This is a genomic window from Campylobacter concisus, from assembly GCF_002913945.1.
In the GTDB taxonomy this organism is placed as follows: Bacteria; Campylobacterota; Campylobacteria; order Campylobacterales; family Campylobacteraceae; genus Campylobacter_A; species Campylobacter_A concisus_P.
Window position 1 is genome coordinate 57,172 of sequence record NZ_POZK01000035.1, and the last position, 115,343, is coordinate 172,514.

Annotated in this window: 114 protein-coding genes, 3 tRNA genes and 4 pseudogenes (2 of these 121 only partly in view); 42 read left to right on the top strand and 79 right to left on the bottom strand. The window is 36.7% G+C overall.

Features of this window, described 5'->3' with window-relative positions; translation table 11 throughout:
- Positions 1 to 261 carry the 5' portion of a D-glycero-beta-D-manno-heptose 1,7-bisphosphate 7-phosphatase gene (gmhB, locus tag CYP64_RS07915; RefSeq protein WP_087585797.1) on the bottom strand. 255 nt of this gene lie to the left of the window's left edge, so only the first 261 of its 516 coding nucleotides appear in the window; it begins with the start codon at positions 259 to 261; its stop codon lies beyond the left edge, outside the window.
- A 91-nt stretch (positions 262 to 352) separates the two neighbouring features.
- Here gmhB and CYP64_RS07920 point away from each other — a divergent pair, with 91 nt between their 5' ends.
- The 4 genes from CYP64_RS07920 to CYP64_RS07935 all read left to right on the top strand — a co-directional run bounded on the left by CYP64_RS07920 (position 353) and on the right by CYP64_RS07935 (position 1,930).
- Positions 353 to 655 carry a c-type cytochrome gene (locus CYP64_RS07920; protein WP_072594134.1) on the top strand — a complete coding sequence of 101 codons (303 nt, stop codon included), beginning with the start codon at positions 353 to 355 and terminating at the stop codon, positions 653 to 655.
- A 255-nt stretch (positions 656 to 910) separates the two neighbouring features.
- Positions 911 to 1,234 (top strand): tyrosine-type recombinase/integrase, encoded by a 324-nt coding sequence (locus CYP64_RS10460; protein ID WP_141091156.1) that lies wholly within the window; start codon positions 911 to 913, stop codon positions 1,232 to 1,234.
- Between the two features lie 127 nt (positions 1,235 to 1,361).
- Positions 1,362 to 1,655 (top strand): type II toxin-antitoxin system RelE/ParE family toxin, encoded by a 294-nt coding sequence (locus tag CYP64_RS07930; protein ID WP_103649333.1) that lies wholly within the window; start codon positions 1,362 to 1,364, stop codon positions 1,653 to 1,655.
- Positions 1,652 to 1,930: an addiction module antidote protein gene (locus CYP64_RS07935; protein ID WP_054196527.1), complete on the top strand. Its 279-nt coding sequence runs from the start codon at positions 1,652 to 1,654 to the stop codon at positions 1,928 to 1,930. The genes CYP64_RS07930 and CYP64_RS07935 overlap by 4 nt, the downstream gene beginning before the upstream one ends.
- A 6-nt stretch (positions 1,931 to 1,936) precedes the next feature.
- Here CYP64_RS07935 and CYP64_RS10370 read toward each other — a convergent pair whose 3' ends face one another.
- Positions 1,937 to 2,746 carry a hypothetical protein gene (locus tag CYP64_RS10370; protein WP_258032989.1) on the bottom strand — a complete coding sequence of 270 codons (810 nt, stop codon included), beginning with the start codon at positions 2,744 to 2,746 and terminating at the stop codon, positions 1,937 to 1,939.
- Between the two features lie 2 nt (positions 2,747 to 2,748).
- Positions 2,749 to 2,967, bottom strand: a complete 219-nt coding sequence (locus CYP64_RS07945) for a helix-turn-helix domain-containing protein (RefSeq protein WP_054196526.1) — start codon at positions 2,965 to 2,967, stop codon at positions 2,749 to 2,751.
- 255 nt (positions 2,968 to 3,222) lie between these two features.
- On the opposite strand from CYP64_RS07945, the gene CYP64_RS07950 reads away from it, so the two are divergent.
- The 8 genes from CYP64_RS07950 (at position 3,223) to CYP64_RS07985 (ending at position 10,965) form a co-directional block, all read left to right on the top strand.
- Positions 3,223 to 3,600, top strand: coding sequence for a hypothetical protein (locus CYP64_RS07950; RefSeq protein WP_103577280.1), 378 nt, complete (start codon positions 3,223 to 3,225; stop codon positions 3,598 to 3,600).
- A 99-nt stretch (positions 3,601 to 3,699) separates the two neighbouring features.
- Positions 3,700 to 3,921: a hypothetical protein gene (locus CYP64_RS07955; RefSeq protein ID WP_103649334.1), complete on the top strand. Its 222-nt coding sequence runs from the start codon at positions 3,700 to 3,702 to the stop codon at positions 3,919 to 3,921.
- Between the two features lie 522 nt (positions 3,922 to 4,443).
- On the top strand, positions 4,444 to 5,883 hold the full coding sequence (locus CYP64_RS07960) for a hypothetical protein (protein WP_103649335.1): 1,440 nt from the start codon (positions 4,444 to 4,446) through the stop codon (positions 5,881 to 5,883).
- A gap of 3 nt (positions 5,884 to 5,886) precedes the next feature.
- Positions 5,887 to 6,303: a hypothetical protein gene (locus CYP64_RS07965; RefSeq protein ID WP_181001710.1), complete on the top strand. Its 417-nt coding sequence runs from the start codon at positions 5,887 to 5,889 to the stop codon at positions 6,301 to 6,303.
- Positions 6,304 to 6,306: 3 nt separating this feature from the next.
- Complete coding sequence (locus CYP64_RS07970; protein WP_103649336.1) at positions 6,307 to 7,446, top strand: zonular occludens toxin domain-containing protein; 1,140 nt, start codon at positions 6,307 to 6,309, stop codon at positions 7,444 to 7,446.
- On the top strand, positions 7,397 to 8,539 hold the full coding sequence (locus CYP64_RS07975; RefSeq protein ID WP_103649337.1) for a type II secretion system protein GspD: 1,143 nt from the start codon (positions 7,397 to 7,399) through the stop codon (positions 8,537 to 8,539). The genes CYP64_RS07970 and CYP64_RS07975 overlap by 50 nt, the downstream gene beginning before the upstream one ends.
- Positions 8,540 to 8,770: 231 nt before the next feature.
- Positions 8,771 to 10,090, top strand: a complete 1,320-nt coding sequence (locus CYP64_RS07980; protein ID WP_103649338.1) for a replication protein — start codon at positions 8,771 to 8,773, stop codon at positions 10,088 to 10,090.
- 2 nt (positions 10,091 to 10,092) lie between these two features.
- Complete coding sequence (locus CYP64_RS07985) at positions 10,093 to 10,965, top strand: tyrosine-type recombinase/integrase (protein WP_103649339.1); 873 nt, start codon at positions 10,093 to 10,095, stop codon at positions 10,963 to 10,965.
- A gap of 46 nt (positions 10,966 to 11,011) precedes the next feature.
- Here CYP64_RS07985 and CYP64_RS07990 read toward each other — a convergent pair.
- From CYP64_RS07990 to CYP64_RS08005, 4 genes are all read right to left on the bottom strand, one after another.
- Positions 11,012 to 11,086 (bottom strand) — tRNA-Met (locus tag CYP64_RS07990).
- A 26-nt stretch (positions 11,087 to 11,112) separates the two neighbouring features.
- A tRNA-Gln gene (locus CYP64_RS07995) sits at positions 11,113 to 11,187 on the bottom strand.
- 107 nt (positions 11,188 to 11,294) lie between these two features.
- Complete coding sequence (locus tag CYP64_RS08000; RefSeq protein ID WP_440130152.1) at positions 11,295 to 13,475, bottom strand: DNA translocase FtsK 4TM domain-containing protein; 2,181 nt, start codon at positions 13,473 to 13,475, stop codon at positions 11,295 to 11,297.
- Between the two features lie 41 nt (positions 13,476 to 13,516).
- Positions 13,517 to 15,832 (bottom strand): flagellin N-terminal helical domain-containing protein, encoded by a 2,316-nt coding sequence (locus tag CYP64_RS08005; protein WP_103649341.1) that lies wholly within the window; start codon positions 15,830 to 15,832, stop codon positions 13,517 to 13,519.
- A gap of 139 nt (positions 15,833 to 15,971) precedes the next feature.
- On the opposite strand from CYP64_RS08005, the pseudogene CYP64_RS08010 reads away from it, so the two are divergent.
- The 11 genes and pseudogenes from CYP64_RS08010 (at position 15,972) to CYP64_RS08060 (ending at position 25,803) form a co-directional block, all read left to right on the top strand.
- A pseudogene (locus tag CYP64_RS08010) lies at positions 15,972 to 16,717 on the top strand (YaaA family protein).
- 124 nt (positions 16,718 to 16,841) lie between these two features.
- Complete coding sequence (locus CYP64_RS08015) at positions 16,842 to 17,144, top strand: HU family DNA-binding protein (protein WP_012001719.1); 303 nt, start codon at positions 16,842 to 16,844, stop codon at positions 17,142 to 17,144.
- A 70-nt stretch (positions 17,145 to 17,214) separates the two neighbouring features.
- Positions 17,215 to 17,301, top strand: a tRNA-Leu gene (locus CYP64_RS08020).
- Between the two features lie 66 nt (positions 17,302 to 17,367).
- Positions 17,368 to 19,137, top strand: coding sequence for a response regulator (locus CYP64_RS08025; protein WP_103649342.1), 1,770 nt, complete (start codon positions 17,368 to 17,370; stop codon positions 19,135 to 19,137).
- Positions 19,138 to 19,234: 97 nt separating this feature from the next.
- Positions 19,235 to 20,140 carry an AEC family transporter gene (locus CYP64_RS08030; protein ID WP_103649343.1) on the top strand — a complete coding sequence of 302 codons (906 nt, stop codon included), beginning with the start codon at positions 19,235 to 19,237 and terminating at the stop codon, positions 20,138 to 20,140.
- Positions 20,141 to 20,202: 62 nt separating this feature from the next.
- On the top strand, positions 20,203 to 20,457 hold the full coding sequence (locus CYP64_RS08035) for a pyruvate kinase (protein ID WP_054196512.1): 255 nt from the start codon (positions 20,203 to 20,205) through the stop codon (positions 20,455 to 20,457).
- A 9-nt stretch (positions 20,458 to 20,466) separates the two neighbouring features.
- Positions 20,467 to 21,129, top strand: coding sequence for a response regulator transcription factor (locus CYP64_RS08040; protein WP_087585790.1), 663 nt, complete (start codon positions 20,467 to 20,469; stop codon positions 21,127 to 21,129).
- Complete coding sequence (locus CYP64_RS08045; protein ID WP_103649344.1) at positions 21,122 to 22,291, top strand: sensor histidine kinase; 1,170 nt, start codon at positions 21,122 to 21,124, stop codon at positions 22,289 to 22,291. Before CYP64_RS08040 ends, CYP64_RS08045 begins: the two co-directional genes overlap by 8 nt.
- A gap of 128 nt (positions 22,292 to 22,419) precedes the next feature.
- Entirely contained in the window at positions 22,420 to 23,895 is a 1,476-nt protein-coding gene (locus tag CYP64_RS08050; protein WP_103649345.1) for an aldehyde dehydrogenase family protein, read from the top strand.
- Between the two features lie 178 nt (positions 23,896 to 24,073).
- Positions 24,074 to 24,775, top strand: a complete 702-nt coding sequence (locus tag CYP64_RS08055) for a metallophosphoesterase (protein ID WP_103649346.1) — start codon at positions 24,074 to 24,076, stop codon at positions 24,773 to 24,775.
- 2 nt (positions 24,776 to 24,777) lie between these two features.
- The gene (locus CYP64_RS08060; RefSeq protein ID WP_103649347.1) at positions 24,778 to 25,803 is read left to right on the top strand and encodes a hypothetical protein; all 1,026 of its coding nucleotides are present in this window, start codon (positions 24,778 to 24,780) and stop codon (positions 25,801 to 25,803) included.
- A 90-nt stretch (positions 25,804 to 25,893) separates the two neighbouring features.
- On the opposite strand, the gene CYP64_RS08065 is transcribed toward CYP64_RS08060, so the two are convergent.
- Both CYP64_RS08065 and CYP64_RS08070 read right to left on the bottom strand, forming a co-directional pair.
- Positions 25,894 to 26,715: a YihY family inner membrane protein gene (locus CYP64_RS08065; RefSeq protein WP_103649348.1), complete on the bottom strand. Its 822-nt coding sequence runs from the start codon at positions 26,713 to 26,715 to the stop codon at positions 25,894 to 25,896.
- A 3-nt stretch (positions 26,716 to 26,718) separates the two neighbouring features.
- Positions 26,719 to 27,441 carry a plasminogen-binding N-terminal domain-containing protein gene (locus CYP64_RS08070; RefSeq protein ID WP_021090557.1) on the bottom strand — a complete coding sequence of 241 codons (723 nt, stop codon included), beginning with the start codon at positions 27,439 to 27,441 and terminating at the stop codon, positions 26,719 to 26,721.
- Between the two features lie 113 nt (positions 27,442 to 27,554).
- Between CYP64_RS08070 and CYP64_RS08075 the strand changes: the two genes are divergently transcribed.
- From CYP64_RS08075 to CYP64_RS08090, 4 genes and pseudogenes are all read left to right on the top strand, one after another.
- Positions 27,555 to 28,724 carry a peptidoglycan DD-metalloendopeptidase family protein gene (locus CYP64_RS08075; protein ID WP_103649349.1) on the top strand — a complete coding sequence of 390 codons (1,170 nt, stop codon included), beginning with the start codon at positions 27,555 to 27,557 and terminating at the stop codon, positions 28,722 to 28,724.
- Positions 28,725 to 28,733: 9 nt separating this feature from the next.
- Positions 28,734 to 30,101: a magnesium transporter gene (gene mgtE, locus CYP64_RS08080; protein ID WP_087576925.1), complete on the top strand. Its 1,368-nt coding sequence runs from the start codon at positions 28,734 to 28,736 to the stop codon at positions 30,099 to 30,101.
- Positions 30,086 to 30,670, top strand: coding sequence for an NUDIX domain-containing protein (locus CYP64_RS08085; RefSeq protein ID WP_103649350.1), 585 nt, complete (start codon positions 30,086 to 30,088; stop codon positions 30,668 to 30,670). Before mgtE ends, CYP64_RS08085 begins: the two co-directional genes overlap by 16 nt.
- A gap of 178 nt (positions 30,671 to 30,848) precedes the next feature.
- Positions 30,849 to 32,954: pseudogene (locus CYP64_RS08090) on the top strand (RNA degradosome polyphosphate kinase); the annotation flags it as partial.
- Between the two features lie 144 nt (positions 32,955 to 33,098).
- On the opposite strand, the gene CYP64_RS08095 reads toward CYP64_RS08090, so the two are convergent.
- From CYP64_RS08095 to CYP64_RS08145, 11 genes are all read right to left on the bottom strand, one after another.
- Complete coding sequence (locus CYP64_RS08095) at positions 33,099 to 34,907, bottom strand: menaquinone biosynthesis decarboxylase (protein ID WP_103649352.1); 1,809 nt, start codon at positions 34,905 to 34,907, stop codon at positions 33,099 to 33,101.
- Positions 34,908 to 35,233: 326 nt separating this feature from the next.
- Positions 35,234 to 35,599 carry an Imm10 family immunity protein gene (locus tag CYP64_RS08100; RefSeq protein WP_103649353.1) on the bottom strand — a complete coding sequence of 122 codons (366 nt, stop codon included), beginning with the start codon at positions 35,597 to 35,599 and terminating at the stop codon, positions 35,234 to 35,236.
- A gap of 4 nt (positions 35,600 to 35,603) precedes the next feature.
- Positions 35,604 to 36,533, bottom strand: a complete 930-nt coding sequence (hemC, locus tag CYP64_RS08105) for a hydroxymethylbilane synthase (RefSeq protein ID WP_103649354.1) — start codon at positions 36,531 to 36,533, stop codon at positions 35,604 to 35,606.
- Positions 36,534 to 36,541: 8 nt separating this feature from the next.
- Positions 36,542 to 36,973 carry an FxsA family protein gene (locus tag CYP64_RS08110; RefSeq protein ID WP_103649355.1) on the bottom strand — a complete coding sequence of 144 codons (432 nt, stop codon included), beginning with the start codon at positions 36,971 to 36,973 and terminating at the stop codon, positions 36,542 to 36,544.
- Positions 36,970 to 38,670: a proline--tRNA ligase gene (locus tag CYP64_RS08115; protein WP_103649356.1), complete on the bottom strand. Its 1,701-nt coding sequence runs from the start codon at positions 38,668 to 38,670 to the stop codon at positions 36,970 to 36,972. Before CYP64_RS08115 ends, CYP64_RS08110 begins: the two co-directional genes overlap by 4 nt.
- A complete protein-coding gene (gene hemA, locus CYP64_RS08120; protein WP_072594950.1) occupies positions 38,660 to 39,943 on the bottom strand; it encodes a glutamyl-tRNA reductase in 1,284 nt (427 codons plus the stop codon). The genes CYP64_RS08115 and hemA overlap by 11 nt, the downstream gene beginning before the upstream one ends.
- Positions 39,943 to 40,836 (bottom strand): polyprenyl synthetase family protein, encoded by an 894-nt coding sequence (locus tag CYP64_RS08125; protein ID WP_103649357.1) that lies wholly within the window; start codon positions 40,834 to 40,836, stop codon positions 39,943 to 39,945. The genes hemA and CYP64_RS08125 overlap by 1 nt, the downstream gene beginning before the upstream one ends.
- Before the next feature lie 10 nt (positions 40,837 to 40,846).
- Positions 40,847 to 41,278, bottom strand: a complete 432-nt coding sequence (locus tag CYP64_RS08130) for a hypothetical protein (RefSeq protein WP_103560273.1) — start codon at positions 41,276 to 41,278, stop codon at positions 40,847 to 40,849.
- Positions 41,271 to 41,525: a DUF2018 family protein gene (locus CYP64_RS08135; protein ID WP_103649358.1), complete on the bottom strand. Its 255-nt coding sequence runs from the start codon at positions 41,523 to 41,525 to the stop codon at positions 41,271 to 41,273. Before CYP64_RS08135 ends, CYP64_RS08130 begins: the two co-directional genes overlap by 8 nt.
- A 48-nt stretch (positions 41,526 to 41,573) precedes the next feature.
- Positions 41,574 to 42,197 (bottom strand): HAD family hydrolase, encoded by a 624-nt coding sequence (locus CYP64_RS08140; protein WP_103649359.1) that lies wholly within the window; start codon positions 42,195 to 42,197, stop codon positions 41,574 to 41,576.
- Positions 42,194 to 42,526 carry a hypothetical protein gene (locus CYP64_RS08145; protein ID WP_103649360.1) on the bottom strand — a complete coding sequence of 111 codons (333 nt, stop codon included), beginning with the start codon at positions 42,524 to 42,526 and terminating at the stop codon, positions 42,194 to 42,196. Before CYP64_RS08145 ends, CYP64_RS08140 begins: the two co-directional genes overlap by 4 nt.
- Before the next feature lie 105 nt (positions 42,527 to 42,631).
- Here CYP64_RS08145 and CYP64_RS08150 point away from each other — a divergent pair, with 105 nt between their 5' ends.
- The gene (locus tag CYP64_RS08150; RefSeq protein ID WP_103649361.1) at positions 42,632 to 43,903 is read left to right on the top strand and encodes an O-acetylhomoserine aminocarboxypropyltransferase/cysteine synthase family protein; all 1,272 of its coding nucleotides are present in this window, start codon (positions 42,632 to 42,634) and stop codon (positions 43,901 to 43,903) included.
- 182 nt (positions 43,904 to 44,085) lie between these two features.
- Here CYP64_RS08150 and CYP64_RS08155 read toward each other — a convergent pair whose 3' ends face one another.
- The 5 genes from CYP64_RS08155 to CYP64_RS08175 form a co-directional block, all read right to left on the bottom strand.
- Entirely contained in the window at positions 44,086 to 45,528 is a 1,443-nt protein-coding gene (locus CYP64_RS08155; RefSeq protein ID WP_103649362.1) for a potassium/proton antiporter, read from the bottom strand.
- A 20-nt stretch (positions 45,529 to 45,548) separates the two neighbouring features.
- The gene (locus tag CYP64_RS08160; RefSeq protein ID WP_021090991.1) at positions 45,549 to 45,986 is read right to left on the bottom strand and encodes a hypothetical protein; all 438 of its coding nucleotides are present in this window, start codon (positions 45,984 to 45,986) and stop codon (positions 45,549 to 45,551) included.
- A gap of 31 nt (positions 45,987 to 46,017) precedes the next feature.
- On the bottom strand, positions 46,018 to 47,259 hold the full coding sequence (locus CYP64_RS08165) for an ArsS family sensor histidine kinase (protein WP_103649363.1): 1,242 nt from the start codon (positions 47,257 to 47,259) through the stop codon (positions 46,018 to 46,020).
- Positions 47,259 to 47,936, bottom strand: a complete 678-nt coding sequence (locus CYP64_RS08170; RefSeq protein ID WP_103649364.1) for a response regulator transcription factor — start codon at positions 47,934 to 47,936, stop codon at positions 47,259 to 47,261. Before CYP64_RS08170 ends, CYP64_RS08165 begins: the two co-directional genes overlap by 1 nt.
- Positions 47,937 to 48,033: 97 nt before the next feature.
- Positions 48,034 to 49,437: a Do family serine endopeptidase gene (locus CYP64_RS08175; protein ID WP_103649365.1), complete on the bottom strand. Its 1,404-nt coding sequence runs from the start codon at positions 49,435 to 49,437 to the stop codon at positions 48,034 to 48,036.
- Positions 49,438 to 49,592: 155 nt separating this feature from the next.
- Between CYP64_RS08175 and CYP64_RS08180 the strand changes: the two genes are divergently transcribed.
- Genes CYP64_RS08180 through CYP64_RS08190 form a run of 3 tightly spaced genes read left to right on the top strand, consistent with a single transcriptional unit; the run spans position 49,593 to position 52,496 of the window.
- Positions 49,593 to 50,489: a DnaJ C-terminal domain-containing protein gene (locus CYP64_RS08180; protein WP_087578683.1), complete on the top strand. Its 897-nt coding sequence runs from the start codon at positions 49,593 to 49,595 to the stop codon at positions 50,487 to 50,489.
- Between the two features lie 3 nt (positions 50,490 to 50,492).
- Entirely contained in the window at positions 50,493 to 50,867 is a 375-nt protein-coding gene (locus tag CYP64_RS08185) for a heat shock protein transcriptional repressor HspR (protein WP_072594938.1), read from the top strand.
- A 3-nt stretch (positions 50,868 to 50,870) separates the two neighbouring features.
- The gene (locus CYP64_RS08190) at positions 50,871 to 52,496 is read left to right on the top strand and encodes a cation:proton antiporter (protein ID WP_103649366.1); all 1,626 of its coding nucleotides are present in this window, start codon (positions 50,871 to 50,873) and stop codon (positions 52,494 to 52,496) included.
- A 103-nt stretch (positions 52,497 to 52,599) separates the two neighbouring features.
- Here CYP64_RS08190 and CYP64_RS08195 read toward each other — a convergent pair whose 3' ends face one another.
- The 3 genes and pseudogenes from CYP64_RS08195 to secA all read right to left on the bottom strand — a co-directional run.
- Complete coding sequence (locus CYP64_RS08195) at positions 52,600 to 53,799, bottom strand: ABC transporter permease (protein WP_103649367.1); 1,200 nt, start codon at positions 53,797 to 53,799, stop codon at positions 52,600 to 52,602.
- A gap of 52 nt (positions 53,800 to 53,851) precedes the next feature.
- A pseudogene (locus tag CYP64_RS10535) lies at positions 53,852 to 53,953 on the bottom strand (SEC-C metal-binding domain-containing protein); the annotation flags it as partial.
- A 108-nt stretch (positions 53,954 to 54,061) separates the two neighbouring features.
- Positions 54,062 to 56,458: pseudogene (secA, locus tag CYP64_RS08200) on the bottom strand (preprotein translocase subunit SecA); the annotation flags it as partial.
- Positions 56,459 to 56,555: 97 nt separating this feature from the next.
- Here secA and lolA point away from each other — a divergent pair.
- Positions 56,556 to 57,068: a LolA-like outer membrane lipoprotein chaperone gene (lolA, locus tag CYP64_RS08205; protein WP_103649369.1), complete on the top strand. Its 513-nt coding sequence runs from the start codon at positions 56,556 to 56,558 to the stop codon at positions 57,066 to 57,068.
- 26 nt (positions 57,069 to 57,094) lie between these two features.
- On the opposite strand, the gene CYP64_RS08210 is transcribed toward lolA, so the two are convergent.
- From CYP64_RS08210 to CYP64_RS08235, 6 genes are read right to left on the bottom strand one after another with little or no spacing between them, the layout of a single operon-like run.
- Entirely contained in the window at positions 57,095 to 57,634 is a 540-nt protein-coding gene (locus CYP64_RS08210) for a hypothetical protein (RefSeq protein ID WP_103649370.1), read from the bottom strand.
- A complete protein-coding gene (locus CYP64_RS08215; protein WP_103649371.1) occupies positions 57,631 to 58,950 on the bottom strand; it encodes an ATP-dependent DNA helicase in 1,320 nt (439 codons plus the stop codon). The genes CYP64_RS08210 and CYP64_RS08215 overlap by 4 nt, the downstream gene beginning before the upstream one ends.
- Positions 58,951 to 60,960: a bifunctional C40 family peptidase/M15 family metallopeptidase gene (locus CYP64_RS08220; protein WP_103649372.1), complete on the bottom strand. Its 2,010-nt coding sequence runs from the start codon at positions 60,958 to 60,960 to the stop codon at positions 58,951 to 58,953.
- On the bottom strand, positions 60,957 to 61,451 hold the full coding sequence (locus CYP64_RS08225) for a chemotaxis protein (protein WP_103649373.1): 495 nt from the start codon (positions 61,449 to 61,451) through the stop codon (positions 60,957 to 60,959). Before CYP64_RS08225 ends, CYP64_RS08220 begins: the two co-directional genes overlap by 4 nt.
- The gene (locus CYP64_RS08230) at positions 61,444 to 61,890 is read right to left on the bottom strand and encodes a DUF523 domain-containing protein (protein WP_103649374.1); all 447 of its coding nucleotides are present in this window, start codon (positions 61,888 to 61,890) and stop codon (positions 61,444 to 61,446) included. The genes CYP64_RS08225 and CYP64_RS08230 overlap by 8 nt, the downstream gene beginning before the upstream one ends.
- Entirely contained in the window at positions 61,887 to 62,753 is an 867-nt protein-coding gene (locus CYP64_RS08235; protein ID WP_103649375.1) for a D-amino acid aminotransferase, read from the bottom strand. The genes CYP64_RS08230 and CYP64_RS08235 overlap by 4 nt, the downstream gene beginning before the upstream one ends.
- Positions 62,754 to 62,858: 105 nt before the next feature.
- Between CYP64_RS08235 and CYP64_RS08240 the strand changes: the two genes are divergently transcribed.
- Positions 62,859 to 63,365 carry a hypothetical protein gene (locus tag CYP64_RS08240; RefSeq protein ID WP_054196475.1) on the top strand — a complete coding sequence of 169 codons (507 nt, stop codon included), beginning with the start codon at positions 62,859 to 62,861 and terminating at the stop codon, positions 63,363 to 63,365.
- Here CYP64_RS08240 and CYP64_RS08245 read toward each other — a convergent pair.
- The 3 genes from CYP64_RS08245 to rsmH are packed head-to-tail and all read right to left on the bottom strand — an operon-like array spanning position 63,344 to position 66,503.
- Entirely contained in the window at positions 63,344 to 65,293 is a 1,950-nt protein-coding gene (locus tag CYP64_RS08245) for an FUSC family protein (protein ID WP_103649376.1), read from the bottom strand. The genes CYP64_RS08240 and CYP64_RS08245 overlap by 22 nt on opposite strands.
- Positions 65,284 to 65,577, bottom strand: a complete 294-nt coding sequence (locus CYP64_RS08250) for a hypothetical protein (protein WP_103649377.1) — start codon at positions 65,575 to 65,577, stop codon at positions 65,284 to 65,286. The genes CYP64_RS08245 and CYP64_RS08250 overlap by 10 nt, the downstream gene beginning before the upstream one ends.
- Positions 65,578 to 65,579: 2 nt before the next feature.
- Positions 65,580 to 66,503, bottom strand: coding sequence for a 16S rRNA (cytosine(1402)-N(4))-methyltransferase RsmH (gene rsmH / locus CYP64_RS08255; RefSeq protein WP_103649378.1), 924 nt, complete (start codon positions 66,501 to 66,503; stop codon positions 65,580 to 65,582).
- A gap of 127 nt (positions 66,504 to 66,630) precedes the next feature.
- Between rsmH and CYP64_RS08260 the strand changes: the two genes are divergently transcribed.
- The 4 genes from CYP64_RS08260 (at position 66,631) to ftsZ (ending at position 71,403) form a co-directional block, all read left to right on the top strand.
- Positions 66,631 to 67,218: a class II aldolase and adducin N-terminal domain-containing protein gene (locus CYP64_RS08260; protein WP_084108231.1), complete on the top strand. Its 588-nt coding sequence runs from the start codon at positions 66,631 to 66,633 to the stop codon at positions 67,216 to 67,218.
- A 139-nt stretch (positions 67,219 to 67,357) separates the two neighbouring features.
- Entirely contained in the window at positions 67,358 to 68,815 is a 1,458-nt protein-coding gene (locus CYP64_RS08265; protein ID WP_103649379.1) for a peptidylprolyl isomerase, read from the top strand.
- Positions 68,816 to 68,821: 6 nt separating this feature from the next.
- Positions 68,822 to 70,249, top strand: a complete 1,428-nt coding sequence (gene ftsA, locus CYP64_RS08270) for a cell division protein FtsA (RefSeq protein ID WP_103649380.1) — start codon at positions 68,822 to 68,824, stop codon at positions 70,247 to 70,249.
- Positions 70,250 to 70,263: 14 nt separating this feature from the next.
- The gene (ftsZ, locus tag CYP64_RS08275; RefSeq protein WP_103649381.1) at positions 70,264 to 71,403 is read left to right on the top strand and encodes a cell division protein FtsZ; all 1,140 of its coding nucleotides are present in this window, start codon (positions 70,264 to 70,266) and stop codon (positions 71,401 to 71,403) included.
- Between the two features lie 66 nt (positions 71,404 to 71,469).
- Here the strand turns inward: ftsZ and CYP64_RS08280 are convergent, their stop codons facing one another.
- From CYP64_RS08280 to rpmH, 18 genes are all read right to left on the bottom strand, one after another.
- Positions 71,470 to 71,763, bottom strand: coding sequence for a metal-sulfur cluster assembly factor (locus tag CYP64_RS08280; protein WP_103649382.1), 294 nt, complete (start codon positions 71,761 to 71,763; stop codon positions 71,470 to 71,472).
- Between the two features lie 3 nt (positions 71,764 to 71,766).
- Positions 71,767 to 72,957, bottom strand: coding sequence for a peptidase M50 (locus tag CYP64_RS08285; protein ID WP_103649383.1), 1,191 nt, complete (start codon positions 72,955 to 72,957; stop codon positions 71,767 to 71,769).
- Position 72,958: 1 nt separating this feature from the next.
- Complete coding sequence (locus CYP64_RS08290) at positions 72,959 to 73,297, bottom strand: hypothetical protein (protein WP_021090578.1); 339 nt, start codon at positions 73,295 to 73,297, stop codon at positions 72,959 to 72,961.
- A 73-nt stretch (positions 73,298 to 73,370) separates the two neighbouring features.
- Positions 73,371 to 74,411: a peptide-methionine (R)-S-oxide reductase MsrB gene (gene msrB, locus CYP64_RS08295; protein WP_084108245.1), complete on the bottom strand. Its 1,041-nt coding sequence runs from the start codon at positions 74,409 to 74,411 to the stop codon at positions 73,371 to 73,373.
- 80 nt (positions 74,412 to 74,491) lie between these two features.
- Positions 74,492 to 76,024 (bottom strand): bifunctional phosphoribosylaminoimidazolecarboxamide formyltransferase/IMP cyclohydrolase, encoded by a 1,533-nt coding sequence (gene purH / locus CYP64_RS08300; RefSeq protein WP_103649448.1) that lies wholly within the window; start codon positions 76,022 to 76,024, stop codon positions 74,492 to 74,494.
- Positions 76,025 to 76,047: 23 nt separating this feature from the next.
- Positions 76,048 to 76,620 carry a hypothetical protein gene (locus tag CYP64_RS08305; protein ID WP_103649384.1) on the bottom strand — a complete coding sequence of 191 codons (573 nt, stop codon included), beginning with the start codon at positions 76,618 to 76,620 and terminating at the stop codon, positions 76,048 to 76,050.
- Complete coding sequence (locus CYP64_RS08310) at positions 76,621 to 77,355, bottom strand: DnaJ domain-containing protein (protein ID WP_103649385.1); 735 nt, start codon at positions 77,353 to 77,355, stop codon at positions 76,621 to 76,623.
- 1 nt (position 77,356) lies between these two features.
- On the bottom strand, positions 77,357 to 78,418 hold the full coding sequence (locus CYP64_RS08315; protein ID WP_103649386.1) for an SDH family Clp fold serine proteinase: 1,062 nt from the start codon (positions 78,416 to 78,418) through the stop codon (positions 77,357 to 77,359).
- A gap of 3 nt (positions 78,419 to 78,421) precedes the next feature.
- Positions 78,422 to 80,611 carry a phosphoribosylformylglycinamidine synthase subunit PurL gene (purL, locus tag CYP64_RS08320; RefSeq protein ID WP_103649387.1) on the bottom strand — a complete coding sequence of 730 codons (2,190 nt, stop codon included), beginning with the start codon at positions 80,609 to 80,611 and terminating at the stop codon, positions 78,422 to 78,424.
- Between the two features lie 341 nt (positions 80,612 to 80,952).
- Positions 80,953 to 81,690, bottom strand: a complete 738-nt coding sequence (locus CYP64_RS08325; RefSeq protein WP_103649388.1) for a hypothetical protein — start codon at positions 81,688 to 81,690, stop codon at positions 80,953 to 80,955.
- Positions 81,691 to 81,722: 32 nt separating this feature from the next.
- Positions 81,723 to 82,256, bottom strand: coding sequence for a hypothetical protein (locus tag CYP64_RS08330; RefSeq protein ID WP_258032990.1), 534 nt, complete (start codon positions 82,254 to 82,256; stop codon positions 81,723 to 81,725).
- A complete protein-coding gene (locus CYP64_RS10375) occupies positions 82,244 to 82,459 on the bottom strand; it encodes a hypothetical protein (protein ID WP_258032991.1) in 216 nt (71 codons plus the stop codon). Before CYP64_RS10375 ends, CYP64_RS08330 begins: the two co-directional genes overlap by 13 nt.
- Positions 82,460 to 82,488: 29 nt before the next feature.
- A complete protein-coding gene (gene mnmE, locus CYP64_RS08335; protein WP_103649389.1) occupies positions 82,489 to 83,814 on the bottom strand; it encodes a tRNA uridine-5-carboxymethylaminomethyl(34) synthesis GTPase MnmE in 1,326 nt (441 codons plus the stop codon).
- Positions 83,811 to 84,872, bottom strand: a complete 1,062-nt coding sequence (locus tag CYP64_RS08340) for a Jag N-terminal domain-containing protein (protein WP_103649390.1) — start codon at positions 84,870 to 84,872, stop codon at positions 83,811 to 83,813. Before CYP64_RS08340 ends, mnmE begins: the two co-directional genes overlap by 4 nt.
- A complete protein-coding gene (gene yidC, locus CYP64_RS08345) occupies positions 84,872 to 86,425 on the bottom strand; it encodes a membrane protein insertase YidC (RefSeq protein ID WP_103649391.1) in 1,554 nt (517 codons plus the stop codon). The genes CYP64_RS08340 and yidC overlap by 1 nt, the downstream gene beginning before the upstream one ends.
- A gap of 1 nt (position 86,426) precedes the next feature.
- Positions 86,427 to 86,768, bottom strand: a complete 342-nt coding sequence (gene yidD / locus CYP64_RS08350; protein ID WP_103649392.1) for a membrane protein insertion efficiency factor YidD — start codon at positions 86,766 to 86,768, stop codon at positions 86,427 to 86,429.
- Entirely contained in the window at positions 86,765 to 87,100 is a 336-nt protein-coding gene (gene rnpA / locus CYP64_RS08355; RefSeq protein WP_072594909.1) for a ribonuclease P protein component, read from the bottom strand. Before rnpA ends, yidD begins: the two co-directional genes overlap by 4 nt.
- On the bottom strand, positions 87,088 to 87,222 hold the full coding sequence (gene rpmH, locus CYP64_RS08360; RefSeq protein WP_002940373.1) for a 50S ribosomal protein L34: 135 nt from the start codon (positions 87,220 to 87,222) through the stop codon (positions 87,088 to 87,090). The genes rnpA and rpmH overlap by 13 nt, the downstream gene beginning before the upstream one ends.
- Positions 87,223 to 87,344: 122 nt before the next feature.
- Between rpmH and CYP64_RS08365 the strand changes: the two genes are divergently transcribed.
- On the top strand, positions 87,345 to 87,998 hold the full coding sequence (locus CYP64_RS08365) for a uracil-DNA glycosylase (protein WP_103649393.1): 654 nt from the start codon (positions 87,345 to 87,347) through the stop codon (positions 87,996 to 87,998).
- Positions 87,995 to 89,230 (top strand): hypothetical protein, encoded by a 1,236-nt coding sequence (locus CYP64_RS08370; protein WP_103649394.1) that lies wholly within the window; start codon positions 87,995 to 87,997, stop codon positions 89,228 to 89,230. Before CYP64_RS08365 ends, CYP64_RS08370 begins: the two co-directional genes overlap by 4 nt.
- A gap of 59 nt (positions 89,231 to 89,289) precedes the next feature.
- Here CYP64_RS08370 and CYP64_RS08375 read toward each other — a convergent pair whose 3' ends face one another.
- From CYP64_RS08375 to CYP64_RS08440, 14 genes are all read right to left on the bottom strand, one after another.
- Positions 89,290 to 89,679, bottom strand: a complete 390-nt coding sequence (locus tag CYP64_RS08375; protein WP_103628942.1) for a YbgC/FadM family acyl-CoA thioesterase — start codon at positions 89,677 to 89,679, stop codon at positions 89,290 to 89,292.
- 172 nt (positions 89,680 to 89,851) lie between these two features.
- Entirely contained in the window at positions 89,852 to 91,024 is a 1,173-nt protein-coding gene (locus CYP64_RS08380; RefSeq protein WP_103649395.1) for a Cj0814 family flagellar-dependent secreted protein, read from the bottom strand.
- 113 nt (positions 91,025 to 91,137) lie between these two features.
- The gene (locus CYP64_RS08385) at positions 91,138 to 91,662 is read right to left on the bottom strand and encodes a threonine/serine exporter family protein (protein ID WP_103649396.1); all 525 of its coding nucleotides are present in this window, start codon (positions 91,660 to 91,662) and stop codon (positions 91,138 to 91,140) included.
- Positions 91,655 to 92,437, bottom strand: a complete 783-nt coding sequence (locus CYP64_RS08390) for a threonine/serine ThrE exporter family protein (RefSeq protein WP_103649397.1) — start codon at positions 92,435 to 92,437, stop codon at positions 91,655 to 91,657. The genes CYP64_RS08385 and CYP64_RS08390 overlap by 8 nt, the downstream gene beginning before the upstream one ends.
- Positions 92,421 to 92,900, bottom strand: a complete 480-nt coding sequence (locus CYP64_RS08395; protein ID WP_103649398.1) for a DUF4149 domain-containing protein — start codon at positions 92,898 to 92,900, stop codon at positions 92,421 to 92,423. Before CYP64_RS08395 ends, CYP64_RS08390 begins: the two co-directional genes overlap by 17 nt.
- Positions 92,901 to 92,910: 10 nt before the next feature.
- On the bottom strand, positions 92,911 to 93,723 hold the full coding sequence (gene prmC, locus CYP64_RS08400; protein ID WP_103624076.1) for a peptide chain release factor N(5)-glutamine methyltransferase: 813 nt from the start codon (positions 93,721 to 93,723) through the stop codon (positions 92,911 to 92,913).
- Positions 93,713 to 94,915 (bottom strand): M48 family metallopeptidase, encoded by a 1,203-nt coding sequence (locus tag CYP64_RS08405; protein WP_103649399.1) that lies wholly within the window; start codon positions 94,913 to 94,915, stop codon positions 93,713 to 93,715. The genes prmC and CYP64_RS08405 overlap by 11 nt, the downstream gene beginning before the upstream one ends.
- An 8-nt stretch (positions 94,916 to 94,923) precedes the next feature.
- Positions 94,924 to 96,045, bottom strand: coding sequence for a hypothetical protein (locus tag CYP64_RS08410; RefSeq protein ID WP_103649400.1), 1,122 nt, complete (start codon positions 96,043 to 96,045; stop codon positions 94,924 to 94,926).
- A 5-nt stretch (positions 96,046 to 96,050) separates the two neighbouring features.
- Positions 96,051 to 97,424 (bottom strand): sodium-dependent transporter, encoded by a 1,374-nt coding sequence (locus CYP64_RS08415; RefSeq protein WP_103649401.1) that lies wholly within the window; start codon positions 97,422 to 97,424, stop codon positions 96,051 to 96,053.
- A 176-nt stretch (positions 97,425 to 97,600) separates the two neighbouring features.
- The gene (locus tag CYP64_RS08420) at positions 97,601 to 98,044 is read right to left on the bottom strand and encodes a hypothetical protein (protein ID WP_103649402.1); all 444 of its coding nucleotides are present in this window, start codon (positions 98,042 to 98,044) and stop codon (positions 97,601 to 97,603) included.
- A gap of 108 nt (positions 98,045 to 98,152) precedes the next feature.
- Positions 98,153 to 98,953, bottom strand: a complete 801-nt coding sequence (locus CYP64_RS08425; RefSeq protein ID WP_103649403.1) for a 3'-5' exonuclease — start codon at positions 98,951 to 98,953, stop codon at positions 98,153 to 98,155.
- Positions 98,950 to 99,597, bottom strand: coding sequence for a ribulose-phosphate 3-epimerase (gene rpe, locus CYP64_RS08430; protein WP_103649404.1), 648 nt, complete (start codon positions 99,595 to 99,597; stop codon positions 98,950 to 98,952). The genes CYP64_RS08425 and rpe overlap by 4 nt, the downstream gene beginning before the upstream one ends.
- 9 nt (positions 99,598 to 99,606) lie before the next feature.
- Positions 99,607 to 100,929 (bottom strand): hypothetical protein, encoded by a 1,323-nt coding sequence (locus CYP64_RS08435; protein ID WP_181001711.1) that lies wholly within the window; start codon positions 100,927 to 100,929, stop codon positions 99,607 to 99,609.
- 47 nt (positions 100,930 to 100,976) lie between these two features.
- The gene (locus CYP64_RS08440; RefSeq protein WP_103649406.1) at positions 100,977 to 101,723 is read right to left on the bottom strand and encodes a hypothetical protein; all 747 of its coding nucleotides are present in this window, start codon (positions 101,721 to 101,723) and stop codon (positions 100,977 to 100,979) included.
- Positions 101,724 to 101,897: 174 nt separating this feature from the next.
- Between CYP64_RS08440 and rpmB the strand changes: the two genes are divergently transcribed.
- The 3 genes from rpmB (at position 101,898) to CYP64_RS08455 (ending at position 103,559) form a co-directional block, all read left to right on the top strand.
- Positions 101,898 to 102,089 carry a 50S ribosomal protein L28 gene (gene rpmB, locus CYP64_RS08445; protein WP_021090707.1) on the top strand — a complete coding sequence of 64 codons (192 nt, stop codon included), beginning with the start codon at positions 101,898 to 101,900 and terminating at the stop codon, positions 102,087 to 102,089.
- A 23-nt stretch (positions 102,090 to 102,112) separates the two neighbouring features.
- Positions 102,113 to 103,243, top strand: coding sequence for a potassium channel family protein (locus CYP64_RS08450; RefSeq protein ID WP_021090478.1), 1,131 nt, complete (start codon positions 102,113 to 102,115; stop codon positions 103,241 to 103,243).
- 115 nt (positions 103,244 to 103,358) lie between these two features.
- Positions 103,359 to 103,559, top strand: coding sequence for a YdcH family protein (locus CYP64_RS08455; RefSeq protein ID WP_103649407.1), 201 nt, complete (start codon positions 103,359 to 103,361; stop codon positions 103,557 to 103,559).
- A 25-nt stretch (positions 103,560 to 103,584) separates the two neighbouring features.
- On the opposite strand, the gene epsC is transcribed toward CYP64_RS08455, so the two are convergent.
- From epsC to CYP64_RS08505, 10 genes are all read right to left on the bottom strand, one after another.
- Positions 103,585 to 104,136 carry a serine O-acetyltransferase EpsC gene (gene epsC / locus CYP64_RS08460; RefSeq protein WP_103649408.1) on the bottom strand — a complete coding sequence of 184 codons (552 nt, stop codon included), beginning with the start codon at positions 104,134 to 104,136 and terminating at the stop codon, positions 103,585 to 103,587.
- Positions 104,137 to 104,140: 4 nt separating this feature from the next.
- Complete coding sequence (cysK, locus tag CYP64_RS08465) at positions 104,141 to 105,046, bottom strand: cysteine synthase A (RefSeq protein WP_103649409.1); 906 nt, start codon at positions 105,044 to 105,046, stop codon at positions 104,141 to 104,143.
- A gap of 118 nt (positions 105,047 to 105,164) precedes the next feature.
- Positions 105,165 to 105,833: an endonuclease III domain-containing protein gene (locus CYP64_RS08470; protein ID WP_103649410.1), complete on the bottom strand. Its 669-nt coding sequence runs from the start codon at positions 105,831 to 105,833 to the stop codon at positions 105,165 to 105,167.
- Positions 105,830 to 106,594, bottom strand: a complete 765-nt coding sequence (locus tag CYP64_RS08475) for an ATP-binding protein (RefSeq protein WP_103649411.1) — start codon at positions 106,592 to 106,594, stop codon at positions 105,830 to 105,832. Before CYP64_RS08475 ends, CYP64_RS08470 begins: the two co-directional genes overlap by 4 nt.
- The gene (mfd, locus tag CYP64_RS08480; RefSeq protein WP_103649412.1) at positions 106,591 to 109,536 is read right to left on the bottom strand and encodes a transcription-repair coupling factor; all 2,946 of its coding nucleotides are present in this window, start codon (positions 109,534 to 109,536) and stop codon (positions 106,591 to 106,593) included. Before mfd ends, CYP64_RS08475 begins: the two co-directional genes overlap by 4 nt.
- Positions 109,517 to 110,719 (bottom strand): Mur ligase family protein, encoded by a 1,203-nt coding sequence (locus CYP64_RS08485; protein ID WP_103649413.1) that lies wholly within the window; start codon positions 110,717 to 110,719, stop codon positions 109,517 to 109,519. The genes mfd and CYP64_RS08485 overlap by 20 nt, the downstream gene beginning before the upstream one ends.
- The gene (locus CYP64_RS08490; protein WP_103649414.1) at positions 110,716 to 112,290 is read right to left on the bottom strand and encodes a GGDEF domain-containing protein; all 1,575 of its coding nucleotides are present in this window, start codon (positions 112,288 to 112,290) and stop codon (positions 110,716 to 110,718) included. The genes CYP64_RS08485 and CYP64_RS08490 overlap by 4 nt, the downstream gene beginning before the upstream one ends.
- Positions 112,271 to 112,810 (bottom strand): LPS assembly lipoprotein LptE, encoded by a 540-nt coding sequence (gene lptE / locus CYP64_RS08495; protein WP_103649415.1) that lies wholly within the window; start codon positions 112,808 to 112,810, stop codon positions 112,271 to 112,273. Before lptE ends, CYP64_RS08490 begins: the two co-directional genes overlap by 20 nt.
- Positions 112,811 to 112,813: 3 nt before the next feature.
- Positions 112,814 to 115,279, bottom strand: coding sequence for a leucine--tRNA ligase (gene leuS, locus CYP64_RS08500; RefSeq protein ID WP_103649416.1), 2,466 nt, complete (start codon positions 115,277 to 115,279; stop codon positions 112,814 to 112,816).
- Positions 115,280 to 115,288: 9 nt separating this feature from the next.
- On the bottom strand, positions 115,289 to 115,343 hold the final stretch of the coding sequence (locus tag CYP64_RS08505) for a DUF6394 family protein (protein ID WP_021090699.1). The gene runs 284 nt beyond the window's last position; the window shows 55 of its 339 coding nt (coding positions 285-339); the start codon falls outside the window, past its right edge; its stop codon occupies positions 115,289 to 115,291.

Genomic DNA, 115,343 nt, shown 5'->3' on the forward strand with positions numbered 1-115,343 from the left:
AAAAATTTGCTCTTTTTTCAAGCTTTCTAACATAAATTTGCTTAAAGCGTCAAACTGCTCCTGCGTGTAGTAGCCTCTACCTATACCTGATTGATTTGTCACGACAAAGAGCTTATAGCCAGCATCGCTAAATTCTCTCAATGCGTCAAAAATGCCATCAATAAATTTAAAATCTTTTATCTCGTAAACATATCCAGCATCTTCGTTTATTACGCCGTCTCGATCCAGAAAAAGTGCTTTAATAGGCTCATTTTTATTCATTTGGTGATTATAGCCAAAATATTTTAACTAGCTTCTTGCGAATTTACCTTTTTGTACTATAATGCATAAACTTTTTTACAAAGGATGAAAAATGAAAAAATTACTAATTGTTTCTAGCGTTGCGGCTCTACTTTCAACTGCTGCCTTTGCTGCAGATGGTGCTGCTATCTACAAAAAATGCATCGCCTGTCATGGTGCAAAAGCTGAAAAAATGTTCAATAATAAAGTTCCAGCTTTAACATCTCTTGATGCAGCAGCTATCGAAGAGGCACTAAAGGGTTATAAAACAGGAGCAAATAAATTTGGTCTTGGCGCTATGATGAAACCAATCGCTACTCCAATGAGCGACGAAGATGCAAAAGCAGTAGCTGAATACATCCAAACTTTAAAATAATAATTAGGGGCATTCGCCCCTCCTGTATTTTTAAATTTATACTAATAATCCATAAAACATATAGTAGATGGGAATTTCTCTTTTTATATTTAAAAGTTATGAAACCTATTTTTACTAATCTTTCTTTTTACATATTAAAATAAAACCATTCTAGTCTTTAAAGCCATAAAGCAACGCTTAGAGATAGCTAAGAGCGTAAGTAAAATAGAGGTTCGTAAACTCTTTACTGAAATAAAAGACGACCAAGTGCTTCGTATGGCTTACTACTGGGTATCTCAAGATGCTTATGCTAACTGCAAAGACCTACCCTTAAACAAGTGCCCTATAACTCATCTAAACCACGATACAGCAAATCGTATGTGGTGGGCTGTAAGAAACCATCTAGGATATAAGGGAGATGACAATGCACACGGACTATATGTATTACGCCATACAGTGGCTTCTAGGTTAGTAAGTTTGAAGGGATTTAATGCTCATAAATTGATGGCTTTTATGGGTCATACGGATATTAAGAGCAGCTTACACTACGTTCATCTCAATGTTGATGATATACGCGATGGCACAGGGGTTGGCGTTTAGTTTTTAGATGATAAAAATATGAGGCATTTGGTTGCGGAAGACGGATTTGAACCGCCGACCTTCGGGTTATGAGCGTTATGGTCTTTTATAAGTAGCCATTAAGCTACATTTTTTTAAAATCCATTTTATGAAAATATTAAAAAGCACTACATTTGACAAATGGTTACATAAATTAAATAATCCGGTTGTTAAAATTTCTATTTTAAGAAGATTAGATCAAATAGAAACTAAAGATCATTTAGGAGATTATAAATTTATTGATACGGATTTATATGAGCTTAGATTTTTTAATCGTGGTGGAATAAGAATATTTTTTACTTTTAATGGCGATGAAATAATTATATTGTTAAATGCTGGTGATAAAGACAGTCAAAGCGATGATATTAAAAAAGCAAAAGAGATATTAAAGGATTATAAATGAAAGAAGAATTTACAAAATTTAATTTAGAAGACTATTTAACAACCGATGAATTAAGAAAAGAGTATTTAAATCAGGTTTTGTCTGATGGCGATATCGAAGAATTTAAAAGGGCTTTGTTTTATATAGCAAAATCAAAAGGTATTGAGAAAGTTGCAAAAAAAGCAAATTTAAATAGGGAAAGCTTTTATAAGATGTTTAAAGAAAATTCAAAACCTAGATTTGAAAGCATATTTAAGGTTGTGAATGCCCTTGATATTAAGCTCGTTTATGCTTAATATATCTTAATCAAGGTTTAATTTAATCCCAAATTTTAAAAGCTCTTTTGGTAAAAAGTCATCTATATTGTTTATTATTTCATTATCTATTTCTATTAAATTTAAACCATATTTTTTATAAAGGTGTTTCTTCTTTTCCTTTCTCGCTAAATATTTTTCATCTTCTTCGTATCCCCAAAATTCTATATAAATTTTTCCTTTTGGTATATAAAAATCGCAATACATATCTTCTTCTATTGGAACTCTTTTTTCATAAGCGTGTGCTATACACTCCCCAAATAGCCAGTTTGATATAATTACTTCAGCCCTGCTTCTTACATAGTGTCCATCATTAGTTCTATACTCTGCCTTAAATTTATCTCTAAAATTTTCTTGCTTTTCTTGCTTTTCTTCTTTCTGTTCTTTTTCTTCTTTTTCTTCTTTTTGTTCTTTTTGTTCTTTTTTTATTTCGTTTATAAAGATATCATCTTTTAGTATTTCTTCTGTCCATCTAATATTTGCTTTTCCCATATAAAAATTTTGCTCTCCACCTTTACTTTTTCCAAGTTGTGTTACTGTATATCCATTACTACATTTTTCGGCATAACCTATATTTACAAAAGCTTCGTTTATCTCTTTTGAATTTTTATTAAATGCTTCTGCTATTTGTTTTGCTGTTATAATTTGCATAAAATTCCTTTTTTTAAAATTTGTTTTTCTTACTTGTTTTTCTATAAAATTTATTATTAATTTTATTAAAAATATAAATAATAAAATAGGCATTACAGATATAAAAATTTTTATGAGTGGAATAATTAGATTTAAATTTTGTTCCAACATTATTCCTCTGATTTATTTATCTTAGTATTTATTTTTCCATTGTTTGCTTTTTCTCTTATTTTTTCTAATCTTTCTAGAAATTTTTTGGTTTCTAAAATTTGTTCATCTAGTGCTAAACCTTGATTTATTAATCGTATTAATTCTGGCTTTTCTTTTTCCCAATTTGTGAGTGTATTTCTAGTAATATTTAATTTGTCTGCTAATTCTTGTCTAGTCATTTTTCATACTTTTTGACAAATTATTTTGCATTTTATTAATTTTTAAGGGTTTTTTATTTAACATTTCATTATCCAAATGCACAATTATTGTGCATAATTTTTTGATTTTTGTTCGCAACAAAATTATATCAAAAATTGCATAGGTTTTGCCCTGAATATGGCATTAAACTGTTTTAGCCCCGTTTGGACGAAACACCTTTTCGGGGCTATGTTAAATGGTGTTTCAAAAAAAATAAACTAAAAAAGGTGTTAAAAATGCAAATCGTTAAATCTGAATATGATTTAAAGTATGTTCTTAGGGGTGGTCTTGTTAGAAGTTCGGCTTCTGGTAAGTTTGAAGGTAATGATTACTCTTCTTCAGTTCGTATCTCTTCATCAAATATCTATGACGTTGTTAATGAAAAGACTGGCTTTACTGATGAAGTAGAGCAAAAAGTTGTTTTTAAAATAATCTGCCCAGATAATAATACCGCTGGACTTGTAGCGGCTGCAATAAAAGAAAAATTTAAAAAAGGCGAAGAAATACCGGTTGAAGGTGGCTTCCCTAACGATCAAAGAATAATTACGATCGCTAATCCAGTTGAATACTTCCTTTTTGATACAAAGCCTGCAAAAAAACCTGAAAATAAATAAATAAATAAAGGGGTCTATCCCCTTTAACTACTTATTTAAGTCCGTGTTTCCTTAAATAAGTAGTTAAAGGCTACTAAATTTAAACAAAAAGGGTTAGAGATGAAAAAAATTCTTTCTTCTACTAAGGCTAAGGTTTTAGGTGGTGTTGCTGCTGTTAGCACAATGTCGAGCAATGCTCTTGCAGCTGGCATAACAATGGGTGCAGACGGCACAGTAACTGGCGATCTTAATATCACTCCATTTATGGGCGTAGCTGGTGCAGTTATTGTTGTTTTGGCTGCAATTTTTGCTGTTAAAAAAGGTCTTTCTCTTTTAAAATAGCTTGTTCCCCTTTATTGGGGGCTAATTTTTAAAAAGGTTAAAAGTGTATTTTGATTTTATAGACGTTACGAAATTAGGATTTTTTCTTAATTCTTTCTTTGCTGTTGTAATTGTCTTTTTTGCTTGTGTTACTGCCATTACTTCCGCTTTTAGTCTTTTTAAAAATTAGTACTTAAATTTTAAAGCTTAAAGCAGAGTGCAAATCAAAGCTTTAAGCCGACAAGCGAAGTGCGTCAGGTTTTTATTAGGATTTAAATTTATGGATAAAGTCTTTCTTAACTTAACAATAGAGCAATATAACTTCTTGATGTCTACCACTGGTACTTTATGCGGTTTCTTGCTTTGTTTGTTTATTTTCTTAATTCTTTCAAGAATTTAAAAAAGGTGTTTAAAATGTTTAACGTTATTGGTATTCCGGCTTTTGATTACTTCTTTTCTATCTTTATATGGTTTATGGTCTTATCATTACCGATTTGTGCTGCTTTAACTCTTTTAACAAAAAGATTTTTTTAAGGCTTTGTGATGAAATTTCTAGTTAGATATTTCATTTTCTTATCTCTTTTATGCTCTCTTGCTTTTTCTAAAAATTGCGAAGGTGGCTTATGTTCGGTTATTCGTGATAAAGACTTTGGTAAAAGTTTTAAGCCCGTCGATGGCAAATTTTTAAAAGGTAATAATTATTTAGGCATTAGACGGCCGGAATGGGGTTATTATATTATCTATTCTTTTACAATTAGCGAAGAAGCTTATTATTTTTTAGGCTCAAAAACTCCTGGTTTTTATACTGGGTTTGGCTATGACTATGTTTATATAGGTGGCAAGCCTAGAACTGGCCATTTTGTTGAGCGTGGTGGTGGTGGTATTTTTGATTATTTTTATGTTTCTGATAATCCTGATCATCCAGTTTTTACTTATTATGATTTTATTGTTTTCAATTCAAAAGAAGTTGCTAGTTGTTCTTTAAATCAAGAATTTAACACTGATACTATGCAATGTGTTGATGCTTGTCCAGCTGGTCAATTATGGAATGTTGAAACTAATGCTTGCGTGGTTGATTGCACTGATGAAGATAATCATAAATTTTTTACTTCTGATTATACTTGTATAGATTGCTCTAGTGCTTTAACGGTAGATGATGTTGCTAGGTGTTATTGTTCTGGTCTTGGCTCTTCTTATAATCCTGGTTATGCTTGGGATCCTGAAAAACCTAATATTATTCGAGCACGTTGCAAAAATGGAACAGAAGTTGTCTTTAAATTTGATAAAAGTAAAGAAAATTCTAACAAAGATAAGGATAAAGACAAAGAAGACCCAAATAAAGACAAAGATAAAGATAAAGATAAAGACAAGGACAAAGACAAAGAAGATCCAAACAAAGACAAAGACAAAGACAATAACAATTCTACGCCTGGCAATGGTGGCGGTTCTAGTGGTGGCAATAATAACGGCTCTAGTGGTAATAATGGCGGTTCATCTGGCGGCACTGGTGGCGGATCGAGTGGTGGCACTGGTGGCGGTTCATCTGGTGGCTCAGGTGGTGGCACTGGTGGCGGTTCGTCTGGCGGTGGACAAGGTGGCGGTAAAGATCCTGAAAATGCTACACCTGGCAATATAGATTATGGCGAGCTTGAAGAAAGAACCGCTGATCTCGCAAATACGTATAAGGAAAATATTAATAATCTTTTTGAGCCTATTGATGGTATTAAAAAAAGCTTAAATGATACTATCTCAAAAATCAAAGATGGAAATTTAATGAGCTTAAAAAAAGGCGGTATTCCTAACACTTGCCCTTTAAATTTTGATATAGATATGTTTTTCTTTAGTAAAAAAGTTGTCTTTGATTTTTGTAGTATTCTTTCGCCGATTGCTTCTTCTCTTTATGTCTTTTTCTTTGTAGCTTTCTTTTTGTTGTTTTTATTTTTAATAGCCAAGCTATTTATTTTTACTTTTATGGGGTGGTAAGATATGCAAGCAATTATAGCTACTATTGTTTTATTCTTTCGCTTTTTTAAATGGGAAAATGCTATTAATTTTGTTTTTAAAGCAATTACATTTTCTAAAATGGTTGTTATTAACGTAATTCTAGGTGCTCTTGTTTTATCTTATGCTGCTGCTGTTATTTATATTATTAATTTCATCTATTCTAAGATTAACTATATTATTGATTATGTTAATAATCTCTCTGTTGGTAGTGATAGGATTGTTACGACCGCTTTTTCTATTTTAAAATCTCTTGGTGCCTGGAATGCCTTTTGTGATGTGTTTTCTATATTTTCGCCTATTTTGCTTTCATTTTTTGTAATTTATGCGACAAAGATCGGCATTACTATTTTTAGATTTATTCGCGAAACTTTAGTTACATTTATTTTGGCAAAGCTTTAAAACATGATTACTTATTTAGTTGGCAATCCTGGAAGTGGTAAAACATATTACGCAGTATATATGATTTACCAGACCTTTTTATTTGAGCCAAAGAAAACATTTTTATCTAAATATGTAAAACCCAAAGAAAAGCCTAATTATTCATTTTGCTACACAAACATAAATGAGTTTAAGTTTGAGTTATCCGATAAATTTAAAAAGTTTGATTTTGATGAGTTCTATTTAGGTTTAAGAAACTTATATGCTTTATATAAGACTGGTGCCAGCGATAACGAAGTTAATGAAAAAGCCAAAGAGTTAAATTTATATGGTTTCATATTTGTTCTTGACGAGTGCCATAACTTCTTTAAAGACAAAAAGGACGAAATTTTAGTTTGGTGGCTTACATATCATCGCCATTTATACCAGGATATTTATTTAATTACCCAAGATTTAACCCTAGTCAATAATGAATATAAACGTATAGCAGAGAAATTTTATAAAGCTGCCGATAGTGCAAAAAGATTATTTTCAAAGAAATTTCGTTATGAAGTCTTTGCTTCTTTTAGATTATATAAAAAAGATAGGCTTGAAGTTATTAATATTCCATATCTTGATGAAGTATTTAATTTATATCACTCTGGCCAAACGTCAAATAAGAAATCATTTGTAAGATTTTATTTTTTACTAGCTATTTTTGTTTTAATATTTCTTTTAATTTATTTTTATTTTGTTGTTATGTCTATTTTTAAGCCTGACACTCCAGCTGAAAACAATTTATCAAATCAAGATAAAACTTCTTTTCCAAATTCTCAAAAAAATAGTATTTCTGATTTTCCAGATATATTTAAAGATACTTCAAAACATAACATTAAAAATAGTTCCGATATACCAGAAATTCATATATACAACATTACTTGCGTTAATTCATCTTGCCATTTTGACGAAGATTATCATCTATACCCATTATCATTACTTAGTTACATATCTTCAATGCACACGCCATTATATTTTTATTATGAGCCAAAATCTCACGAGCTTGTCAAGTATTACTATGTATTTGACAAGCCAGTTTTTCAAAATTTAATTTCAAAAAATAACAAAGGTGTTTCCGATGAAAAGTTTAATCAAGTTCCTAGTTCTTCCACTTCTGTTTTTAAATAGTTTGTCTGCTGCTGAAATTTACACCGATCTTTTAGATTTCGCACGGCTTACCAGTAGAGCAAATAATATAGCCATTGTAACTGATGAAAGCATACACCAGGGCGAATATTATTTTATCTATGAAGATGAAGTTAAGATCACGATTGCAATGTTTAGAAAAATGCTTGAAGCAAAGAATTTATATCTTTATAAAAAGGATAATTTCTATTACGTAAGCTCTCAAAAATTGCCTGATTATGATCTTAGGCGTATCGAGCTAAAGAATTATGTTTACGATGATGTAAATAAAATTCTTAGCCAGTTTGATTTAAATGCTACTTACTCAACGTCTTCTAATTCGGTTTTCTTTAGGGCTGATGACTATATATTTGATCAGATTAAAGAAGCCATTGCGAAAATTGATAAGAGCCTGGAGCAAGTAACTTTTAAGCTGACTATCACTGAAACAAATTTAAAAGACATTAAAGATTTAGGCACAAATTTAAAAGGCTTGCTTAAGCCACTTAATCACGGCGATTTAGCTTATTATATTAATCTGATTACTTCCCCTTATATTTCTAATTCAAATATTATTAAAAATGATGATCGTGCCTTTTTTGGCATATTAAATTTTCTTGATACGAATGGCATTACAAAAATTATCTCTTCGCCAGTATTGACGGCAAAAAATCACACTGAAGTTTATTTTAGTTCCGTTCAAAATATCCCTTATTTGGTTTCAAAAACTGATATATCAAACGCAAATTATCAAAAGACCGATAGTTATGAATATAAAGACATTGGTCTAAAAATAAATTTAAAACCTATCATTTTATCAGATCACATTGATTTTGACTTACACTTAATACTTGAAGATATTCTTTCTCAAAGTACATCATTAACGCCCATTGTTTCAAAAAAAGAGCTTAAAAGCTCATATTCTTTAAAACGTGGCGACGTTCTTGTGCTTAGTGGTATCAATAAGACAACCACTTCTAAGCTAAGAAATGGCGTTCCTATCCTTAAAGATATATGGCTTTTAAAGTATCTTTTTTCAGTCGAGCAAGACAGCGAGATAAATTCTGTTCTAACGCTCACAATTCAAATTATTTAATTGTTTTAGGGGTGTAGGGGATTTCCCCTACAAAAGGCGAGAAATAAAGCCTATTGGCACGTTTTGCTTAATCGAGCCGTGCAGCTAATATGCTTTTTGGGCTTAAAACACCCCTTTCGCCTATATGTGTTTTGGCGTAGCCAAAAAAGGCTGCCTTTGGGCGGACGAAGTCCGCCACAAAGGCAGCCCTTGTCAAATTAATAAAAAACTCTTACGTTTAAGGAAGCGATTATGCGAGCGAGAAATTTATATGGTGTTTCTCCCCTTGACGTTGAGCTTTGCCAAGCAAAGCTTGATAGTCAAAGGGAATATATGCGCTCTTTCTCTTTTGTTAATGTTAATGGCCATGTTAGAAATTTGCTAGATATTTCAATGTCGGCTAACTTTAGCGATAAATATTACGCTGAAGTGTCTAATCGTGTAAATGTGTTTAGCTCTTTTGCGATCGATTATTTTCAAGTCCCAGTATTTTTAACCATCACTCTTAACGGCTGCTTTAGGGGCGCATTAAATGGCGATTATTCTAAATTTATGCCGATTGATTATAGATATTTGCCTGATGAAGTTAAGTATAAGGCTAAAAATTCAGCTCCTTTAAGTATTTCTGATTTAGTAGCCGTTCTTAATCATCAATGGAATTTATTTGTTATGCGATATTCAAGAAAATTTAAAAATATCGATAGAAGCTATATAAGGTGCTTTGAGCCACACATTCACGCTTTATTTTACGTCCCAGCTCACACAATAGGCTTTATGAAAAGAATTTATACTGATATTTTTTATGCTCCGCAAAACCTAAAAACAAATGCTATCACAAGCGAGCAAGAGAAAAATGGCGAATTAAACGGCTTTCAAACCAGTATCAATAATCCTAGTGGCTATGTTATGAAGTATATTCAAAAGACTTTCATCAACCTAAAAGAAACGCAAGATTTTGATGAGCTTTCGGCCTGGTATGTAAAGCACAAAGTAAGAAGATTTATAAGCTCACGCACTAAAGTGCCGTTATGGGTGTATAGGAAGATTAATTTTATTAGCACGATGCAAGACTTTTATCACTTAAACGATTTAACAAACGATCATAGAGCAATACTTGAGTGGAATAAAAAAGATGATTACATATATATAAATTTGCCTTTCAATAAAGAAGAGATTATTTATTTAAATGGCAGATTGGAGCATTATATAAGTGGTAGGCTTATGAATTTTTACGATAGATTGAAAATTGATGGCCAAAAAGATGAAAACGCACAAGATGAAATAAAGAGCTTTGGCAATTCTTTAAAACAAAAGCAAATTTTAAAGCTTTGCGATGAGCTTTTTAAAAGCGATGAAAAGCCTAAACCAGTAAGCAGAATGAAAGATTACGAATTAGTTAATTATTATCAAAGCTTGGGTGGCGATGTAAATGCCCAGCATTTAGCCTATGTTGAAAATTTAATGCTTGATAGAAATTTAGATAATTTCACACACTATCATGAAAAGCACGATCTAAATGCCCCTGATATTGATAGCTTTGTAGATAGATTTTTGATTTGTAATGAGTTTTAAAAATGTGTTTAAATGAGCTTTTTAATAATTACATTAGCTTTTATGAGCTTATTTTAAGTCCAACCACTTTAAGAAGTGATATAGCTACTTATAACAAGCATTTTAAAAACTCACTTGGCTTAAGAGAAATAGAAGATATAAATTTTATCGATATACAAAAGTTTTGCAATGATCTTATAAAGCAAGATTACAAGATAAAGACTATTAAGAATATTATTGCAAAGCTAAAGGTTATTTTCAAGCTAGGTATAAAGCTGGAGTTAATAAATAAAAATCCTTGCGATTTTATTGAGCTGCCAAAGTTTGATAATAAAAGGTATTTTGATTACTCGATCACTATTCAAAAACGTTTTATTAAGGCTATTTGTGAAAATACCGAGCCAAGCTCTGATATATTCTTTTTTCTACTTCATGGCAGACGAAAGAATGAAGTATTAAGCTTAAAATTTAGCGATATAAATTTTAAGACCAGGACTTATATTATCCCCTTTAAAATCAATAAGGCCAAAAGAAATATGATTTATAAAATGAGCGATGAGCTTTTTAATCGTCTTTATAAAAGATTTTTGATAGCTAAGAAAGAAAATAAGCTAAACGATTATGTCTTTATTAATCCTATGACTAACGATAAATTTAAAGATTTGCGTAAAAGCTGGGCTTCACTTCTTAAAAAGAATAACTTACCTAAAATTAGGCTTCACGATATAAGGCATTTAATCGGCACATATTCAATTAATTATTTAAAAATTCCGATCGAGCAAGTATCATTTACATTGGGTCATACAAACATCACTACAACACAAAAATATATTACTGCAAACGTTAAAAAATCAAAAGAAACTATCGAAAATTTACTAAAATCAATTTCAGAATAATTTAAGCATTTTAAAAAGTGTTTCAAATATCGATGAAATGGGCATTTGGTTGCGGAGGACGGATTTGAACCGCCGACCTTCGGGTTATGAGCCCGACGAGCTACCACTGCTCTACTCCGCGATAAGTATTATTTTGGATTTAAAAAGTGGATGGGGTAAGAGGATTCGAACCTCTGAATGACTGGACCAAAACCAGTTGCCTTACCGCTTGGCGATACCCCAATGTTTTTAAGAGTTGTAATTATATAGATTTTAATATGCTTTGTCAAGGCTTTTTAGAATTTTAATAAAAATTAAAATTCTAAAATTAAAATAATTTATGACTTTAGCTATAAAATTTCTCTTTGTCCTTTTGCATTCACTGGGCTTAAAACACCCATTTTTTCCATTTGTTCAATTATATTTGCAGCTTTGTTATAGCCTATTTTTAGACGTCTTTGTAAGTAGCTTATTGAAGTTTTTTGCTCGCTCAAGATGATCTCTTTTGCCTCTTCATAAAGCTCGTCAAGTTCATCTTCTCCCAGTGCTCCAGCAGCCACACTTCCACTAGAGCCTTCTTCTACTAAAAATTTCTCGTCGTAGATAACTTCTTGTTGCTCTTTTAAGAAATTTACAACCATTTCTATCTCTTTTTCGCTAGCAAATGGCGCATGCAGCCTGATCACTCCAGGACTTCCAGGAGGTGTAAATAACATATCACCGCGCCCTAGCAAGCTCTCGGCACCCATTTGATCAAGGATCACTTTGCTATCAATTCTTTGCCCTACTCTGTAGCTTATCCTGCTTGGCAAATTTGCCTTTATAAGGCCGGTTACGACATCGACACTTGGGCGCTGAGTGGCCACTATCAAGTGTATGCCACTAGCCCTTGCCATCTGCGCTAAGCGTCCAATATAAAGCTCAACATCCTTCCCACTAGTCATCATCAGATCAGCTAGCTCATCGATGATCACAACGATATACGGGAACTGCTCACCGCCTTCCTCTTTCATCTTTTCGTTGTAACTCTCTATATTTTTCGTACGAGTTTGGCTCATTATCTTATATCTTCGCTCCATCTCAGCGACCATATTGGCAAGTGCAGTGATCGCTTTTTTAGCCTCTGTAATGACCGGTGTCAAAAGATGTGGGATGTCGTTATATATGATAAATTCAAGCATTTTTGGATCTATCATCATTAGACGTAAAGTTTGCGGGCTATTTCTATAAAGCAAGCTCAAAAGCATCGCGTTTATACCAACACTTTTGCCAGATCCTGTAGTTCCAGCGATTAGCAAATGAGGTAGTTTTTTAAGGTCTGTCACAAAAGGTGCACCAACAATATCTTTGCCAAGAGCCATAGTTAGCGGGCTACTTGCATTTTTAAAGACTTCGCTCTCTAAAATTTCTTTTAGATAGATTGTTTCCAAATTTTGATTTGGCACCTCGATACCTACCACATCTTTACCAGGGATCGGCGCTTGGATACGGATCGTTTGAGCCTTTAGTGCCATCGCTAGGTCATCTTGAAGTGTTAAAATTTTACTTACCTTGATATGTGGGGCTGGACGAAACTCAAATGTCGTGACGATAGGCCCAGTATAAGTTCTAACCACATCTCCGTCTATTTTAAACTTACGGAGTTTATCAAGCAAATTAGAAATTTGTTGATCGATTTCCATTTCATTTACACTATGTGAGCGTTTTGGTGGATCGTTTAAAAATTTAAGCGGTGGCAAGACAAAATTCTTTGGCTTTTCTACATTTCCTCGTTCTATTTGATCAAGCAACTTCTTATTTTCAGCCACTTCGTTTAAAATTTCAACTCCGTTTATAGTCGAGGCCTTACTCTCTTTTTCTGACTCAGGCTCTAGCTCTTCATCTAAATTCTGTTCATCATCATTTAGCACCTGAGCTTCTATAAGCTCTTCTTCTTTTATATCATTATTCTTTTGTTTTTTGCGTTCGATTTTTGGAAGTTGTTTTTGTTTTATCTCTTTTAAATTTCTCTCTTCATGGACTTTTATCTCTTTATCCACAAACGCCTTTCTTAAAACAATGATAAAATTTTCTCTAAAAGCAAGCCCAAGTGAGATAATAAACATCATAAGTATAGCAACCGCAGTGCCGATAGAGCCGATCACCTCTTTTAAAGCACTAACTATAAAATTCCCAATTATACCGCCATTTATACTTGAAGCACTCAAGGCTTGAAACATCAAAAAAGCTATAAAAAAGAGAAAAATTCCTACCAAAAACTGAGCAAAATCAAAATCAAATTTCTTAAAATTTTTATAGACAAAATAGCCCAAAATGATCAATAAAAATGGATAAACATATGCGATAAGTCCAAAATATTTGATATTTAAAATACCAAGGCTTTGTCCAAGCGAGCCAACAAAATCAGCAGTAGGAGCAGCTGTGGCTATACCACAATATACAAAAATGCAAACAAAAATAGTAAATAAGATATGTCGTAAAATTTTAGATCCTTTATAAAAAAGGCTTATTATAGCACGCTTGAGTTTAATTTTAAAAAATCAGCAGGCTGCCTAGCTTGCTGATTTAAATTTTAATTTAAATAATTTAGCAAGCTTAGTTGATTTATCTTTGCACTTGCTTGTAGGGTTGCTTGATAAGATAGTGAAAGTTGCGTAAATTTCAGATATGACTCCGCATAGTCTGCGTCAATTACATCATTTTTAACAGTTTGCACATTCACTTTCATTACTTCGGCTCGCTCTTTTGTAGCGGTTAAAAGTTTTGATTGAGAGCCGATCTTTGTAAGCTCTTTATTTGCATGATCTATTAGATGATCAAGCCTTTGTAATGCGCCTTGCATGCCAGTATTTCGTGGGTCATTGCTATTTGCATCAGCTCTATAATATCCCTTTCTAACAGCTTCAATCATATTATCAAGGTCTTGAAAAACGCTCGTACTTGGCTCATCAATAGTTAAAGCATTATTTTCATTAAAGCTAAAGACAGAACCCTTTCCTTGAGGGTGGCCAGCATTACCAGCCGTATCTCTACCAGTACTATCGCCATCAAATTTATCGCTATTTTTTGCATCATGCATAGTTACTTCTATGTTTGTTACCGATTTTGTCTTATCAGTTAAAACCATTCTGCCTTTATCATCTAAAGTTGTCTCTACTGCACCCTTAGTTTTTGATAAAGCCTCTTTATAGGCATTATAGTTTTGATCTCTTTTTATTTTTTCAATATCTGTATCAAAATTTGCATTTTCTGCATGTGGAGGATTTGGGATATTATCGCTTGCTGCCATAGCAACGATATCCATGAGCTGTCTATAAGTAAAATCGCTAGCGTAAGTTCTGTAACTTCCAAACTCATCTGAGTTATAAACTGTTAAAGTTCTAGTTGCAGAAGGTGTGCCACCTGGTGGTGTAGATGTTATGTCAAATTGCACTGGAGTATTTGTACCCCCTGCTGTGCCCATTTTTACCTTTATGTCATATTTTGTGCCAGTGATTGACTTTACTTGTAAATTTATCTCTTGGTTGTCGATATTAAAAAGCTCTCTCTTTCTAGCATCGACATCTTTTGGATATAAATTTCTATCGTAGCTCTCTTTTGTACCAGAAACTTCGCTTAGCTTTGTCTGATCTGTTGCATATTCGCCCGTTCTTCTAGCTACTTGAGGTAAATTTGCGATTAGCTCATTATCTTTTCTTTCAAATCTAACCTTGTCATAGTCAAATGCATTTGTCGCATTTCCATCTTTATCGGTATATTTGCTCTTTACAAACTCAGTGATATGAACCGTTTTTGGAACGTTATTTGCCATAGTTTCAAGATCTTCAAGAGAATTTACCGTATCAAGCGCATTGTTTTGAGCGATTGCACCACGATTTGGTGCTACTGATGTGGCTGCAACCATATGAAAGTCAATAGTTTGATTACCTTTAGTAAGATCTTTTATATTAAATTGTCCATCGTTATTTATGCTTACATCAACAACTTTTGTTGTTTTTGTATTGCCAAATTCCATGCCGATTTTTTCCATAAGCCCAGCCATTGTTGTATTTGCACTCATCTTAAATTTGCTAGTAAATGTCGTGCCGTCTGGCTTTTTGCCTTGCATGAAAAAATATGTATCTGGAAAATTTACATTTGAATTATCTAAAAAATCATAATCCGGATTTATTGTTCCATTGTAAGAGCCATCACTTCTAACCACTGAATCACTAGCGTAATTTAACCCGATCATATTTTTTATCTTGCTGTTATCGTTTAGAAATTTTGGCGCATAAGAGATGTCGGTTCTGGTTTGATCAGTCAAACGAACATTTGTTGTCAAAATTTTACTGTAATCGCCATCTTTTCCTAAAAATAGATCATATCCTGGTATATTATAAGGAAGCTCAACCTGAGCGCCGGCTGATGTTTTCATATAATCACGGTTGCCTTGATACTTTCCTGCACCATCTATTGGCTTTGTATCAACAGCACTGCCAGAAAACAAAAACTGCCCATTAACCGAAGTGTTTGCAATATTTACAAGGTGATTTTTTATACCTTGAAGATCATTTGCTAAAGCCTCTAGCGATGTCTTACTATGCACGCTGCTAGCTGCTTGGACTACTTTTGTCTTAAAATTTTCAAGCTGTTTTTCAAACTCTTGCAATGCATTATCTGTATTTTTTGAGAAATTTACAGATTTACCAGTGGCATCAACTACTTGAGTGAGAGTAGTCGCTTCATAATCAAGCCTCATTGCATCATTATAAGTCGCAGCACCATCGTATGGATCTTGAATTTTCAAACCATTTGAGAGCTGCTTGTAGCTTTTATTTACACCAGTCATATTTTTTTGGTAGTCATGCAAAGTCTGACTAAAACGTAGTTGGTTTGTTATTCTCATAATTTTTTCCTAAATTTTTATTCACTCTAAGCAAAAATGATTCCGCTTGTTTTTATATCGGTAAAAATTTGATTTTTTTTAGCACAAAAAGTTTATTGTATAATCCAACAAAAATTTATATATAAAATAGGTAAGAAAAATGGCATTAAAAATTCTCTTTTCTCCAAGCGAAAGTAAAATTTCTCTAAATACGAATAATAAATTTAATGGTAAGGATTTGATATTTCCAGAGCTTTTTAACAAAAGAGTTGAAATTTTAAATAGATACGATGAGTTTTTAAAAATGCAAATTTAGACGATATAAAAAAGCTTTTTGGGCTAAAAGAGCTTGAAGAGAGCAAGCAGTTGCGAGAAAGCCTATCTCAAAAAGGCAGTATAAAAGCTATTTTAAGGTATGATGGAGTGGCTTATAAACATCTAAACTATCGTGGTTTAGGCAATGAGGCAAAAAAATATATAGATAATAATGTTTTAATATTTTCAAATTTATTTGGGCCTATCTTAGCAAAAGATGAGATACCAGAGTACAAACTAAAGCAAGGTGAAAAGCTAGATGGCTTTGAAATTTCAAAATTTTATGAAAAAAATTTTAGTAAAGCGGTTGATGATTTTTTGCAAAATGATGAAATTTTAGACCTTAGAGCTAAGTTTTATGAAAAATTTTACACTATAAAAAAAGAATACATAACTTTTTGTTTTGTAAAAAATAAAAAAATAGTGAGTCATCACGCAAAAGCGTATAGAGGCGAAGTCTTGCGCCAGATAGCAAATAAACTTATAAAAAATAAAGATGAACTAATGAGCTTAAATTTTAAAAATTTAAGGCTTATTGATATGAAAAAGATTGGGCTAAAGACCGAGCTTATGTTTGAAATTTGCGAGTAAATTTTTAAAAAAATTGTATTTTTTGTTAAAAAAATGTAAAAAAGAGCTAAATTTAGGGAAAAAGTATTGTATTTTTTTTTAAAAGAGTGTAATATAGCCACATAACTTCTTAAAAGGATGGTTCATGAAAAAAGCTGAATTTATTCAAGCTGTTGCCGATAAGGCTGGTCTTTCAAAAAAAGATACTCTAAAAGTTGTTGATGCTACTTTGGAGACAATCCAAGCAGTTCTTGAAAAAGGCGATACAATTAGCTTTATAGGCTTTGGTACTTTCGGTACTGCTGACAGAGCTGCAAGAAAAGCTAGAGTTCCTGGAACTAAAAAAGTTATCGACGTTCCTGCTAGCAAAGCAGTTAAATTCAAAGTTGGCAAAAAACTTAAAGAAGCAGTTGCTGCTGGTGCTGCTAAAAAAGGTAAAAAGAAATAATTTCTTTTTAGGGGAGCAAGTCTCCCCTTTTTCTTTCTTCTCACAAATATAAAATTTCAATCTTAACTTAGCCCGAGTGGTGAAACTGGTAGACGCGCCAGACTCAAAATCTGGTAAGGGCAACCTTGTGTCGGTTCGAGTCCGACCTCGGGCACCATTATACGCCTAAATACTTTATAAATTTATCCGATATTATCTGCAACATCTTTAAAAAGGATTTTGGATGAATATTGCATCGTTAAAACATAACTTTATAAATTTAAAAGATTTAGAAAATCCTACGAATATTCTTCATACCCTTAAGGATAAACAAGGTTTAAAGATAAATAACGAACAAATTTCAAGTCTAAAAGAAAGTATAAAAGCAAGTAAAGTTATAAATATAACCGATGCTGAGATCAAAGAGCAAAATAGACATAAAATCCTACAAAAAGTAGAAGAAATTTTAAATAACTACTCAAAAAATCTCATCTACAGCAAAAATAAAATTCACTCCGATGAGCTTTCTAGAGGCTATAATTTTAGTGAAAATGCCTACTTTAAAAATATAAAAGCTTCAGATAGTAGCAGCATGCTATCTACACTAAAAAGTGGATACTTAGAAAATACAAAATTTAAAAATTTAAACGATTACGCTTATTCAAACACTCTAAAAACAAAATATGGAGAAGCAGAAGTATTTTTAGATATTTACGGCGATAACGATAAGCTTGGCACTACAAAATTAGAAAATAATAGCTATCTTTTTAGCTTTGATAGCAACAATGACGGCGTGCTAGATCAAAAAGATATACTCTTTGATAAGCTAAAAGTAAGAGGTTATGACAAAGACGGAAATGAAAAAATAGCAAATTTAAGCGATGTAATGCCAAGGGTTGATCTTAGGCAGTTTATCAGCACAAACGTCATAAATCACAACCAAATAAAAAGAGAAGAGCTAAATCGTAAAGCAACGATCACAAATAATCCCGATCTTTACGTGGATACAAAAGATATTGATTATAGGCACTCTTACTACGCCTCAGATCCAAATACTTTGTTCGCTGCAGAAAACAGATATGAAAAGATAGAGAAAAATGATATAAATAATTTCTTTAAAAAATATGCCCAAAAAGATGGCTGGGTCGACCTAAGACACAATAATATCTTTGGCAAAGATAGCTCTTTTAAAAATTTTGCCTATCTTAAAGTGGGCTTTGATGATACCGCAAGATTAAGCGAGTTTAATCCGATCATTGAGCCAAGTAAAGATTACAAAAAAGATGAAAATTTCTCATATACAAAATTTCAAAAAGATAGTTTTATGAAATTTTACAAAGATTATAACGCTGAGTTTGACGCATATAATAAAATGATAGAAAATCTTGGCAATAATTTAAAGAAATTTGAAGAAAATTCGGATGTTTATATATCAAAGCTTGAGAAGACAAAATCAGCCAAAATGATCGCGATGGAAAATGAATTTAAACAAGCAACTGGACTTGAGTTTAGTATCTCGAATTTAAAAAAAGTAAAAAAGGCTTTTATAACAAATGAAGCCACAGCTGCCGCATCTTTGCAAGATAGCGATAGCGTCATAGCCATGAAACTAAACAAAGATGGCACCATAAGGCTAAAATTTGATAGTGGTAGAGAGATAGACGTAAAAGAGCTTTATAACGATACTGGCAAGCTAAATACACCAAGTGAGCTAAAAACTAGCATAAATTTAGAGGCAAAAGAGATGAATAATGTGCAGCTAAATAGCTTGGATTTTAAAGATATTGGCTTCATGCAAGGTGATAAAATAGTAAGCCTAAAAGATGCTGGAGCGATCGCTATTGCCAATCTATCTAATAAATTTGAGAGTAAATTTTTAATCAGTCTAAATAATGGCAAAAGCATATCTACAAGAGAAATTTATAATATCAGCTATCTTGAGAATAATTTAAAGAGTAAAGAAAAGATAGATGAAAGAGATAAATTTTATAAAAAGGTTGATATTAAGGCATAAATTTTGAGAGCAAATTTTAAAAAAGGTTTATTGTAATTTAATCTTATGGGTCCTATAATCAATTTTCCGTAAAAATTTAGATTTAAAAGAGAATGCTATGAACTTCACTCCACTTTTTGCAATTTTTTTCATAATCGCAACTGGTTTTTTTGCTAAAAAAGTCGGCATTGTTGAGCAAAAGCACTCGATCCCATTTGTGGATTTTGTCCTTTGTTTTGCAATGCCTGCGCTAATCTTTGACAAAATTTATCACGTAAACGTCGATGTTTCGCTTATAAATACAATTTTAATTGGCTTTGGCTCAACAGCCATCAGTGCTGTCATGGCATTGGTGCTTGGTAAGATCTTTAAATTTACCAAAGTAACAACTGTTAGTATGGTCATGCTAAGCCTTTTTGGTAATACCCTATTTGTCGGTATGCCTGTCATTCAAGGCTTCTTTGGCGATGCGATGGTAAATGAAGTCATCTTTTACGATCAAATAGCCACTGGTATCCCGCTTTCGATCCTTGGGCCACTTATTCTCTCTTTTGCTGCGCCAGAGAAGGTTTCTCTATTTCAAAATACGATGAAAATTTTAAAATTTCCACCATTTATCGCGCTTATTATGGCTCTTATCTTAAAAGAAGTACCACTTCCAGAATTTATCTTTGCTCCACTCAGGATGTTTGAAGGCAGCGTCACTCCAGTAGCACTTTTTGCTATCGGTGTTGGATTAAATTTTAATAGCATCACAAGCACATATAAGGGCGTTAGCGTCGTGCTTTTATGTAAGATGATCTTGCCAGCTATCGTATTTTTCATCATATTAAAATTTTCAGGTATCCAGATGAGCAAAACTTGGGTCGTTGGTCTCTTTCAATGTGCAATGCCAACATCAGCCCTTGCAAGTGCGATGGTCATAAAAGCTGGGCTTGATAGCTCGCTAGCCATCTCATCAGTGGCCATAGGCGTACTTTTTTCATTTATCACGCTTCCAGTTATATATTTTGTATTTGCGTAAATTCACACTCACTTAACACTAAAGAGATAGTATTTCATCATATTTCATTTAAAGGAGACGTTATGAAGAAATTACTACTAGTTGCACTTGGTGCTATGTTTATGCTTGGTGGTCTTGCAAATGCTACTGAAATGATGAAAAAAGATGACATGGGCAAAGACGAGATGATGAAGAAAGAGCAAATGATGAAAGATGACATGGGCAAAAAACCCATGATAAAAAAAGATGAAATGAAAAAAGATGACATGGGCATGAAAGATGAAATGAAAAAAGACGACATGGGTATGAAAAAAGACGAAATGAAAAAAGGCATGTAAAGGTACTTAATGGTTAGAATTTTGCTCGTTGAAGATGATGAAATTTTACTTGATCTCATCAGTGAGTATCTAAGCGAAAATGGATATGAGGTCACTACTTCAGATAATGCCAAAGAAGCGCTTGATCTCGCCTACGAGCAAAATTTCGACCTGCTTATACTTGACGTCAAACTCCCACAAGGAGATGGCTTTTCACTTCTTTCTTCCTTAAGAGAGCTAGGTGTTAGCGCACCTAGCATCTTTACCACCTCGCTAAATACCATTGATGATCTTGAAAAAGGCTACAAAAGTGGCTGCGACGACTATCTTAAAAAGCCATTTGAGCTAAAAGAGTTGCTTATCCGCATACAAGCGCTTTTAAAGAGAAATTTCTCGCATCACAGTGGCGATGCGATCAAAATTTCAAGCGAATTTAGCTTTCATCCGCAGAGCAAGACACTAAGCAAAGATGGTAAAAACGTAAATATCTCTAGTAAAGAAAGTGACCTACTCGCCCTATTTTTGCAAAACAAAGGCAAAATTTTAACCAAAGATGAAATTTTTAATAAAATTTGGAAATTTGACGAGGAGCCAAGCGAGCTTAGCCTTCGTGTCTATATCAAAAATTTACGCCAAATTTTAGGCAAAGATGCCATATTAAATAGGCGTGGGGACGGCTATGTCTATGTCTGAAAAGACGCAAATTTTATTTAAAATTTTATCCCTCTATCTTGTTAGCACTGTGCTATTTTTAGGATATTTTTTCATACATGACTATAAAAACAAAAAAGAAACGCTCATTTTAAACGAGGTGAAGTCTTTAAAAGAGATAAAAATGGGCATTTACATGAAAGCTAGAATGAATGGACTTGACTCAATTTCAAGTCTAACAAAAGAAAAAGGCGTGCATGCTTGCATCGTGCTAAAAAATGGTGAGAAAATTTATAAAGACTTTGACTGTCAAAAGATAGACAAAAGCAAAAATGTAAATTTGATCGGCGGCAAGGTCGCGATATTTGAAAAGATCCAGTACATGGAGGACAACACCACAGACGAACTCTCGTACGCAGATATTTTTCTAGTTGGCAAAGATATCAAGGCTGAAATTTTATCTTTACAAATTTCAACCATACTAAAGGCACTCTTTTTCTTTTTTGCCCTACTCTTTGTCGCCTTTTACCTAGCAAAACTAAGCCTAAGACCGCTTTATGAAAAGATAGATACGCTAAACCGCTTTATAAAAGACTCAACACACGAGATAAACACGCCTCTAAGCGTCATCTCGATGAGCATAGAAACGGCCGATCTTGAAAACCTAAATGAGCGAAATTTAAAGCGTTTTAACAATATCAGCCTTGCCGCAAAGAGCCTAAATAACATTTATGACGCGCTCGTTCATCTAAGCTTTAACCTAGATAAGCCTAGCAAAAAAGAGCTCATAGACCTAAATTTGCTAACCACACAAAGGCTGAACTATTTCTCGCCATTTTTTGCCAAACGTGGACTTGAGATAGATACTAGCCTAAAGCCAAGCTTTATAAATGCAGATCTTGGGGATGTGAGCAAAATTTTAGACAACCTTCTTAGCAACGCCTCCAAATATGCAGCGCCAAATTCAAAAGTACGCATCACTTTAGAGCCAAATTTCTTTAGCATAAGTAACACCGGTCGAGGTATCAGTAAAGAGGATCAGATGAAAATTTTTGACCGCTACACGAGATTTAACGATGATCAAGGCGGCTTTGGCATAGGGCTAAATTTAGTTAAAGAGTGCTGCAAGAAAAATGATATCGTCGTAAAATGCCAAAGCGAACTTGATGGCGAGACTACGTTTTTGCTCTCTTGGCAGAGTTAAAATTTTAAAATAATCCTACTTTAAATAATAAAATTTATTAAAAAATAGAATTTATGTCCAAAATTTATTTTTGATAAATTTTATTAATATTATAATCCTTTTACAAAATCTTAATCAAGGAGAAAAGTATGAAACTACTAGAAAAATATGGGCTTTTCATAAATGGTGAGTGGCGCGACGCAAAAGACGGCGCTACACTTGATGCAAAAAATCCAGCAAATGGCGAGCACCTTGCAAAGATCGCTGATGCTACCGAAGAAGATGTAAATGACGCAGTTCGTGCTGCACGTGAGGCTTTTAAGAAATTTAAACACACCACAATTAGCGAGCGTGCAAAGCTACTAAACAAGATCGCTGACATCATCGATGAGCACAAAGAGCACTTGGCAAAAGTTGAGAGCATGGATAACGGCAAGCCGATCCGCGAGACGCTAAATGTTGATATCTCTTTTGCGGCAGAGCATTTTAGGTACTTTGCTGGCGTTATAATGGGTGAAGAAGGCAGCGCAAACGTCCTTGACGAGAAGCAACTCTCTATCGTTTTGCGTGAGCCAATAGGCGTTGTAGGTCAGATCGTGCCTTGGAATTTTCCATTTTTAATGGCAGCTTGGAAGCTAGCTCCAGTGATCGCAGCAGGCGATGCGAGCGTGTTTAAGCCTTCAAGCGAGACAAGTCTAAGCGTAATTGAGCTATTTAGACTGATAGATAAAATTTTGCCAAAAGGTTTAATAAACATCGTAACCGGTAAAGGCAGCAAGAGTGGCGAGTGGATCAAAAACCACCCAGGCCTTGACAAGCTAGCATTTACTGGCTCAACCGAGATCGGCCGCGATATCGCCATAGCTGCTGCTCGCCGTATCATCCCAGCTACACTTGAACTTGGCGGCAAGAGCGCAAATATCTTCTTTAGCGACGCAAATTTAGACAAAGCGCTTGATGGTCTTCAACTTGGAATTTTGTTTAACCAAGGTCAAGTTTGCTGCGCAGGATCAAGAATTTTCGTAGAAGAGAGCTTTTACGACAAATTTATAGAGGCTGCAGTTAAGAAATTTAGCACTATAAAAGTTGGCGATCCGCTCGATCCTAGCACTCAAATGGGCTCACAGATCAATAAAAAACAAGCTGAGCAAATCTTAAACTACGTCGAGATCGGCAAAAAAGAAGGTGCAAAAGTGGCAGTCGGTGGCAAAGCCTACACCGCAAATGGTTGCGACAAGGGCGCATTTGTCGAGCCAACGTTGCTAGTTGATGTGACAAATGATATGAGAGTGGCACAAGAAGAAATTTTTGGCCCGGTTGGCGTTGTCATTAAATTTAAAGATGAAGCCGAGCTTATCAAAATGGTAAATGACAGCGAATACGGCCTAGGTGGCGGAATTTTCACGCAAGACATCACAAAAGCACTTCGCGTTGCAAGGTCTATGGAGACTGGCAGAGTCTGGATCAACACCTACAACCAAATCCCAGCAGGCAGCCCATTTGGCGGATACAAAAACTCAGGTATCGGCCGCGAAACTCACAAGATCATCCTTGAGCACTACACTCAAATGAAAAACATCATGATCGACCTAACCGGTAAGGTCAGCGGCTTTTACGCACAATGATTTTAGGGAGCTTAGGCTCCCTTCTACTTTAAATTCCTTAAATTTTAAATATCTTTTACTAGGTTTTAACTTTATATATCGCTAGCATTACGCCAATATAGTACAGCTATACAAAAGTGTTTTCTTAACACTACATTTTTAAGCTTAATAGACTAAAATTTGGCACAAAGGAGAAAAATTGAGCGAGCAAATTTATATCATAGGCGATGTGCACGGCTGTTTTAATACACTTTTAGAGCTTATCAAGCAGTTTCCAGACAAAGAAAAATCACAAATTTGCTTTGTCGGAGATGTGATAGATCGGGGGCTTTTTAGTTGCGATGTAGTCGAGCTTATCATACAAAATAACTATAAAATGGTAATGGGAAACCACGAAAGAAGGTTACTAAGCAATAAATATGAATTTTTAAACAACCAAGCACCATTTGATACGAGTTGGTTTTTCAATAATGGTGGTGTGGCGACATATGGATCATACCTAGCTCAAAGCCTAAATTTTAAACAAAGACACATAGAATTTTTAGAGAGTAGCCCAGTATATTTAGAGTTTAAAAACCACAAAAACCAAAATGGCGAGTATTTGGTCGTTTCGCACTCGGCTGTTGGTAAATTTTGGACTTTAAGAGATGATGATAGCTCAAGAGATGAGTTTAGAAGGCATGCACTATCAGGCAGAGGCGATATGATGCAAGTTAAAGGCATATTTAATGTCTATGGCCACACGCCAGTGCGTGAGGCTAAGCTCTATACAAATAGCGCCAATATTGATACAGGATGTGTTTTTAACGAAGAAGGATATGATAAACTAAGTGCCTTAGAATTTCCATCGATGAAAATTTATACGCAAAAAAATGTTGAAAATTTTAATAAACAAGGATAAAAATGTGGTTTTCTAAAAAGAGCTCTAGCTTTGCAAGCAGAGTTGATAAATTTTGGAGCGAGTTTGGCAAAAATTTAGACGCCATCAAACAAAATTTAGAAGATAAAAATTTTGAAGCTGCAAGCAGAATGACCGAAGAAGCGCTAAATTTATGTTTAGTTGATCCAACTTTTATGATAGGCCTTATTGATGGAAAGATCGATCTAGTACTCACTCCAGAAGGACTCAAGCATAGGCTTTTGTGGCTTAAATTTATAAAATCGCGCATGCCAAAAGAGTATGAAGAAAAGCTTACTTGCACACTTGGCAAACCACGTGCACCACGAAACGTCGCTACTATACAAATGTATGGCGTAAGCGTTGATGCAAATGAGGTCATGGTCTATGCAAATTTTAACGACAAAAGCGTAGATATGTGCCTATATAACGAAACTCTAAGCAAGCTTAAAAGCGAAGATGAAAATAAAGCCTATACATTATCGCTCATACTTTGTGACAATGTAGTTGGCGAGATGATCATGATAAATATGCTTGGGGAGTTTGAGATAATAGACAAGCCAAGAGAAAAAGGCGTACCACTGATCGACTTTGCCGATCTTATAGATGATAAATTTGGTAAAGAAGCCTCAAAAGAGCCGCTTAAGAATTTTATGGTCTATGAGCTAGAGCCTCGTTCAAACAAGCTACGTGACGACGTTTTCACAGGATTTACATCTCTTAGCGAGCTACTAAACGAATACTACGACGGTGCAAGCGATACTTATAACGAAGCTTTTGAGCTTGGCATAAATTTTTGCTTTTTAGCCATATCTCACGGTGGTGACATACAGTTTGGCGTTGATAGCAAAAACAAAATTTCAGATGCGCTAAAAGAGAGTGAAATTTGCGAGATCATAGGTGAAGCAAATGGCGAGATGCGATCTTACATAGATCTTATCTGCTTTGACAAAGACGAGCTAGAGAAAAAGACTAAAGAATTTATCAAAGAACTTGGAGTAAAGATAGAAATTTGCGAGTTTAAACGCTGATTTTACATAATATTCTACATAAAATAATACAAATTACACCAGCTGGTAAATTTATAAAAATATATTGCCAGCTGGTACTAACTATTAAATTTATCTTTTAAATTTTGAGCTATTTGAGAGATAAGCACAAAGCTTTAGCCCATATAAAAAGATGATCCACGAGATATAGATCCAGACAAAAAAGAAAAGTACGGCTGAAAACGAGCCATAAACGCTTAGATAGGTTTTATTATAAAGGACATAATAGACAAAGGCCGACTTGCCAATATACCAAACAAGCGAAGCGGCAAATGAGCTAAAAAATGCGCTTTTAAACTTTATCTCGTCATTTACTGAGATGAGATATGTGATGCAAAATATCGCCCAGATGATGAGATATGGGAATATGCTTAAAAAATTTATCGAGTTTGTGATTACGTTTGAGTTTAACATCTCTTGAATGAGGCTTGAGAGATAAAAACTAGCAGCAAGACCAAGTGGCGCAAGCGTGATAAGCGTCCAATACGAACTAAGTGCCGACCAAAATCCTCTAGCTCTACTTGCACGTGTCACTTTTAAAACTACATATTCATAGTCACTAAAAAACATAGCCGATGTAAATATCATCGCTACAAAGCCAACTAAGCCTAAATTTCCGCTATTTTGTAAGAAATTTTGCAAATAGTTTGAGATGATCTCTTGATTACTTGGCAAAAGAGCTGAAAATATAAAGTCTTGAATTTTGGCGTAATAATCCTCAAAACTAGGCAGTTTTGTAAAGATAGAAAATGATATAAGAAGTATCGGAATAATCGATAAAATCGTATGAAAACTAAGGCTTGAGGCATAGTGAAAGAGCTCTTTGTCCTTAAGCGTTGGGAGCAAATTTAAAAACTCTTTTAAGCTTTGCTTACTTAAGGACAAACGGCTCATTTATCAGTTATCTTCTTCAAAAAGTTTTTCGTAGTGAGCGTCGTAGTTGTTAATGTGCTCACTATTTAACTTCCAAAACACAGTGTCTATGTCGCTAACTCTTGTATAAAATGGAAGTTGATAGTACTCAACCTCACCACTTTTAAATTCTTTTAGCACTTTAAAGCTTTGGCAATCAGCAAAAACGCTTCTGCCATCCATCGCTACGAAAATTAAACCAGCTGCACTTTGAGCGCACATTTTTCTAAAGTCATCTCTACTTGGATTTGGCTTGTACTCGTAGCTTAGATATGCTCCTATAATATCTGGGTGGATAAATATCATATTTGGAAACGCAGAAGTGATCTCTTCGTAAATTTCTTTATTTGGCACGATGATTAATGAGCGGTTATAAAGATAGTTTAGCACGACCATATCACCATTTGCAGGTGCGATGCCTGGAAGTGGGAGCGCCTTTTGCTCAAGCAGATCAAACACCTCAAATCTAATCTTAGCAAAGCCAGAATTTTTTGAGATAACACTAACTCTTGCGATGATAGAGCTATCAGTATCAAATTTATGAAGCACAACGCCACTTGAGCCGATTAAAATTTCTGGACTATCAACTATCGTCGCTGTGCCATCACTATCGACGCTAATTATAGGAGTTCTATACTCATTTAAAGAAAAATCAGCCCCAAAAGCAAAGCCAAAAACTAGCGATAAAATCACAAATATACGTTTCAAAAATATCTCCTAAGTTTAAATTTTTAGAGCGATTATAGCCTAAAATGCTTTATCTTTTGCAAAATTAAAGCAAGTTTTAGTTAAAATCCCACCAGCTTTTTAAAAGGACATTAATGCCTCGTATTTTTATAATTTTTGCAATATTATCTATAAATTTATACGCTATAAAGCCAAGCATCGATGAGCTTAGCTGGCCAAATGGAAGTAACTTCTTAAATTTCTTAGAGACAAACAAAATCCCACTTTCACTTTACTATAACTTAGCAACCGAAGATCAAGAACTAACAGAAGAGATCATCGCTGGCACAAAGTATCAAATTTATAAAGACGACAACGGCAATACCAAACAGGTGCTAATCCCTGTTAGCGACGAGCTTCAAATGCATATTTTTAGAGATGACAATGATAAATTTAAGCTCGAATTTCTTCCTATCTCTTATCAAAGCGAGGATAAATTTTTAGCCTTAAAGGTGGACAAATCAGTCTCTGAGGACATTTTTGACTACACTGGCTCTGGCACGCTAGCTCTTGGCTTTAAAGAAATTTTTAAAGGAAGTGGTATTGATTTTAAAAAGATAAACAAAGGCGATACGATCGCTATCGTTTATAATCAAAAAATACGTATGGGCCGCTCTTTTGGCACTCCAGAAATTTATGCTGCGATGATAGAAACAAAAAACAAACGATATGTTATGTATAAATTTGAAGATAAATTTTATGATAAAAACGGTAAGAAAAATGATAAATTTTTACTAGTCCGCCCTCTTGCAAACGCTAGAATCACATCAGCTTTTACCCTAAAAAGATGGCACCCTATTTTACAAAGATATAGAGCACACCTTGGCGTTGACTACGGTGCTCCAAAAGGCACACCAATCAAAGCCGCAGGCGATGGCACGGTTAAATTTGTCGGACAAAAAAGCGGATATGGCAGAACCGTTATCATCTCTCACGCTGGTGGCTACGAGACGCTTTATGCTCACTTAAATGGCTTTGCTAAAGGCATAAAAGGCGGTTTAAAAGTCAAGCAAGGCACGCTTATAGCTTACGTTGGCACAAGCGGTATGAGCACAGGACCACACCTTCATTTTGGTCTTTATAGGGACAATAAACCTATCAATCCAGAAAGTGCAATAAAAGTCGTTAAAAGCCTAGAGGATAAGAAAGAATCAGCTAAATTTAAAGCAGTTGTTAGCAAAAATGACGAGCTAATAAAAAATGCTTTAAATAATGAAAAAGGGTACCACAAAGTGGAATTTTTCCCTAACGTAATAGAATTTTAAAGGCAAATTTTGAATCAAGAACTAGATGAAGCAAAAGAGCTGATAGATCAGCATTTAGATGAAAATTTAGAAGACAATGAACTCTCACCTTATGAGCTAGCCCAACACCTAAAAACACTTAAAAAACATGACGAAGAGCTTTTTGCTCACTATCTTGAGAAGCTAGATCCTGAAATTTTAGGCGATGTTGCTATCGAGCTACCTGATCACATGCTAAAAGATGTGATCGAACAACTTCCAGCTGAAAAGATCGTAGAAGCTCTTGAAGAGCTAGAGAGTGATGATGCGACTGATTTGCTTCAATACATCGAGGATATCGACGAGGATAAAGCTAGAGAGCTCTTTAACGAGCTTGATAGAGAAAACCAAAATGAAATTTTAAGACTTAGAAGCTACGAAGAAGATAGAGCCGGTGCTCACATGCAAACAGAGCTTTTTTCGGCTCACCTTGAAGAAAAGCTTGGTAATGCAGTAGCAAGGCTTAGACGAGAAAAGCAAGAAGGCAAGCTAGAAAATATCTCACAGCTTTTTATTATCGATAAAAATGGCGTTTTACAATACGCTATTCCGCTTGAAGATCTTATACTTTTTGATTTTACAAAGACGCTAAAGCAAAATATCGAGTCAGCACAGATCGATCACTACAAGCCACACGTTGCAAATGATATGGACCTTATGCAAAATGTCGCTGATATGTTTCAAGAGTACGATCTAAACGTTATTGCAGTTACTAGTAGCACTGGAATTTTACTTGGTCGTATCACGTCTGATGACATCCACGACTACATTCAAGAGAGTGCAACTGAGCAAATTTATAACCTAGCCGGCGTTGATGACGAGTCAGAAGAGGACGATACGCTTTTTAAGGCTGGTCGTGGTCGTGCGGTTTGGCTTGGTGTAAATTTACTAACAGCTCTTTTTAGCTCATCCATAATCGGACTTTTTGACGAGACAATCGCAGCCTATGTCGCTCTTGCTGTTTTAATGCCAATAGTTGCGTCAATGGGTGGAAATACTGGCACACAAGCGCTTGCCGTTACGGTTCGCCGTTTAGCACTTGGTGAGATCGAGTTTAAAGATGCCAAAAATGTCTTAAAACGTGAGGTTAGTATTTCACTCATAAATGGACTAATCTTTGGTGTGGTAATGGGCATAATCGCCTCTGTTTGGTTTGACAAAGGTATGCTTGGCGTTGTTATCGGGCTTAGCATGGTTACGAATTTATTCTTTGCTGGCTTTTTTGGCACGATCATACCTTTGACGCTAAGGCGCTTTAACATAGATCCTGCAGTCGGTTCAGCCGTCATTCTTACTACTTTTACTGATGCGATAGGATTTTTTAGCTTTTTAGGACTTGCAAAATGGATACTGCTATAACAAATTTAGAAATTTTACCTCTGGGTGAGTCAAAATACCTAAAGCCATTTAAGATGAAATTTATGCAAAATGGTATCCAAAGAGACTGGGACTGCGTCAAGGTGATGAATAGCGTTAGTATTTTTTTATATCACGAGCAAAAGGATGCCTTTTTGTTCGTAAAGCAGTTTCGCCCGGCTGTTTGGTACTCACAAGAGAAAGAAGGCATCAAAACAAATGAGCAAGGCTTTACTTATGAGCTTTGTGCAGGGCTTATGGATAAAGGACTTAGCGAAGAGCAAACAGCTAGAGAAGAAGCGATCGAAGAAGTGGGCTATGAGCTAAAAGAGATAGAGCGTATCACTATGACATACGGTGCTTTTGGCTTTGGAGGCAACACACAAACTATGTTTTACGCAAAGATCGATGAGAGTATGAAAGTAAATTCTGGCGGTGGTATCGATGGCGAAGATATCGAGCTTGTTTTCATAAAACGAGAAGACATGATGAAATTTGCCTTCGACGAGAGCAAAGTCAAGGGTTTTGGGCTTATCTTTGCTTATTTGTGGTGGGAGAAATTTAAAAGCTAAAACGATATCTTTTTAATAAGTGCAAAAACAACGACTGCCACTAAAAAGATACCAACCAATATCACATAATCAGACATAACAAGCCTTTAAATTTAAATTTTGGCTTATTGTAACCAAAATTTTAAATAAAGTAAGAACTTTATAACCGCACATATCATAAAATAACTCAAAAACACACAAGGAGAAGATGATGAGCGAAAATGAAACTCTTTTTATAAACCGAGAATTAAGCTGGCTACGCTTTAATTCAAGGGTACTCGCTCAGTGCGAAAAGGAAATTCCTTTACTTGAAAAGCTAAAATTTATAGCCATTTATATGACAAATCTAGACGAGTTTTATATGATCAGAGTTGCTGGCTTAAAGCAGCTTTTCGCAGCTGGAGCTACTACAAGCAGTGGCGATGGCATGAGCCCACTTGATCAGCTAAGAGAGATTAGGAAATATCTACAAAATGAGCAAAATTTAGTAGAAGATCACTATAAAAAGACAGTAAATGCTCTTAGTAAAGAGGGGCTTTTTATAAAAAATTATGACGAGCTTGATGATAGTTTGAAACAAAAGTGCGACGAATACTTTTTCTCAAATATCTTGCCAGTCATCGTGCCTATCGCTGTCGATGCGACTCATCCATTTCCGCACCTAAACAACCTTAGCTTCTCGCTTGCAGTTAAGCTTGCCGATATTGAGCATCCAGAAATTTTAAAATACGGCATGATAAGAATTTCAAGAGTCTTGCCACGTTTTACACAGCCAAGTAGCAATGTTTTTGTACCGATTGAAACGATCGTACATCGCCACGCAGAGGAAATTTTTCCAGGATATAAGCTACTTAGCTCGGCTGCTTTTAGAGTGACGAGAAACGCTGATATCGTCATCGAAGAAGAAGAGGCAGATGATTTTATGATGATACTTGAGCAAGGGCTAAAGCTTCGCAGAAAAGGGGCTTTTGTTCGTATGCAAATCGATAAAAACGTAGACGCTGATATCTTGGACTTCTTAAATTTTCATATGAAAATTTTTCATAAAGATGTCTATTTTTCAAGCATTCCACTCACTCTTAGCTCACTTTGGGAGATAGCTGGAAGCAAAAATTTTACCCACCTAGCAAATGCACCTTATGTTCCAAAAACGCTACCACCATTTGGCAATGGCATATCTGTATTTGACGCCATAGACAAAGAAGATGTGCTCTTAGTGCATCCATTTGAGAGTTTTGATCCAGTTGTAAGCTTTATAAAAGAAGCTAGTAAAGATCCAAAAGTCATATCTATTCGAATGACACTTTATAGAGTCGATAAAAGCTCACCAATAATTCAAAGTCTAATAGACGCCGCAAGTGACGGCAAGCAAGTAACCGTGATGGTTGAGCTAAAGGCAAGGTTTGACGAGGAAAATAACTTGCACTGGGCAAAGGCACTTGAAGACGCAGGTGCGCACGTGATATATGGCATCACAGGCTTTAAGGTGCATGCAAAAGTTAGCCAGGTCATTCGCCAAATCGGCGATAAGCTTAAATTTTATATGCACTTTGGCACCGGCAACTACAACGGCAGTTCGGCAAAAATTTACACCGATGTGAGCCTATTTACGAGTAAAGAGGAATTTAGCCAAGACACGACCTCGTTTTTTCACATCCTATCAGGATATAACAAGAACCGCCGTCTAAACGCCCTTAGCATGTCGCCCTTTCAGATAAAAGAGCGCATCATCGAAAAGATAAGAGTGGAGGCTAGCAAAGGCAGCGAAGGTAGGATCATCGCTAAGATGAACGCGCTAATAGACGAAGACGTGATAAACGAGCTTAGCCGCGCTTCAAACGCAGGCGTGAAGATCGACTTAATCGTTCGCGGTGTCTGCGGACTAAGGCCTGGCGTAAAAGGCAAAAGCGAAAATATAAAAGTTCGCTCAATAATCGGCAAATACTTAGAGCATGCTAGAATTTTATATTTCAAACACGCTAATCCAAAAATTTACATCTCAAGCGCTGACTGGATGCCACGAAATTTAGAGCGCCGCTTGGAGCTTATGACGCCTATCTTTGAGCCAAGACTTCAAGAGAGGTTGCTTGAAATTTTAGAGCTTCAGCTAAGCGATAATGATCTAGCTTTTGAGCTACAAAATAGCGGTGAATACGTAAAAGTAGCAAGAGGTGAAAATGAAAAAGTAATATCTTGCCACGAAGTTTTGGAAAATTATATATCTAAAATTTATAAATCCGTAAAAAAAGATACAGATAAAGCAAAAGCCGATATGCTCGCAAGTAAGCTCTTAAAAGAGAGCTAAAAATAAATTAAGCTTTTAGACCTAGTCTAAAAGCTATTTTTAAATTAGCAAACAAACACTAGCATTTGATTAAGTAAGTCTTATTAAAAATTTCAAATCCGCAGCAAAAAGCAAAATTTATAAATTTACTTGAGCCCCTCAAAGCTAACCAAATATTTCAAATTTTTTAAATAGCTCTGGCTCATCTTTTACTATGCCGTACTTAACTAGATCAGCAACTACTTCGTGGTCACAATCCGTTTGTAACGGCCAGCCTCTAGTATATCCCTCACGCTCATCTTTACTAGTGGCATCTATGCAGAAATTTTCACCATCTATGAAAATATCACGCAACGCATCTATATTGTTTGTCACACGCCAAAGCAGCATATATGGGTTTTCTAGGTAGTTTTGCATATCCACGACAACTAAAAGCTTGAAAAACTCCCTAAATTCCAAAAGCTTAGAAAATAGCTCTTTTACAGGGCGATCTTTCTCAATTTTCACCACGCAAATAGGCGTTTTGCTCCCAGTTTTAAACTGTCTAAGCTCCTTAACATTTGGCGCAAGGCTTTGAAATTTAGCCAAAAGCTCATCGTCGCTTAAAACTACAGGGCTAAATTTACAAAAGTCCTGCGTCGCGTCGATGCCTAGCTTACCACCAAAGCACGAGTTTGGACTAGCGTGATCGAGCTGGTCGCACACGCCTTGGCTTATCAGCACACTCTCACTACCAAATCTATCAAGCACAAAGCCAGCAAATTTCTCATAGTCTTCAAGCACAGGTCCCTCGGTGCTCACAAAGATCGCATGCTTTACAAAGCTCATCTGCCCAACTCCCCAAAATGCGTGCATCGCCTGCTTTGCGTGCGCTGGATAAAGGGCGTTGATCTTGGCTAGGATAAGGTTGTGAAAGACGCCATTTTCAGGCATATTGTAGTCTAGTAGCTCTGGCACGGTCGTTCGCAAAAGCGGCAAGAAAATGCGCTCAGTCGCCCAGCCCATATATTTATCCTCAAGTGGTGGCTTTCCAACCACAGTCGCATGAAATACCGGCTCACGCTTGCTAGTTATCGCCGTGATCTCCATCACTGGAAACGGCTCAACTGGCGTGTAAAAGCCAGTGTGATCGCCAAATGGACCCTCAAGCTCACTCTTAGCCGTATCCACAAAGCCTTCTATCACGTAGTCAGCGTCGTGCGGAACGTAAATTTCATTAGTTAGCGACTTTACAAGCTTGGCTGGCTCTTTGCGGATGAAGCCGTAAAGCAACAGCTCAAAGACGCCCTTTGGCAGTGGCGCCTGACCGCACCAGATATAGAGTGGATCGCCCCCGATCGCCACAGAGACTGGCATCTTACGGCCTGCACGCTTATACTCATGAAAGAAATTTGCGCCGTCTTTGTGGATCTGCCAGTGCATGCCAAGGCGATTTTTATTATAAATTTGCAGTCTATACATGCCTAAATTTTGCAGCGCGCCGTCAAGACTTTGCGTATAGACCTGCCCCATCGTGATAAAAGCGCCTCCGTCATGCGGCCAGGTCTTTAGCGCAGGCAGGCTCAAAAGATCGGCCTGCTCGCCCATAAATTTGACCTGCTGGCACTCACCCTCGCCTTTTAGCCTTTTGGTAAAAATCTTTCTCATGCTAAAAAGATAGGCCAAAAAGTCAAGCTTCTCTTTGAAATTCTCAGGTTTTTTGGGCTTTAAAAGCTTTTCTATCTCGGCTGCGATCTCATCAGGATTTAGCCCAAAGATAAGCTCAAGTGCGCGTTTTGAACCATAGATATTTGTAAGCACTGGGGCAAATTTACGCCCAGTTTTTTTGCAGACTGGGTTTGCAAAAAGTAGCGCTTGCGAGCCCTCACGCTTGACCTCGATATAGCTTGCATGTGCAATCTCAAGATCAATATCTGTTGGCTCATCGATAACACGAAGTAGATTATTTTCTTTTAAAAGCCTGATGTAGTCCATATTTTGCCTTTTTGATTTTTGGGCGATTTTAGCCAAAAATAGCTGAAAAAGGCGAAGCAAAGCGGGTATTTATTATTTGCCGCACGCACCGATAGCTATCAGAGTATCGATCGCTGTTTCGGACGCATTCTTTGCGATATTGTCTCGCCGTTTAAATAGACGCAAGTACTAAATTTATACTCCATTATCATAACGTCCGCAAACTAGCGCTCAACGCACAGCCACACATGGCCGGCATACTTACGTCTTTTCCAAAGTGATTCATTACAATTTTTTTAAACGCTAGATAGCATCGTGGTTTTGAAAACGGCAGTAAATTTTATTAATTACTCCGACATATTACATTTTAGTAGCTCGCCAAATATCTCTTTGCAGTATTTCATAAAGCGTTCATTTAGCCGCACGCATTCTATATTGGCGCTGATGATGCTATCCTCCACTTCAAAAACGATAGTTTTATCAGTGATGGTTACGCATTTGCAAACGTTATAGCAAACGTCGCCGTTACACTCCGCGTATAGGCCGTTTATATCGGCGTTTTCGTCGTCATCTTTTTTGAATTTGATCGGTCTTTGAAAGATTATGTAGTTTTTGTAGTCGTATTTGTCGTCTGCAAGACCGATCATATAGTAGTTGTCTTTGCTGTTTTTGGTGGCGGTTATGGCTTTTGCTTTAAAATTTAGCTCAAACACGCCTCTACGCCATCTCCTCGGCGCGTTTTAAAAGCTCTCTAGCACCTTTTTCTATAAATTTATGCGCTAGCTCCTTGCCTACACTTTGAAATTTATCTTTGCTAGTCTTTAAGCTATCTTTTATATACTCGCTTCCATCAGGTAGACCAACGATCGCATCGATAGAAATTTCATCACCTTTTAGCCTTGCACTTATGCCTATTGGCACCTGGCAACCACCCTCTAAAACGCTTACAAAGTCACGCTCTATGGTCGTTTCTATAACCGCATTTTCGTCGTTTAAAAAAGAGATCTCATCTAAAATTTTCTTCTCATCTCTGGCTTCTATTCCAAGAGCACCCTGCCCCATCGCAGGTATCATCTCGTCAAAACCAAATGTATAGATATGTGCCACTTCAGCCTTGATATTTAAGCGATTTATGCCAGCCATAGCCAAAATGATCGCGTCAAATTCACCCTCTTTTAGCTTTCTAAGTCTAGTTTGTACATTTCCGCGAAGCGAGATGATCTCAAGATCAGGCCTCATGATAAGTAGCTGCATCTTGCGGCGCAGGCTCGTTGTACCAACCTTTGCACCGTGCGGTAGGTCACTAAATTTAGCAAATTTCTCACTTATCATCGCATCTCTTGTATCCTCACGTGAGCAAATCGCTGCTAGTTTAAGCCCTTCTGGAAAGACTACTGGCACATCCTTTAGGCTATGCACTGCGATATCAGTCTCACCTTTTAGCATGCTATCTTCAAGCTCTTTTGTAAAAAGCCCTTTGCCGCCGATCTTCGCAAGTGGCGTATCAAGGATCACATCGCCCTTTGTCTTCATGCCAACAAGTTCAACTTTTATATCGTTATGTTTTGATTCTATTCTAGCTTTGATATGCTCGCTTTGCCAAAGCGCTAAGATACTCTTTCTAGTTGCTATTTTTATCTCTTTCATCATCTCTCCTAATTTACTCTTTTTGGCTCTTCTATGACCTCAACATCGATAATCTCGCCATCATCTTTTTTAGCACTCTGCTCGCTAAAATTTTGGAATTTAAACTCCTGATAGCTCTCATTTTTCGCCACATTTTTCTTAAATATCAAAGAAAAAATAACTACGGCTATACCAAAAATATCTGTTAAAATTCCTGGCAAAAATAAAAGCATTCCGCCAAAGCTAAGCCCTAACTGGCTGAATAAATTTCCACCAAGAAAGCTTTTAAACGCCACTTGAGGCGAATTTAAGCTAGAAAATCCAGCATTTAAAAGAAATGCGATACCCACAAATCCAGAGACTAGCACCTCAAGAAAGTAGTTTAAAAAGCCAAATTTATCAACAAAAAGATAGATGAATATCGCTTCTATCAAAAAAAAGAAAAATGCGAAAAATCTCATAAGCTTTCTTTTATCTTTTTAAAGGCTTCATTTGCACCAATCGTTTCTTTGCTTAAACCATCTCTTGTTATAAACTCAACCTTGCCATTTGCAAATTCTTTACCTACAAGTAAAGCATAAGGAAAGCCGATAAGCTCAAAATCATTCATCTTAACGCCAAATCTCTCGTTTCTATCATCGATGATGACGCTAACGCCAGCTTTTTTAAGGCTCTCATAAAGCTCAAATGCAAATTTTACGCCCTCTTCATCTTTTAAATTTGAAATGATGATCTCGACATCAAACGGCGCACACTCTTTTTTCCAGATGCAGCCCTTCTCATCGTGGCTAGCCTCTATCATTACGGCAATCAGCCTGCTAATACCTATGCCATAGCAGCCCATCAAAAATGGCTTTGCCTTGCCGTTTTCATCAAGATATGTCGCATTCATCGCAGCTGAATATTTATCGCCCAGCTGAAAGATATGACCGACTTCTATACCCTTGCTAAGTTTTAAATTTCCGCCACACTCTGGGCATTTATCGCCCTCTTTTACCTTTACAAGGTCTTTAAATCTCTCTTCGTTAAATCCGCTAACACTAACGCCAACAAAGTGGTAATCCTTTTCGTTGGCACCACATATCATATTATTTGCGCCTTTTAGCTCGTTGTCTATGTAAAATTTCACATCTTTTAGCCCAACTGGCCCGCAAAATCCAGCCACAAGCCCAGCTTTTATAATCTCTTCTTCGCTAGCATCGACAAGCTCAAGTGCCTTGCAAGCATTTTGTGCCTTTGTCTCTTGAAGCTCGTCATCGCCCCTTACGAAAAAGACCACAACTTCTTCTTTGTCTTCATAAATAGCTTTTTTAATAACAGCTTTTATGCAGTAAAACTCGCTAACTTTGAAAAATTCTGCCACACCTTTTATAGTCTTTGTATCTGGTGTCTTAAATTTAGCCGCGTCAGCCTCTGGTGCTTCAGCATCGGTTGTTCTAGCTTTTCTTCTAGCAGCCTCTATATTTGCAGCGTATTTGCAAGCCTCACAGCAAAGAATGTCATCTTCGCCATTACTTGCAAGCACCATAAATTCTTTACTACCACTGCCACCGATAGCTCCACTATCAGCCTCAACGGCTCTAAAATTTAGCCCCAAACGAGTGAAAATTTTACTATAAGTTGCCTCCATAAGGTCAAACTCACGCTTTAGATCCTCTTTGCTTGAGTGAAAGCTATAAGCATCTTTCATCGTAAATTCTCGTCCTCTTAGCAAGCCAAAGCGTGGCCTTGCTTCGTCACGAAATTTAGTATTTATCTGGTATAAATTTAGCGGCAACTGCTTATAGCTAGTCACCTTGCCACGTACCAAAGCAACGGCTGCCTCTTCGTTTGTAGGGCTTATAACAAAGTCATTTTCTTTTCTATCTTTAAAGCGCAAAAGCTCCTTACCAAAGACGTTGTAGCGACCACTTTGCTTCCAAAGCTCGCCTGAAGTAACCACGCTAAAGCTCACCTCTAGCGCACCAGCCTCATCCATCTCCTCTCGCGCGATACGAGAAATTTTCTCATGCATGATCTTTCCAAGCGGTAGATAGTTATAAAGACCTGAGCCTATCTGCTCGACAAAGCCACCTCTTATTAAAAATTTATGACTTGGCAAAGAGGCGTCTTTTGGCGCTTCTTTGGTCGTTGGTGCATAAAATTTACTAAATCTCATCTATATCTCCCACTTGAAAATTTTGCTCTTCTTTTATATCAAATAAAAATCTAACTCCATTTGAGAGCTCACTAGATCTCTCCTCATCCGCAAGACTTTTTAGCTTCATCGTTGGCTGATGTAAGAAGGCTTTAAAAACTTGATGAATGAGCTTTTGTGCCTCCTCATAATCACTATGCTTTAAATATCCTTTTTTTATCGCCTTTTCTAGCTCGTTTTTAGCGCAAATTTCAGCTTGTTTGCGGATCGATTTTATTAGTGGCACACTCATATCTTCTTTTAAAATTTTTAAAAATTCGCTTGTGCCTTGACCTACGATCGAATAAGCCTTTTGTGCTTGCTCCTCTCTTAGAGCTAAATTTTTCCTTACTATCTCCTCTAAACTATCGACCGTATAGACACTAATAAATTCTGTATTTATAAGGTCAATATCCCTTGGCACGGCAATATCAAAAAAGTATCTATGAAATTCTCTTGGTTCGATTATGGCGTTTGTGATGATCGCGTGCGGAGCCGCGGTGCTTGAAAATATTAGGTCGTAATTATTTACATACTCTTTTAATTTCAAAATGCTATCCCAGCTAGCGTTATCTCCTAGACTATCAACTAGCTGCTCAACACGCTCCGAGCTTCTGTTTATAATGATCACCTCTGCGCCACTTGAGATTAGGTGTTTTGCTGCTAGCTCGCCCATCTCACCAGCGCCTACGACGATAGCCGTTTTGCCCTCAAGTGTGCCAAAAATTTCTTTTGCTTTTGCCACAGCCACACTTGAAACAGAGATCGGATTTTTAGAAATTTGAGTTTCATTTCTAACTTTAGCAGCACATTTGCATGCATAATGGATGATTTTACTGATTTGTTCGCCGCAAGCTGAGCTATCGTAAGCAAATTTAAAGGCATTTTTTAACTGACCAACGATCTGCGTTTCGCCGACGACTAGGCTATCAAGCGAGCTTGCCACGGCAAAGAGGTGGTGCACGGCTCCGCTATCTTCATAAATATCAGCCCTCTCATAAAGCTCATCTTCAAAAACACCTGAAAATACAGACATACACCTAAATGCATGCGTCGTTGCACTTTCTAGATCACTAACACTTGCAATTATCTCGACGCGGTTGCATGTATTTAAAACCATGCATTCGTTTATACTTTTGTTTGATCTTAGTAGTTTTAAAATTTGCTCTTTTTTCTCATCGCTATCAAATGCAAGCTTTTCTCTAACTGAAATATCAGTATTTTTATATGTAAAACTTATATCTAAATAGTGCATCAAAATTCCCTATCTATCATGCTTTTTATGATCCCTTCAAGCTCAGCGTTTTTATACTCTTTTATCGCTTCTATCGCTTCATTTCCAAGCATTTTGGCCTCGTTTATGGCTTTGCTAACTGAGCTAGTTTTATCAAAATTTTCTTTTAGCCATGAAATTTCGTCCGCGTTTAACTTCTTTGCCCAAAGCGATCTAAGCTTTGTTTTACCAGCCTCGTCCAGACTCTTATAAAGATATATGTAAGGAAGCGTTGTTTTGCCATCGACAAAGTCGTTAAGCGCTGGTTTACCAAGCGTTTTTTCATCTTGAGTGATGTCTAAGATATCATCAACGATCTGAAATGCAAGGCCTAAATTTTTGCCATAAATTCCAAATTTCTCACTATCTTTGCCAGCTAGCTTCGCCCCACAAATAGCCGTGGCTTCTATCAAAACAGCTGTTTTATAGTAGATCATTTTTAAGTATTCTTGCTCGTTTTCATTAAAATTTTCAGCCATTTTTACATCCATCATCTCGCCGATACTTAGCTTGCTGACTGCATCTGAGATGATAGCCGCGATGCTTGGATCAAATTTTGTAAGCTCAAAATAAGCCTTTGAGTAGAGGATGTCGCCCAACATAACCGAGTTTTTACTACCAAAAAGCGCGTTTATACTTGGCTTGCCACGCCTTATATTTGCCTCGTCTATGACGTCGTCGTGAAGCAAACTTGCAAGGTGGATGAGCTCGATGATAGCGCAAAGTTTAAGTGAAATTTCGCTCTCGCCCGCGATCTTTAAAAGAAGTTTTGAGCGTAGCTTCTTGCCTGAGCTTATCTTTAAAAACATCTCAAACGCCTCTTTGTAGCCAAGCTCGCTTATAAATTTGCTCATTATTTCATCGATTTTTTCCATTTTTATCCTTCTATTTAGCCTCATCTGGATCTCTAAAACCCACGTCTACGCGCTTACTCTCATCTAGCAGAGCCACCCTAAAATGCGCCTTTTTGTCCCTAAAATCAATAAATGATATGTAAAGGCTTACACTCTCGTTTGGTGGCATCGTAAAATCAGGCAAAACTCGCTGCATATAGGTGTTTTGTCCTTGTCTTAGCGAAAAAACCATCTGCCTTGGATAGCGCCTAAAAAAGCTTTGCACAGTGATATTTGTGCTATCAAACAGCGTCCAACGAAAGTCAAATGTCTCGACCCTTTGAGTTCGCTTCTCAGTTATAAAAACTCTTGCCCACTCATCTTTTTTAAGCTCAAACGTATGCACGGAACTTGGGTCAAAATTTGGCTCCTTAGCAAAGACAAGAGCAGCCAACAAAGCAATGAGCGCGAAAATCTTACTCATTTTGGCTTAAAATTTCTCCGCTAAGCTCGATATATAGGTCATTTACTCCATTATAAATTTTATCTTGCTCTGAGACTATAAAATTTCTAATCTCGTCCTCGCTAACGCCATGCTTTTCGCAAAGCTCGCTAAGAGCCACAAATTTCTCAAAAATTTTATCTATTTCATTTTTTACCAATAAGGCGTTTGCGTTAAATAAAATGTCATAAAATTTATCCCTCGCACTGCCCTCAAATATATCTATCATCGCTGTTTCTTTGAAAATTTCTTAAGATTATAGCCAATTAAAACTAAGTTAAAAATTTAATATTATCTCCCAAGCCTCACCAACGTTTTTAGCGTTATAGGTCGCTGTCTTGCTCTCCTCGCCAAATCCCCAGCAAACTTGCACATAAGGCATATTTGCGTTTTTGGCTGCAAGCTCGTCTTTTAGGCTATCTCCAACAAAGATCGCCTTGCTGGCTCCCGTCTTTTTAACAGCCAAATGAAGCATCGCAGGATCTGGCTTTTGTGGTATCTCTTTGCTGGCGCCGATGACCTCGTCAAATAGCTCATAAATTTCATTTTTCTTTAAAATTTTCTCTAGTGTATCGTGCGGTGCATTGCTTGCCAAAACGACCTTATAGTGAGCCTCTCTACACTTTTTCAAAAGCTCTTTTACACCATCATAAGTAGTCGCACACTCATCGTAAAATTTCTTAAATTTCTCTTCAAAGCCCTCTTTTAAACTCTTGCTTGGCGTATCGATGCCGTAAAACTCAAGGGCCAAATTTCTACCTGGCTCGTTGATCGCTTTTATTATAAAATCTTTATCGAGTGGCGCTAAGCTTAGCTCGTCTCTTACTTCATTTACCGTTTTATATATCGCCTCGCCGCTATCGATCACCGTACCGTCCATATCAAAAATAACTACTTTCAATCCTCATCCTTAAATTTATTTTTATACTTTTCTTTTTTATATGTCTTTTGATTTTTTAGCTTATCAAGCAGATTTGCTGCCTTTAAAAGCTCCTCTTTTGGGGCGTTTTTGATAAGTAAATTTATAAAATCCTCCAGCGCCTTTGAGTATGGTTGATCAAGATAAACAGCCTCTACTTTTTCCATAATCTTTGCGTTTTTTTCGACTCTTTGACGAAATTCACTCTCGTCAAAGTCATCTCTTTTTAAGCCATTTATCGCTGATTTTGCAAATTTTTCTAGCGCACGAAGATATTTTACGCGTTTAAATTTGTCCGTGACTTGGTTCAAATTTCTCCTTTTTTTGGCAAATTATATCAAAATTTGATTTTATCCCCTAAATTTTGGCTTTACTAATGTATAATTTACGTAAAAATTACCAAACAAGGAGCAAAAATGAAGCAAGAAACCGCTGCGATCCACGTAGGCTACGACACAAACGAAGGCTTTGGCACGATGGCTGTGCCTATTTTTCAAAGCACGGCTTATGACTTTGGAAGTGCCGAGGTCGCAGCTGCTAGGTTTGAGCTAAAAGATGGCGGCCACATCTACACCAGGCTTGCCAACCCAACGACAGACGTCTTTGAAAAAAGAGTCGCTGCACTTGAGGGTGGAGCCGCTGCGATAGCGACTGCGAGCGGCCAGGCAGCGTTGTTTTACAGTATCATAAATTTAGCCCAAGCAGGCGATAACATTATAATCGCTAAGAAAATTTATGGCGGCACGACGGTGCTTTTTACACACACGCTAAAGAGATTTGGTATAGAGGCTAGAGTCTTTGACAGCGACACAGCTGATGATCTGGAGGATTTTATAGATGATAAAACTAGGGCTATATTTTTTGAAACGCTCTCAAATCCACAAATTTCTATCCCAAATATCGAGAAAATCGTAGAAATCGCAAACAAATATGGCATCATCAGCATAACCGACAACACCGTGCCAACGCCTATCATCTTTCAGCCGCTTCGCCACGGTGTCGACGTTTGCGTGCATAGTGCTAGCAAATATATGAGCGGTCAGGGCCTTAGCCTAGCTGGCGTGGTCGTAAGCGCAAATCACCTAAACGAAAAGCTAAAAGGCAACAAGAGATATGAGCATTTTAACACGCCAGACGCAAGCTATCACGACATCGTATATGCCAATATGACAGATAGTTTTGACATCTACACGCTAAGAATGAGACTTGCTATTGTGCGTGACATCGGCGCTGTGATCTCTCCGTTTAACTCTTGGCAACTCATACAAGGCCTCGAAACGCTTGCTGTTAGGATAGAAAGACACTCGCAAAATGCCCTAAAAGTGGCTAAATTTCTAAACTCTCACAAACATATAAAAAGCGTGGCTTATCCAGGGCTAGCTGACAACGTAGATCACGCAAAGGCTCAAAAATACTTTAAAGACGGCATGGCTAGCGGACTATTTTGCTTTGAAACTGATAGCTTTGAACGCGCAAAAAAGATGCTTGAGCGCGTAAAACTCTTTAAGATCGTGGTAAATATCGGCGATACAAAGTCGCTCATCACGCATCCAGCCTCAACGACTCACCAACAGCTAAGTGGCGAAGAGCTCATCAAAGCTGGCATCACAAAAGAGCTAATAAGAGTGAGCATAGGCCTTGAAAACGCTGAGGATCTGATCGCTGATCTAGCTCAAGCTTTGGAATAAAGAAATTTCTAGCTCATTTTGGGCTAGAAATTTAAATTTTACTCTAACTTTAAATACCTTGTCTGAACTTGGCTGCAAGACAAATTCAAATTAAAAATCTGCCGCCCATTATGAAGGTATATACGGTTGCGCTTTTTACCACATGTGTTTTAAAAAAATTTCATTAATGAAATAGTATAAATTTAATATGTCAAATACTTAACCGTATCTTGATACAGCACTTGATTTTCGCATTGTATCAGCAACAGGTCATTTTCTTCAAAGATTGTTGAGCCAGTTGGCTTTTGATACTCATTTTTGCGTTTTATTAGGATTATTAAAAATTCGCTTGGAAGCTCAAGCTGAGCCAAATCTTTGCCAATTAGTTTTGAGCCATAGTGGATGGTATGTTGACGAAGTGTGTAGCTTAAGATCGGGGAGTTTTCTACCGGTTTAACATCCTCTTGCTCGCTCTCTTTGACTTTAAATTTATCAGCCGCAAAGCCAAGTGACATACCCTGTATCAAAATCGAAATCAAAACCATAAAAAATATAATGTTAAAAATCATATCCGCATCACGCACGCCATCTACATAAACATAGGTAGCTAGCACCACTGGTACAACACCTCTTAGTCCAACCCAAGAGATAAAAATTTGCTCATTTATCTTAAATTTTGAAAATGCAAGCGACGCAAAAATACCAAGTGGTCTTGCAAAAAACATAAGCCACAAGGCCAAAACAAGCGCCATTAGTGCTGTTGCTGGAAGCTGCGAAGGATTTACTAAAAGACCAAGTGTTAAAAAGACAACTATTTGCATCGTCCAAGCGATACCGTCGTGAAAACCGACTAAATTTTTCTTATGAGAAAACTCTTTTTTATTTATAAAAATTCCAGCTATATAAACAGCCAAATAGCCATTGCCACCAATCTTAAAGCAAAGCGTGTATAAAAGCAATATCCAAGCGATAGAAAAAACTGGATAAAGCCCCCAGCTTTTTAGGCGAAGTCTATTAAAAATGGCCGGTAAAGCAACCCCAAATAAATAGCCCATAGTGATACCTATGCCAAACTGCTTAACCAGTGTAATAGCCCACTCAGATGCTGTCGGCGTGGTATTTAGTGAGATCATTTGAATGATAGTCATGGTTAAAAATATCGCCATTGGATCATTTGAGCCAGATTCAAGTTCAAGTAATGGCGCAATGCTATTTTTAAGTGAAATTTTCTTAGCTCTTAGTATGGCAAATACCGCTGCTGCATCTGTCGAAGAGATGATAGAACCTAGCAAAAACGCCTCTGCCCAAGTAAAATCAAGCAGATATTTTGCAACTGGAGCGATGGCTAGCGCGGTTAAGAAAACGCCAAGTGTAGCGAGCGCTAAACCTCTGCCAAAAATAGGCTTAATCGCTGCAAAATCAGTGTCTAACCCACCAGCGTAAAGTATAAAAATAAGTGCTAGCATGCCGACATTTTGAGCGATCATTTGATCATCAAAATTTACACCCAGCAAGCCGTCTGAGCCAGCCAGCATGCCAACACCTAAAAATATTATTAAAGATGGAATTCCAAATTTATCAGAGATCTTACTTAAAAGAATGCTAGTTATAAGCAAAACTGCAAAAAATAGTAGTAAATTCTCCAAACAAACTCCACAAAATTATATTAAATCATACTTTCAAAAGCTTCAAATTTTTCTTGATTTGAAAGCATTTCAAGCAATACACCGTAATTGTCTTTTATCTCATCTTGAAGCTTAGTAGTAAGCTCTTTAGCATTTCTTCCATCTTTTGGATAGCTCACTATTAAATCAATTGGTTCAGCGTTTAAAAACTCTTGAATACCTGATAATAGTTCGCTAGCTCCTCTTTCATTTGTTCCATGAAGCACGACAACATAATGCTCATTCTCTCTTACAACAACATCAGTTTGTCTTAAAAATTTTTCAAAGAGTTCACTATACTCTTTAGTACTTGGCAAAGAAAAATATATCAAAGATAAATTTTTTGCATAATCTTTTACATTTTTATAACGATTTATAAAAGCTATTTCAAGATCTATTATTGATAAGATATCAACTGGTGAGAAAATTTTTGCTGCCATTTTTAGCCCTTTTTTGTTTATTATGTTTTATTTAAGTCACTATTATATCTTGTAAATTTTCAAAAACAAAGACATTCATTCCGTTTTTATATTCGTATCTAAATTTGAGTCCATGAGCATCAAGTATATTGCTAACTATATATAAACCTAGTCCAAAACTCTTTTGAGTATCCTCTCCTTTGATAAATGGCTGGACATAAAAGTCAAGATCATTTTTTAGCTTCTCACCTTGAGTTATAAATTTCATATGATCCTTGCTAACAACGATATTTACGTGCTTATCAGTTGAATATTTTATACCATTATCTATCATATTTTTTATAGCGACTGAAAATAGTTTGAAATCAACAAGCACTCTAACCTCATCAAGCTCACTGACACCAACACACTCTTTTTCTACCATGGCTATATCGATAGCCTCATCGATGAGATCCCTCATAAAACATGGCGTTTTATTGCTAAGTCCTATTTTTGAAGTAATCTGCTCTATCGCTGCAAGTTCGTTTATTAAATTTTCAAGTTTGTGAAAGACCGAGATCAGCCTCTCTTGATTTTTACTTTTTTCTATCATTTGAGCGGCTATTAGGCCTTTTGTGATAGGAGTTTTTAGCTCGTGCATTATGTTTCTTAAGAAAAGGTGCCTTGAGTCATTAAGCGCCTTGATCTGACAAACCGCCTCATAAAATGCTTCAGAAACTTCAGAAATTTCATCCTTGCCGTTGCCAACATTTTGCACGCCATCAAGCTCACCATTTGCAAATTTTACAATCTGACGCTTTAGCTTTCTAAGTGGTTTTATCTTATATATGACAAAAATGTAAGCACCTAGCAAAATGACCGCAACCACCAAAAAAACAGCCTTTATCACCTCGTATCTATAAGGCTGAAATTCTTTATCCATTAAAAGCTTTAGCTCGTCTAAATGCTCAATCCTTAAGTAGTGGTGCTTGTCATAAAGCAAGATCGCACTTGAGCCTAGATCACTTGAAATTTCTTCTAAAACGCTCGCTTGTTTTAAAATTTCATCCTTTTTCTTCTCGTCTTTGATCTCTGGCATATCGATATTTGAAAGCTGGCGGTCGTACTGAGCTTTATTTATGATGCCACCCATATAAAATAAATTTGTCCTAGCAACGTTTGAGTATTTGTTATTTAGCTCTCTTGTATAGTTTTGCTTATCAAAGCCCATGAGCCACAAAAAGGCTAGAAATATCGAAACGAGTGCAAGTCCAAAAATAAAAGTTATGGTTATAAAAATAGACGATCTTGGCATCAAAGAACCAATTTATAGCCGATACCACGGATAGCGTGGATGTATTTTGGCTCTTTTGGATTTTCATTTAATTTTTGGCGAATCCTGCCGATGATGACGTCAATACTTTTGTTTGAGCTATCTTCATTTATGCTCTCGCAATTATAGATAAGCTCCTCTCTAGTAACCGCTCCGCCCTCTTTTAAAAGTAGATATTTTAAGATATCGTATTCTGCGGCAGTTAAATTTAGTATGTTTCCTTTAAATAAAATTTCACGCTCAAATTCTTTTAAAACTAGGTCTTTATTTAAATTTCTAGTCTCACTTGCTGGGGTGATACTCTGCCTTCTTAGATGACTTTTGATACGAGCCAAAAGCTCTTGTGGGTCATATGGCTTTGGCAAATAATCATCTGCTCCGTTATCAAGAGCATTTACCTTATCTGTTATATCATGCCTTGCACTTGATATGATAATAGGAATATTGTGATTTTTCCTGATCTCTTTACAAACTTCTAATCCATCCATGCCAGGCAATGTAAGATCTAGTATCACTAGGTCAAATTTACTTGTATTTAGCGTAGATAGTCCGATATATGGCTCTTCAGCAGTCACTACTTCAATATCGTAGTTTTCTAGATATTCGGTTAAAATTTCAGCAAGCTCCATATCATCTTCTATCATTAAAATTCTAGTCATGATCTTTCCTGTTGTAAATTTATTTTTAAGGATTATAGCAGATTAAGATTTTAAAAATTTAAAAGGGTTAAGAGCTGAAATTTCAGCTCTTAGATGATTATTTTATAACAAGGCCTTGTATGATACCGCCGCGATTTATCCACACTAGTGTCTTTTTGCCTTTTGTATTTTTGATTGTATTTACAAATGTTTGAAGATCTTTTATGCTCTCTTCGCCAACTTGCACGATCACATCACCTCTTTCAAAGCCAAAGTCTTCAGCTTTTGAGCCTGATTTTACATCAGTTACTAGCACGCCTTGAGTATCTGGGCTGATTTTGTATTTATATCTTATCTCATCGCTTAGATTGCTAACGCTAAGTCCTTCGATGATAATGCTTTTTGCTATGTCTTTTGAATTGTGATCAGCGTTTGCAAGCTTGATTTTTGCATTCATTATTTTATTTGATCGCTCGTAAGTTATATCAACGCTGCTATTTGGAGTTAGTGAGCCAATGAAATTTTTAAGATCATTTGCGTTTTTGATAGCTTTATCATTAGCTGATATGACCAAATCGCCTCTTTTTAGTCCAGCTTCATCTGCTGGCATGCCTTGCTCTACGCCACTTATTAAAGCACCTTCTTTATTTGTGTAAAGCTCTTTTTGCTCATCAGTTAAATTTGCAATCGTAACGCCGATAAAGCCACGCTCTATCTTGCCGTCAGTTATCAGCTTTTTAGCGATATCTTTTACCATATTTGATGGGATAGCAAAGCCAATACCGTTGTTGCCGCCACTTTTTGAAAGTATGGCTGAGTTTATTCCAACCAAATAGCCCCTGCTATCAACCAAAGCTCCACCTGAATTTCCTGGGTTTATAGAGGCGTCTGTTTGGATGAAATTTTCATATTGATTAAGGCCGATATTATCTTTATTTAGCCCTGAAATGATACCTTGAGTGATGCTTTCGCCAACGCCAAATGGATTGCCTATTGCAAATACGACGTCTGCATCAAGCAGCTTTGATGAGTCCGCAAAAGTGATCGCGTTTAACCCGTTTGCCTCTATCTTTACGACGGCTAGATCGGTTTTTGGATCACTTCCTATTAGCTTTGCTTTATACTCTTTGCCGCCATTTGCAAGAGTTACAACTATTTGATCACTGTCTTCTATAACGTGATTATTTGTAACGATATATCCATCATTTGAGATAATAACGCCAGAGCCAAGCGAAGTAGTTTTTTCTTTTTCTTTTGGTTTTGCAAAGTTAAATCCAAAAAATTCATTGAAGAAAGGGTCATTAAACATCTGCTCAATACCAGCGTTATTTACCGTTTTTGTAGTTGAAATATTTACAACTGAAAGCTTTGCCTGAGCGATCGAGTCATAATAAGAAAGTACGCTATTTTTATCGCTAAGTGGCGAGACTCTCGTGATATTAGAGTTAGCTTCATTAAATTTAATATCAGCCCCCACTAAAAAAGAAGCTGCTACTAATGAAATTAGCACAATCTTTTTCATTTTTTTCCTTTAATCTAAAAATTTTTGCAAATTATAAATATAGTGAAAAAATAAAATCTTAACACTTTTTCTTGTTATTAAACAAAAATAAACTTGACTTGCATAGACTAAAGCTTTGTGATATAATCCGTATCAAAAAAATATAAGGAGTATATATGAGTGAAAGCTTATATGAGACTTTAGGGGTTTCAAAGGGTGCCTCAAGCGACGAGATAAAAAAAGCTTATAGAAAACTTGCCAGAAAATATCACCCAGACATTAACAAAGACCCTGGAGCTGAAGATAAATTTAAAGAGATAAATGCTGCTTATGAAATTTTAAGCGACGATAAAAAACGAGCTCAATACGACCAGTACGGCGATACTATGTTTGGCGGTCAAAATTTCCACGACTTTGCTAGTAGTTCAGCCGATATGGGCGATCTAAATGAAATTTTAAAGAATATCTTCTCAGGTGGCTTTGGCGGTGGTGGAGCTAAATTTAGCAGCGGATTTGGTAGTAATTTTGGAGGCTTTGACGGATTTAGTAGTGGTGGATTTGGCTTTGGCGGAGCTGATTTAGACGTAAATGCAAAAATTTCTATACCATTTGACGTAGCTGTAACTGGTGGCGAACATAAGATAAATTTTAATGGCGAAAGCATTAAGATAAAAATTCCAAGCGGCATAGAAGGTGGCGAGAAACTTCGTGTAAAAGGCAAAGGCAAGAGCGCTGGTGGTCAAAAAGGCGACCTCATACTTGCCATTAGCGTTGAGCCAAGCGACGAATATGAAAGAGTCGGAGATGACCTTTATAAAGATATAGAAATTCCACTAAAAACTATGCTTTTTGGCGGAAAAGTCAATGTGCATACTTACAAAAAAGATGTCACGATTAAGATCGCTGAAAACTCAAAAACAGGCACAAAGATCCGTTTAAAAGGATATGGCGTGCAAAATAGAAAGAGCGGAATTTATGGCGATCTTTATTTAAAGGCCAGGGTAAAACTTCCAAATATCAGTGAGCTTGATGAAGGCTTAGTAAAAGAGTTAAAAGAAAAATTACCGGAGTAAAAAATGCAAAATTATGAAGAACCGCTTTTTTTAATAAGCGTTGTTGCAAAGGTTTTAAGCATACATCCACAAACTTTAAGACAGTATGAAAGAGAGGGACTTATCGAGCCATCAAGAACAGATGGCAAGATGAGGCTCTACTCACAAAAGGACGTTGATCGCGTAAAAACTATACTAAATTTAACTCGAGAACTAGGTGTAAATTTAGCCGGCGTTGATGTAATACTTCAGTTGAAAGAAAAAATTGACGATTTAGAATCAACTATTGATGAGCTAAATAAAAAATTGCACGAAGCTACCAGCCAAACTAGCACAAAAAGATCGCTCGTAAAAAGAAAAAATAGCTTTGATCTAGTCTTTTATGAAGGTAAAAAATAATTTATGGAACAAATTTTAGAAGGTTTCTTGCTTGTTGCAGCGATCTCAGTCGCATTAAACGTCATTTTTAAAAAATTTCAGATACCAACCATTATCGGCTACATCGTAACAGGTACGCTTATATCAGAATTTTTCAACCTAAAAAGCAATGATGAAATTTCTCATATCGCGGAATTTGGTATCGCATTTTTGATGTTTACCATTGGGCTTGAGTTTAGTTTTAAACATTTAATGGGCATGAAAAAAGAGGTCTTTTTAAATGGTGGCTTACAGGTTTGTTTAAGTGGCTTTATAATGGGTGTGATGCTTTATTATGCCCTTCACTTAAAAGACGAAACAGCTCTCATTGCAGGTCTTGCGCTTGCACTCTCATCAACTGCGATCGTACTAAAGACGCTAAATGATAGTGGCGATGTGAGTAAAATTTACGGCAGAAAAGCACTTGGAATTTTACTATTTCAAGATATTGCAGTCATTCCTATTTTGCTTATGATTGATATGTTTAGCTCGCAAGATGCTTCGATAAATGAGCTTTTGCTAAAGACATTTACAAGTGCGATTATCCTTATCGTTGTGCTATTTTTACTTGGTAAATATGTCATCAACTGGATATTTTATAAAGTTATTCAAACAAATTCGCAAGAGGTTTTTATAGCTACTATTTTATTTATGGTCGTTGGCTCTAGCACTTTGGCTCACTTCTTTGGCTTCTCATACTCTTTGGGCGCATTTTTGGCCGGTATGATGATGGCTGAGACGCAATATAAACACCAAATCGAAGTTGATCTTATTCCTTTTAGAGATTTGCTCTTAGGGCTATTTTTTATAACCGTTGGTATGCAGATAAATTTTGCTGTCGTTATCTCAAACATCTGGCTTGTCCTTGGCCTAGTATTTAGTGTCATGGTGATAAAAGCGGTTGTTGTTTTTGCTATCTTAAACATCTACTTAAAGCGAAGAGTTGCTGCAAAAACTGCACTTAGTGTTTGTCAAATAGGCGAATTTGCACTAGCTGTTTTTGGACTAATGACTACTAGAAATTTACTTGATATACAAACAGCTCAAATTTTTATCGCAGCCTCAGTTGTGTCGATGTTTGCTACGCCTTTTATACTTAAAAAACTAGACGCAATAGCAGACCTCATAGAACGTGAGATAGTTGTTGAACCAAATGAAACTCTAAAGCCGCAAAAAATCAAAAATCACATCGTGGTTTTTGGCTATGAGAGGCTTGGTCAAGAGGTCGTTTTAAGACTAAAAGAGACAAAGCTTTTATACCTTGTGCTTGATAATGATATTAGTCTAGTTGAGCTTGGTAGGAGCCGCGGGGAAAATGTATTTCTAGGTAACGTTCTTCAAAGCCACACACTTGAAAATGCCTGCCTAAACGATGCAGCCGCTGTTATTATAACTGTTAATAATGAGCAAAGAGTGGAGCTCATCGCGCAAAAAATAAAAGACTACGGCGTAAATACCCAAACTATAATAAAAATAAATGGTGAGGGTAATAAAGATATTTTTGGTGAGCTAGGTAAAAATTTTCACCTAATAAACGAAGAGCGTGTCATGGCAAAAACACTCGTACACGAGGCTCTTCAATGCAAAATCGATCATGATATAAGAGCGTAAAAGTATAAATTTATTCTAGAATTTTACGAGTTTATGTTCGGTTTTAAAATAATCTTTTAAAAATAACTTTTACAAGCAATGAGCAAGCCTAAGCATCTAGGCTCTACTCATTTCTTAAAGTTTGAAGCACATTTACTTCCGTGGCTTTTTTAGCTGGGTAATAAGACGAGATAGCAACGATAAATACAGCCCCAACTACGATAAGCACAAGATCGATGGTTGAAAGCTCGAGTGGTAGTTTGCTTGAGCCATAAACATCAGCTGGCAGGTCTATGATGTTGAAATTTCCAAGTAAAAATAGTCCTAAAAAGCCAAGTATCAAGCCAAATATAATGCCACCGCCCCCGATTACTAGCCCTTGATAAAAAAAGCTTCTTTTTATCTCGCTTTTGCTTGCTCCAAGCGCTAAAAGCAAGGCGATCTCTTGCCTGCGGTTCATCACTGTCATTAGTAGCGAGCTTATGATATTTAACGACGCCACAAGGATGATTAGCATCAAAACGATAAAAAGTGCCCTTTTTTCAAGTGCGAGCGCCGAGAAAAAGTTGCCATTTTGCTCCCACCAGCCAATGGCAACCGTGCCAGTTGGCAGGCCTTCACGCACTCTTTTTATATCATCAAATGGCTTACTTGAAAAGATATGAATTCCATCATAAACGCCTTTTGGATAGTCTAAAATTTTCCTCAAAGCATCAACTGAAACATATGAAAATGCCTTGTCATAGGCGATTAGCCCAGATGTAAATGAGCCACCGATATCAAATCGCTTCATCTTTGGCGTTAGCGAAAAGCCAGCTGGATCGGCCTTTGTAAAGATAAGCGTTAATTTCTCATCGTTTCTTAGTCTAAACTCACTCGTTATGCCACTTCCCACAAGTATCTCAAAACCATCTAGCTCTTTATCTTTTAAAGCTTCATTTACGACTGAGTTTATCTGTTTTTCATCTTTAAAATTTACGCCATAAACCAGTCCGCCCTCAAGCGCATTTGCCGAACGGTAAATGACCTGTGTGCTTATAAATGGGCTAAATTTTAAATCGCTAAATCTAGCCTTCAGCTCATCAACAAAGTCATCATCAATAGAGCCTTTAAAGGCACTTTGAACGGTTATTGGATAGTTCATCGTAAAAAGTTTACGCTCAAATTCTTTATCAAATCCATTCATAATCGCCATCGCAACGATCAAAACCATAAGTCCAATGCTAACACCAAGAAAGGCAAGCAAGGCACTTAGGGTGATAAATGGCTGAGTTTTATCAAATCTTAAATATTTAAAAAGTAGGTACTTTGGTAAGCTTGTCATTAAATAGCCTTTAAAAGATTAAGGCGCTTTTGGCGCCTTAAAAGTAGAAATTTTAAGCAAATATGCCTTTTTTAGGGCCACTTTTTCCGTGGCAATCTTTATATTTTTTACCGCTTCCACAAGGGCATGGAGCGTTTCTTGGTATCTTTTTTTCTGGTGTGAAATTTTCATCTCCGCCTTGGTTGTTATAGCTTAAATTTTCATTTTCAGCATTTTGGCTAGCTTCAAGCATCATTCTAGCTTGCTCTTCTTGCTCCTCACGGCTCTTAAATCTAACAACCTGAAGCGTCTTAACACTCTCACTTTTTAACCTGCTAACTAGCTCCATAAAGAGGTTATAGCTCTCTTTTTTATACTCTACAAGCGGATCTTTTTGGTTATACCCTCTAAGTCCGATACCAGTTTTTAGGATATCCATTTGATAGAGGTGCTCTCTCCACGCATTATCAAGCACTTGAAGGTATAAAATTTTCTCTATCTCTTTTCTTTGATCTTCATTTAGCACGCTCATCTTTTCGTTATATCTTACTTCAAAAATTTGCGCAAGCTTTTCTATTAGCTCATCATACTCTAGACCTTTCAACTCACTCTCGTCTATCTCTTCGCCACAATCTGCAAGGATGATAGAGCATAAATTTTTAATATCAAAGTCATCTTTCAAGCCACCATGGAAAATTTCAGCCGTATCAAGTAAATTTGCAGCGTACTCTTTTCTATTTTGAGCTATCTTTTCGCTCATGTCATAGTTTTTATCAAGTAGTTCGTCACGGTATTTGTAGATAGTTTTTCTTTGCTCATTTGCCACGTCATCATACTCAAGTAAGTGCTTTCTAGCCTCAAAGTGCAAGCTCTCGACTTTCTTTTGAGCGTTTTCAACAGCTCTTGTTACCATGCGACTCTCGATACTTTCGCCCTCGTCGATACCAAGTCTATCCATGATCGCTTTTATACGGTCGCTACCAAAAATTCTTAAAAGATTATCCTCTAAGCTTAGGTAAAATCTACTCATACCAGGGTCGCCCTGACGTCCAGCACGGCCACGAAGCTGATTATCTATCCTTCTACTCTCATGCCTTTCAGTGCCGATAATATATAGACCGCCTAAATTTCTAACCTCATCATCGATCCTGATATCAACACCACGACCAGCCATGTTTGTAGCGATAGTCACAGCACCTTTTACACCAGCTTGTGCGATGATTTCAGCCTCTTTTTCGTGGTTTTTAGCATTTAGCACAGAGTGTGGGATGCCAGCTTTTTTAAGCATCTCGTGAAGCACCTCACTACGCTCGATACTTGCAGTTCCTACAAGCACTGGCTGACCTTTTTCGTGAGCCTTTTTGACTTCGTCGATGACAGCTTTAAATTTCTCATTTTGAGTTTTGTAGATAAGGTCATTTTGATCGATCCTCTTAACTGGTACGTTTGTTGGGATCGAGATAACTTCAAGGTTGTAAATTTGAGAAAACTCGGTAGCCTCAGTCTGAGCTGTACCAGTCATACCTGCAAGCTTTTTATACATCCTAAAGTAGTTTTGGTATGTTGTATCGGCAAGTGTTTGGCTCTCTTCTTGAATTTTCACGCCCTCTTTTGCCTCAAGTGCTTGGTGAAGCCCCTCGCTAAAGCGCCTGCCCTCGCTTAGACGTCCTGTAAATTCATCAACGATGACAACCTCGCCATCTTTTACGACATAATGAACGTCTTTTTCAAAGAGATTGTGTGCCTTTAGAGCTTGATCTAAGTGGTGGCTTAGCACGGCATTTTCAAGGTTGTATAAATTTTCAACCCCAAAGAGCTTTTCAGCCTTGCTTATGCCAGCCTCTGTGATCATTATCGTTCTATTTTTTTCATCTACTATAAAGTCCCCCGTTGGCTTTGAGCCTGGCACGTTTGGATCGGCTGGAGTGCCTCTGGTAAGCTGTTTTGCGACCTGATCGGCCCTTATATAGCCATCAAGTGTGCGGTTTGTTGGACCTGATATTATAAGCGGTGTTCTAGCCTCATCTATCAAGATACTATCGACCTCGTCTACAATAACGAAGTTGTGGCCTCTTTGCACCTTTTGACCAGCTTCAAATTTCATATTATCACGTAAATAGTCAAAGCCAAATTCTGAGTTTGTGCCGTATGTTATGTCGGCGTTATACGCAGCTTGTCTTACGTTATCATCGTATCCGCCGCTTAGTATTACATCAACGCTTAAGCCTAAAAAGTTATAAAGCTCGCCCATTTGCGTCGCGTCACGCTTTGCAAGGTAGTCGTTTACGGTTACTACATGCACACCCTTGCCACTCATCGCATTTAAGATAACTGGTAAAGTCGCTACCAAAGTCTTACCCTCGCCCGTTTTCATCTCAGCGATCCTGCCCTCGTTTAGCACCATACCGCCAATTAGCTGTACGTCAAAATGGCGCATCTTAAGCACCCTTTTACTAGCCTCTCTAACGATCGCAAAAACATCATTTAAAATTTCATCTAAAGTGACTTTCTCTTCGACGACTTGGGATTTAAGCTCGTTAAATTTTATCTTAAGCTCATCATCGCTCATCTTCTCATAAGTTGGTTCTAGCGCGTTTATCTGCGCCACACGTTTTATATATTTTTTGACTTCTCTATCGTTTTTCGTGCCAAAAATCTTTCTAAATACCGATGAAATCATTACTTTACCTTCCTAAATTTTTAAACCTTGGATATTAGCATAGTTTAACTATTTATTTAATTAAACTGGGCTAGAATACGCCAAAAAAGGATAAAAAATGAGAAAATTTCTAGTTACATCTCTCGTCGCAGTTTGCTCATTTGGTGCTGGCTTAAATTTCAAAAGCCTGCAAAGTGACTTTACGCAAACTGTTTTTAGCGAAGGCAAAAGCATAAATTACAAGGGTAGATTTTACGCAAAAAACGACAATACTGCACTTTGGATATATGAAAGTCCAACGCCAAAAAGAATTTATTTTAACAAAGAGCGTGTGATCGTGATTGAAGACGAGCTTGAGCAAGCTATTATTTCAAAGCTTGATGATACGCCAAATTTGACACAAATCTTGGCTCATGCAGAGCAAATCCAACCGACACTTTACAAAGCAATATACGACGGAGTTGAGTACTTTATAACTATTAAAAATACACTTCCAACGACGATTGACTATAAAGACAAGCTTTCAAATAAGATAAAAATAACTCTAAGCAATCCAGTAAAAGATGCGCTAATCCCACAAGAGACGCTAACTCCTGTCATTCCTCAAGGTTATGACATTGTAAATCAATAAATTTGGCTAGCTTTAGCCAAATTTACTCACTTCTCCCCAAAGTCTTTTCCAAATTCTTGAACATTATTTAGATCAATAGGCTTTTGAACTACATCATTTGGATCTGGCGAGATGATGATCTCATTGCCTTTTTTCTTCTTTTCTGGTTTTGTTACAATCTCTTCATTGATACTTGGATCGGAGCATAAATTTTGGCTTTTTATTGCTTTTATAATCTCGCTTAGCTCAAGATTATTTATCACTTTTATATTTAAGATAAGCACATCATCGATATCAAGAGAGTGCTTTTTGGCTGCGTATTTTATGAAAAGCTCTTTAAATTTCTCTTTTCCCATTGAGGTTAAAATATCTTCCACGTAAAAGCTGCCAACTATTATGTTTAAAGCATCAAGCACATACGCTTCATTTTCTTCAACATCACGTCCGACAACTTCAAGGTTCATATTTATCTTTTTTGTTAAATTTTGTCCAGCTTTTGAATAAATATCTGTTTGAAAATCTCTTACTTTTAGCACGTCTGCAAATGCAAAAACACAAAAAGTAAGGCTTAAAAATAGCTTTTTCATAAATTCTCCTTAATATGCAAAAATACGTTTTCTTGGTAAAATTTCTTAACTTCGTCGTCAATTTTAACCACTTTTCTTAAATGCTGCCTAAAATCACTTTTTTTATCATAAAAAAGTTTTAAATTTTTAGGACTTACTGCACGAGAAAGTGCGACGTAGAGTTGTCCTTTGGCAAAAATATGGTTGATATTACAAATGAGCGAGTTTATGCTCATTCCTTGAGATTTGTGGATGGTTAGAGCGTAAGCAAGCTTAAATGGAAACTGATAGAGCGATGCCTGTACATTTTCTTCGATCTCATCTTCGTTTAAATTTAACGAACTAAATATATAAGCGGCTTTTTCTATCTCACAAATTTCGCCGCTATCTTTTTTCACGATCACGCTTGAGATGATGCCATTTTCTTTTAAAATTTGCATGATCTTGCCTTGCTCACCGTTATAGTACTCACCCCATTTATTTGACGTAAAGATAATCTTAGCGCCTATCTTCATCTCCAAATCCCTTGAGATATTTAGTGTATTTGCCCACTTTTCAAACTCTTTTTTATCTAAATTTTCATCCAAAATGCTCACATCTGAGTTTGAAATTTCAAGTGGCGTGCCAAGTTCTGAAAGCCTTTTTTGATTTAGCATTTCAGCCTCGGCATTTCTACCAAAAAGCACACTCGTATCATCATCTGGCTCTATCTTGGCCACTCTTAAACTCTCTATATAGCTCATTATCTCATCATCTAGCTCGCCTACTCGCAGTCTAGAGAGAATTTCATAAAATTTAAGATCATTTGTGCGTTTTGAGACTAGTAGCTCAACATTTGTAAATTTCATATCCTCCCACGCACTGGAGTTAAAAGCGTATAAAAAATTAAAAAGCCTATTTTCGTTTTGCTCCTTTTGCACTGGCGGAAGCTGATAAAAATCACCCACTATAAGCACCCTGCCTTTAAATTTGGAAGTAAGTAGACGGTATCTTATCATCTCCATTAAATCTGAGCTCACCATTGAAATTTCATCAATTACAAGCAGATCACATGCATCAAGCATATTTCTTAGCTTGCTTAGTTTGTCTTTTTGATGATAGTCAAAGCGCCTTAGCTCCTCATAGTTCTTGCAGTAGCCAAATTTAAAAAAGCTATGTAAACTAACTCCTCCAAGACTAACAGCACTTATGCCAGTTGAGCCAAGGATTATGACGTTTTTAAAATTTTCTTTGTAGTGTCTGACGACAGAGGCAGTTAGATAGCTCTTGCCAACGCCTCCACCACCAGTTAAAAAGACATTTGAGTGAGATAAAATTTCTAAAATTTGTTCTAGCATCTACTCAAACATCTCTGGGCGATACTCAAAGTGCATCGTATCAAAGTGCTTCCAGCGTCCACCCCAGATAAATTTATGTTTTTCAAAAACACGCACTATCTTTTCAGGAATGAGGTTTTGGTAGCCATTGCTCCACTGCCAATAGTGGCTCTTTTTCACATTTATATCGATCGCAATGCCGTAGCTGTGCGGACTCAAGCGGTTTGTCCCAGTGATCACTCGCCACTTAAATGTTCCACCTGGATTTTTTAAATATTCAAGCAAGCTCGCATCACTTTTTACCATATCGTTTAGCTCATTGCTTACGTCTTGCAAAGCAGCTGCGGCTCCATTTTTAGAGTTAAATGGTAGTTTTAGCGCAAGGCTATCTTTTAGCCAGACAACGTCGGTCAAATTCGCTTTTACTTCACTCTCGCTTGAGCCATAAATTTTGCCTAAAAATTCATAATTTCTACATCTGCCAGCATCGCTTAGTGCAGTGCTAAGTGGCGAAAATGCAGCGTAATCAAGCGCATTCATATCCTCTATATCAGCACCGATACTACACTCATCATCTTTTTGTTTAAAGTCATCATAGACAAATATTGTTCCATCACCGAATTTGACCAGATTATCCTCAACCTTAACATCATAAGCTCTTTGTAAAGCTGAAATTTTTCTAGCTTTATCGCTTATTACATTTTCAGGCTTTATCACATTTATAGAATCGACCTTTGAAATAAGCAAATTTGAGTTTTGTATATCGCTTCTGTTTTGTCCGATGTTTAATGTAGTTACTGCCGTAGCACCGATTAACGCTCTGCCGTTATTTTCGGTTTTTAGTCCCCAAGCATCATGCACCACGTAGATATCATCGCCCTTGTACCCAGCATAAAGCATGATATGCCCTGGCAGATGCACGAGTGTAAGATATGGCACACCTTTTTCTTTTATTTCTTTTGTCTTAGCGGCGTTACTAAGTCCTTTTAGATCAAATTTTTGCCCCATATTTGCTTGAGCTTTTGAGTTTCTAGGTAGCCACACGCCAAAACTAGCCAACAAATCTTTGGTAAAAAGCGAACAATCTCTTAGCTTATCTACCCCACCCCAACCATAAGGCTGAGTAAGAAGGGAGCTAATAAGTGTTTTTAGATTTGAGTCATTAAATTTAAGAGGGAAAAGAGCACCAAAAGACTTTGGCAACACAAATTCTCTTAAGAGATTTCTTACATAAATTTTTCCGTAGTAATTTTTACTATCCTGCGCCAAAACAGGCAGTATCGCTCCAACTCTTGAATAAAACAAGAAATTTCCGGTTTTATCATAAACTGGCATTTTATCCGTTTTTATAGTCACAAAACTTGACTTTTGGTAGGCATTTACCTCATCATCGCTTATAAATTTTATATCATCGACCTTTACCCAGCCCCAAACCGCATCATCGCTAACAAACGCCCAAGCCCTGTCTTTAGAAAGATGTGAGACAAAAAGTGGATGAGCGATGCTTAGGGTTGATTCTTGCAGATAATCAAACGGATAGCCCTCACCTGGAGTTTGCGGATTTAAAAATATCGGCTCATCGGTTGGAAAATTTCTTAAAGCTGTATTTGCCGAAGTTAGGGCATAAGCAGAGATGCTTGAAAAAGCTGAAAAATTTGCATTGTCCTTTTGTGCGTCAAACCAGCTTTGAGGTATCTGTCTAAAATTTGAGCCAAAATACTTTCTCTTTTCGCTTGGTTTATATATATTAAATGCCCAAAAAACATCGTTTGGATTAAATTTTACGCCCCTTAATGCAAAAACCTTAAACCTTCTTTTTAAAATTTCTTCTTGGTCAAAGCTTGCACTTTGCATATTTTGCGGTAGTGACGAGGCATCTTGCTTCATTTCAAAATCAAGCAAACTAATGCGTTCATTTGGCTTATATACATTTTCATCTGGTAAAGAATTTTGCACACTTGGCTTTGGCTGGGTCTGCGAACATCCCAAAAACAAAGCAACACTAAACGCTAAAAATATACCTTTTTTCAAATTTTTTCCTTATCCTTAAAAATAGCTTCTACAATTAAAACAAAAATATAAAACATCTTTTCATCGTTGTTTTTACAAATTTGCTTCATAGTCTCATTATCGCTTTTTACTTTTATGTCATTTGACCTTAAAATTTCTACAATATCAGAGCCAAATTTCTTTGAAAGATTGCCCACTTTTACATCATTTAGAGCGTTTAAAAATCTAGTAGTGTTACAATCCATCTGCACTGGCTTGTGATTTAAGATATTTTTAAACTCAAGGCTTAGCTTCTTTAACTTTTTCTTCTTAACATAACTATGAACAATCGTCAAGACAACCAAACTAAAGCCAAAGAAAATGTGTAAATTCAGCGAATTTTCACTCATCTCCCCATTCAAGAAAAGAATGCCGCTCATAAAAAGACCGATCACACAGATAAAAAGCAACAACAAGATGATGTACTTGAAAATTACCTCAAGCATAATATTGTCTTTTAGCCTATCAAACATCAAGCCCTGCTATCTCATCTTCGCTGTAAACTAAAATTTCATTTTCTTTTAGCAGTTTTACTGTGATGCCATCGCCTAAAATAAGCCTCTTACTAAAGCTTCCGTCATAAATTTGCCCACTTCCACAACTTGGACTTTTTGATTTTAAAATAGCCTTTTTGCAGCCATTTAGTTTGGCTATCTTTAGGCAAATTTCTGCTCCTTTTTTAAAATTTTCACTCACATCTTTACCTGAAAATTTACAAATAACTGCACCATTTTTTATCTCAGCTGGCTCTCTTGGCGTGCTAAGTCCACCATAAACTTCAGGACAAACAAAAAGCAGATGAAATCTCTTTGAAATTTCATCTAAAACATCTTTATTTAAGAGATTATTTTCGCCGTTAAATTTACAATTTATGCCGACTAGGCAAGCACTTATTAAAATTTTCTCTTTCAAAGCCCGGCTTCTTTTAAAAGTTCACTAGCATAAATTTCACGAAGTTTGCTTGAAATTTCTCCTACTTTTGCGCCATTTATCGCCTTGCCATCAGCATAAACGACTGGTAAGAGTATGAGCGTCGCAGCCGAGATAAAGACTTCATCAGCACTATAAACTTCATCCATGCTAAATTTTCGCTCCTCTATCTTAAGGCCGATATCTTTAGCAATCTTTAAAAGTCTCATTCGGCGAATTCCTGGCAAAATTTCATTTGAAAGTGGTTTTGTGATTAGAGTTTTATTCTTGATAATAAAAGCACTTGAGCTACAGCCCTCTGTGACAAAGCCATTTTCCACCATAAAGCCCTCATCTGCACCTTTTTTGTGAGCTTCATTTTTAGCGTAGCACTGAGCCAGAAGTGAGATAGACTTGATATCACGCCTTTTCCACCTGATATCCTCGACACTTACGACTTTTATGCCAGTTTTTGCAACAGGATTGTTTAAAATTTTACTCTCGTAGCAAAAGATAAAGACGCTTGGTGTTAAATTTTCCATAAAATAGAAATTTCTAAACGCCACACCTCTTGTTACTTGCATGTAAATTCCGCCCTCTTTCAAGGCGTTTTTAGCGATTATATCGTTTAAAATCGCTTCAAATTTTTCCTTTTCGTAGGGCAAACTTATATCTATTTCATTTAAGCTTCTTTCAAATCTCGCCCAAAATCCATCTTTATCAACCATTTTTGAATTTATCACAGGCACAACCTCATAAATTCCATCGCCAAATATAAATCCTCTGTCAAAAGCACTAACTTTTGCCTCGTCTTTTTGCAAAAATTCTCCATTTAAAAAGACGGTTTGTAAAGCTTGATCTGCCATTTTTAGCTCCTTAAATTTTGGGCAAATTGTATCTAATTTTGTTTGAATTTATAGATTCTTAGATATAATGAGACAAAAATTTCAAAGGTAAAAAGTCTATAAAAAATGCAAGAAACTTTAAAAGATAGAATCATAAAAAACGTTTTTTTTGTTTCAAAACAGCCAGTTTTATTCAGGGATCTACTTGAAGCAAATGCCCTTTTTAACGAAGGTATGCTAATAGACGGAGCAAAGTTAAATTTTAGATTTAACCACATCAAGCTCTATCAGATTTACGCACTTATCTGTTTTGTCATTTTATTTCCATTGTTAATCATCACGCATCATTTTTTAGCAAAAACTGACGCGCATATATCGATAATAGCGACTGCTGTCGTCACTTCGGCCGTTTTCATTGGCTTTGATATGTTTAAAGTTTGGGCAAGAAGAGAGATGAGTGAAGAGCTTATAAAAAAGGCTTGGAGCGTGCATTTTCCATATTTTGCCTACGAAAAATACTCAAGCAAGGTTGAAGAAATTTATAACACCGCTCTTAAAAATGATGTTTCAAAAAAAGATTTAGAACAATATATATATGAAAAGCTAATTTCTCAAAAAGAGAGCGCTGAGTAAATTTCATTTTGCCCTAAAGTAACTCGTAAAATTAACTTTTTAGCGTTTTCGTCTTTGCAAAGTAGTTTCGCTTCTATATCACTTATAAAGTAATATGGAAGCTTCTTGATCTTTTTATCTAGCATTAAAAATCTATCTGAGATGATTTTTACATCATTTTGCAAGGTGTTTTTCTCTTTTAACTCGTCTAAGTTTAAATAATTTCTAAGTTTAACCAGATCGCTATTTATATCATCAAGCTTGCTAGCTATAAATTTTGCATTTTTCATACTATCATTGTCTAAATTTTTACTAACTTTGATAGCGTAGTTTAGCTCATTTAACGATCCCAAAACCCCTTTTTCATCCGTGCTAAAAGCATCTTTGTTTGATTCATTTAGAGAAATTTGCACTAAATTTCTAAAACACATCAAGGCACTGCTTAAGCTATCTTTTATAGTTGTATAGTCATTTTTCCTAGTTAGCAAATATGTGACAAAAACTATCACAAAACCAGCCGCCACATCAAGTAATCTATCAACCATAAGAGCCAAAAAGTCTCTTTTTATAAGCGAAAAAATGGCTGTAAATTCAAACATAAAAGCCGTTGCAAAGACAATTTGCTTATAGGCTTTAAGGTAATAAACCAAAAACATACCGATAAAGACAACCACGTAAAATGCGTATGATTCACCCATAAATTTCACAAAAACAAGTGCGATAAAAAAGCCGATAACTCCGCCAAGAAGGCTATCTCTGCCAGCATTTTTTAAAGCATCTTCGTCGCTTTTGTTTAAGCTCATCACAGCTATGGCGATCCAAATTCCATGATTTATATGCATAGCCTGCGCTATAAAAATGGCTAGCGACATACAAATGGCAAGTCTTAAAGACTCTTTTAATATTTCATTTTTTAAATTTATCTTTTTAAATGCCTCTTTTAGCGTGATCTTTTTTGTGTTATTAAAAGAGAGCTTATCCTCGCCGCCTTCTTTTATAAGCAAAAATTTATCATAAAGCACACCAAGCGAGCTTGCAAAAATTTTAAAATTTGAGTTTTTAGCTAAATTTAGCGCTTCAAATTTTAGCTTTGGAGTTTGATTTTTAAAGATATTTTTAAGTTCAAAAAGATTGTAAGCGATCTCATTTTTTACCTCATTTAAAAGTGCTTTATCATCGATCCTTTCAAACGAAGCGCCTAACGTTCGAAGCAAAACGGCGATCTCTTCAACTTTATAAAAATAAAATAGAGCCTTAGCTTGATTTCTAACTAGCTTAATATCTTTTATCTTTAGACTTTTATTTGCGAAAATTTCTTTTGATTTGTCGATCAAACTCATCAAATCTGCGATACTTGCATAAAAATGGCTCGTGCCAAGTGCTTTGCTCGATAAGATGGCGTTGTCTAGTAAAAAGCTGATACTCTTTTTAGTAAATTTACCGTATTTGCCAAAGTTTTCAAATTTTATGATGATACTTAGCACGCCTGCAAGCACCAGACCGCCGATGCTTTCAACCACATTTAGCCCAGCGGCCGACTTTGTGACAAAGGCAACTAGCCCCGTTGCATTTACAGCGAGTAAAATTTTATTTAAATTTGAGCTATAAATTTGACTAATGCCTACCATAAATATCCAGACAAATACGATAAGCGAGAGCCAAACGCCAAGGCTGATAAATGGAGCAACAAAGGGCATAAAAGCGCAAGAAAGTACGATATAGAGTAGTAAAAATGCAAATTTGCTCCTATCTTTGCACTCAAGCTCGCCAAGAAAGAAGATGCCCATCGTGATATTTACAGCCATGATGGCACCACTTAAATGAAAGAAGTGAAAGCACAAAAAGCAGTTAAAAGCTATGGTTGTGGCAGCTTTTAGCGAGTAAATGAGCTGGAAATTTGCAGGGTCGTAGTGGTGGATAAAACTTTTAAATTTCTTGATTATTTCCATTGACGCTCTTGTATATTGTTTAAAATTTGATTTTTATAACGCAAATTTTCAAGCTTTATGCTAAGAGCTCTGTTTTCTTCAAGAAGCATATCTCGTTTGCCACTAATGTCGGCGATATCTCTACTTATATAATAAATTTGATTTGCTATGTAAATTTTTGGCAAAAATATAGCTAGAGCTATAAAAACAGCTAAATAGACCATCACTAATGTCTTAAAGCTTAAATTTACCTCACGTTTTTGCTCCTCGTCGTGAAGCGTCAACAGCTCTTCTTTTTCTTGCATCTTTATCCTTTTATCTTAAAAACTCGAAGTTTTGCGCTCTTGCTTCGTGAGTTTTGCGATAGTTCGCTTTGGCTCGCTGTTAGTGGCTTTTTGGTTAAAATTTCTCCTAGTTCGTGATTGTTTCCGCATTCACATCTATAAACACCAGGTAGGCAGATACAGCTATTCGCCCATCTTTTAAAGCGCTCTTTTACGATCCTATCTTCAAGCGAGTGAAATGTAATAATCGCCACAAGACAATCTTTAAACCCACATTTTTCTATACTATCAAGTAAATTTGTTAGCTCATCTAGCTCACCATTTACCTCTATCCTAATCGCTTGAAAGGCGAGTATCGCAGGACTAACTCCGCGCCCTTTTATCTGGGCTGTACCTATTAAATTTGCAAGCTCTTTTGCACTCGTTATCTTGCCAAAATTTCTAGCATTTATAATCTTGTTTGCAATCCCGGCAGCATTTTTTAGCTCGCCATAATCTCTAAAAATTCTAACCAACTCGTCAAAAGAGTATCCATTTACAACGTCATATGCGCTAAAATTTCGCTCTTTGTCCATGCGCATATCAAGCGTGCTTGAGCCAAGACTAAAGCCCCTATCATCTTTATCTATCTGAAGCGAGCTAACACCAATGTCAGCCAAAATTCCCCTAACATTTAAAATTTCTTCTTGACTTAGCTTGCTAGTCAATTCAGAGAAGTTACTTTTATAAATTTTAACCCTACTACCAAATGGCTCAAGTTTTTTTAGTGAAAAATTTATAGCTTCGTTATCTCTATCACAGGCAATTAAATTTAAATTTTCGTTTTGAGATAAAATGGCACTAGAATGTCCGGCATATCCAAGCGTGCAATCTATAAAATTTCCATTTAAATTTTTAAAAAAAGATAGAACTTCATCAAGTAAAACACTGATATGTGGACTTTGCAACGCTGCCTCTTTATAGTAAATAGTGTGGAAAATTTATCGAAATTTTACTTAAAAAGCTATCATTACACAAAATTTTACATAAATTTTAAGATAGCTTAAATATAATCGCTTAAACGTAGGAGAAAAAATGGAGCTAGAACACTCAATAAATGAGATAAAAACGATATCACTTTCTATGTTTAGAAAGAATTTTTTTGGCGTCTTTCACGGCTCGATTTCGGCAAGAGTCGAAAAAAATCAATTTATAATCAATAAACAAAATGCCATTTTTGATAATTTAAAAGATGATGATTTGACACTTCTTTCATCAAAAAAAGACTATCGTTGGAATGAAGCTAGTCTTGATGCTGATATACACTTAAATATTTATAAAAATATAAATGAGGCAAGATTTGTTTGCTACGCGATGCCACCATACGCAACTGCCTACGCAATGAAACATGAAAAAATAGTACCGAAAGATTATTTTGGGTATATGAGATTTGATAAAATTTCAGTCTATGATCCAAAACAATATGATGACTGGTATGAACGTGCAGAAACTGAAATTTATAGATATATGCTAGAAAAAAACACAAACATTATTATCGTTAAAGGATATGGTATTTACGCATACAGTAGAAGCCCTCAGCTTCTTGCAAAAGAGATAGCTTTACTAGAAAATAGCTGCAAATTGCTTCATTTAACTAGTGGTTATAGCGATTATAGTATTTAAAATTTTTGCTAACAATACTAAAAAATTGTTAGCAAAATTCTTCACAAAGGTATTTTTAAAGCCCCTATTTTAAGCTTATTTAAGGCAATTTTATATAATATATCATACAAATTTCGTTAGTCTTTTAAAGGAAAATTTAATGTTGTCTTGGATGCAAAAACATAAAAAATACCTAGTTGTTACCATTTGGGTAAGTACAATAGCCTTTGTTGGAGCAGGCTTTGTAGGCTGGGGAGCTTATGATTTAAACAGCAATCGAGCCACCTCAGTAGCAAAAGTAGGACACAGAAATATAAGCATTCAAGAACTACAACAAAAATACGATAGCTTATATCAATACTATAACAATCTTTTCGATGGCAAATTAACACAAGAAAAGGCTAATGAGTTAGGCTTACAAAATGCTGCGCTTCAGGCTACAATTCAAGAGAATTTACTATTAAATTTTGCAGACGATATAGGTCTTAGTGTTAGTAAAGATGATATTTTAAAATATATAATCGCTGATCCAACATTTCAAAAAGATGGTGCTTTTGATAAAAATTTATACTACGATATTTTAAGAAGAGCTAGAATAAATCCAACTGATTTTGAAGAAAATTTAAAACTAACAATACTGCTTGATAAGCTTAGAACTATTTTAAATTTACCAGCCAATAAAGAAGACATTGCAATGATGGAAGCAAGCTTTTTTATGCAAGACAAATTAGCAATACAGATAATAAATGCTAATAAAAGTGATATAAAAATAGATGAAAAAGAGCTAAAGGATCTTTGGGAAACAAATAAAAACAACTATATGACAAAGACCATATACGGTCTAGAAACATACTTTATAGAGTCAAATAAAAATGATGTAAATCAAACTACTTTGAGCGACTACTATAACGAAAATAAGGAGAGATATAAAGGCTCTGATGATAAAATCAAATCATTTGACGAAGTAAAGACTGAAGTTATTAAAGACTACAATATCGAGAAAAGTAAGACTGATGCTTTAAAAAAATATACCTCTATCAAAAAAGCCGAGCTTGCAACAAATGAATTTGTTAGTGTAAATGAAGATAATGCGACATTCTCACTTGATGAAATAAAAGGTGCAAAAGTTGGTGAGGTCATAAAACCATTTACATATAAAGATGGATATTTAATAGTTAGGGTAAAAAGCATAACTCCTCCACAACCCATGAGTTTTGAACAAGCAAGAGCAATGGTACTTGAAATTTACAAAGATAAAAAGAAAAAAGAAAACTTAACAACTATGGCAAAAGAGTCTTTACAAAATTTCAAAGGAACTGATATAGGCTTTATTAGTAGAGATATAAATAGCTCTATCTCAGGACTAAATGAAAGTGAGACTAGAGCTTTTGTCTCTCAACTTTTTGAAACTAACAATAAAAAAGATTATGTTATATTAGAGGATAAGGCCGTTATATACGATATTTTGGAACAAAGGTTGCTTGTAGATAATATGGATAATAACTATAAGCAAATAACACAGCAAAACGTTACAATGCTTAAAAATAATGAGTTAATAAAAGATTTAACAAACAAACTGAAAAAATACTATGAAATTAAAGAATATATCAAAAGGTAATTTATCTTGAGTACAAAAATTTTAGGTATAGATATCGGCTCTTTCCAGATTTGTGCAGTAATAGCACAACATGATGAAAATGGTATTAAGATAATTGGAATTGGAACTGAAAAAACACAAGGAATAAGAAAAGGTGTTATAACCAATATTGAGCAAGCTGCAAAGTCAATAAAAAATGCATTAATAGAAGCACAAAGAGTTGCAGGAACACGCTATGAAAAAGTCATAGTTTCTATTTCTGGTGCGTATACAAAAAGCGTTGACAGTAGTGGTGTAGTAAATATACCAAATCATGAAATAGGTATAAAAGAGATCGAACGTGCTATGCAAATGGCCGATCATACAGCTGATATACCTCATGAGTATGAAAAGCTACATGTTCTTCCTTATAATTTTAAAGTAGATGGACAAGAACATATTGAAGATCCAATAGGCATGAATGGTAGTAGACTGGAAGTACAAACACATATTGTTACGGTACAAAAGTCATCTATTAGCAACCTGAGAAAAGCCGTAAATTTAGCAGGTGTTCAACTAGATAATATAGTCCTTTCAGGATATGCTTCTGCAATAGCAACATTAACAAAAGATGAGAAAGAGCTTGGTGCCGCACTTGTTGATATGGGTGGTGCTACTTGTAATCTTGTGGTACATTCTGGAAATTCTATAAGATACAATGAATTTTTACCTGTTGGCTCAGCAAATATTACAAATGATCTTTCTATGGCTCTCCATACACCACTTCCAAAGGCAGAAGAGATAAAATTAGGTTATGGTGCTTTAATAAATAAGTCAGTTGATCTAATAGAGCTTCCGATCCTTGGAGATGAAACAAAAAGTCATGAAGTTTCACTAGACATAATATCGAATGTTATATATGCCAGAGCAGAAGAAACCCTTATGGTGCTTGCTAAGATGCTAGAAGATAGCGGCTATAAAGATAGCATTGGTGCTGGAATAATACTTACTGGCGGCATGACTAAGCTAGAAGGTATTAGAGATCTTGCTTCTGCGATATTTGATAAAATGCCAGTTCGTATAGCAAAACCAAAAGAAATGGATGGATTATTTGAAATTTTAAGAGATCCAGCAAATTCTTGTGCTATAGGGCTTTGTTTGTATGGTGCTGGCAACTTTAGCCCATACGAAATTGATTCTGAGAAAAAAATGAGATACCAAGGGGAAATAGCCTCAAAACCGAAAGCAAATTTTAGAAATGTTTTTGTAGAAGAAGAAAACGTACAAAATTTTAGACAAGAGGTGCAGGATCCAAATGAAAAAGAGGATAGTTTTTCTGATAAAGATTTTGAATTAGAGATAGCAGATAAATCAAAAAATAAAGAAGAGCTTGCCAATATTGCAGATATTAGCAAACAAGAAAAAAGGCCAAATGCTTTTGCAAAATTTTGGTATAGTATTACACAATTATTTTAAGGAGAATTTCAAAAATGAGCAGCTTCACAGTAGAAGAAAATAAAAGCATCTATGGTGCAAAGATAAAGGTCGTAGGTGTAGGTGGAGGTGGTGGCAATATGGTCAACCACATAATAAGAGTTAATCCAAATTTAAATATAGATCTTATTGTTGCCAATACAGATGCTAAGGCCCTTGAAAATTCTCTTGCACATACGAAAATTCAACTAGGTGAGAAAACAACAAAAGGTCTAGGTGCAGGCATGAGACCTGAAATAGGAAAAGCTGCTGCTGAAGAGAGCTATGATGAAGTAAAAAGTGCACTTGAGACATCAGATATAGTTTTCATTGGTACAGGACTTGGTGGTGGAACTGGTACAGGTGCAGCTCCAGTAGTTGCTCAAGCTGCAAAAGATATTGGTGCACTAACAGTTGCAGTTGTTACTATGCCTTTTATGTTTGAAGGAAAAAAACGTAGAAAATTGGCTGATTGCGGCCTTGAAGAACTTAGAAAAGAAAGCGATTCTATTGTAGTCATTCCAAACGATAAACTCCTAACATTAATTGATAAAAATGCTGGTATAAAAGAAAGCTTTGAAATGGTTGATGAAGTACTTGCAAGAGCCGTCAATGGTATGAGTACGATCGTACTTGACTCAGGAAAAAGCGACATAAATCTAGACTTTGCAGATGTTAGAACGATTATGAGCCATAGAGGACTAGCTTTAATGGGTGTTGGCGAAGCAAGTGGCGAGGATGCAGCGCAAGAAGCTATAAAAAATGCTATACAATCACCACTTCTTGATAACATGACAATAAATGGTGCATTTGGTATTTTAGTTCATTTTAGAATAAGCCCTAGTTGCCCACTAGCTGATATCAATAATGCAATGAGTATTATTCATGAAGCAGCGGATGAAGATGCTGAAATTATATTTGGTACAACAACTGATGACAAAATAGAAGACAATAAAGTTGAAGTTACAATAATAGCAACAGGTTTTCAAAGCTCACAAAAAGAAGCTGAAAAAAAAGATGAAATACAAACTTCTAATGCAAGCGATATCATAAAAAAAGAGCGTATATTAAGACTTAAAAAAGTTAGTGGTGGATATGACGAAGACTATATGTCACAACTTGATGTGCCATCATTTATGCGCCATCAAATGGACTAATAAAAAACAAACTCCTTAAAATTTCTAGAGAGCTTTTGCTCTCTAGCAAATCCAAAAACTTAAAATTTAAACTCCAAGTTGGGCTTTTACAAAATCGCTTGCCATTTGTATATTCCACTCAGGCTCCCAGACAAGATCGATCTCGCACTCTTTGACACCTTCTATATCAAGCACGGCAGTTTCTACCCAGCTAAGTATCATTTCGTGCAGTGGGCAAGATTTGGTTGAAAGCGTCATAGTAACTTTTGCTTTGCCATTCTCATCGCAGCTCGCATCATATATAAGTCCGAGTGAAACGATATCAAAGCCAACTTCTGGATCAACGATATTTGACAGTGCGTTATAAATTTTTTCTTTCATTTTTTATCCTTTAAAACCAGTAAATCTAAAAATATTTATTATATTTATCGATAGCAAAACTATACTAAGAGCTATAAAAATCATACCTACTTGCACTAAAATTTCTAGTTCAAAGCAAGTTGAGAGAAGATAGCAAAGAAGCGAGATAGCATTAAAAGCTATACCAAAATAAGCTATCTTTTTTAGTATCATGGCATCAAGAAGTGGCACTTTTACCTTTCCGACAAAAGGTGCTACGTAGTGATACCATATGAGAAATGGTGCGATCTTGTAAAGATGAGCTACGATAAAAGCAAATAAAAAGCCATATATTAAAAAATATGCAGCTAAATTTAATTTGCCTAAAGCTATAAAAACAGCAGTACCAAGCAAAGCCACCAATGAAAGTACGATATTTACATTCCAGTAATCATACGCCTTTCTAACACGCTTTTTTAAAATATAAAGTGCTTGAGCTATAAAAAGTAAAGCTGCCACGCATATTGACAAAATAGATAAATTTTCATTAAATGCTAGTAAGATACCACCCAAAATATAGCATGCTAGTGAGGCTTTACTAAGTGTAAATTTTAGATCGTGAGCTAGCGCAAACATAGGTAGGAGTACGCTAGCAGCTCCAAGTATCACAAGAAATACAAATCCCAGCACAAAATAAACGTGAAATTTTAGTGTCATCTCAAAATCAAGCATCAGCGTGCCACTAAGTATCATAAGCAAGCAAAAACCAAGCGTTATTCCAATTACCAAAAAGATAGCTGAAACAAAAAGTGCAAAGGCCGCAAAGCTCTTTTTTTCATTATCCATAAAGCTTAATGCGTAAGTCGTTGCAAAAAAAGCGAGTGAGCAAAAAAGCAAAACTCCACTAATTTGTAAAATTTTAGCCTCAGCAAATAACATCCCGTAGCACATGCCCAGCAACGATAGACAAAAAATAGCCAAATTTAAAATAGCACCTTTTGCGGTAAAAAATGGCTTTTCTAAGATGACTGAGGTTAGCTGATAGAGCGCTCCTATGATAATACTTATAACAAAGCCAACAAAAAATATATGCAAAAAACCAGCTGTATTTAGTGAGCTAATAGCATCAAAATCTGCATAAAAGAATGCCGGCACACTTAATGCTAAAAAGAAAATTCCAGCAATAAAATATCCACCAACTAGCTTAAATGGTGGTGCATAAGTATTTAAAAGCATCTTAGTGACAAAGACTCGTATCTACGTCTTCTATGTTTGCACCGTCTTTTAGGCTAAAAATCATCTTTACAGCCCCACCATCTATATCTTCACGCTCTATGTCAAAGCTCTTATCTATCTTTGGTATAAGACCAGCTGGAAATTTATGATTTAGCATCATAATTTTTGTATTTTTATCAGCAAATTTAATAGCGATTAATGCATTGACCATTGGCTCTGGCGGTACGCAAGGACGTGAATCAAAACCAACAAAATTTACACCATTTTCATTAAATTTATAAAATGGTACGGTTGCACCATCGACATTAAACTGCTCCGCATTTTTGAAAAAATCACTCATTTTTTCTCCTTTTAATTTTGGAGAATTATACTCTGATTAAACTTTTTAAACTATTGATTTGCTTCAACAAAAGCTATTTTACGTAAGGTATAAATTCCTCGTATCCAAGTCTAGCCATATCTTCAAGCGGTATAAATTTTAGACTAGCTCCGTTTATGCAGTACCTTAGTCCGCCCTTATCGCTTGGTCCATCATCAAAGACATGACCAAGGTGCGCGTCGCTATTTTGTGACTTCACCTCAACCCTTTTCATCATAAACGAGTTGTCCTCCTTATATGAAAGAGCTGTTGTCGTTATAGGCTTTGTAAAGCTTGGCCAGCCACATCCTGCATCAAATTTATCTGCACTTGAGAAAAGTGGCTTTCCACTCGTTATATCTACATAAATGCCTTTTTGATCAAATTTATCATACTCACTGCTAAATGGCCTCTCGGTCGCTGCTTCTTGCGTCACGGCATACTGCTCGCTACTTAAATTTTTCTTTAGCTCATCTTTACTAAGTGGCTTAAATTTCGCCTCATCGTAAAGCGGTTTATCAGCTAAACCTAGGTCAATGTGACAATATCCAAAAGGATTTTTATCAAGATAGTCTTGATGATACTCCTCACCTAAGACGAAATTTTTAAGTGGCGCCACCTCAACCACGATCTTATCTTTAAATTTCTTTTGCTCTATCTTCATAAAGCTCTCTATCGTTGGCAGATCACTTTCGCTCACATAGTAAATTCCGCTTCTATACTGCCTACCAACGTCATTGCCTTGTTTGTTTAGCGAGGTCGGATCGATTACCCTAAAAAAGTGAGCCAAAATTTCAGCCAAAGCGACTCTATTTTCGTCGTATTTTACATAAAGTGTCTCAGCATGATCACTCTCATGAAGCTCGCGGTAGCTAGTATTTTCGCTCTTGCCATTCGCGTAGCCTACCTTTGTATCCACTACGCCAAATATCTTTTTAAAATATCCCTGCATACCCCAAAAGCAACCGCCTGCTAGATAAATTTCTTTTAAATTTTGCCCTGCCATCGTCTGCTCCTTTATAAGCTCATCTTTTGCCATCAAATTTAGACCAAAAAACACTGCTGCCATTAAGATAAATTTTAAGATCTTTTTCATTCTATCTCCTTTCATTTTTGAAAGATTATACGAAAATTAAAGTTATAAAGTGTGAAGAAAGGGGCAAGCGCCCCTAAATTTTAGTGTAAAAAGTGTCTAACGCCAGTAAAGTATAGCGACATGCCATGCTCATCAGCAGCCTCTATCACCTCATCATCTCTGATGCTGCCACCTGGCTCGATGACACATTTTACGCCGACCTTACTAGCGATGTCAATACTATCTCTAAATGGGAAGAACGCCTCACTAGCAAGCACGCAACCGCTTAGATCGATCTTTAGCTCTTTTGCTTTTGCCACAGCCGCACGAGCAGCATCCACACGGCTTGTCATACCCATGCCAATAGCCACCATAGCGCCATCTTTTACATAAACTACGCAGTTGCTCTTCGTTAGCGCAGCCACTTTCCACGCGATCTGAGCATCTTTTAGCTCGCTACCAGTTGCAAATTTCTTGCTCATTTGCTTCATATTTTCAAGCTCTTCGTCTTTTACATAGTCTCTTTCTTGAAATACAAATCCACCATCAACGTGCTTAAAGTCAAATTTATCATTTGAGCGAACTAAAAATTTATTGTCTTGAGTGAAAATTTTGATGCGTTTTTTACTCTCAAATACTTTAAGAGCTGCTTCATCAACATTTGCAGCGATTATTACTTCAACGTAAATTTCATTTATCTTTTTAGCTAGCTTTTCATCAAGTGTGCCATTTATTGCGACCACGCCGCCATATGCTGAGATCGGATCGCATTTTAGTGCAGCTTCGTAGCTCTCAAGCAAATTATCTTTTACCGCAAAACCGCAAGGATTAGCGTGCTTGATGATAGCCACAGCTGGCGCGTCATCAAAGCTAGTTGCAAGCATTAATGCGCCGTTTATATCGGTCATATTATTGAAACTTGCCTCACCTTTTAAGGCTCTAAAGTTGTTTGTGAAGAAATAATCAAACTCATAAAGTGCGCCTTTTTGGTGTGGATTTTCTCCGTATCTTGTGTCAAAAACCTTGCTTCCCACGATAAATCTAGCATCGCCAAAACCGCCATTAAATCTATCATTCATATAGTTTGCGATCATGCTATCATAAGCTGCTGTGTGCTCGAATGCCTTTATCATCAGCGATCTTCTAAACTCAAAATCATCACTTTTTTCTTTTAGGCGCTTTAAAATTTCATCATAATCAAGCACGCTTGTGACGATAAGCACGTCTTTAAAATTTTTAGCAGCACTTCTTACCATGGCTGGGCCGCCGATATCGATATTTTCGATAATCTCAGCAAAGTCATCAGTCCTGATGGTAGTCTCTTTAAATGGATATAAATTTACACAAACTAGGTCTATGCCCTCGATGCCGTACTCTTTTGCCTGAGCCACGTGCGTAGCGTCGTCACGTTTGTGCAAAATGCCGCCATGTATCTTTGGATGAAGCGTCTTTACCCTGCCCTCAAACATCTCAGGCGACGCCGTAAATTCGCTAACTTCAGTTGCTTTGACACCATTTTCTTTTAAAAGTTTAAATGTGCCGCCAGTTGAAAGTATCTGCCAGCCAAGCTCTTCTAGCCCCTTTGCAAACTCTACAATGCCCTCTTTATCGCTAACGCTAAGCAATGCTCTCATTTTTTTCTCCTTTATTAAATTTTTTATCTTTTTATTAAACACATACCTTTTGCAAGCAGAAGCTGCCCCATTTTTATATCTTTTGCGATATTCTTTATCGATAAGGCTTCTAGCGTAACTATAACATTTGCAGCTGCATCTATATAATAGTCTTTTCTCTCTACAAAGTTTTCACGCTTTTGACCAACAATATCAACGCTAAAGGCATAGCTTGAAATTTGATTGCCATCAAAATATCTCGCATCTAATACGCTTAAATTTACAGGTTCCTCTTTCTCAAGCGCCTCGCATATCGGCTTTTTCGAGCTAAATTTCATCACCTTTATGCCGCGATCATACGAAAAGATATACTCACTAATTTCATTTAATTTTTTTGCTTGAACTGACATAATGTCGCTCTTGTTGCCATCTTTATCGACAAATATTATGCTCACATTGCTATCTTTAACATCGTAGTTGCTGATGACTAATCTTTGATCTTGATAAAGCTCACTTTGCGTAAGCTTAAATTTTATCTCTTTTCCATCGACATTTACCACTTTAAAATCATTACAAAAGCCAGCCACCGCTAGCAGCAAAATAATAAATTTCTTCATCTAAACTCCAAATTTCTCTTTTAATCGCCCATAAGCCTCGTTTATCTCCTGAAGCTTTTTAGTTGAGCGCTCGATCACCTCTTTACTCTCACCTCTACCCATTAAAATGTCGGGATGATACTGTCTTACAAGCTCTTTGTAACGAGCTTTTACCTCTTCAAGACTTGCATTTTTGCTAAGTCCTAAAACCTCAAATGGATCGTTTTCCCCCATACCGGTATTAGAATTTGTTTTAAATCTTGAACTATAAAAATTATCAAATTTTAAGATAATCTCATCAAGCGTATCTTTGTCAATGCCAAATCCATAAGCGATATTTCTAATGACAGCTTGCTCGCTTGCATTAAACTCGCCATCAATATAAGCCAAATTTAGAAAAAATGTGAGTCTGGCGACACATATATCGTAGTTTAGATTAAACGCACGTTTATAGTTTCTAGCAGTTTCGTAGGCATTATCTACATTTTCTTTTTGACTATTATAGACATCTTTTAGATACTCACGCACACCGCTAACGCCACTAACTTTTTTACTTAGATCATCAAGCACCTGGCTAATGAGCCTAGCTTCTAACTCACCTACTCTGCCGTCACTTTTAGCTACTTTTGCAAGCAGTGAGACTAGAAATTTAGCCTCATCTACATCTGCTTGTTTCTTGCGGTTACTACCTATTTGGACATTCATAAAGAGAAATATCGCACCGCCTAATATCAGTAAAAACAGGACTCCAGACATATTACCACAAGTGATAGATGGTGTTTTTTATTTTGCCATTTACTAGCTCGTTTTTACGCCAAGAGCTCTCGTCATTCATCACATTCCAGCGACGCTCTTCAGGGCGGTAAAACCAGTCTTTGTCTATCTGATAATAAATTTGCTTGCCATTTGTTTCAATGATGTTTGCGATATTGTTATCGTGATAGCTATTTTCGTCATAGTCAGTAAAAGCTCGCTGACCCATCTCAGAGTAAAGTAGCGTTAACTCTTGAAGCATTTCATTTAGATCATCATCCATCTTTTTTACATGAAGGCCGATCTCGTGCGCCTCTCTAAAGAGGATCGGATATTCATGAGCTGGATAGTCGCCATTTAGCCTTTCAGAAATTTCTGCGATCTTTTTATCGTCCTCGATGTGATACCTAAGAAGTTCGGTGCAAATCTTAAGCGATAGTGAGCTAGCACGGTCAACCGCACCAAAGACTAGCGGATGAATATACTCATAAAGCGAGTTATAAGGGTTTGTGTCGTTTGGCCTATCTTTATCTTGCTCTTTCCAAAGCTTGACAACACGACTAAGTTCGTCCATCGAAACGCTCACAAGCTCATTGCCTTTGTTTGTCGGACTAAGCTCGTGTTTGAGTGAAGTATCAACAGGCGTTAGATAGGCAAGTGGGCCCATGACGATCTCATTTGCGCCAAGTGCCATCATGGTAGCAGCTGAGGCGCAGTTTGCAGGTATTAGAGCTATTAAATTTTTGCAGTAATTTCTAAGTGTAGTGATAATCCTAAGAGCGGCGATACCGCTTCCACCATCACTTTTTATAAAAAGATAAGCAGTATCTATCTTTTTACCCTTTAAAATTTCATACATAGCACTTGCATCGTTGCCGCAAACGCTACCAGCATTTGAATTATAGTAAGTTATCAAGGTGGCGTTTAGTCTTTTTTCGATCGATTTTATTAAATTTTGTGTCTTACTAAAAAGCACTGGCGGTTTTGCTACGCCCCGCTTTTCAACTTGCTCTGTTTCCTTTTGCTCATTTTCAGCCTCAGCGACCTTGCTCTTTTTTAAAGCCATTTCTTAATCCTCTTTTCTAACTATTTTTACAAACTCATTTAGATAAATTTCTCTTATCTCATCCACGCTCTCATCGATATCATTTAGCTTAAATCTTCTGCCTCCACTAACGCCGATCTTTTCAAATTTCACACCAAATTTAGTCGCAAGCGCTTCAAATTTAGCCTCGTCTTTCACGCCCACAACTGCTCTTGAAAAGCTCTCATCAAAGATGAAATTTGGCTCTTTAAATTTAACTTCACATTTTACGCCGATGTTTGAGATGCTAGCCATTTTTGCCAGCGTGATAGCAAGACCGCCTACGCCTACGCTATTTGCAAACTCTAAAATTTGCTCTTTATTTGCCTCTATCACTAGATCCCAAAGGGCTCGTTCAGCTTTATAATCAACCTCTTTTAGCTTACCGCCAACCACGTTAAATAGCGCCTTTGCGTAAAGCGAAGCAGCAAATTCTCCACTTGTCTCGCCAAGCAAGTAAATCGCCCTGCCCTCGCTTAAAAATGTACTTTTTAGATTTAAATTTGCATCTTCATTTACGCCAACTGTGACGATAGCTGGTGTTGGATAGACGCTAACGCCGTCAGTATCGTTATAAAGGCTCACGTTGCCGCTAACAACTGGTGTATTTAGCTCGCGGCAAGCCTCTTTTATGCCCTCGCAGCCCTCTTTAAACTGCCACATTACCTCTGGATTTTGTGGATTGCCGTAGTTTAGGCAGTCAGTGATCGCAAGTGGCACAGCGCCGCTCATCGCTACTTTTCTACCAGCTGCCGCGACGGCTCTTGCAGCACCAATTTTAGGATCAACGAAATTTGCTCTAGGATCGCACTGTGCAGCCATAGAGACGGCCTTTTTAGTGCCTTTTACTCTAATACTTGCAGCGCCTAAGTGGCCAGGTTGTTTTATCGTGTTTGTCTGGATATTTGCATCGTATTGATCGTAGATAAAGCTTTTATTTAGTACCTCTGGCTCTTTTAAAAGCTTAAAAAATGCGGTTTTGTTATCAACATTGCTTGGAATTTCTAAATTTACTATCTCATCAAGGTATTTTGGACGTGCAACTGGACGATCAAGTACCGGAGCTTCCTCGCTAAGTGGGCCGATAGGAATTTCACCTGCTAGCTCATTATGCCAATAAAGCTGCATCACGCCGCTACTTGTGACCTCGCCGATGATCTCAGCATCAAGGTCCCACTTTCTAAAAATTTCAAGCACCTTTTGCTCATAGCCTTTTTTGGCGCATATTAGCATACGCTCTTGAGACTCACTTAGCATTAGCTCATAAGGCGTCATGCCAACTTCACGCATCGGCACGCGGTCTAGATATATCTTCATACCGCTACCACTTCTGCCAGCCATCTCAAAGCTGGAGCTTGTTAGTCCTGCCGCACCCATATCTTGGATGCCGATAATGTAGTCTTTTTTAAAGAGCTCCAAGCAAGCTTCCATGAGTAGCTTTTCGGCAAATGGGTCGCCCACTTGCACCGTTGGACGAAGCGATTTGTTCTCGTCATTAAAGCTATCGCTCGCCATCACAGCACCTCCAAGTCCGTCTCTACCGGTCTTTGAGCCCACGTAAATGACTGGATTGCCCACACCTTCAGCCTTACCATAGAAAATTTCATCACTTTTGCAAAGGCCAAGCGCAAAAGCATTGATTAGGATATTGCCATTAAAGCTAGGATCAAACGTAGTTTCGCCGCCGATAGTTGGGATACCCATGCAGTTGCCATAGTGACCGATACCTGCAACACTTCCTTTTAGTAAATATCTATGCTTTTTGGCTAGCTCGCTCTCGCCTCTTATCTCGCCAAAACGAAGCGAGTTCATATTCGCAACAACTCTTGCACCCATAGTAAAGACATCTCTTAAAATTCCACCAACGCCAGTGGCAGCACCTTGAAACGGCTCGATAAAGCTTGGATGGTTGTGACTCTCCATCTTAAACACAGCTGCGATCCCGTCACCAACGTCGATGACGCCGGCATTTTCACCAGGCCCTTGTATGACCCAAGGAGCTTTTGTCGGAAAGCCATTTAGGTATTTTTTACTTGATTTATAGCTGCAGTGCTCGCTCCACATCGCTGAAAATATGCCAAGCTCGAGCAAATTTGGCTCTCTGCCTAGGATTTTTAAGATCTCTTCATACTCTTGATCGCTGATTTTGTGCGCTTCTACGGTAGTTTTGTCCATTTTTAGCCTTTAAAAAATTTTGGTTGATTTTACTTAAATTCGCATAAAAACTTGATAAACCAAAGGGACGAAAACGAGACAAATTTGACAAATAAAACAAGAGCCTAAATTTCATACGGCAAGCTAAAAATATTCTGTTTGTAGTTATTGATTCGGCTCTAAATTTAACCGAAAATCAGCATTTTTGCGGCGCTGGTCTTGGCGAGCGGCTCAAATTTTAGACAAATGCCAAATTTGAAGTAGCTGTGGAAATTAAAATTTAAGTATATTAGTACCCTAAATTTGACATAAGTAAGTCGGTACTACGTCAAATTCGGCGGGCAACTACCCGCCACAAATGCCTACTTGCTCGGCATGCTATAGTAGCAAAGTATGTTTAGCAGGATACGCCCTTGCTTTTTGAGGTCTTGATCGATGACATCTTTTCTAAATTTCGCAGAGGTCGCCTGCTCTTTAGCTTCGGCTAGCTTACTACTCGGTAGGTTAAATTTAAAGTCCAAATTTTTTATCTCAAAGCCTTTGTTTCCGACTATCTTCGCGTCGATCACGGTAGCGAAAAACTCGTCAGACGCGCCCACGTAGTAGTTCGTCACGCTTCTGGCGCTTATAGGTTCGCCGCCAAAAAACGCCTTGCAAACAGGAGATTTTTGCGCGCTATAAATCACGCTCTCAAGGATCCCGCCGCCAAATTCGTAAAACTTAAATTTCTTTGAGTTTTGTAGCTTTTTTATCTCGTCTTTATCGCTCAAATCTACATTTCTACCGCTATCAAGATCAATCACTATCAGAGTTTTTACGCCGTCGCCGCTTGCATAAACCCAGCCTAGATTTTGGCTCGCCGAGTCGCTCTCGCCCGGCGATTTCACCTCGGCTCTACCCATGTAGTCGCCAAATTTTTCCTCTTTTTTGCCGCCGCTCGCCTCATAGACCGTAGTCTCGGTTATAAACCCGATCTGCTGTATACTAGCGTCGTTTTCCATATACGTACGCCACGCTCTCTCGCCGCCCATCTCGCCTGTGATGGCCGCGCAACCGCAAAACGCCAATGCCGCAATAGCCGCTAGAAATAATTTTTTCATCTCGCGCTCGCGTTTAAATTTGATAAAAGCGATCAGTTTTTAGGCGCGGCGCACACGATGTTTGATAAGATTTGCTCCTGTTTTTTAGCGTCGGCCTCTATGACTTCGCTTCTAAAATCTGCCGAGCGAGCCCGCGTTTGCGCACTAGCAAGCTTGCCGTCGCTAACGAAAAATTTAAAGTCTAGATTTTTGATCTCGGCGCTTTTGCCTTTTTTCACTCCGATATCCATCACGGTCGCAAAAAACTCGCTATTATCGGCGATTTCTTTATCGTAATAATTAGTCACGGCATGAGCTTTTACCGCCTTATCCGCCGCAAAACTCTCGCACACCGCACCCGAGTCCGCGCTAAAAACTACGCTCTCTAATATGCCGCCGCCAAACTGATAAAATTTGACCTTTTTAGCATTTCTTAGAGTCGCAAGCTCATTTTTATCGCGCATATTTACGTAGCGATAGCCGAATTTTTCCTTGTCGTCAAGCTCAAGTACCGTAAACGAAAGCCCGTTTAGCGCATACATATCGCCCAGTTTCAGCGCCATATCAGCCCTTTTTACGATTGCCATACCGATGATATCGCCATTTTTTGCGCATAAGTTGCGCTCAAATTTTCTGAGAAAAATGCGACATCACCGACGGTGCCGTCGTTTTCTAGATATTTAATCCAGTCCGGTTCAGGCGATACTACGTTAGCCGTTAGATGATCCTGTGAAGGCATGCAACCGTCCAGCAACGCAGCTAGAGCGGCTATAGATATGATTTTTTTCATTGTTTTCCTTTTCTAGAGAGTAAATTTGATCATTTGCCTAGACAAAAGCTGCTAAACATTTCGTCTAAAATTTCACTTCTCTCAAATGGTTTCGTAATACTTGCAAGTGCTTTTATCGCACTATTTAGCTCATAAGCAAAAATTTCTAGCTCCTCTTCGCTGAGTCTCAAAAAGGCTCTTTTTAAAGCCTCACTCGCCTCTTTACAGCTTAAAATTTGGCGGTTTGAGCTTAGCATGATCTCGTCGGTATCTTGTGTCTTGAGGTAGCCCTCAAGCTCTTTTAAAACTACGCTCGTATCGGTTTTTGCTGAAATTTTGATAGCGCCATCTAGCTTGGTGTCAAATTTAAAAGATAAATCACTTTTATTTAATATAAAAAAAGCCTTTTTATTTGAGTCTAAAACGAGCTTGATTATCTCTTTATCTTGCTCATCGCTTGGATTTGAGCCATCAAAAACAGCTAGGATAATGTCAGCTTCGTTTATGGCAGAGATTGAGTAGTTTATGCCGATTTGTTCGATCCTTCCAGCATTTTTTCTTATGCCAGCGGTATCTATTATACGAACTAGATGTGAGCCGATCTTGAAATTTTCTTCTATCCTATCTCTGGTCGTGCCTGCTTCATCACTTACAATAGCTCTCTCGTAAGCCAAAAACGAGTTCAAAATAGAACTTTTGCCAACATTTGGCTTACCAACGATCGCGATCTTAAAGCCATCTATGAGTCCTCTTCTTTGCTCACTAAGAGTGGCTATGCGCTCTAGTTTCTCACTATTTTTTAAAAGCATCTGCTTGGTCTGCTCTAGTAAATTTGCAGGCAAATCATCATCAGCATAATCAATCATCGTCTCAACAAAGGCAAGAGTTTTGACCACTTCGCCCCTTATCTCTCCTACAAATTTACTAAGATCGCCTTGCATTTGGCGGGTTAAAATTTTAGCAGCGATCTCACTTTTTGAAGTGATAAGCCCTTGCATCGCCTCTGCCTTTGCTATATCCATCTTGCCATTTAAAAATGCTCGCTTGCTAAACTCGCCAGGCATAGCAAGCCTTGCACCAGCTTTAATTAGTTCGTTTAAAATTCTTTCACTAACTACGATACCGCCATGAGTTTGAAACTCGACGATATCCTCACCAGTAAAGCTTGCTGGGCCTTTAAAATATATAACGATAGCTTCGTCTAAAATTTCATCATCAAGGGAGTAAATTTTAGCTAGTTTTGCGTATCTTGGCTCTAAATTTGAAAGTTTAAGCAGTTTTAAAGAGGTGGCCAGGGCGTCCATGCCGCTAAGCCTTACGATAGAAACTGAGCCGATGCCATAAGCTGTGGCAAGGGCTGCAATGGTCTCACTCATTTTTTGAAAAAGTCATTTACAACGACAAATTTACCGTCATTGCCGCTTTTTATGCCGACATATTTATCCGGAAATTTCTCGCGAAGTTTTTCAAGTGCGATCTTAACCAAAACCCCATCAAGTGGCTTCGTCTGGGCTCTACCGCTATTTTGCACACGCTCGATCACGCCATTTAGATACTGATCCATCATCGCTTCTTGATTTTGTAAAAATTGTGCGATCTCAAGGCGGATAGCAAGGTTGTATTTTGAGTTTAACCAGTTATAAAGCATGTAAGATATCGCTTTATATCTATAACCTTCTTTACCTATAAGTAGAGCCGCGTCAGCTCCATCAAGCTCTATAAGTACAGTTTCATCGTCAAATTTACTAACTTCAATTTTACTAATATCAAAACAACTTGCCTTAAAAAGACAGTTCATACCATCTTTGATCTCAGGTAAAATTTTATCAAAGTCGATTGTTGCTTTTTCTTTTTTTTCTTTTTGTAAAGCTTGAGCCACACTCTCTTCATCAGTTTGGTTAAAATTTTCAATAATAGAATTATCTAAAATATTTTTAGGAGCATTTTTACCAGCTTGTAACTCCTTTATTTCTTTTGGCTCATCAAGTCTCTTTATCACATATCCTGATTCAGCTTCTTCTTCACTCTTTTGAGCAAATGCATCTTTAGCTAGAGCTTCATTTTTTTCACTTAAATTTGACTTTTCATTTTTATGCTCTTTTTGCTCAAATTTAGTTTCGCTTTTTTCATCTCTATGTTTTTTAGGGCCTCGCTTTTTATCACTATGATCGTGTTTTTTAGCTTGCTTTTTATCTTCTTTTACGGCCTCATTCTCATCATTTTTTTTAACAAAATTTTTATCATTTTTTGGCTTGTGTTGTGGTTTTGGCTGATTTTCTAAATTTGCTTCAATGATCGCACTTCTTTTAAAAAATCCAAAAAAACCACTGCTTGGATGCTGTAAAACTTTTATATCAAGCTGGGTTACTGAGCAGTTAAGCTTCTCAGCTGCCTTTTGAAATGCCTCTTGAAGGGTATTTGCTTCTATTTTCATTAAGCCTTTACCTCCGCAGCTTTTTTATGTTTTTCAAAAAGTTTATTTACAAATACTTGCTGAACAACCGAGCAAACGTTATTTACAAACCAGTAAAGTGTAAGACCAGCTGGGAATGTCACGAAGAAAAATGTAAATATAAGAGGTAAAAATTTCATCACCTTTTCTTGCATAGGATCAGTAAATGTCGTTGGTGTAAGCTTTTGCTGTAAAAACATCGTAAGACCCATCAAAATAGGTAATACAAAATATGGGTCCATTACCGAAAGATCGTGTATCCAAAGTATCCAAGGAGCGCCTTTTAGCTCGATCGCATTTAGTAAGACGCGGTAGATCGCAAAAAATACCGGAATCTGAAGCAAGATCGGTAAGCAGCCACCCATCGGATTTGCACCATGCTTTTTATAAAGCTCCATCATATGAACTTGCATTTTTTGCTTATCATCTTTATATTTTGTCTGAAGCTCTTTTACCTTTGGAGCAAGCTCTTTAAGCTTATTCATAGATAGCATACCCTTGTATGTAAGTGGGAATAAAACTATCCTTATAACAAGTGTTAGCACAACTATAGCCCAGCCCCAGTTGCCTATATAGTTATGCAAGAAATTTAAAAATGCAAACATCGGTTTTGCTATAAATGTAAACCAACCATACTCAATAACGTCGTTTAGTCTCTCGTTCATTGAGCTTAAAATTTTATGCTCTTTTGGTCCGATATATGCGCCTAATTTTAAATTATCATTTGCCTTTACAAAAAGAATAGGATTATTGTTAGAATCTTTGTCTACGGCTACTTCAAATGGCTTTTCAAATGAGTAAAATAGCGTTGTATAATATCTATCAGATGCGGCCGCTATTGTGGTATTTGCATAGTTTTTAACCTCTTTAGCGTCACCATCTTCAATAATATTTAGGCTATCATCCGTGTTTCTAAGCATCACGCCGTGAACCGTATAGCTATCTACTGAGATGTTTGGTCTAAAGCCAGGGGTGATGAAATAATCAACACTTTTACTTAAATTTACTTCAACTTCATATCTACCATTTGGGTAAAATTTGATATTTTTTGTAACTGTAACTCCATCTAAATTTTGAGTAAGTTTTATAGTTTTAGGCTCGCTGCTAGTATCTATCTCACTAACGTCACTGCTGTATGCGACCTTAAAAGCATCGGTATTTAGCGCACTATCGTTAAATCTAAGCTCAAGTGGCAATGGATTTTGCGAAACAAGCTCTATTTTGTTACCATCTTCAGTTTTGTATTTCTCTTCAGTTAGATAGAATTTTGAAATTCTTCCTAGCTTATCTATTTTTGCTTCGTAGCTTTGACCTTTGATAGTAGCGATTATCTCATTTGAAGCTAAATTTTCATTTGATTTTGGAGTATTTTGATTTATATTTGGAGCTTTATTTTGATCTATTGTTTGAGACATTGTAGTTTGGTTTTGCTCAGGCATCACTCTTTTTGGCATAAAAAAATCATACACTATAAAAAAAACAATAGATAAAAGCGCTGCAAGAAGCAACCTTTTTTGCATAGACATCTGTTCCATTTTATTTTTTTTCCTTTAATTTATCTAATACTTTTACGACATAAAATTTACTATTCTGACAAGGGACAAACCAAAAATTTATATTTTTGGTATCACTTTTTTGAGATATAAAACATAAGTTAAATTTTTTGTAGATGATTGGGTAATTGATACCGCCTTTAAAAAGCTGATTACATTTTAAAATTCGCATGAAGGTTGCAAAAAAAGCAGAAAAAAAACTATTTGTTTGAAATTCCCAAATCGCGTATTGTGAACAAGTCGGGTAATAGCGACAGCTTTTTGGTAGAAGTATGGAAATATATTTTTGATAAAAAGCGATAGCTTTAATCGCAATTTTTTTCATTTTAAACATCCCATTTTTTTTGTAGACCAACTTAAATTTTTACAAATTTTTTCAAATGAAATCTCTGTAATTCCATTTTTTGCGATCATAATATATGTGCCATCTTTTAATTCACTAGAAATGTTAAAAAAAGCGGCTCTCAAAAGTCTTTTAGCTCTATTTCTAACTACCGCTTTTCCTACTTTTTTACTAGCAACTACTGCTATTTTTTTTTCATTTGTTGGTTTATAAAAAACAATGCAAGCATCACAATGCCACTTGCTAGCCTCTTTATAAACTTGAGAGAATTCTTTTGAGCCGCTTAACGACTCAAAACCAGCTAAGCAGCCAATCTTTTTCTACCTTTGGCACGTCTAGCGTTTATTACCTTTCGGCCATTTTTAGTTTTCATTCTTAAGCGAAAGCCGTGAGTGCGTTTTTTAGGGGTTTTATGAGGTTGATAAGTCCTTTTCATTTCTATCCTTAAAGTTAATATAAAAAGTGGGATTTTATCAAAGCAATACTTAAATTCCTTTGAATAACTTAGCTTAAAAAGCCATAACTCAAACTTTAAGCAAATCAAGTTATAATCCAAAAATGAATTTTAATAAAGACAATAGGCTTTTAAAAAAATTATTTTTCTTAAAACAAATTGGATATAAGTTTATTGATAAAAATTTTCTTAGTCTAAGTAATTATCATGATTACAACAATATTGATGAGCTAAACCGCGAAGTAAAAAAATGTTCTCTTTGCTCTTTGCGAAATAGTTCAAAAGGCGTAACAGCTGGCATCGGCAATGAAAATAGCAAAATCATGTTTATATTATTTTCTAAAAAAAGTGGCTCTTATGAAAATAACAGTAAAAAATTTTTAGAAAATGCCATAGAAAAAAGTTTAAATTTAGATATAAAAGAAATTTATATAAGCTCTCTAATTCGTTGTGAAATTTCGCAAAATGATGATAAAAGTCCGATTTTAAGCCGCTCTATCGAGCTTTGTCGTCCTTATTTGCTTGAAGAGATTAGGCTGATAAAACCAAAGATAATCGTGACTTTAGGAGAGAAAGCCTTTATGTATTTATATCCAAATTTATTGCTAAAAGGCGGATTTGCAAGCATAAGAGGTAGTATTTTAAAAAATGAAAATAGCCTTATTTTACCAACGTTTTCGCCAGAGTGGATCAGCAAAAATCCTAGTTTTGAAAATATTTTTATAGATGATTTAAGAAAGATCAAAGGAGTGATATGAGAAAAATTTTACTTTTTTTAGCCATTTTTTCGACTATTTTTGCATCACAAGATGAGATAAATTTTGAGAGTAATATTACAAAAAACCAAAGTCTATCAAGTATACCTCCAGCAAAGATTACTTATATAAATTTAGAACCAGAATTTTGTGATAATGCCTGCTTAAATGAGCTTATTAAGTCTGATTTACTGGCTAGTTTTATGGCAAGATTTGAGCCAGCAAAAATAGATGATAACACTCTTTTAGAGCTTTATATCTCTCTTGGTGGTGAAGCTATTTTAAAAGTTAATAAAAGCGGTAAAATCGCTGTAATCATCCCACAAAAGATTATAAAATCTTATGCAAATGTTGTATCAAATGCGGTCTTAAGCTATGTCTTAAAGCAAGACGCAGATGTTGAGATCAAATTTATAAATAGCAACGATGAAAGCCCACAAAGTCTTACAAATGCTATGCAAACGGCTAGAGCCCAAGGCTTTAATTATTTTATCGCAGCCCTTACATCAAATGGTGCAAACATTATGAATTCGCTAGTTCTATCAAATGAGCTTATCTACATTCCAAGCGTTCATAGCTCTTTTATCATAAATCCAAAACCAAATTTGATCTTTGGTGGCATTGATTATAAAGAGCAAATTTCAGCTTTACTAGCTTACTCGAACGAAAAGATAGTTGCATTTGACGATGGTAGTTCATTAGGGCAAAAGCTAAATGAATATGTCCGCATGCAAAGTAGCGATTATCATGAAGCCTCTATCGTAGGCAAAGATATAAATTTAAACGATACTTTAAGTAAAAAATCTAAGTTTGATAATGCAAGTATATTTTTAAACATCCCAATCGTCAAAGCTTCTCTTGTAGCAACGCAGATGAGGGGCTTTGAGATAAAACCATACGCACTTTTAAGCACACAGATAAATTTTTTACCAAATATCTTTAATGCCATCGCACAAAGAGATAGACAAAATCTTTTCATTGCAAACTCATTAAATCCTATTAACGACTTATTTTTGGGGCTTGGTGATCTTTTTGATGTAGATTTTAGATATTCGCAAATCGGCTATTCAAGTGCTTTTGGTGCCGAGTATATATATACAAATTTTATAGATAAAAGTGCTGATAGAATTTTTACCGAAAGAGTTGAAAACTCACAAGTTTTATATGGAGTTAAAATTTATAACGCAAAAGGCGACCACTTTGACGAAGCAAATCAAGAAATTTTGCTCGATTAAAATAGCTCAATGTAAAAGCACAAAGTGGCTAAAGTTAAATTTCTAAACTTAGCCACGATCTAAAATTTAGAATTCTCCAAAAATTTCTTTATCTCATCATTTATCTTTGCAAGTCTCTCTTCTTTCATAAAGGCTAACGTAATCGTCGCTCTAAAAAGTAGTTTTTCGGCATTTTTGTCATCAAATTTATAAATTTCTTGCTCCAAAACAAGACTAGCTTTTTTAATCTCCAATACCTTGCTTCGCACAAAAATTTCATCTCCAAGCACAGCAGAAGCTATAAATTTAGCCTCCAGCGACGAAACTACAAAGTATCCGCCCTCTTTTGTAAAATCTAGCCCAGCCTGAAAAAATGCTTCACTTCTGGCTCGCTCACAAAATTTAATGTAGTTTGTATGATAGACTATGCCACCAGCATCGGTATCTTCGTAGTAGATTCGTATTTTCACAGCCACTCCTTAGGCTTTTAGATTAAGGCACATTTTACTGATTTTTCTTAAAAGACCCATTATATCCGCCTCTTTTTAGTCGCGCAACTTTAAATTTTGCCCATGAGAGCTACTAAAATCATAATTTACATTTGCGTTAAATCCGTTTACGCCGCTTATCATATTAATCCTTTTAAGCCTTTATATCCACGCCCTTAGCGTTAAATTTCATTATCGCCTCAAGTTCTTCTAAATTTTTTCTAGTATTTTGCTCTAGCTCTTTGTCGTATTTTCTGTTTTTATCCAGCATCTTTTGCGTTCGCTTTTCTTGCTCGATTAGCTTTTCTAGGCGTTTTTGCGCCTCTTTCATATCCTCTTGCATTATTTCAAAGAGGCTTTTTGATTCTTTGCCGTTGTCACTGACGTTTATCTCGCCGACAAATTTTAAACTCCTTGCAAAATCTACGAAATCTTTTAAATCTTGAGGCAATGAATCCACTAAAGATTGCGAGTATTTATCGTATTTATGTCCATGCAAGTCGGTAAAGGCTTTAATTTTTGCTTGGTACTCTTGTGAGGATATGTTTTTATCTAGCCCGTTAATCTTGCCGTGATAGGTGGTTTCACCTTCTATGGCGTGACTATTTTTGTTTAAAATGCCGACCAAAAGCCCGCCTTTGGTTATATTGCCGTCTTTACCAGTATATTTGTCTTTTGTAGTATCAAAATACATCCCGCTGTTTATATCCTCTTTGCCGCCGCTGTTGCTGTTTAATATATCGGTAGATGGTTTTAATCTCTTATGCTCTGAGTAGTAACCGATCGTGGAGCTATTATAAAAAGTAGTCGTTATGCTAGTTCGTTCATTTCTTTGAAAGCTACTATCGGCTCCCATATAGTCTGATATTTTGCTATGAAGCTTTAATACCTTGAGCGTTTTATTGTCGTATTCGTATCCTTGAGGAAATTTGGCAAGGTCTTCTTTGCTAAAACTTTCTTTGGAATTTAAAACGTCCTCACCGACTACTTGGGATAAAATTTTATATGCATTGCCGACTGTTTTGGCTATATCTATGTTTTTAAAATCGGCTTTTAAAATTCCCGAATTAGTATTTACGTTCACGAGCGATTTTAAGGTATCTGAGTGGATTTTGTAGTCCTTTGGGATACCTGCGGCTTCGTTAAATTCGGACGTAAAATATCCGTCCGCACCTACTTTATAGCCTAAAACTTCGTTAAATTTGTGCTCGACCGTATCTAGCTGTGAGATTTCATTTTTATATATGATTTGACTCTTTATGCTATGTTTTTCATTTAGCTGAAAATTTTTAGCAACACTAGAAAACCCACCGATACCGCTTAACATCATAAATCCTTTTAAAATTTAGTTTTAAGCTATATCGGCAAAATTGAGAAAATATCTAGCAAAATAATAAAAACTATCAAAAAGACATACAAATTTCTATGCCAAAGTTAAAATTATCTGCGCGTCTTTCTCGTTGTCAGATCGCACTTGGCGCCGCGAGTAATCATCAAAGACTGATCGTAAAATAAAATAAGCACCACCGAAACCCCGACGCCTAGAGCTAGCGAGACCGTCGTAGTCGTGATCGCGTTATCGAAAAATATGATTAGGTATTCGTTTTTCTTAGCGATATCAGTCTCGTTTAGAAACGAAAACAGCGCCAAAATGCCTTTATACGCATAGACTCCAGGCACCATCGGCAAAAGCGCGGGAAATGCGATGATCTCGGCGGGCACTTTTAGCCGTTTGGCAAAGAGCATACCTAAAACCCCGCTTAAAAATGATACTATGAGAGTGGCGACGCTGATGTTAAAAAATCCCATCTGCATGATCCAAAAGCGGCTAGCGTGCGCAAATGCCGCAAGCAGCGCGCAAAATGCGAGAGTCCTTTTTGGCGGAGAGCTAGCGTAGGCAAAACCGAGCCCCGCCACCGCCGCAAAAGCGCCGTCTATGAGAGTCGCGGTCAAAAGCTCAAACATGTAAAATCTCCGCATTGCTAAGCGAGAGCGTAATATAGACGCCAACCGCTATGCAAAGTATCAAAATGCCCGTACTCACGGCCCTGCTGATGCCTACAAGCGTGTTGTCGTTTATGATATCAAAGACCGAGTTTATGAGAAAAACGCCCGGCATCAAGAAGAGTATCGACGAGCCGATCGCCACGTCGCTAGTGTGCGTAAAGCCGTAAAATACGCCAAGATAAGCGATAAAAGAGACGACGAATGAGACCAAAACGTATTGGATTTTTAAATTTACGCCAATTTTAGCAAGCGCGAATTTAAGGCTATATCCAACAAGCGTCGCGAAAAATACGCATACGACTGAGCCCGCGTCGCCGCCAAAAAGCCTGCAAAACGCCGCATTTGCAAGGCTGATCAAAATAAGCGAGCTTGTAAATTTATTCGCCCCGATGCGCATGACGCCCTCAAACTGCTCTTTTGCCTCGTTTAAGCTTAAATTTTCATCCAAAATCCGCCAGCTAAGCGACGAAAGCTCGGAAATACGGCTAAAACTCACATGACCAAACGGGATCTTTTTTACGTAAGTTCGGCGCAGGGAGTTGTCGGCCGAGTCCATGACGCTAATCGTAAAATACTTCACGAAAATCGTCACGCTAACGTCGTAGCCGTAGTGTTTAGCTATGCGGTCTACGCACTTTTCTACGCGTGCGGTGTAGGTACCAGCGCTCACCATCGCACTCGTGTATTCGGCTAGAAAATTTGTTAAAACTTGAATATCAGGCTTTGCGTTCATTTTGGCTAATCTTAAATTTCACAAAAAATAAAATGATTTGTAAAACAAGCATGATTTTCATCACATATTCACTCGCGCTATGCATTTTGGCAAATTCAGCCGTCTGTGTCGCGTCAATACCCAAATTTTGAGCATAAACTATAAAAGGCGTAAAGAAAAATACAAAGCTAAAAGCTAAAGCCAAATTTAAAAAAGCAAGCATTAACATGCTAAATTTTAGTGAAAAAATAAGCTTTTTTCTAAGATCAAATAGCTCACCAATCATTACAACTATGCTTACAAAAAGCAAAATATAATTAAATTTCAAAAATATCTTTGTCATCATTTGACCGCTCATAAAATGCGTAAGTACGCCATCTCCTATGATACTTTGCGGGAAAAATATGACTGGCGCCACCAAGATACCAAGCGTTAGCTCAGCTCCTATAAGTACTGCCAAAAGCAAAAAATAAACTCCTCTCAAACTATCTCCTTTATATTTTTAACTTCGCGCAAAAGCCTCTATCAAAGCCAGCCAAATCTTTGTAAAAACTATACTCAAAACCATTGGCCTCTAAGAATTTTTGCATACTTGCTTTTTGATCGTACCCCATCTCACAAGCAACGTTTTTGATATTACGATCTTTTGCTATAAGAATAATGTCTTTTAAGATTTCATCTCCTACTTCACCTCCAAAGAGCGCACTTTCTGGCTCATTTAGTACAAATTTACTAAGTTTATAGCCTCTTGCAATATATGGCGGATTTGAAACCAAAATATCAATATCTTCTAAAATTTCATCCACATAAGAGCAGTTTAAAAATTTGATCCTCCCACCTACATCAAATTTATCTGCATTTTTTTTAGCAAGCATCAAAGCTTTTTCGTTGATGTCTGTCGCTACGATATTTGCCTTTGTTTTTAGAGCTAGCATGATACTAATAATGCCGCTTCCTGTGCCTATTTCTGCGATCTTTGGTTCATTATATTCGCGTGAAATTTCTATTACTTTATCCACTAAAATTTCTGTTTCAGGTCTTGGGATCAACACTCCGCTTTCCACGTAAAAATCAAGCCCATAAAAGCTAGCTTTACCAGTTATATATTCAAGAGGCTCGTAGTTTTCATACCTTTTAACTAGAGCAAAATAGCCGCTCTCATCAAATTCATTTTTTTGATTTAAAAATATCCATTCAATGCTTACATCAAGATAGTTCATAAGCAAAATTTTAGCGACTCTGCTTGGATTTTGACAAAGTGAGCTTAGTCTTAAACTAGCCTCTTTAAGAGCCTCTTCAATTTTCATTTTCCAGCTCGTTTATACGCTCAAAAAGGCTTGGGTGCGAGTGATAGACGAACGCATAGAGCGGATGAGCCTTCGGGAATGCCTTGTTTTCGCTGCCTAGCTTTTTTAGCGCGCTTATCATGTCGGCTTTATTTGAGACGTCGCCCGCGAATTTATCGGCGCCAAATTCGTTCGCGCGGCTAAAATACGAGCTAATCGGCGAAAATAAAAACCCGAAAATCGGCGAAAAAAGTAGCAAAAATACGATCGTTCCGCCGCCTCCGCTATGAAGCCCAAGCGCTTGATACGCCGCGTCTGGGATATTGCCGAATATCAAAAACATCGCAAAAAGCATAACCGCGCTTAGAGCTATCATTTTTAGGATATCTTTGTGCTTAAAGTGCCCCAGCTCATGCCCCAAAACGGCGATTATCTCCTCTAAGCTTAGTTTTTTAACGAGCGTGTCGAAAAGCACCACGCGTTTAGTCGCGCCAAGGCCGCCGAAATAGGCGTTTAAGCGGTTATCGCGCTTGCTGGCGTCTATCGTAAAAACGCCGCTACTTTTAAACCCGCACTGCGCTAAAAGCCCTTCTATACGGCTTTTTAGCTCGCCCTCTTCTAGCGGCTGCATTTTGTTAAAGATAGGCGCGATGAGCGTCGGGTAGATGAGATTTATAACAAGCGCGACCGCGAAGCTAAGCAAAAACGCCCAAAACCACCAAAAATCGCCCAAAAATCTAATGCAAAGCAGTACCAGCCACACAAATAGCGTGCCAAAAACTAGCGTTAGCGCGAGCGTTTTAAGCAGGTCAAGCGCAAAAATTTTAGGCGTTACGTTTGAAAAGCCGAGCTTTTTATCTTTGACGAAGGTTTCGTAGATATTTAGCGGTAGTTCTAGCAGCGACGAAACGAGCAAAAATACCATAACCATAAAGACGTTATCGCCTATATCTCCCGTTTTATAGGCATGCCCCGATATCGCGCCAAGCCCCCAGCAAGCCCACATCATAAATATCGCGGCGTGATAAAAAAGGCTTGCTATCTCAAATTTTTGATTGCTTATCGCTGCGGCGGCGGCGGTTTCGTACTCGCTTTGAGGCAAAACTACGGCGGGCTTTTTGGCCTCCGCACGGATAAAGCCTATCTGCAAAATCGCCAAAATCGCCTTTACCGCAACGTAAAAAAAGTAAATACCAAGTAAAAAATAAAACATATCTTTCCTTAAATTTTATAAAGGCTAAAGCAACCGTAGTCGGTGCGCACGGCCAAAAATTCCTCGCCGTTTATGCGCTCGAATTTCGCCTCGCAGCGCTTCACGACGTACGAGAGTCCAAAGCTAAGCTGCAAATTTCCGCTTTTTAGATCGATGATACGGGCTTTGTCGTAGCTAATTAGCGCGAGTCGAGAGCCATCTGCGCTAACGCTAATTTTCTGGGCCTTGGCGCATTCGCCCCGCAACCACGCGGGAGTTTGCCGCGAGCCTGCGGCGTCAAAATAGACTAGGCCGCCCCCATAATACTCCCTGCCTAGCAGCGAGCCGTCATTTAAAAAGCAAATGTCGCTAAGCGCACCGAAGGCCTCTTTTATCTCATTTAAAATTTCTCCGTTTAGAGCGTTTAAAATTTTGATCTCGTTTTGTTTGCAGCTTAGAGCTAGCTTTGCGCCGTCCGTGCTAAACGCTACGCAAAACGCAGCTCCGCAGCCCGAGTCCGTTTTGTATTTGCCAAGAGACGAAAAATCCCCGTCTTTTAAAAGATAAATTTGACCGTAAGCCGCAAATGCCGCCGTCTTGCCGGACGCGCAGATAAAGCTTGTAATATCGCCGTTTCTTTTTATTTTTAGCTTTTTAAAGACGTTTGTAAATTCGCCCGTTTGAGGGTTAAATTTAAAAATATCGTGATCTAAGTCCAGTAGCAAATTTTCGCTCGCGCGCTCCGCGTGCCACGCAAGCGGTTTTGGCAGGACGATATCGCCTCTTATCGCTCCGTCTGCGCCCAGCCTAGTTAGAAAATCTACCGAGTCCTCTTCTTTGTAGTCGCCGCATTTATAGACGAAAAACTCATCGCCTACGCCCGCAAAGGCTAGCGCGCCCGTATATCCGCCGCCGATATAGACATGCAAACTCGCCTCGCCGGCTTTTGCGCCAGCATTTTGCATGACGTAGCCTTTCTTCAGGCTCTCCCACTCCTTTTTTACGTAAGCTTTTTGTGCCTCGCCCGCACTCGCAAACTCCTTTTGCGTCTGCCTAGTTTTGCCGTTTTTGGCGCTCTCGCTAACTAAAATTTGACCCTCTACGCGCAAATTTAGGCGGTCGCCGTTAGCTAAATTTACGAGATTTTTCATCAAATTTACTTTAAAAAATTATCGTAAAACGAGCTGATAAAAAGCACCAAAATAATAAACGGCACGACAAATTTGATATACCAAAACCAGATATTTATTAGTTTTGCATGCTTTTCACTACCTTGCAAAATTTCTTTTTTTGCATCATCTTTTAGCACCCAACCTACAAATATTGCACAACCAAATGAAGTAAATACAAAAAATATCGTTGCACTTATTGCATCATATGCATCAAAAATATTCTTACCAAAAATGCTTACGTGACTTAGTATGTTTGTGGCCATCAGCGAAGGTAAATTTCCTAAAACAAATATGCCTCCAAGGACTAAAAATATTGCCTTTTTGCGTTTTATCTTAAATTTTTCTTGAAGTGTCGTGATTATTACTTCATATATTGGTAGTGATGTCGTAAGTGCAGCGATCATTAATAGTATAAAAAATGCAACCGCGAAAAAACCACCAAATGGCATGTGAGAAAAAACAATTGGTAGTGATTTAAATACCAAACTTGGGCCACTATCTGGCGATACACCATAGCTAAAAAGAGAAGGAAAAATCATAAATCCTGCAAGCACGGCAATTACCGTATTTAAAATGCCTGTAATGATAGAAATTTTAACCAAACCCTCATCCTTTTTCACAAAGCTAGAAAGAGTGATCATCACACCAAATCCAAGCGAGAGCGCAAAAAATACCTGTCCCAAAACATCAACGAAAAGCTTTAAGTTTATCTTTGAAAAGTTAGGTGTCAAGTAAAATTTTACGCCCTCTATTGCACCATCAAGCGTGATATTTTTAGCGATCATAATAAGCATTAAAATAAAAAGCAGAGGCATTAAAAATTTTGCTGATCGCTCGATACCGCCGACCGCGCCTTGCACCAAAATAGCGTAATTAACTAGCACAAAAACAAGTGTCGCAAAGCTTATAGCAAGTGGATTACTTACGATATTTTGTTCATAAAATGCACTTGTCTCCTCAAAACTAACCACATGTGATAGGTCAAGCAAGCCAAATGAAATTTGGGCGATGTAGTTTAGCACCCAGCCACCAATAACCATATAGTAAGCCATGATACCAAAAGCACCAACAAGCCCCATCCAGCCAACGATCTGCCACTTTTTGCTGATTTTTTTGCCATTTATCGATCCACCAAAAGCATCCACAGCGTTGCATTTTAGGCGTCTACCGATCGCGTTTTCAACTAAAATCATAGGAATCCCTATGACAATCATTGCTATGCAAAATATCAAAACATAAGCACCACCACCGTTTTGTCCGACCAAATACGGAAAACGCCACGTCGCACCAAAGCCGACCGTAGCTCCTGCAACAGCTAAAATGTATGTGAGCCTTGAACTCCAAGATTTTCTATCCATCTTTTTGCCTTTGTGAAAAATAGGGATTATATAAAAAAATTGATTAAATTTTGCTAGCAGCAAGCGGTGTTAGGATGCAAGCTCAGTTTTTTGTTAATTCTAAGAATTTTTACGAATAATTTTTCTTTCACGTTTTGTTTTTATTGACAATTTTAGACAACTGCTTAAAAATAAATTTATTGGTGCAAAACACCAAATTCCACATATCCCTCCATCGCAATGAATAATATCCAGCCCTCCTTGGGACCACAAAAATAGTGATGTTCTGGGATATTTTCAACTATAAATTTTAAAAAATCATAAAAATACTCAGGCGCAAATTTAATCTCTATATTTGTTAAGTTGTCGCCGATATAGTTTATATCATCACTTAAAATTTTACTTTTGATACTTGGATCTGAGCTGAGAAATTTTTCAATGTCGGTAAAATTTTTATATTCAGCCGTTTTGTAACCTTTTAAATTTTGCAAAACTGGCTTTGAGCCGATAAAGGTAAAATTTTGCTCTATAAATTTCGCCCCATCGTTACTCACGCACCACTTATTACTAAAATTTGATAAAAAAGCGAGCATCTCATCGTCAGCTGAGATAAAATTTGAAACTAAATTTTTCTGGCTCATTTGCCTCCTTTTTTATAAATTTTTAGCAAAACTACCCATAATCCTTTAAAAACAAAGATCGCATAGAAATTAATGATTAAATTTAGGATTGTGGATAATTTTTTATTGCTAATTCGCACATAAAACTGGTTCAGGTTTTAGCTTCACGCTTGGAGCTGTTTTGCTAAAGCTTATGAGATCCTCTGTCGTTTGGATACTAAAAGGTAGGCGTGTGAGGCAAACTTTAAAAATTTCAGCTGCAGCTATTGCATCATTTAGGGCTCTGTGGTGGGTATTATTTATGCCAAGAAGCTCTTTTAGCGAGCCAAGTCCGTATTTTTGCGAAGCGATAGTGCGGCGACTAAGATCGATGGTGCAAAGCTTCCTATTTAGCAGCATACCAAGGCCGATCTCATTTAGGCTGTGAGAGATAAAGCCATAGTCAAAATTTACGTTATGGGCGATAAAGACGCTAGTTCCTAGAAAAATTTTAAACCGCTCAAGCACACTTAATAAATTTGGCGCACCAACTAGATCGCTCGTCTTTATACCGGTTAGCTCGATGATATTTTCAGGCACCACATTAGCTGCCACAAAGCTTTCAAAACGCCCTATCTCAACACCATCTTTCATTTTTATTGCACCGATTTCAATAATCTGTCCGCTCGTCGTACCACCAGTCGTTTCGATATCAACCACGCAAAATTCCTGCTCGCTAATATCTCTAAATCTCGTGCCAAGCTCGATCTCATTCTCTTCATTTCTAGTGATGTCAAGCCCAAGAGTTCGCCACATATCAAGGTCTCGCACGTCAATGAGCGACGAAATTTCTTCGATATCACTAAATCTTAAAATAAACTCATGATAGCCTAAATTTTGCCTAGCTAAAATTTCTATGCTATTTTCTAAACGCTGTTTTTTTGGTTTCAAAACTCAAGCTTTATGGCGCGAATGGCTTGTTCGTAAGAATTTGATGAGAAGATGTAGTTGCCAGCCACCAAAATATCAGCTCCGGCCTCCTCAAGATCAGGCGCATTTAGTCCGTTTACGCCACCGTCCACTTCGATAAGACACTTAGCATTTTTTCGTTCTATCAGCTCTCGTAGCGCCCTTGTTTTTTCAAGCACGACTGGCATAAATTTCTGACCGCCAAAGCCAGGATTTACGCTCATTAAAAGCACTATATCGACTTCATCTATGATATGCTCGATCGCACTAACTGGCGTATGCGGATTTAACACGATGCCAGGGCCAACGCCGTTTTTTCTAATGTGATCGATGAGCCTTAATGGGTGTTTCTCCTCTTCGATGTGAAAGGTTAAAAATTTTGGCTTTAGCGGTAAGAAAAGGTCGGCAAAAAATGAGTTATTTTCAACCATCAAATGTATATCAAGTGGCTTCGTGGCTGCTTTTGCAACGGCATTTACCACGACTGGTCCGATGGTTAAATTTGGCACAAAATGCCCATCCATAACATCAACATGCACCAGATCACACCCAGCCTCACAAATGGCTCTTATCTCAGCTGCCAAATTTCCAAAATCAGCCGATAAAATACTAGGTGCAACGTACATTTCTTCTCCTCACTTGGTTACAAATACAAAGCCTATTTCGTCATCTTTTACATCTAGTCTATTCATGATGCCTACACTATTGTGATCGAAAAAAACATCATCGGATAAAATTTTAGGCAAGCTAACTTTTGCTTTTATGCCTTTTTGCCAAAGATGAGTCAAAAATTTATCCGTAATGATACTAAAAATTTGAGAATATCCACTTAAATAATCATTTGAATCATCGCCTTCAGGCATAAAAATAGAGCAAATTTTGTCTAATTTATCTTTTTTTACACCAAATAGCACTCTTGCGTAAATATCACCATAATACTGAACACAAATACGCAAGTAATCGCACTCATCCTCTATGTCAAGCGCACTAACTTTGGTATCAACGCACAAAATTTCTTCTTCTGCTAACTGTGAGATAATTTTGCTCCCAATTTGCGTCACATAAGATGAAATTTGAACAACACTCTTGTTGATATCTACTGGCTCCGCATCAAAGTCTCTTTTTTTAAGATAAAAAATAGTGTCATCTTTGTAAAAGTCATTTAAATTTTTATAGATAAATATATTTGCATCTTTAAGGTACGTTATTAATTCAATAGATAAATTTGATTCGTTTATGCCACAAAGCGAAATAAATGCACCTGATCTTTTGCTAATGCTAGCAAGTTTGATTAGAAATTTTGCACCCCTTATATTTAAAGCGCCAGAAATATTTACCCATAAAATAAAAAATTTATATCCGATTTTTAGCATAATGTCATGAGCTGACATATCAAAATCTTCAATAAAATCTGAGTCCATAAAACTTTTTATGGCATAAATAACGACACCATCTTTTATAAAAGTATCTATCTGATTTTGTCTTAATCTCACATGATTTAGCTGTGATACTGCATAACTATATAAATTCTTTTTTTTATTAAACTCGGTCGCATCTCTAGCCTCAACCACATCAAATGAGCGATTTTTGAGATAATTAGCCAAATAGTGCTTATACTGCTCAGTTGAGTTGTAAATGAAAACTTTGTCATTTGCGTTGTTTAGAAATTTATTTAAAAACAAGCTTGCGATATTTTCACTTTCAAACATTGAAATATTTAAAATATTCTTAACTGTTTTCATCATCAATTCATAAAAAATTTCATTGTAATCGCAAATCGCAAATACTATGCCATGCTTTTGCGCTTCTTCGCTTAAATTTTCAATTACTCTACCAAGCCAAATAGGGCTAAAAAATGTAACATTTTTTAGTGAGAGCAGTATAGCGCTGATATCACGCGATAAAATTTGGTTTATATATTTTTCACTTAATTTTAATGGAATATTCTCTGCTTCCAAAAAACCAAAAGGCCTTATAATTGCCATAGAACCATTAAAAGTTAATTTCATTTTTGTAGAGCTTTTTTAATAAATATAATGGTTTGCATCTCTGGATAAATATTGATATCTAAAATTTTATCAACTCCAAAATCATAAAATTCAGGCCTACTGGACTCATAAGAGAGCAAAATCTCAAAAAAACAAAGCATCTCTTTATCAATCTTGCTTAATGATTGTTTGTTTATATTCATCGCTTTTAAAAAAATATCCCAAAGACTAAAGCCATATTTTTTTTGCAAAATTTTATTATAGCTTACGTCAGAATACGAAATAACGTCTGACATGCAAGATGGAAATTTCGAAAATAAATTCTCACACACTATAATACAGGCCATAGAATACGAAGCAAGCGATAAATAGTTATAGTGCTTTTCTTTAAAAGAGTTTAATATCTTTAGCCAATCTGATAAAATTTTAGCATTAAGCTCGATCAAATCGACGATTTTAAAATTAAATACCTTATAAATTTTTGGGGATTTTAAAAATATAAAATAAGAAAGCACTATCGCTCTAAAAGTATCAACGCCAAGCATATTTGCTATTACTACCAAATCATTACCATCATAAGGAATATCAAATTTTGCACGCTTAAAAATGGAGCTAAAATAAGTTTTAAAAGATGCTATATTTTGCAAAGTAGCAACTGCCTCAGTTACATTACCAGCTAACAAAAAGTGCTCAATCTTTTCAAAAAGAGTTGGCATCTGTAAAACAAAATCAACATTTTTTTCGATCAACTCTTTACTAAGCATTTTGTATCACTCAAGATTTCTAAATATTTTTGCTATTTATAATTATAGGCAAAGGCGTTATTTTATCTAGATTATTAATAAAAATCAATTCTTTTAAAAAAGAATCTATTTAAGCATTACTTTTGTTTGTTTTAGATAAAATCAGCAGAAATTTTTGTTTATAAGGAAAAAAAAATGTCAAAAAGATGTGCGATAACAGGCAAAGGACCGATGATAGGCAACAATGTGAGCCACGCTAACAATAAAACTAAAAGAAGATTCTTGCCAAATCTTAGAACGATTCGCGTTACACTAGAAGATGGTACTACAAGAAAGATAAAAGTTGCTGCTTCTACTCTAAGAACGATGAAGAAACAATCAAACTAAGAATATAAAATGAAGAGGAATTTATGTCTTTTCTCTCAAGACTTTTAAAATTCCTCAACTGGTCAAACTCTACAAAACCAGAAATAAGCCTAGATACTGAGCTTTACGAACAATTAAAACCTTTTAGATTTCCACTAATTTCAGTCGTATTACTGTTACTTTTTGGAACATTAGGTTATGTCTTAATAGATAATTTCTCGCTAATAGATGCCTTTTACCAAGCTGGCATGACTTTTACAACAGTTGGTTTTACCGAAGTTGCTCCAATAACTCCAAAGGGCAGAATTTTTACTATCACGTTTATACTTATTGGTTTTATTATATTTACACTATCGATTGGTATTGTGGTTGAGGTTTTAAAAAGAGGCACATTAATTAGCATTTTAAAGGAACGACGCATGCTTTATAGGATCGCAAGACTAAAAAATCACTTCGTTATTTGTTATCACAATCTATACACAATCGAACTTAGTGCTCAATTTCGTGAAAATCATATACCTTTTGTAGTGGTCGATGACAGAGAAGATATCGCAGAGCTAGCTCAAATTTATAAATATCCATATTTCATAAAAGCTCAGCCACATACACAAATTGCCTTTTTGAAAACACATCTATCAAGCGCAAAAGGACTTATAACTCTTAGCTCAAATATTGCTGATAACATCGCCCTTATAGCATCTGTAAGACTTTATGAAAAAGAGATAGGTCGTAGAAAGCCTTATCATATCATCACAAATGCAGAGACAGAAGACGATACGCAAAGATTAAAAAAATTAGGCGCTGACAATGTAGTAAGCCCATCTCGCTTAGTCGCGCAGCGGTTAAGTGCTATGAGCGTAAGGCCAGATATGGAAAATTTATTAGAGCAGTTTTTGTATACAAAAAATTCACCTATCGATATAGAAGAAATTCTTGTGCCTGATTACTCTTGGATAAGATTTAAAAGATTAAAGGAAACTCATCTACGAAATATAACAAATGCAGACATAGTAGGCATTAGAGATATAAATAATAATTTTGTACCAATGCCAAATGGCGATACATTAGTAGGAACAGGATCAAAGCTTTTAGTTATCGGTACCGTTGATGGAATACGTCTAACCAAGCGCGTTGTAAAAAGCAAACACAAACCTGAAGAATTTAAATACGTATAAAATAAATTTTTCTACTCATTCTTTTTAAAAATTTAAGCAATGGCTTGGCACCTTTTTTATATCCAAGCATTTACAAAGTCTTGATAAAATTTCTCAAATTTTTATAGGAGCCGATATGTTACATGAATATACAGACCTTATAAATGAGCTAAAGAAAACCGATGCTCGTTTTGCTACTCTTTGCAAAAAACATGATGAGCTAAATAAAAAAATAGATGAGAATCTAGCAAAACCATCTGAAATCGATAATTTAAAGAAAGAAAAGTTAAAACTAAAAGACGAAATTTATGCTCAAATTTTAAAGCATAAAAAGTAAGAATAAATTTATCTAATCTTTGAGATTAGATAATAAACTCTGGTTCAAATTTTGTCCCATTTACTCGAACTATTCTTGCTGGTATACCAACGACTGTCGCGTTTGCTGGGACATTTTTTAACACAACTGAGTTTGCGCCGATCTTAGCATTTTCACCGACCGTTATGGCACCTAGTATTTTCGAGCCAGCTGCGATAGTCACACCATTTCTTACAGTCGGATGTCTTTTGCCACATTCTTTTCCGGTGCCTCCAAGCGTTACTTGATGATACATCATTACATCATCGCCTATCTCAGCTGTCTCACCGATAACCACACCCATACCATGATCTATGAAAAATCTCTTGCCGATCTTTGCTCCAGGATGGATCTCGATGCCCGTTAAAAATCTTGCAATTTGCGAGATGAGTCTAGCTAGAAAAAAATACTCTTTTTTATATAAAAAATGAGAAATTTTATGAAACAAAACCGCATGAATACCAGGAGTGTTTATAAGTATTGCCAAAAAGCAACACTTATGTACCGATGGGTCTTTTTCACGAACAGTTTGAACTAGCTCCTTTAGACTCTCCAACATATTTTTATGCTCCGTAAAGCTCTGTACTTAGGTATCTCTCGCCGTTATCTGGAGCTATGAAAAGTACTTTTTTACCAGCGCCAAGTCTTTTAGCCACTCTTTTTGCAGCCACGTAAGCAGCACCACCGCTTATACCTATCATGAGTCCATCACTTTTAGCGATTGCTCTAGCTGCGTTTAGCGCATCATCGTTGCTCACTTTTTCTACTTCACTAACTAGGCTCATATTCATAGTATTTGGTAAAAATCCGGCTCCAATGCCTTGAATTTTATGCGGCCCTGGGTTGCCACCACTTAAAACCGGCGATGCTTCAGGCTCTACTGCGATGATCTTAGTGTCATAGCCTTGTTCTTTTAGAACTTTTGCTACGCCACTTATTGTACCACCTGTACCAACGCCAGCTACAAATGCATCAAGCTTACTAAAATCAGCTACAATTTCAGCTGCTGTTGTTAGTTCGTGAGCTTGTGGGTTATACTTATTTTCAAACTGGCTTAGCATTACGTGATTTGGCTGAGCTGCTAGCTCTGTAGCTCTTGCGATCGCTGCTTTCATACCACCAGACGCTGGAGTAAGCTCAAGCTGTGCGCCATAAGCAGCCACTATTTTGCGTCTTTCGATACTCATGCTCTCTGGCATGCAAAGTATCACTTTAAAACCAAGTGCAGCACCGCACATCGCTACACCAATGCCAGTATTTCCGCTCGTTGGCTCAACGATCGTATCGCCATGTTTTAGCGTACCGTCAGCTAGCATTTTGGTTATCATATTAAATGCGATCCTATCTTTTACAGAGCCACCTGGGTTAAAAAACTCTAGTTTTACGTAAATTTCGGCTTCATCAGTACCTGTTTTTACCTTTACGATAGGTGTATTACCAATCGTTTTAACGATGTTATCGTAAACCATCACTCCTCCTAAATTAAATAAGATAAATTTTGTGTAAATTTAGCACAGAATTTTAAAATAGATTATAAAAAGCCCCAATCTTTGGCAAATTTATAAAGAGTTGTTACATATTAGTAGTTTAATTTTTAATGTTACTTAATATTTTTTGACCATTTTGGCTTAAGATTTTACCTTTGAAATTCTCTTTGCAGAACTCCAAAACAAGAGCATGATAGAGCTTTAAAATTTCAACTTCATCAAATTTTGAGCTATCAAGAAATTTATAAATTTCATCATAATCAAGCGAGCTAAGCCACTCAGCCGCCTCGTCGTAGCACTCAAAATTATAGTCAAAATACGCCATTATCCTAAGTACGTAAGCATCGACAACCATGTATGGCTTGCCGCAGGCGTATGCTAGTATCGAGTCGCAAGTCTCAGCACCAACACCTTTTACGTTTATTAGCCACTCGCGACTGGCATTTTCTTTAAAATTTTCAAAATCGCCAAACTCGTTTTTTATGGCTAGACAAAGCGTTTTTAGCCGCTTTGCCTTTGTGTTGTAAAAACCACTTGGTTTTATGAGCGTGGCAAGATCAATATTTTCAAGTGCACAGATAGCGTCTAGACTATCTTTGCCGGCGTTTTTTAGGTTATTTAGTGCTTTTTCTACGTTTTTCCAGTTCGCATTTTGCACCAAAATAGCACCTAAAATAACCTCAAAAGTACCCTCACCTGGCCATTTTAGCTCATCAAAATTTCTCTTTTTGTGATTTAGCAGAGCTAAAAACAGATCAGTTGATCTCATTTTAAATTTTCTTTAAATGTGAGATAAAACTGCTTTGCAGTCCTGCCACTTCTGCTAGCTCTTAGCGTGGCAAAATTTTTAGCAAGCGTACGAAGCTCATCTTTGTTGCCTGCGTAGTCTTTGAAATAAAAATCAACCATTTTTAGATACTCGTCGTAGTTGCCTTGATAAAAGCTGATCCAAAGACCAAAGCGATCTGAGAGAGAAATTTTCTCCTGAGCTGCGTCGCTGTAGTGGATTTCGCCGTCAATTAGCTCTGAGTTTTCATTTTCACTTTTAAACTCGCTTATTAAATGTCTACGATTTGATGTAGCGTATAAAAGTACGTTTTTTGGCGGCTTTTGGATAGAGCCGTCCATTATAGGTTTTAGAAATTTATACTCATTGCTACCATTTTCAAAGCTTAGATCATCACAGAAAATAATAAATTTAAACTCACTTTTTCTAATATCGTCGATGATGTCGCCAAGGTATTTTAGATCTTCACATCCAAGCTCGATTATGCGAAGTCCAGCTTTATAAAATTTAGTAAAAATAGCCCTTACAAGGCTTGACTTGCCACATCCTCTCTCGCCCCAAAGAAGCACGTGATTTGCATCTTTACCTTCTATAAAATTTAGAGTATTTTTTAGCAAAATTTCTTTTTGTTTCTCTAGCCCATAAAGCGAGTCGATATCGACAAAATCGATATCCTCAACCGGCTTTAACATCCCTTTTGTACTTTTATAAATCGCTGCGTACTTCACACCCCAATCTATCACTTCTTATCCTTTCTTAGATAGACCAAAATTTCAGCCAAAACATCGTCATCATCCTTGCTATGTGACTTTAGCCTGATCTTCTCATCATCATTTTTTGTTATTAGTATGTTTTGTTCGCTATTTGAGATCGTCTTTATGCCAGCTTTTAGAGCTAAAATTTTGATGATGATAAGGTCTAAAAACTGCTTTGTAAATGTATCTATCTTGCCAAATCTATCCTCAAGCTCGCTTTGTATCTCATAGACCTCAGCGACCTCTTTGCACTTGCTAAGGCGCCTGTAAATTTCAAGCCTTAGCCTATCTTCTCTTATAAATTCTTGATTTAAAAAGGCGCTCACACTAAGCTTTAGATCGATCTTATCAAGCTTTGCGGAGTCTTGATTAAGAAGCTTGTTTATCTCATCTTCTAGCATTTTTAGATATAGCGAGTAGCCGATAGCCTCGATGTGGCCGCTTTGCGCCTCGCCGATGATGTTGCCACCACCTCTTATCTCAAGGTCGTGATATGCTAACACTGAGCCAGCGCCCAAAAATGAGTTGCCCTCGAGTGCCACAAGTCGTTTTAGCGCGTCTTTACTAATAGCATCTTTATCTTCCACCAAAAAGTAGCAGTAGGCCTGCTTATCGCTTCTACCCACGCGTCCGCGGAGCTGATGCAAGTCAGCCATGCCAAATTTATTGGCATTTTCTACGATTATAGTGTTTGCATTTGGCAAATGAATGCCGCTTTCAACGATGCTGGTGCAAAGTAGCAAGCCATATTCGCCCTGCTCAAATTTCATCATCTCATCTTCAGCGACTTTTGCATTTACCTTTGAGTGAAGTATCAAAATCCTAAGCTTTGGCAAAATTTTTCTTAGCTCATTTGCTGTCTGCTCGATGTCTGCGATGTGGTTGTGAATGTAAAAGGTCTGCCCGCCACGTCTTAGCTCACGCATGATCGCCTCTTTGACGACCTTCTCGTCCCACTCTCTGACACTTGTTCTCACATCCAGCCTTGAGCTTGGCGGAGTGGCTAAAATGCTATATGTTTTTATCTTACTAAGCGCCATATTTAGGCTTCTTGGTATAGGAGTGGCACTCATGCTTAAGATGTGTGAATTTTGAGAAATTTCTTTTAACTGCTCTTTTTGTTTAACGCCAAATTTATGCTCTTCATCAACGACGATAAGCCCTAAATTCTCAGCCTTTACACCAAGAAGTGCATGTGTACCCACGCAAACTATTGGCTCATTTTCTTTTAGCGCTTTTTGAAGGCTTGATTTTTCTTTAGCACTTGAGAAGCGATCCAGTCTAAAGACCTTTATGCCAAATTTGCTAAATCTTTGGCTTAGCGTCTTGTAGTGCTGCGAGCTAAGAAGCGTCGTTGGCACGAAGAAAAACGCACTAAAGCCTGATTTTATGCAGGTAAATATGGCGTTCATCGCAACTTCAGTCTTGCCAAAGCCAACATCACCGCTAAGCAGCCTATCCATCACCTTGCCACTTTTTAGCTCATCTTTTATATCATTTACTGCTTTTTGCTGATCACTTGTGTATGAAAAGCCAGCGTCTTGGACAAAATTTAGATAAGAGATGTCTTCTTTTTGCAAAATTTTACCAGCCACAAGCTCTCTTTTTGCCGCCATCGCAACTATCTTTGAAGCGATTGCAAAGAGTTTTTCTCTAACCTTTTCTTTTATCTTGGCAAAATTTGCCTTGCCTAAGCGATCAAGTACCGCCATAGAGCCATTTTGCGCGATATAGCGGTCTATCAGATTTAGATGTTCAACTGGCAAAAGAAGCTTGTCGTCATTTTGGTAGGCAATAACCACAAATTCTTTCGTCGCGCCCAAAACCTTGATCTTTTCAAGGCCCAAAAAACGTCCTATACCATAGTCTTCATGCACGACGTAGTCATTTACTTTTAGCTCATCCACCACGAGGCTTGAGCGCTTAACTCGCCTTTTTTTCTCAAATTTATTAAGAGAAACTACGATCTTAGCGCTTGAGGTTAAATTTACTACAAGGGGCGAAATTTCAAGCTTTACATTTGCAAAACCATCAAGCTCATAGCCCTTAAAAAGTCCCTCATTTCTTGAAAGAACGGTTATGCTTTTGCTCTTATTTAGCTCAAAAAAGTCAAAATTTAAAGTAACTTCTAGGTCTTTATAGACCTTTGGCTCAGGTAAAATTTCAATGCCCTTAAATTTCTCCTCAGCCACATCATAAATTTCAAAATCGATCTTTTTAACAAGCCTTGAGTCAAAAACTTTTAAGTAGTCACTAAAGCTATCTATCGCCCAAAATCCAAGCGAATTTAGATCGCTCACTAAAGCGTCGCTTTGCATATCCTCGATCTTTTGGCTAACTTTTTCAAACTCATCTTTGCTCAAATTTGCGATAAAAGGAACTATCTCGGCTTCGCTTAGCTCGGCTTTGTTGCTAATTTGTGTGGCGGTGTTGTAGTTTCTAATGCTCTCCACCTCATCGCCAAAGAGCAAAATCCTAACAGGATCGTCCATATTTACGCCGTAAATGTCAATGACTTCGCCACGAATGCTAAACTCGCCAACGCTCTCAACGATATCGACGCACTCGTAGCCAAAGCGTATGAGCAAGTCGGCAAATTCGCTTAAATTTAGATTATCTTTTATCTTGATTGTTGAGCTCTCTAGATTTTTTTGTGTTGGAAGTGGGTTTAAAAGCGTGCTAAATGGGCTTATGATGATCTTTTTGCCATCAAATTTATAGTATTTGCTAAGCACGGATGAAATTTCAAAAAGCTCTTCGTTAAAACTTCTTAGATCATCGCCCTTTTTAGCTCTAAAATCAGGTAATTTAAAAGCGCTAAAGCCAGCAAAACTGGCCGCATCAGCGCAAAGTGCCGCCTCTTTATCATCTTCGCAGATGAGAATTTGTGGGGCGTGTGTTAGAAGATACTCATAGACCTTTGCTTGCATAGTACTCTTTTAAAAAGGCTTCGGCTAAGTGAAACGAGCCAAATGCTAGGTAAATTTTGCCGTTTTTTGCCTCTTTTATATCGTTCATATCGCTTGACTCAAACTCTCTATGCGAAATTTTAAGCTCGTTTAACGCTTTATTTATGAGCTCTCCGCCAAGCTCCCTACCCTCGCAGTGATAGTGATAAAGCAGCACATCCTCAACGACTGGCTTTAAAGCTGCCAAAACCGCTTTGAAATCTTTATCCAAGAACGAATTATATACCAAGGTAAGCTTTTTGCCGGTAAACTCACCTTGGCTAAATTTCTTAGCAACAGCCTTTGCGCCAAGCTCGTTGTGACCGACATCAACGTATAAATTTGAAGCGATCTTTTCGCATCTGCCTCGAAGCGTAAGAGCACCCAGCTTTTTGATATCTATGCTGCTATCTAAAATTTTAGCCGCAGCGTAGGCTAGAGTTAAATTTGAGCGCAAAAACTCTGGCAGATTAAATTTATTTGCATAGTTTGCGATCTCGTTTAAATTTTCTTTGGTTAAAATTTCTCTTGGGAAGCTTAAAGTGGAGCCTTTTTCACTTGCGATCTCTTTTGCGATAGCGATACTTGTATCGTTCATTTCGTCATTTAAAATAGCTCTTTTACCCATAGCCTCAAATTTCGTACGTGAGATTTCTTCCAAACTATCCCCAAGAACTGCCGTGTGATCAAGCCCAATAGGCGTAAAAATGCTTAACTCTTTTTCAAAGACATTTGTCGCATCAAGCACACCACCCATACCAGCCTCACAGACAAAGTAGTCACAACCCTCAAAAAGCACGGCAGAAAGCAGCGTCATATACTCAAAATAGCTCGTTTTTACCTTGTACTCGTCGCTTAAAAGTCCTTGCAAACGCTCATGAGCTGCCTCTAAAATTTCATCGCTAGCGACCTCACCATTTAGCCAAAATCGCTCATTAAACTTAAATATATGAGGGCTCGTGTAGTGCCCTACTTTTGCGCCATTTTGGCTTAAAATTTGTGCTAAAAAGCGGCCAGTGCTACCTTTGCCATTTGTGCCTATTATGTGAATAATCTTAAATGGCTTTATGTGCTCTTTTATAGTCGCATACGCTCTAATAATCCTACCATAATCAATCTCTTTGTAGTAAAGTGGTTTGCCATCAAGAAATTTAGCTAGGCTCATTTTTCCTCGATTATCTTTGGCATTACTTGATTTCTACCATTTTCTTTTGAGAGATAAAGCATCTTATCAGCAGCCTCAAGTGTCATCGTCTCACTTAAATTTGCACTTCTTGTCGCTATGCCGGAGCTTATAGTAACCTTGATACGCTCATTTTTATAGATAAATTTGAAATTTTCTATCATACTTCTTAGCTTATCCCCAAATTTAACACTATCTTTTAAGCCAGTGCTTGGAAGTAAGATTACAAATTCTTCACCGCCATATCTACCAACGAAATCAACCTTTCTAGCGTTTTTCTTAAGTACTTGAGCTACCGCTGAAAGAATAACATCTCCAGCCTCATGCCCATAAGTATCGTTTATGCTTTTGAAAAAGTCAATATCAACAAAGCAGATAGAATAATCAGTCCCATAGCGTTTATATGCCTCTTCAATGCGTTGAATCTCGTTCATCAAAGCACGCTTAGTAGATACTTTTGTCAAAAAGTCTTCTTTGCTCTCCAGCTTGGCTTCCTCAAGCTCTTTTTCAAGGCTGTTCACTCTATTTTGAAGCTCTAAGATAGTAGCTTGCCTATTGTGCATCTCGATACCAAGCTCTTTGCTCTCGATCTCCAAAGCACCAGCGATCTCAATAAGCATGCTTCTTACTTGATCGATACTATTTGTATTTAAATTTACATTTTTTAGATCATTTTTGATGCTTTTAACTTTATCAGAACTACTTTGTGAGCTAACTGCAATATCAGAAATTCTCTCGCTTATATTTTGCAAGACATTATTTAGCGAACCAACTTTTTCTATGATCTCCGTTCTATCTTCTTCTATTCTGCGATCAACAAATGCCTTTACCTTTTCTTGAAATTCTTTGCTATTTAAGGTTTTAGGATTTTGCTTCAAAGTACTTCTTATTGTGCTAAGCTCTTCATCAAGATCCTTTGTAATAGAAGGCTCAAGAGTAAGGCTTAAAAGCTGAATCAAAACATCCTCTTCGTCATCTTCATCTTTTTGTGTAAGAAATTTCTCAAGTTCAGAACTCATTGTCTTTAAATCATCAAAATTTCTAACACCATAATATTTCAAAAATTCTAAAAATTCAGTGTCGTACGAGCTAACAAAATCAAACCATCTAAGGCACATCTCTTCAAGATTTTTCTCATCATATCTTCTAGCAAGTAACTGCATACTTTGCTCTGCTAAGCTTTTTGCATCTTTATTGTGAAGCATTGAGATAGCTTGAAGAATTCTTCTAGCAAATGCGTTTAGTGATTGTAGTTTTTTATCATCAGCCATAAGGCTTGCTCCTTGTTGAGCACCTCTAGAGAGCCTGGCGGTCATAAAAGCGACAAACTCATCGACCGTCTTTATATGAAGGCTTAGGGCTTGATTTTTATATTCATCACCAAGCCTTGAGATATATTTTTCTATCTTTTTACTCTCTTCTGTTGTAAAGCCATATTTTTTAGAAATTTCATTATAGACTTCAGTGTAATTCTCTGGCGTTAGCATCAAATGACGATCTTTGATCTCATTTAAGGCTTCCTTGACTATTTGACTAACGGTTACTGCTGCCATTTCTATATCCTTTTACCGCTAAACTTGCGATATACTCATCAAAGGCCTCTTTTGATGCCTCTTTGATAGCTTCGTATTTTTGAGTATCACTAAGAATGCTGTCAGCAAATCTTACATCTTTTTGACGTCTTGCGACACTAAAGTCATACTCGCCAGTGGCTGGAATATCAACCACGCTACCATCTTTAAATTTAGTCTTATAATTTAAGCTTAAATGTGCTTTATACGACGTAATGTAGCCAAACTCATCATAAATAATTGCTTCATAGCTTAAATTATTAACTGAAACTATTATCGAAGTATCAGCACTCTCTTTGCTTGATAAATTTTTATGTAGCCTTGCGACCATACCCTCTTTTACGGCGTCTTTTATCCAGACACTATTTTTTGGCTCTTCTTTGCTGATAATCACATCAACGTAAATTTTATCGCCAACTAGATCATGTGTGATCTTTGAAACCGGCTTATAACCACACCCGCAGATAAATATCGCAATAAAAAACGCTAAAAAATATCTCAAAATTTATCCTTTAATGACAAAATTTACTAATTTGCCTTTTATATAAATCTCTTTTAAAATTTCTTTTCCTTCAAGCCATTTAGCCACATTTTGCTTAGCTAGCTTTAAAATTTCACCCTCACTCTCGCTCGCTGCCACTTCAAATTCAGCCCTTTTTTTGCCATTTACTGTAACTGCAAGAGCAATGCTATCTTTTACAAAAACCTCTTCTTTTACAGCTATCTTTGTGAAATTTTTTCTACCAAAAAGCTCTTCGCTAAGCTCATTTGCAATATGCGGCACGATAGGCTCGAGTAAATTTAAGATGATAAAAAAGCCCTCGGCATTTACATCGTCGTTATCCTGAGCATTTATAGCATTTAGCGCCTCCATACAAGCAGCGATTAGTGTATTAAAAGCAAATGTGTCGCCAAAAACCTCGGTTGATTTTTTAAGCGCTTCATAAATTTTTAGCCTTGCAAATTTCTCGTCTTTGTTTAGGCTTTCATGATCTATCTGAGGCAGTTCGTCTATCTTTTTGATAGTTTGTGCCTTCTCCCAAAGCCTATTTAAAAACCTAAACGCGCCTTCAACTGCGCTGTCGTTCCACTCAAGCTCTTTTTGAGGAGGAGCAGCAAATAGGATAAACAGTCTTGCCGTATCGGCACCATATTTATTGATAATATCATCAGGATCTACGACGTTGCCCTTACTTTTGCTCATCTTTTTGCCATCTTTTAAGACCATGCCTTGAGTTAGCAAATTTTCAAATGGCTCGTCATCTCTTAGATAGCCTAGATCTCTTAAGACCTTTTGGAAAAATCTAGCGTATAAAAGGTGCAAGATCGCATGCTCGATGCCTCCGATATACTGATCTACATTCATCCAGTAATTCACGCTCTTTTCATCAAGCGCTTTTTGTTCCCAAGTCTTCTCATCGCTTGCAAATCTAGCAAAATACCAGCTACTCTCCACAAACGTATCCATCGTATCAGTCTCTCTGATCGCATCTTGTCCGCATTTTGGACACTTTGTAAATTTCCAAGTTGGATGTTTATCTAAAGGATTGCCCTCGCCTGTGATCTCGACATCTTCAGGTAGCGCGATAGGTAAATTTTCCTCTTTTTCAGGCACTACGCCGCAGCATTTGCAGTGAACTACTGGTATTGGTGCACCCCAATATCTTTGACGAGAAATTCCCCAGTCTCTTAGTTTGTAGTTTGTGATCCTTTTGCCTAAACCATCTTTTTCAAATTTTTCTATTATGGAATTTTTAGCTTCTTCTGAAGTAAGTCCATTTATAAGCTCAGAATTTATAGAAATTCCATACTCAGAGTATGCTTTAGAACCGTCGCTCTCGCCCTCAAGCGGCTTTACTACTGGCTTTATAGGAAGATTAAATTTAGTTGCAAACTCGTAATCTCTTTGATCATGTGCAGGTACAGCCATGATAGCACCACTGCCGTAGTCAGCTAGGATAAAATTTGCAACCCAAACTGGGATTTTTTCATTTGTGAGCGGATGAACGACATAAATTCCTAAAAATTCTCCGTCTTTATCGCTAGCTTGGCGCTCTCTTGGGCTTTGATTTAGGATTGTTTTTATCTTTATCTTTTTGTTTTCATCAATTTTATCACTCTCAAGCAACGCTTTTACAATAGGATGTTCAGGTGCAAGGGCTGTGTAGCTAACGCCGTAAATTGTATCGGCCCTTGTAGTAAATACCTCAAAGCCGTCAAATTTACCGCCCAAAGTCTCTTTTGAAGCCTCATCAAGGCTAAATTTAAACTCTAAGCCGTAGCTTCTGCCGATCCAGTTTTCTTGCATTGTAATTACTTGATTTGGCCATTTGCCTTCAAGAAGTTTCAGATCATCAAGTAGCTCGCTAGCGTATTTTGTGATGTTAAAGTAATATCCTGGAAGCTCTTTTTGTACAACATCATTACCACATCTCCAGCATTTGCCATCCTCCACCTGCTCGTTTGCAAGCACAGTTTGATCATATTCGCACCAATTTATAATGGCATTTTTTCTATAAACAAGCCCTTTTTCAAACATCTTTATAAAAAAGCTTTGCTCCCACTTTGTGTAAAGTGGATCAGAAGTAGCTAAAATTCTCTTTTTAGAAAATGAAAAACCAAGGCTTGCAAGCTCTTTTTTCATATAGTCAATGTTTTCATAAGTCCAAATTTTAGGGTGAATTTTATGTTTTATGGCTGCATTTTCAGCTGGCATGCCAAAGCTGTCAAAGCCAATAGGATGAAGCACGTTGTAGCCGCTTTTTCTATATGATCTAGCAAGTGCATCACCGATAGAGTAGTTTCTCACATGCCCCATATGTATGCGTCCGCTTGGATACGGAAACATACTTAGGATATATTTTTTCGGCAAGCTTAGATCGGCTTTTGGTTCAAATTCTTCATTTTTATCCCAAATTTCTTGCCATTTTTTTTCTATCTTTAAAGGCTCATATTTTCTCTTTTCAGCCATTTTTTTCTCCTAAAATTCTTCTTGTGCTTTGCTTGATTCTATTAATACCAAAGCTAGTGAAAAT

What these genes read in the sequence shown, in the direction of transcription:
- CYP64_RS07920 (WP_072594134.1), top strand. Translation starts at nt 353, where the DNA reads ATGAAAAAATTACTAATTGTTTCTAGCGTTGCGGCTCTACTTTCAACT.
- CYP64_RS10460 (WP_141091156.1), top strand. Translation starts at nt 911, where the DNA reads ATGGCTTACTACTGGGTATCTCAAGATGCTTATGCTAACTGCAAAGAC.
- CYP64_RS07930 (WP_103649333.1), top strand. Translation starts at nt 1,362, where the DNA reads ATGAAAATATTAAAAAGCACTACATTTGACAAATGGTTACATAAATTA.
- CYP64_RS07935 (WP_054196527.1), top strand. Translation starts at nt 1,652, where the DNA reads ATGAAAGAAGAATTTACAAAATTTAATTTAGAAGACTATTTAACAACC.
- CYP64_RS07945 (WP_054196526.1), bottom strand. Translation starts at nt 2,967, where the DNA reads ATGACTAGACAAGAATTAGCAGACAAATTAAATATTACTAGAAATACA.
- CYP64_RS07950 (WP_103577280.1), top strand. Translation starts at nt 3,223, where the DNA reads ATGCAAATCGTTAAATCTGAATATGATTTAAAGTATGTTCTTAGGGGT.
- CYP64_RS07955 (WP_103649334.1), top strand. Translation starts at nt 3,700, where the DNA reads ATGAAAAAAATTCTTTCTTCTACTAAGGCTAAGGTTTTAGGTGGTGTT.
- CYP64_RS07960 (WP_103649335.1), top strand. Translation starts at nt 4,444, where the DNA reads ATGAAATTTCTAGTTAGATATTTCATTTTCTTATCTCTTTTATGCTCT.
- CYP64_RS07965 (WP_181001710.1), top strand. Translation starts at nt 5,887, where the DNA reads ATGCAAGCAATTATAGCTACTATTGTTTTATTCTTTCGCTTTTTTAAA.
- CYP64_RS07970 (WP_103649336.1), top strand. Translation starts at nt 6,307, where the DNA reads ATGATTACTTATTTAGTTGGCAATCCTGGAAGTGGTAAAACATATTAC.
- CYP64_RS07975 (WP_103649337.1), top strand. Translation starts at nt 7,397, where the DNA reads ATGAAAAGTTTAATCAAGTTCCTAGTTCTTCCACTTCTGTTTTTAAAT.
- CYP64_RS07980 (WP_103649338.1), top strand. Translation starts at nt 8,771, where the DNA reads ATGCGAGCGAGAAATTTATATGGTGTTTCTCCCCTTGACGTTGAGCTT.
- CYP64_RS07985 (WP_103649339.1), top strand. Translation starts at nt 10,093, where the DNA reads ATGTGTTTAAATGAGCTTTTTAATAATTACATTAGCTTTTATGAGCTT.
- CYP64_RS08005 (WP_103649341.1), bottom strand. Translation starts at nt 15,832, where the DNA reads ATGAGAATAACAAACCAACTACGTTTTAGTCAGACTTTGCATGACTAC.
- CYP64_RS08015 (WP_012001719.1), top strand. Translation starts at nt 16,842, where the DNA reads ATGAAAAAAGCTGAATTTATTCAAGCTGTTGCCGATAAGGCTGGTCTT.
- CYP64_RS08025 (WP_103649342.1), top strand. Translation starts at nt 17,368, where the DNA reads ATGAATATTGCATCGTTAAAACATAACTTTATAAATTTAAAAGATTTA.
- CYP64_RS08030 (WP_103649343.1), top strand. Translation starts at nt 19,235, where the DNA reads ATGAACTTCACTCCACTTTTTGCAATTTTTTTCATAATCGCAACTGGT.
- CYP64_RS08035 (WP_054196512.1), top strand. Translation starts at nt 20,203, where the DNA reads ATGAAGAAATTACTACTAGTTGCACTTGGTGCTATGTTTATGCTTGGT.
- CYP64_RS08040 (WP_087585790.1), top strand. Translation starts at nt 20,467, where the DNA reads ATGGTTAGAATTTTGCTCGTTGAAGATGATGAAATTTTACTTGATCTC.
- CYP64_RS08045 (WP_103649344.1), top strand. Translation starts at nt 21,122, where the DNA reads ATGTCTGAAAAGACGCAAATTTTATTTAAAATTTTATCCCTCTATCTT.
- CYP64_RS08050 (WP_103649345.1), top strand. Translation starts at nt 22,420, where the DNA reads ATGAAACTACTAGAAAAATATGGGCTTTTCATAAATGGTGAGTGGCGC.
- CYP64_RS08060 (WP_103649347.1), top strand. Translation starts at nt 24,778, where the DNA reads ATGTGGTTTTCTAAAAAGAGCTCTAGCTTTGCAAGCAGAGTTGATAAA.
- CYP64_RS08065 (WP_103649348.1), bottom strand. Translation starts at nt 26,715, where the DNA reads ATGAGCCGTTTGTCCTTAAGTAAGCAAAGCTTAAAAGAGTTTTTAAAT.
- CYP64_RS08075 (WP_103649349.1), top strand. Translation starts at nt 27,555, where the DNA reads ATGCCTCGTATTTTTATAATTTTTGCAATATTATCTATAAATTTATAC.
- CYP64_RS08085 (WP_103649350.1), top strand. Translation starts at nt 30,086, where the DNA reads ATGGATACTGCTATAACAAATTTAGAAATTTTACCTCTGGGTGAGTCA.
- CYP64_RS08095 (WP_103649352.1), bottom strand. Translation starts at nt 34,907, where the DNA reads ATGGACTACATCAGGCTTTTAAAAGAAAATAATCTACTTCGTGTTATC.
- hemC (WP_103649354.1), bottom strand. Translation starts at nt 36,533, where the DNA reads ATGAAAGAGATAAAAATAGCAACTAGAAAGAGTATCTTAGCGCTTTGG.
- CYP64_RS08110 (WP_103649355.1), bottom strand. Translation starts at nt 36,973, where the DNA reads ATGAGATTTTTCGCATTTTTCTTTTTTTTGATAGAAGCGATATTCATC.
- CYP64_RS08115 (WP_103649356.1), bottom strand. Translation starts at nt 38,670, where the DNA reads ATGAGATTTAGTAAATTTTATGCACCAACGACCAAAGAAGCGCCAAAA.
- hemA (WP_072594950.1), bottom strand. Translation starts at nt 39,943, where the DNA reads ATGCACTATTTAGATATAAGTTTTACATATAAAAATACTGATATTTCA.
- CYP64_RS08125 (WP_103649357.1), bottom strand. Translation starts at nt 40,836, where the DNA reads ATGGAAAAAATCGATGAAATAATGAGCAAATTTATAAGCGAGCTTGGC.
- CYP64_RS08130 (WP_103560273.1), bottom strand. Translation starts at nt 41,278, where the DNA reads ATGAGTAAGATTTTCGCGCTCATTGCTTTGTTGGCTGCTCTTGTCTTT.
- CYP64_RS08135 (WP_103649358.1), bottom strand. Translation starts at nt 41,525, where the DNA reads ATGATAGATATATTTGAGGGCAGTGCGAGGGATAAATTTTATGACATT.
- CYP64_RS08150 (WP_103649361.1), top strand. Translation starts at nt 42,632, where the DNA reads ATGAAGCAAGAAACCGCTGCGATCCACGTAGGCTACGACACAAACGAA.
- CYP64_RS08160 (WP_021090991.1), bottom strand. Translation starts at nt 45,986, where the DNA reads ATGGCAGCAAAAATTTTCTCACCAGTTGATATCTTATCAATAATAGAT.
- CYP64_RS08165 (WP_103649363.1), bottom strand. Translation starts at nt 47,259, where the DNA reads ATGCCAAGATCGTCTATTTTTATAACCATAACTTTTATTTTTGGACTT.
- CYP64_RS08170 (WP_103649364.1), bottom strand. Translation starts at nt 47,936, where the DNA reads ATGACTAGAATTTTAATGATAGAAGATGATATGGAGCTTGCTGAAATT.
- CYP64_RS08175 (WP_103649365.1), bottom strand. Translation starts at nt 49,437, where the DNA reads ATGAAAAAGATTGTGCTAATTTCATTAGTAGCAGCTTCTTTTTTAGTG.
- CYP64_RS08180 (WP_087578683.1), top strand. Translation starts at nt 49,593, where the DNA reads ATGAGTGAAAGCTTATATGAGACTTTAGGGGTTTCAAAGGGTGCCTCA.
- CYP64_RS08185 (WP_072594938.1), top strand. Translation starts at nt 50,493, where the DNA reads ATGCAAAATTATGAAGAACCGCTTTTTTTAATAAGCGTTGTTGCAAAG.
- CYP64_RS08190 (WP_103649366.1), top strand. Translation starts at nt 50,871, where the DNA reads ATGGAACAAATTTTAGAAGGTTTCTTGCTTGTTGCAGCGATCTCAGTC.
- CYP64_RS08195 (WP_103649367.1), bottom strand. Translation starts at nt 53,799, where the DNA reads ATGACAAGCTTACCAAAGTACCTACTTTTTAAATATTTAAGATTTGAT.
- lolA (WP_103649369.1), top strand. Translation starts at nt 56,556, where the DNA reads ATGAGAAAATTTCTAGTTACATCTCTCGTCGCAGTTTGCTCATTTGGT.
- CYP64_RS08210 (WP_103649370.1), bottom strand. Translation starts at nt 57,634, where the DNA reads ATGAAAAAGCTATTTTTAAGCCTTACTTTTTGTGTTTTTGCATTTGCA.
- CYP64_RS08215 (WP_103649371.1), bottom strand. Translation starts at nt 58,950, where the DNA reads ATGCTAGAACAAATTTTAGAAATTTTATCTCACTCAAATGTCTTTTTA.
- CYP64_RS08225 (WP_103649373.1), bottom strand. Translation starts at nt 61,451, where the DNA reads ATGTTTGATAGGCTAAAAGACAATATTATGCTTGAGGTAATTTTCAAG.
- CYP64_RS08235 (WP_103649375.1), bottom strand. Translation starts at nt 62,753, where the DNA reads ATGGCAGATCAAGCTTTACAAACCGTCTTTTTAAATGGAGAATTTTTG.
- CYP64_RS08240 (WP_054196475.1), top strand. Translation starts at nt 62,859, where the DNA reads ATGCAAGAAACTTTAAAAGATAGAATCATAAAAAACGTTTTTTTTGTT.
- CYP64_RS08245 (WP_103649376.1), bottom strand. Translation starts at nt 65,293, where the DNA reads ATGGAAATAATCAAGAAATTTAAAAGTTTTATCCACCACTACGACCCT.
- CYP64_RS08250 (WP_103649377.1), bottom strand. Translation starts at nt 65,577, where the DNA reads ATGCAAGAAAAAGAAGAGCTGTTGACGCTTCACGACGAGGAGCAAAAA.
- CYP64_RS08260 (WP_084108231.1), top strand. Translation starts at nt 66,631, where the DNA reads ATGGAGCTAGAACACTCAATAAATGAGATAAAAACGATATCACTTTCT.
- CYP64_RS08265 (WP_103649379.1), top strand. Translation starts at nt 67,358, where the DNA reads ATGTTGTCTTGGATGCAAAAACATAAAAAATACCTAGTTGTTACCATT.
- ftsZ (WP_103649381.1), top strand. Translation starts at nt 70,264, where the DNA reads ATGAGCAGCTTCACAGTAGAAGAAAATAAAAGCATCTATGGTGCAAAG.
- CYP64_RS08280 (WP_103649382.1), bottom strand. Translation starts at nt 71,763, where the DNA reads ATGAAAGAAAAAATTTATAACGCACTGTCAAATATCGTTGATCCAGAA.
- CYP64_RS08285 (WP_103649383.1), bottom strand. Translation starts at nt 72,957, where the DNA reads ATGCTTTTAAATACTTATGCACCACCATTTAAGCTAGTTGGTGGATAT.
- CYP64_RS08290 (WP_021090578.1), bottom strand. Translation starts at nt 73,297, where the DNA reads ATGAGTGATTTTTTCAAAAATGCGGAGCAGTTTAATGTCGATGGTGCA.
- msrB (WP_084108245.1), bottom strand. Translation starts at nt 74,411, where the DNA reads ATGAAAAAGATCTTAAAATTTATCTTAATGGCAGCAGTGTTTTTTGGT.
- purH (WP_103649448.1), bottom strand. Translation starts at nt 76,024, where the DNA reads ATGAGAGCATTGCTTAGCGTTAGCGATAAAGAGGGCATTGTAGAGTTT.
- CYP64_RS08305 (WP_103649384.1), bottom strand. Translation starts at nt 76,620, where the DNA reads ATGAAGAAATTTATTATTTTGCTGCTAGCGGTGGCTGGCTTTTGTAAT.
- CYP64_RS08310 (WP_103649385.1), bottom strand. Translation starts at nt 77,355, where the DNA reads ATGTCTGGAGTCCTGTTTTTACTGATATTAGGCGGTGCGATATTTCTC.
- CYP64_RS08315 (WP_103649386.1), bottom strand. Translation starts at nt 78,418, where the DNA reads ATGGCTTTAAAAAAGAGCAAGGTCGCTGAGGCTGAAAATGAGCAAAAG.
- purL (WP_103649387.1), bottom strand. Translation starts at nt 80,611, where the DNA reads ATGGACAAAACTACCGTAGAAGCGCACAAAATCAGCGATCAAGAGTAT.
- CYP64_RS08325 (WP_103649388.1), bottom strand. Translation starts at nt 81,690, where the DNA reads ATGAAAAAATTATTTCTAGCGGCTATTGCGGCATTGGCGTTTTGCGGT.
- CYP64_RS08330 (WP_258032990.1), bottom strand. Translation starts at nt 82,256, where the DNA reads ATGGCAATCGTAAAAAGGGCTGATATGGCGCTGAAACTGGGCGATATG.
- CYP64_RS10375 (WP_258032991.1), bottom strand. Translation starts at nt 82,459, where the DNA reads ATGAAAAAAATCATATCTATAGCCGCTCTAGCTGCGTTGCTGGACGGT.
- mnmE (WP_103649389.1), bottom strand. Translation starts at nt 83,814, where the DNA reads ATGAGTGAGACCATTGCAGCCCTTGCCACAGCTTATGGCATCGGCTCA.
- CYP64_RS08340 (WP_103649390.1), bottom strand. Translation starts at nt 84,872, where the DNA reads ATGAAAATAGAAGCAAATACCCTTCAAGAGGCATTTCAAAAGGCAGCT.
- yidC (WP_103649391.1), bottom strand. Translation starts at nt 86,425, where the DNA reads ATGGAACAGATGTCTATGCAAAAAAGGTTGCTTCTTGCAGCGCTTTTA.
- yidD (WP_103649392.1), bottom strand. Translation starts at nt 86,768, where the DNA reads ATGAAAAAAATTGCGATTAAAGCTATCGCTTTTTATCAAAAATATATT.
- rpmH (WP_002940373.1), bottom strand. Translation starts at nt 87,222, where the DNA reads ATGAAAAGGACTTATCAACCTCATAAAACCCCTAAAAAACGCACTCAC.
- CYP64_RS08365 (WP_103649393.1), top strand. Translation starts at nt 87,345, where the DNA reads ATGAATTTTAATAAAGACAATAGGCTTTTAAAAAAATTATTTTTCTTA.
- CYP64_RS08370 (WP_103649394.1), top strand. Translation starts at nt 87,995, where the DNA reads ATGAGAAAAATTTTACTTTTTTTAGCCATTTTTTCGACTATTTTTGCA.
- CYP64_RS08380 (WP_103649395.1), bottom strand. Translation starts at nt 91,024, where the DNA reads ATGTTAAGCGGTATCGGTGGGTTTTCTAGTGTTGCTAAAAATTTTCAG.
- CYP64_RS08385 (WP_103649396.1), bottom strand. Translation starts at nt 91,662, where the DNA reads ATGTTTGAGCTTTTGACCGCGACTCTCATAGACGGCGCTTTTGCGGCG.
- CYP64_RS08390 (WP_103649397.1), bottom strand. Translation starts at nt 92,437, where the DNA reads ATGAACGCAAAGCCTGATATTCAAGTTTTAACAAATTTTCTAGCCGAA.
- prmC (WP_103624076.1), bottom strand. Translation starts at nt 93,723, where the DNA reads ATGAAAATTGAAGAGGCTCTTAAAGAGGCTAGTTTAAGACTAAGCTCA.
- CYP64_RS08405 (WP_103649399.1), bottom strand. Translation starts at nt 94,915, where the DNA reads ATGTTTTATTTTTTACTTGGTATTTACTTTTTTTACGTTGCGGTAAAG.
- CYP64_RS08410 (WP_103649400.1), bottom strand. Translation starts at nt 96,045, where the DNA reads ATGAAAAATCTCGTAAATTTAGCTAACGGCGACCGCCTAAATTTGCGC.
- CYP64_RS08415 (WP_103649401.1), bottom strand. Translation starts at nt 97,424, where the DNA reads ATGGATAGAAAATCTTGGAGTTCAAGGCTCACATACATTTTAGCTGTT.
- CYP64_RS08420 (WP_103649402.1), bottom strand. Translation starts at nt 98,044, where the DNA reads ATGAGCCAGAAAAATTTAGTTTCAAATTTTATCTCAGCTGACGATGAG.
- rpe (WP_103649404.1), bottom strand. Translation starts at nt 99,597, where the DNA reads ATGTACGTTGCACCTAGTATTTTATCGGCTGATTTTGGAAATTTGGCA.
- CYP64_RS08440 (WP_103649406.1), bottom strand. Translation starts at nt 101,723, where the DNA reads ATGCTTAGTAAAGAGTTGATCGAAAAAAATGTTGATTTTGTTTTACAG.
- rpmB (WP_021090707.1), top strand. Translation starts at nt 101,898, where the DNA reads ATGTCAAAAAGATGTGCGATAACAGGCAAAGGACCGATGATAGGCAAC.
- CYP64_RS08450 (WP_021090478.1), top strand. Translation starts at nt 102,113, where the DNA reads ATGTCTTTTCTCTCAAGACTTTTAAAATTCCTCAACTGGTCAAACTCT.
- CYP64_RS08455 (WP_103649407.1), top strand. Translation starts at nt 103,359, where the DNA reads ATGTTACATGAATATACAGACCTTATAAATGAGCTAAAGAAAACCGAT.
- epsC (WP_103649408.1), bottom strand. Translation starts at nt 104,136, where the DNA reads ATGTTGGAGAGTCTAAAGGAGCTAGTTCAAACTGTTCGTGAAAAAGAC.
- cysK (WP_103649409.1), bottom strand. Translation starts at nt 105,046, where the DNA reads ATGGTTTACGATAACATCGTTAAAACGATTGGTAATACACCTATCGTA.
- CYP64_RS08470 (WP_103649410.1), bottom strand. Translation starts at nt 105,833, where the DNA reads ATGAGATCAACTGATCTGTTTTTAGCTCTGCTAAATCACAAAAAGAGA.
- mfd (WP_103649412.1), bottom strand. Translation starts at nt 109,536, where the DNA reads ATGCAAGCAAAGGTCTATGAGTATCTTCTAACACACGCCCCACAAATT.
- CYP64_RS08485 (WP_103649413.1), bottom strand. Translation starts at nt 110,719, where the DNA reads ATGAGCCTAGCTAAATTTCTTGATGGCAAACCACTTTACTACAAAGAG.
- CYP64_RS08490 (WP_103649414.1), bottom strand. Translation starts at nt 112,290, where the DNA reads ATGGCAGCAGTAACCGTTAGTCAAATAGTCAAGGAAGCCTTAAATGAG.
- leuS (WP_103649416.1), bottom strand. Translation starts at nt 115,279, where the DNA reads ATGGCTGAAAAGAGAAAATATGAGCCTTTAAAGATAGAAAAAAAATGG.